General features: G+C 54.2%; 106 protein-coding genes, 1 tRNA gene and 3 rRNA genes. 55 read left to right on the forward strand and 55 right to left on the reverse strand.

Features of this window, described 5'->3' with window-relative positions; all coding sequences use genetic code 11:
• Positions 1-461 precede the first annotated feature (461 nt).
• The 5 genes from mioC to ravA form a co-directional block, all read right to left on the reverse strand.
• The gene (gene mioC, locus EBC_RS01350; RefSeq protein ID WP_013200041.1) at positions 462-905 is read right to left on the reverse strand and encodes an FMN-binding protein MioC; all 444 of its coding nucleotides are present in this window, start codon (positions 903-905) and stop codon (positions 462-464) included.
• Positions 906-1,117: 212 nt separating this feature from the next.
• Positions 1,118-1,579 carry a transcriptional regulator AsnC gene (asnC, locus tag EBC_RS01355; RefSeq protein ID WP_013200042.1) on the reverse strand — a complete coding sequence of 154 codons (462 nt, stop codon included), beginning with the start codon at positions 1,577-1,579 and terminating at the stop codon, positions 1,118-1,120.
• Between the two features lie 119 nt (positions 1,580-1,698).
• Positions 1,699-3,843 carry a 5-histidylcysteine sulfoxide synthase gene (gene ovoA / locus EBC_RS01360; protein WP_013200043.1) on the reverse strand — a complete coding sequence of 715 codons (2,145 nt, stop codon included), beginning with the start codon at positions 3,841-3,843 and terminating at the stop codon, positions 1,699-1,701.
• Between the two features lie 83 nt (positions 3,844-3,926).
• Positions 3,927-5,387: an ATPase RavA stimulator ViaA gene (gene viaA, locus EBC_RS01365; protein ID WP_013200044.1), complete on the reverse strand. Its 1,461-nt coding sequence runs from the start codon at positions 5,385-5,387 to the stop codon at positions 3,927-3,929.
• Complete coding sequence (gene ravA, locus EBC_RS01370) at positions 5,384-6,880, reverse strand: ATPase RavA (protein ID WP_013200045.1); 1,497 nt, start codon at positions 6,878-6,880, stop codon at positions 5,384-5,386. The genes viaA and ravA overlap by 4 nt, the downstream gene beginning before the upstream one ends.
• Positions 6,881-7,137: 257 nt before the next feature.
• Between ravA and kup the strand changes: the two genes are divergently transcribed.
• Positions 7,138-9,006 carry a low affinity potassium transporter Kup gene (gene kup, locus EBC_RS01375; RefSeq protein WP_013200046.1) on the forward strand — a complete coding sequence of 623 codons (1,869 nt, stop codon included), beginning with the start codon at positions 7,138-7,140 and terminating at the stop codon, positions 9,004-9,006.
• 58 nt (positions 9,007-9,064) lie between these two features.
• On the opposite strand, the gene qseC is transcribed toward kup, so the two are convergent.
• Both qseC and qseB read right to left on the reverse strand, forming a co-directional pair.
• Entirely contained in the window at positions 9,065-10,411 is a 1,347-nt protein-coding gene (gene qseC, locus EBC_RS01380; protein ID WP_013200047.1) for a quorum sensing histidine kinase QseC, read from the reverse strand.
• Complete coding sequence (gene qseB, locus EBC_RS01385) at positions 10,408-11,070, reverse strand: quorum sensing response regulator transcription factor QseB (protein WP_013200048.1); 663 nt, start codon at positions 11,068-11,070, stop codon at positions 10,408-10,410. Before qseB ends, qseC begins: the two co-directional genes overlap by 4 nt.
• A 220-nt stretch (positions 11,071-11,290) precedes the next feature.
• On the opposite strand from qseB, the gene EBC_RS01390 reads away from it, so the two are divergent.
• Entirely contained in the window at positions 11,291-11,689 is a 399-nt protein-coding gene (locus EBC_RS01390; protein WP_013200049.1) for a YgiW/YdeI family stress tolerance OB fold protein, read from the forward strand.
• A gap of 39 nt (positions 11,690-11,728) precedes the next feature.
• On the opposite strand, the gene EBC_RS01395 is transcribed toward EBC_RS01390, so the two are convergent.
• The 3 genes from EBC_RS01395 to EBC_RS01405 all read right to left on the reverse strand — a co-directional run bounded on the left by EBC_RS01395 (position 11,729) and on the right by EBC_RS01405 (position 15,638).
• The gene (locus tag EBC_RS01395) at positions 11,729-13,081 is read right to left on the reverse strand and encodes an 8-oxoguanine deaminase (RefSeq protein ID WP_013200050.1); all 1,353 of its coding nucleotides are present in this window, start codon (positions 13,079-13,081) and stop codon (positions 11,729-11,731) included.
• Between the two features lie 87 nt (positions 13,082-13,168).
• Entirely contained in the window at positions 13,169-14,542 is a 1,374-nt protein-coding gene (locus EBC_RS01400) for a nucleobase:cation symporter-2 family protein (RefSeq protein WP_013200051.1), read from the reverse strand.
• Between the two features lie 199 nt (positions 14,543-14,741).
• Positions 14,742-15,638 (reverse strand): LysR family transcriptional regulator, encoded by an 897-nt coding sequence (locus tag EBC_RS01405; RefSeq protein ID WP_013200052.1) that lies wholly within the window; start codon positions 15,636-15,638, stop codon positions 14,742-14,744.
• A 103-nt stretch (positions 15,639-15,741) separates the two neighbouring features.
• Here EBC_RS01405 and budA point away from each other — a divergent pair, with 103 nt between their 5' ends.
• The 8 genes from budA to rbsR all read left to right on the forward strand — a co-directional run bounded on the left by budA (position 15,742) and on the right by rbsR (position 24,170).
• On the forward strand, positions 15,742-16,524 hold the full coding sequence (gene budA / locus EBC_RS01410; protein WP_013200053.1) for an acetolactate decarboxylase: 783 nt from the start codon (positions 15,742-15,744) through the stop codon (positions 16,522-16,524).
• A gap of 18 nt (positions 16,525-16,542) precedes the next feature.
• Complete coding sequence (gene alsS / locus EBC_RS01415) at positions 16,543-18,222, forward strand: acetolactate synthase AlsS (RefSeq protein WP_013200054.1); 1,680 nt, start codon at positions 16,543-16,545, stop codon at positions 18,220-18,222.
• Positions 18,223-18,373: 151 nt separating this feature from the next.
• Positions 18,374-18,793: a D-ribose pyranase gene (rbsD, locus tag EBC_RS01420; protein ID WP_013200055.1), complete on the forward strand. Its 420-nt coding sequence runs from the start codon at positions 18,374-18,376 to the stop codon at positions 18,791-18,793.
• A 7-nt stretch (positions 18,794-18,800) separates the two neighbouring features.
• Positions 18,801-20,312, forward strand: a complete 1,512-nt coding sequence (gene rbsA / locus EBC_RS01425; RefSeq protein WP_013200056.1) for a ribose ABC transporter ATP-binding protein RbsA — start codon at positions 18,801-18,803, stop codon at positions 20,310-20,312.
• Positions 20,309-21,277, forward strand: coding sequence for a ribose ABC transporter permease (rbsC, locus tag EBC_RS01430; protein WP_013200057.1), 969 nt, complete (start codon positions 20,309-20,311; stop codon positions 21,275-21,277). The genes rbsA and rbsC overlap by 4 nt, the downstream gene beginning before the upstream one ends.
• 22 nt (positions 21,278-21,299) lie before the next feature.
• A complete protein-coding gene (rbsB, locus tag EBC_RS01435) occupies positions 21,300-22,178 on the forward strand; it encodes a ribose ABC transporter substrate-binding protein RbsB (RefSeq protein ID WP_013200058.1) in 879 nt (292 codons plus the stop codon).
• A 57-nt stretch (positions 22,179-22,235) separates the two neighbouring features.
• Entirely contained in the window at positions 22,236-23,165 is a 930-nt protein-coding gene (gene rbsK, locus EBC_RS01440) for a ribokinase (protein ID WP_013200059.1), read from the forward strand.
• A 3-nt stretch (positions 23,166-23,168) separates the two neighbouring features.
• A complete protein-coding gene (gene rbsR / locus EBC_RS01445; protein ID WP_013200060.1) occupies positions 23,169-24,170 on the forward strand; it encodes a ribose operon transcriptional repressor RbsR in 1,002 nt (333 codons plus the stop codon).
• Here rbsR and mdtD read toward each other — a convergent pair.
• Positions 24,167-25,570, reverse strand: a complete 1,404-nt coding sequence (gene mdtD, locus EBC_RS01450) for a multidrug transporter subunit MdtD (protein ID WP_013200061.1) — start codon at positions 25,568-25,570, stop codon at positions 24,167-24,169. The two genes, rbsR and mdtD, sit on opposite strands and share 4 nt — an antisense overlap.
• A 547-nt stretch (positions 25,571-26,117) precedes the next feature.
• Between mdtD and EBC_RS01455 the strand changes: the two genes are divergently transcribed.
• The 4 genes from EBC_RS01455 to rrf all read left to right on the forward strand — a co-directional run bounded on the left by EBC_RS01455 (position 26,118) and on the right by rrf (position 31,166).
• A 16S ribosomal RNA gene (locus tag EBC_RS01455) occupies positions 26,118-27,658 on the forward strand.
• A gap of 73 nt (positions 27,659-27,731) precedes the next feature.
• Positions 27,732-27,807, forward strand: a tRNA-Glu gene (locus EBC_RS01460).
• Positions 27,808-28,036: 229 nt separating this feature from the next.
• A 23S ribosomal RNA gene (locus EBC_RS01465) occupies positions 28,037-30,943 on the forward strand.
• Between the two features lie 107 nt (positions 30,944-31,050).
• A 5S ribosomal RNA gene (gene rrf, locus EBC_RS01470) occupies positions 31,051-31,166 on the forward strand.
• The 16S, 23S and 5S rRNA genes sit together here with 1 tRNA gene alongside, the layout of an rRNA operon.
• 192 nt (positions 31,167-31,358) lie before the next feature.
• Here the strand turns inward: rrf and mobA are convergent.
• Positions 31,359-31,946 (reverse strand): molybdenum cofactor guanylyltransferase MobA, encoded by a 588-nt coding sequence (gene mobA / locus EBC_RS01475; protein WP_269446435.1) that lies wholly within the window; start codon positions 31,944-31,946, stop codon positions 31,359-31,361.
• Positions 31,947-32,036: 90 nt separating this feature from the next.
• Here mobA and EBC_RS01480 point away from each other — a divergent pair, with 90 nt between their 5' ends.
• The 5 genes from EBC_RS01480 (at position 32,037) to EBC_RS26385 (ending at position 37,601) form a co-directional block, all read left to right on the forward strand.
• A complete protein-coding gene (locus EBC_RS01480) occupies positions 32,037-32,306 on the forward strand; it encodes a YihD family protein (protein ID WP_013200063.1) in 270 nt (89 codons plus the stop codon).
• Between the two features lie 74 nt (positions 32,307-32,380).
• Positions 32,381-33,367 carry a serine/threonine protein kinase gene (locus EBC_RS01485; protein WP_013200064.1) on the forward strand — a complete coding sequence of 329 codons (987 nt, stop codon included), beginning with the start codon at positions 32,381-32,383 and terminating at the stop codon, positions 33,365-33,367.
• A gap of 53 nt (positions 33,368-33,420) precedes the next feature.
• Positions 33,421-34,050 (forward strand): thiol:disulfide interchange protein DsbA, encoded by a 630-nt coding sequence (gene dsbA / locus EBC_RS01490; protein WP_013200065.1) that lies wholly within the window; start codon positions 33,421-33,423, stop codon positions 34,048-34,050.
• A gap of 421 nt (positions 34,051-34,471) precedes the next feature.
• Entirely contained in the window at positions 34,472-37,258 is a 2,787-nt protein-coding gene (polA, locus tag EBC_RS01495) for a DNA polymerase I (RefSeq protein ID WP_013200066.1), read from the forward strand.
• A 295-nt stretch (positions 37,259-37,553) separates the two neighbouring features.
• Positions 37,554-37,601, forward strand: coding sequence for a hypothetical protein (locus EBC_RS26385; RefSeq protein ID WP_441316268.1), 48 nt, complete (start codon positions 37,554-37,556; stop codon positions 37,599-37,601).
• Between the two features lie 73 nt (positions 37,602-37,674).
• Here EBC_RS26385 and yihA read toward each other — a convergent pair whose 3' ends face one another.
• Entirely contained in the window at positions 37,675-38,319 is a 645-nt protein-coding gene (yihA, locus tag EBC_RS01500; protein WP_013200067.1) for a ribosome biogenesis GTP-binding protein YihA/YsxC, read from the reverse strand.
• Between the two features lie 557 nt (positions 38,320-38,876).
• On the opposite strand from yihA, the gene yihI reads away from it, so the two are divergent.
• A complete protein-coding gene (gene yihI, locus EBC_RS01505) occupies positions 38,877-39,410 on the forward strand; it encodes a Der GTPase-activating protein YihI (protein WP_013200068.1) in 534 nt (177 codons plus the stop codon).
• A 264-nt stretch (positions 39,411-39,674) separates the two neighbouring features.
• Complete coding sequence (gene hemN / locus EBC_RS01510) at positions 39,675-41,033, forward strand: oxygen-independent coproporphyrinogen III oxidase (protein ID WP_041692170.1); 1,359 nt, start codon at positions 39,675-39,677, stop codon at positions 41,031-41,033.
• Positions 41,034-41,105: 72 nt separating this feature from the next.
• Here the strand turns inward: hemN and glnG are convergent, their stop codons facing one another.
• The 3 genes from glnG to glnA form a co-directional block, all read right to left on the reverse strand.
• Positions 41,106-42,515 (reverse strand): nitrogen regulation protein NR(I), encoded by a 1,410-nt coding sequence (glnG, locus tag EBC_RS01515; RefSeq protein ID WP_013200070.1) that lies wholly within the window; start codon positions 42,513-42,515, stop codon positions 41,106-41,108.
• A 7-nt stretch (positions 42,516-42,522) separates the two neighbouring features.
• Entirely contained in the window at positions 42,523-43,572 is a 1,050-nt protein-coding gene (gene glnL, locus EBC_RS01520; RefSeq protein ID WP_013200071.1) for a nitrogen regulation protein NR(II), read from the reverse strand.
• Between the two features lie 140 nt (positions 43,573-43,712).
• Positions 43,713-45,122 (reverse strand): glutamate--ammonia ligase, encoded by a 1,410-nt coding sequence (gene glnA, locus EBC_RS01525; RefSeq protein WP_013200072.1) that lies wholly within the window; start codon positions 45,120-45,122, stop codon positions 43,713-43,715.
• Between the two features lie 433 nt (positions 45,123-45,555).
• Here glnA and typA point away from each other — a divergent pair, with 433 nt between their 5' ends.
• The 5 genes from typA (at position 45,556) to fabY (ending at position 50,412) form a co-directional block, all read left to right on the forward strand.
• Positions 45,556-47,379 carry a ribosome-dependent GTPase TypA gene (gene typA, locus EBC_RS01530; protein WP_013200073.1) on the forward strand — a complete coding sequence of 608 codons (1,824 nt, stop codon included), beginning with the start codon at positions 45,556-45,558 and terminating at the stop codon, positions 47,377-47,379.
• 134 nt (positions 47,380-47,513) lie between these two features.
• The gene (gene yihX, locus EBC_RS01535) at positions 47,514-48,110 is read left to right on the forward strand and encodes a glucose-1-phosphatase (RefSeq protein ID WP_013200074.1); all 597 of its coding nucleotides are present in this window, start codon (positions 47,514-47,516) and stop codon (positions 48,108-48,110) included.
• On the forward strand, positions 48,111-48,983 hold the full coding sequence (locus tag EBC_RS01540; RefSeq protein WP_013200075.1) for a virulence factor BrkB family protein: 873 nt from the start codon (positions 48,111-48,113) through the stop codon (positions 48,981-48,983).
• Positions 48,980-49,417 (forward strand): D-aminoacyl-tRNA deacylase, encoded by a 438-nt coding sequence (gene dtd, locus EBC_RS01545; protein WP_013200076.1) that lies wholly within the window; start codon positions 48,980-48,982, stop codon positions 49,415-49,417. Before EBC_RS01540 ends, dtd begins: the two co-directional genes overlap by 4 nt.
• Positions 49,418-49,473: 56 nt before the next feature.
• The gene (gene fabY, locus EBC_RS01550; RefSeq protein ID WP_041691835.1) at positions 49,474-50,412 is read left to right on the forward strand and encodes a fatty acid biosynthesis protein FabY; all 939 of its coding nucleotides are present in this window, start codon (positions 49,474-49,476) and stop codon (positions 50,410-50,412) included.
• A 16-nt stretch (positions 50,413-50,428) separates the two neighbouring features.
• Here the strand turns inward: fabY and rluF are convergent, their stop codons facing one another.
• From rluF to EBC_RS01565, 3 genes are all read right to left on the reverse strand, one after another.
• Positions 50,429-51,307, reverse strand: coding sequence for a 23S rRNA pseudouridine(2604) synthase RluF (gene rluF / locus EBC_RS01555; RefSeq protein ID WP_013200078.1), 879 nt, complete (start codon positions 51,305-51,307; stop codon positions 50,429-50,431).
• 38 nt (positions 51,308-51,345) lie between these two features.
• Positions 51,346-53,028, reverse strand: a complete 1,683-nt coding sequence (locus EBC_RS01560; protein WP_041691836.1) for an AsmA family protein — start codon at positions 53,026-53,028, stop codon at positions 51,346-51,348.
• A gap of 128 nt (positions 53,029-53,156) precedes the next feature.
• The gene (locus tag EBC_RS01565; protein ID WP_013200080.1) at positions 53,157-54,545 is read right to left on the reverse strand and encodes a nucleobase:cation symporter-2 family protein; all 1,389 of its coding nucleotides are present in this window, start codon (positions 54,543-54,545) and stop codon (positions 53,157-53,159) included.
• Positions 54,546-54,705: 160 nt separating this feature from the next.
• Here EBC_RS01565 and EBC_RS01570 point away from each other — a divergent pair, with 160 nt between their 5' ends.
• Positions 54,706-55,368, forward strand: a complete 663-nt coding sequence (locus tag EBC_RS01570) for an SDR family oxidoreductase (RefSeq protein ID WP_013200081.1) — start codon at positions 54,706-54,708, stop codon at positions 55,366-55,368.
• 6 nt (positions 55,369-55,374) lie between these two features.
• On the opposite strand, the gene recG is transcribed toward EBC_RS01570, so the two are convergent.
• The 5 genes from recG to gmk are packed head-to-tail and all read right to left on the reverse strand — an operon-like array spanning position 55,375 to position 61,252.
• Positions 55,375-57,456, reverse strand: a complete 2,082-nt coding sequence (gene recG / locus EBC_RS01575; protein ID WP_013200082.1) for an ATP-dependent DNA helicase RecG — start codon at positions 57,454-57,456, stop codon at positions 55,375-55,377.
• Positions 57,453-58,151: a tRNA (guanosine(18)-2'-O)-methyltransferase TrmH gene (gene trmH / locus EBC_RS01580; protein WP_013200083.1), complete on the reverse strand. Its 699-nt coding sequence runs from the start codon at positions 58,149-58,151 to the stop codon at positions 57,453-57,455. The genes recG and trmH overlap by 4 nt, the downstream gene beginning before the upstream one ends.
• A gap of 3 nt (positions 58,152-58,154) precedes the next feature.
• Entirely contained in the window at positions 58,155-60,278 is a 2,124-nt protein-coding gene (gene spoT / locus EBC_RS01585) for a bifunctional GTP diphosphokinase/guanosine-3',5'-bis pyrophosphate 3'-pyrophosphohydrolase (RefSeq protein ID WP_013200084.1), read from the reverse strand.
• 21 nt (positions 60,279-60,299) lie between these two features.
• Entirely contained in the window at positions 60,300-60,575 is a 276-nt protein-coding gene (rpoZ, locus tag EBC_RS01590) for a DNA-directed RNA polymerase subunit omega (protein WP_004154766.1), read from the reverse strand.
• A 53-nt stretch (positions 60,576-60,628) separates the two neighbouring features.
• Positions 60,629-61,252, reverse strand: a complete 624-nt coding sequence (gene gmk, locus EBC_RS01595; protein ID WP_013200085.1) for a guanylate kinase — start codon at positions 61,250-61,252, stop codon at positions 60,629-60,631.
• Between the two features lie 250 nt (positions 61,253-61,502).
• Here gmk and ligB point away from each other — a divergent pair, with 250 nt between their 5' ends.
• A complete protein-coding gene (gene ligB / locus EBC_RS01600) occupies positions 61,503-63,194 on the forward strand; it encodes an NAD-dependent DNA ligase LigB (RefSeq protein WP_013200086.1) in 1,692 nt (563 codons plus the stop codon).
• Here the strand turns inward: ligB and EBC_RS01605 are convergent.
• Complete coding sequence (locus tag EBC_RS01605) at positions 63,169-63,786, reverse strand: trimeric intracellular cation channel family protein (RefSeq protein ID WP_013200087.1); 618 nt, start codon at positions 63,784-63,786, stop codon at positions 63,169-63,171. The two genes, ligB and EBC_RS01605, sit on opposite strands and share 26 nt — an antisense overlap.
• A 134-nt stretch (positions 63,787-63,920) precedes the next feature.
• On the opposite strand from EBC_RS01605, the gene EBC_RS01610 reads away from it, so the two are divergent.
• Positions 63,921-64,601: a DJ-1/PfpI family protein gene (locus EBC_RS01610; protein WP_041691837.1), complete on the forward strand. Its 681-nt coding sequence runs from the start codon at positions 63,921-63,923 to the stop codon at positions 64,599-64,601.
• Positions 64,602-64,685: 84 nt separating this feature from the next.
• On the opposite strand, the gene EBC_RS01615 is transcribed toward EBC_RS01610, so the two are convergent.
• Positions 64,686-65,024 carry a zinc ribbon domain-containing protein YjdM gene (locus EBC_RS01615; protein WP_013200089.1) on the reverse strand — a complete coding sequence of 113 codons (339 nt, stop codon included), beginning with the start codon at positions 65,022-65,024 and terminating at the stop codon, positions 64,686-64,688.
• Between the two features lie 283 nt (positions 65,025-65,307).
• On the opposite strand from EBC_RS01615, the gene EBC_RS01620 reads away from it, so the two are divergent.
• A complete protein-coding gene (locus tag EBC_RS01620; protein WP_013200090.1) occupies positions 65,308-66,654 on the forward strand; it encodes a glycoside-pentoside-hexuronide (GPH):cation symporter in 1,347 nt (448 codons plus the stop codon).
• Between the two features lie 12 nt (positions 66,655-66,666).
• Positions 66,667-68,718 carry a glycoside hydrolase family 31 protein gene (locus EBC_RS01625; protein WP_013200091.1) on the forward strand — a complete coding sequence of 684 codons (2,052 nt, stop codon included), beginning with the start codon at positions 66,667-66,669 and terminating at the stop codon, positions 68,716-68,718.
• A gap of 67 nt (positions 68,719-68,785) precedes the next feature.
• Here EBC_RS01625 and EBC_RS01630 read toward each other — a convergent pair whose 3' ends face one another.
• Positions 68,786-69,649, reverse strand: coding sequence for a YicC/YloC family endoribonuclease (locus EBC_RS01630; RefSeq protein ID WP_013200092.1), 864 nt, complete (start codon positions 69,647-69,649; stop codon positions 68,786-68,788).
• Between the two features lie 158 nt (positions 69,650-69,807).
• Between EBC_RS01630 and EBC_RS01635 the strand changes: the two genes are divergently transcribed.
• The gene (locus EBC_RS01635; protein WP_013200093.1) at positions 69,808-70,233 is read left to right on the forward strand and encodes a DUF3574 domain-containing protein; all 426 of its coding nucleotides are present in this window, start codon (positions 69,808-69,810) and stop codon (positions 70,231-70,233) included.
• Between the two features lie 35 nt (positions 70,234-70,268).
• Here the strand turns inward: EBC_RS01635 and EBC_RS01640 are convergent, their stop codons facing one another.
• Positions 70,269-71,453 carry a NupC/NupG family nucleoside CNT transporter gene (locus EBC_RS01640; protein ID WP_013200094.1) on the reverse strand — a complete coding sequence of 395 codons (1,185 nt, stop codon included), beginning with the start codon at positions 71,451-71,453 and terminating at the stop codon, positions 70,269-70,271.
• 212 nt (positions 71,454-71,665) lie between these two features.
• Between EBC_RS01640 and rph the strand changes: the two genes are divergently transcribed.
• Positions 71,666-72,382, forward strand: a complete 717-nt coding sequence (gene rph / locus EBC_RS01645) for a ribonuclease PH (RefSeq protein WP_013200095.1) — start codon at positions 71,666-71,668, stop codon at positions 72,380-72,382.
• Positions 72,383-72,436: 54 nt separating this feature from the next.
• Entirely contained in the window at positions 72,437-73,078 is a 642-nt protein-coding gene (pyrE, locus tag EBC_RS01650) for an orotate phosphoribosyltransferase (RefSeq protein ID WP_013200096.1), read from the forward strand.
• Between the two features lie 38 nt (positions 73,079-73,116).
• On the opposite strand, the gene slmA is transcribed toward pyrE, so the two are convergent.
• The 3 genes from slmA to coaBC all read right to left on the reverse strand — a co-directional run bounded on the left by slmA (position 73,117) and on the right by coaBC (position 75,484).
• Complete coding sequence (slmA, locus tag EBC_RS01655) at positions 73,117-73,713, reverse strand: nucleoid occlusion factor SlmA (protein ID WP_013200097.1); 597 nt, start codon at positions 73,711-73,713, stop codon at positions 73,117-73,119.
• Positions 73,714-73,833: 120 nt separating this feature from the next.
• Positions 73,834-74,292 (reverse strand): dUTP diphosphatase, encoded by a 459-nt coding sequence (gene dut, locus EBC_RS01660; RefSeq protein ID WP_041691838.1) that lies wholly within the window; start codon positions 74,290-74,292, stop codon positions 73,834-73,836.
• Positions 74,270-75,484 (reverse strand): bifunctional phosphopantothenoylcysteine decarboxylase/phosphopantothenate--cysteine ligase CoaBC, encoded by a 1,215-nt coding sequence (gene coaBC / locus EBC_RS01665; protein WP_013200099.1) that lies wholly within the window; start codon positions 75,482-75,484, stop codon positions 74,270-74,272. Before coaBC ends, dut begins: the two co-directional genes overlap by 23 nt.
• A gap of 198 nt (positions 75,485-75,682) precedes the next feature.
• Here coaBC and radC point away from each other — a divergent pair, with 198 nt between their 5' ends.
• The 4 genes from radC to mutM all read left to right on the forward strand — a co-directional run bounded on the left by radC (position 75,683) and on the right by mutM (position 77,950).
• A complete protein-coding gene (radC, locus tag EBC_RS01670) occupies positions 75,683-76,351 on the forward strand; it encodes a RadC family protein (RefSeq protein ID WP_013200100.1) in 669 nt (222 codons plus the stop codon).
• A gap of 282 nt (positions 76,352-76,633) precedes the next feature.
• On the forward strand, positions 76,634-76,870 hold the full coding sequence (gene rpmB, locus EBC_RS01675) for a 50S ribosomal protein L28 (RefSeq protein ID WP_013200101.1): 237 nt from the start codon (positions 76,634-76,636) through the stop codon (positions 76,868-76,870).
• Between the two features lie 17 nt (positions 76,871-76,887).
• Positions 76,888-77,055 (forward strand): 50S ribosomal protein L33, encoded by a 168-nt coding sequence (gene rpmG, locus EBC_RS01680; RefSeq protein WP_001051798.1) that lies wholly within the window; start codon positions 76,888-76,890, stop codon positions 77,053-77,055.
• Between the two features lie 85 nt (positions 77,056-77,140).
• A complete protein-coding gene (gene mutM, locus EBC_RS01685) occupies positions 77,141-77,950 on the forward strand; it encodes a bifunctional DNA-formamidopyrimidine glycosylase/DNA-(apurinic or apyrimidinic site) lyase (protein WP_013200102.1) in 810 nt (269 codons plus the stop codon).
• 3 nt (positions 77,951-77,953) lie between these two features.
• Here mutM and coaD read toward each other — a convergent pair whose 3' ends face one another.
• The 8 genes from coaD to EBC_RS01725 all read right to left on the reverse strand — a co-directional run bounded on the left by coaD (position 77,954) and on the right by EBC_RS01725 (position 86,322).
• The gene (gene coaD, locus EBC_RS01690) at positions 77,954-78,430 is read right to left on the reverse strand and encodes a pantetheine-phosphate adenylyltransferase (RefSeq protein WP_013200103.1); all 477 of its coding nucleotides are present in this window, start codon (positions 78,428-78,430) and stop codon (positions 77,954-77,956) included.
• Positions 78,427-79,215 carry a glycosyltransferase family 2 protein gene (locus EBC_RS01695; RefSeq protein WP_013200104.1) on the reverse strand — a complete coding sequence of 263 codons (789 nt, stop codon included), beginning with the start codon at positions 79,213-79,215 and terminating at the stop codon, positions 78,427-78,429. Before EBC_RS01695 ends, coaD begins: the two co-directional genes overlap by 4 nt.
• Positions 79,216-80,490, reverse strand: a complete 1,275-nt coding sequence (waaA, locus tag EBC_RS01700) for a lipid IV(A) 3-deoxy-D-manno-octulosonic acid transferase (RefSeq protein WP_041691839.1) — start codon at positions 80,488-80,490, stop codon at positions 79,216-79,218.
• Between the two features lie 102 nt (positions 80,491-80,592).
• Complete coding sequence (locus EBC_RS01705) at positions 80,593-81,726, reverse strand: glycosyltransferase family 4 protein (protein ID WP_013200106.1); 1,134 nt, start codon at positions 81,724-81,726, stop codon at positions 80,593-80,595.
• Positions 81,719-82,801, reverse strand: coding sequence for a putative lipopolysaccharide heptosyltransferase III (rfaQ, locus tag EBC_RS01710; protein ID WP_041692172.1), 1,083 nt, complete (start codon positions 82,799-82,801; stop codon positions 81,719-81,721). Before rfaQ ends, EBC_RS01705 begins: the two co-directional genes overlap by 8 nt.
• A gap of 76 nt (positions 82,802-82,877) precedes the next feature.
• Positions 82,878-83,876 carry a glycosyltransferase gene (locus EBC_RS01715; protein ID WP_013200108.1) on the reverse strand — a complete coding sequence of 333 codons (999 nt, stop codon included), beginning with the start codon at positions 83,874-83,876 and terminating at the stop codon, positions 82,878-82,880.
• 5 nt (positions 83,877-83,881) lie between these two features.
• On the reverse strand, positions 83,882-84,985 hold the full coding sequence (locus EBC_RS01720; protein ID WP_013200109.1) for a glycosyltransferase family 9 protein: 1,104 nt from the start codon (positions 84,983-84,985) through the stop codon (positions 83,882-83,884).
• 248 nt (positions 84,986-85,233) lie between these two features.
• Positions 85,234-86,322, reverse strand: a complete 1,089-nt coding sequence (locus tag EBC_RS01725) for a glycosyltransferase (protein ID WP_041692173.1) — start codon at positions 86,320-86,322, stop codon at positions 85,234-85,236.
• Between the two features lie 330 nt (positions 86,323-86,652).
• Here EBC_RS01725 and EBC_RS01730 point away from each other — a divergent pair, with 330 nt between their 5' ends.
• Both EBC_RS01730 and EBC_RS01735 read left to right on the forward strand, forming a co-directional pair.
• Entirely contained in the window at positions 86,653-87,612 is a 960-nt protein-coding gene (locus tag EBC_RS01730) for a polysaccharide deacetylase family protein (protein WP_013200111.1), read from the forward strand.
• A 36-nt stretch (positions 87,613-87,648) separates the two neighbouring features.
• Positions 87,649-88,896 carry an O-antigen ligase family protein gene (locus EBC_RS01735; protein ID WP_041691840.1) on the forward strand — a complete coding sequence of 416 codons (1,248 nt, stop codon included), beginning with the start codon at positions 87,649-87,651 and terminating at the stop codon, positions 88,894-88,896.
• Between the two features lie 17 nt (positions 88,897-88,913).
• Here EBC_RS01735 and EBC_RS01740 read toward each other — a convergent pair whose 3' ends face one another.
• Genes EBC_RS01740 through rfaD form a run of 4 tightly spaced genes read right to left on the reverse strand, consistent with a single transcriptional unit; the run spans position 88,914 to position 92,821 of the window.
• On the reverse strand, positions 88,914-89,837 hold the full coding sequence (locus tag EBC_RS01740) for a glycosyltransferase family 2 protein (RefSeq protein ID WP_013200113.1): 924 nt from the start codon (positions 89,835-89,837) through the stop codon (positions 88,914-88,916).
• Complete coding sequence (gene rfaC, locus EBC_RS01745) at positions 89,834-90,823, reverse strand: lipopolysaccharide heptosyltransferase RfaC (protein WP_041691841.1); 990 nt, start codon at positions 90,821-90,823, stop codon at positions 89,834-89,836. The genes EBC_RS01740 and rfaC overlap by 4 nt, the downstream gene beginning before the upstream one ends.
• On the reverse strand, positions 90,811-91,872 hold the full coding sequence (gene rfaF, locus EBC_RS01750; RefSeq protein ID WP_013200115.1) for an ADP-heptose--LPS heptosyltransferase RfaF: 1,062 nt from the start codon (positions 91,870-91,872) through the stop codon (positions 90,811-90,813). Before rfaF ends, rfaC begins: the two co-directional genes overlap by 13 nt.
• Before the next feature lie 16 nt (positions 91,873-91,888).
• Positions 91,889-92,821, reverse strand: coding sequence for an ADP-glyceromanno-heptose 6-epimerase (rfaD, locus tag EBC_RS01755; protein WP_013200116.1), 933 nt, complete (start codon positions 92,819-92,821; stop codon positions 91,889-91,891).
• A gap of 231 nt (positions 92,822-93,052) precedes the next feature.
• Between rfaD and EBC_RS01760 the strand changes: the two genes are divergently transcribed.
• Both EBC_RS01760 and tdh read left to right on the forward strand, forming a co-directional pair.
• On the forward strand, positions 93,053-94,255 hold the full coding sequence (locus EBC_RS01760; RefSeq protein WP_013200117.1) for a glycine C-acetyltransferase: 1,203 nt from the start codon (positions 93,053-93,055) through the stop codon (positions 94,253-94,255).
• Entirely contained in the window at positions 94,255-95,280 is a 1,026-nt protein-coding gene (gene tdh / locus EBC_RS01765) for an L-threonine 3-dehydrogenase (RefSeq protein ID WP_013200118.1), read from the forward strand. The genes EBC_RS01760 and tdh overlap by 1 nt, the downstream gene beginning before the upstream one ends.
• Positions 95,281-95,322: 42 nt before the next feature.
• Here tdh and EBC_RS01770 read toward each other — a convergent pair whose 3' ends face one another.
• The 4 genes from EBC_RS01770 to envC are packed head-to-tail and all read right to left on the reverse strand — an operon-like array spanning position 95,323 to position 99,751.
• On the reverse strand, positions 95,323-96,231 hold the full coding sequence (locus EBC_RS01770) for a hypothetical protein (protein ID WP_013200119.1): 909 nt from the start codon (positions 96,229-96,231) through the stop codon (positions 95,323-95,325).
• The gene (locus tag EBC_RS01775; protein ID WP_013200120.1) at positions 96,224-97,459 is read right to left on the reverse strand and encodes a glycosyltransferase; all 1,236 of its coding nucleotides are present in this window, start codon (positions 97,457-97,459) and stop codon (positions 96,224-96,226) included. The genes EBC_RS01770 and EBC_RS01775 overlap by 8 nt, the downstream gene beginning before the upstream one ends.
• Before the next feature lie 54 nt (positions 97,460-97,513).
• Complete coding sequence (locus EBC_RS01780; protein WP_157867999.1) at positions 97,514-98,440, reverse strand: divergent polysaccharide deacetylase family protein; 927 nt, start codon at positions 98,438-98,440, stop codon at positions 97,514-97,516.
• A 3-nt stretch (positions 98,441-98,443) separates the two neighbouring features.
• Entirely contained in the window at positions 98,444-99,751 is a 1,308-nt protein-coding gene (gene envC / locus EBC_RS01785; RefSeq protein ID WP_013200122.1) for a murein hydrolase activator EnvC, read from the reverse strand.
• Positions 99,752-100,078: 327 nt separating this feature from the next.
• Here envC and EBC_RS01790 point away from each other — a divergent pair, with 327 nt between their 5' ends.
• From EBC_RS01790 to cysE, 4 genes are all read left to right on the forward strand, one after another.
• Positions 100,079-100,510, forward strand: coding sequence for a rhodanese-like domain-containing protein (locus tag EBC_RS01790; protein WP_013200123.1), 432 nt, complete (start codon positions 100,079-100,081; stop codon positions 100,508-100,510).
• Positions 100,511-100,650: 140 nt separating this feature from the next.
• Positions 100,651-101,115 carry a protein-export chaperone SecB gene (gene secB / locus EBC_RS01795; protein WP_013200124.1) on the forward strand — a complete coding sequence of 155 codons (465 nt, stop codon included), beginning with the start codon at positions 100,651-100,653 and terminating at the stop codon, positions 101,113-101,115.
• Entirely contained in the window at positions 101,115-102,134 is a 1,020-nt protein-coding gene (gene gpsA / locus EBC_RS01800; RefSeq protein WP_013200125.1) for an NAD(P)H-dependent glycerol-3-phosphate dehydrogenase, read from the forward strand. The genes secB and gpsA overlap by 1 nt, the downstream gene beginning before the upstream one ends.
• 68 nt (positions 102,135-102,202) lie before the next feature.
• Entirely contained in the window at positions 102,203-103,024 is an 822-nt protein-coding gene (cysE, locus tag EBC_RS01805; RefSeq protein ID WP_013200126.1) for a serine O-acetyltransferase, read from the forward strand.
• 3 nt (positions 103,025-103,027) lie between these two features.
• Here cysE and trmL read toward each other — a convergent pair whose 3' ends face one another.
• The 3 genes from trmL to cpxR are packed head-to-tail and all read right to left on the reverse strand — an operon-like array spanning position 103,028 to position 105,616.
• On the reverse strand, positions 103,028-103,501 hold the full coding sequence (gene trmL, locus EBC_RS01810) for a tRNA (uridine(34)/cytosine(34)/5-carboxymethylaminomethyluridine(34)-2'-O)-methyltransferase TrmL (protein ID WP_013200127.1): 474 nt from the start codon (positions 103,499-103,501) through the stop codon (positions 103,028-103,030).
• A 43-nt stretch (positions 103,502-103,544) separates the two neighbouring features.
• Positions 103,545-104,921 carry an envelope stress sensor histidine kinase CpxA gene (gene cpxA / locus EBC_RS01815; RefSeq protein WP_013200128.1) on the reverse strand — a complete coding sequence of 459 codons (1,377 nt, stop codon included), beginning with the start codon at positions 104,919-104,921 and terminating at the stop codon, positions 103,545-103,547.
• Positions 104,918-105,616, reverse strand: coding sequence for an envelope stress response regulator transcription factor CpxR (gene cpxR / locus EBC_RS01820; protein ID WP_013200129.1), 699 nt, complete (start codon positions 105,614-105,616; stop codon positions 104,918-104,920). The genes cpxA and cpxR overlap by 4 nt, the downstream gene beginning before the upstream one ends.
• Before the next feature lie 150 nt (positions 105,617-105,766).
• On the opposite strand from cpxR, the gene cpxP reads away from it, so the two are divergent.
• Positions 105,767-106,276: a cell-envelope stress modulator CpxP gene (gene cpxP, locus EBC_RS01825; protein WP_013200130.1), complete on the forward strand. Its 510-nt coding sequence runs from the start codon at positions 105,767-105,769 to the stop codon at positions 106,274-106,276.
• A gap of 217 nt (positions 106,277-106,493) precedes the next feature.
• Here cpxP and EBC_RS01830 read toward each other — a convergent pair whose 3' ends face one another.
• The 3 genes from EBC_RS01830 to EBC_RS01840 form a co-directional block, all read right to left on the reverse strand.
• A complete protein-coding gene (locus tag EBC_RS01830) occupies positions 106,494-107,501 on the reverse strand; it encodes a phage integrase (RefSeq protein ID WP_013200131.1) in 1,008 nt (335 codons plus the stop codon).
• Positions 107,502-107,583: 82 nt separating this feature from the next.
• Entirely contained in the window at positions 107,584-107,883 is a 300-nt protein-coding gene (locus tag EBC_RS01835) for a helix-turn-helix domain-containing protein (RefSeq protein WP_041691842.1), read from the reverse strand.
• Between the two features lie 22 nt (positions 107,884-107,905).
• On the reverse strand, positions 107,906-108,268 hold the full coding sequence (locus EBC_RS01840; protein ID WP_231853674.1) for a helix-turn-helix domain-containing protein: 363 nt from the start codon (positions 108,266-108,268) through the stop codon (positions 107,906-107,908).
• Between the two features lie 74 nt (positions 108,269-108,342).
• Between EBC_RS01840 and EBC_RS01845 the strand changes: the two genes are divergently transcribed.
• The 7 genes from EBC_RS01845 to EBC_RS01875 all read left to right on the forward strand — a co-directional run bounded on the left by EBC_RS01845 (position 108,343) and on the right by EBC_RS01875 (position 111,157).
• Positions 108,343-108,621 (forward strand): Cox family DNA-binding protein, encoded by a 279-nt coding sequence (locus EBC_RS01845; RefSeq protein ID WP_013200132.1) that lies wholly within the window; start codon positions 108,343-108,345, stop codon positions 108,619-108,621.
• A gap of 8 nt (positions 108,622-108,629) precedes the next feature.
• Complete coding sequence (locus EBC_RS25670) at positions 108,630-108,893, forward strand: hypothetical protein (RefSeq protein ID WP_013200133.1); 264 nt, start codon at positions 108,630-108,632, stop codon at positions 108,891-108,893.
• 134 nt (positions 108,894-109,027) lie between these two features.
• Complete coding sequence (locus EBC_RS01855; protein ID WP_041691844.1) at positions 109,028-109,288, forward strand: hypothetical protein; 261 nt, start codon at positions 109,028-109,030, stop codon at positions 109,286-109,288.
• Between the two features lie 82 nt (positions 109,289-109,370).
• A complete protein-coding gene (locus tag EBC_RS01860) occupies positions 109,371-109,817 on the forward strand; it encodes a hypothetical protein (RefSeq protein WP_013200134.1) in 447 nt (148 codons plus the stop codon).
• Between the two features lie 73 nt (positions 109,818-109,890).
• Complete coding sequence (locus EBC_RS01865; protein ID WP_013200135.1) at positions 109,891-110,121, forward strand: DUF2732 family protein; 231 nt, start codon at positions 109,891-109,893, stop codon at positions 110,119-110,121.
• Complete coding sequence (locus EBC_RS01870) at positions 110,121-110,348, forward strand: TraR/DksA C4-type zinc finger protein (protein WP_013200136.1); 228 nt, start codon at positions 110,121-110,123, stop codon at positions 110,346-110,348. The genes EBC_RS01865 and EBC_RS01870 overlap by 1 nt, the downstream gene beginning before the upstream one ends.
• A complete protein-coding gene (locus tag EBC_RS01875; RefSeq protein ID WP_041691845.1) occupies positions 110,345-111,157 on the forward strand; it encodes a DNA adenine methylase in 813 nt (270 codons plus the stop codon). The genes EBC_RS01870 and EBC_RS01875 overlap by 4 nt, the downstream gene beginning before the upstream one ends.
• Positions 111,158-111,347: 190 nt before the next feature.
• On the opposite strand, the gene EBC_RS01880 is transcribed toward EBC_RS01875, so the two are convergent.
• On the reverse strand, positions 111,348-111,620 hold the full coding sequence (locus tag EBC_RS01880) for a hypothetical protein (RefSeq protein WP_013200138.1): 273 nt from the start codon (positions 111,618-111,620) through the stop codon (positions 111,348-111,350).
• Between the two features lie 89 nt (positions 111,621-111,709).
• Here EBC_RS01880 and EBC_RS01885 point away from each other — a divergent pair, with 89 nt between their 5' ends.
• On the forward strand, positions 111,710-114,097 hold the full coding sequence (locus EBC_RS01885; RefSeq protein ID WP_157868000.1) for a replication endonuclease: 2,388 nt from the start codon (positions 111,710-111,712) through the stop codon (positions 114,095-114,097).
• 294 nt (positions 114,098-114,391) lie between these two features.
• On the opposite strand, the gene EBC_RS01890 is transcribed toward EBC_RS01885, so the two are convergent.
• A complete protein-coding gene (locus EBC_RS01890) occupies positions 114,392-115,210 on the reverse strand; it encodes a hypothetical protein (protein WP_041691846.1) in 819 nt (272 codons plus the stop codon).
• Between the last annotated feature and the right edge of the window lie 133 nt (positions 115,211-115,343).

Genomic DNA, 115,343 nt, shown 5'->3' on the forward strand with positions numbered 1-115,343 from the left:
GGAACTGCACCTCGCGATTGTGCGATTTAGGGAGATTGGTTATCAGGGCGTGGATTCTACGCAACTTTGGGCGATGGGGAAAGCGCACTACCCGGTGTGTATTAAAAAGAAGATCTTTTTTATCTAGAGATCTCTTTGTTAGATCTTCTATTAGGATCGACGATCTCTGTGGATAAGCCTTTTTTCCTGATAACGATCATCATCTTATTAAGGATCGTTAGCTGTGAAAGATCGGTGATCCTACGGCGTATAAGCTGGGATCTAAATGGCACCTTATCCACAAGCTCCGGCAAGTACTCAAGTTGTTCTTGGGATAACAACCGGTTATTACCGGGTTTTAAGCATAGTTATACACAAACGATCGCCACTTAAATGAACAAAAAAGGACATTATTTACAAAACCTGTCCGTTTTTTTTCGATCCGGCAGCCAAAATCAGGGCGATCCTGCTGCCAGCGATCCTCATTTGAGTAAGTTTTTCCAACTTTCTACCCAAACCTCAGCCGGATCCTCAGGGATCTCATGTTCCAGCACATCGATATCCAGTCGATCGCCGATCCGTTGAGCGCCACAGGACGTTAACAGCACGTCGATCTTCTCTATTGCACCGCAGAACAGATCGTACTCGCGGTTGCCAATACCGACGGCGCCGTAACGCAGTTGGGAAAGATCGGGCTTCTTCTCTGCCAGTTCATCAAACAGGGGTTGCAGATTGTCAGGAAGATCGCCTGCACCGTGCGTGGAGCAAACCACCAGCCAGGTGCCTTCAACGCTCAGTTCTTCCAGTTCAGGACCGTGAAGTAACTCGGTTGAAAAGCCTGCTTCTTCCAGCTTCTCAGCCAGAAGTTCAGCCACATATTCCGCGCTGCCTAAGGTGCTACCCGTGATTAACGTAATGTCAGCCATTTATAAAGATCCCTGTACCTCAAAGGCGGCTATTGTACGCTGTGATCAAGCGGGGATCTACCTGTGGATAAGTAAGGGTAATTGGCTGGGAGGGATGAACCGAAAAAGACGCGGGAGATCAGCAGCCCGACGATAGCTGATGAAAAAGAGAAAATGCTGGCGATCGGGCCTTAAACGATCCCGATCGGTGTGTGGATAATATTGTGCACAGATCAGGGCTTGATGGTGCGCATAATCGGGTTCTGCAGGGAGATCAGCGTCTCGGTTGACTGGATTTCATCGATGGTCTGGATCTTGTTGATCAACACCAGTTGCAGGGCATCGATCGAGCGGCACATCACCTTAATAAAGATGCTGTAGTGACCGGTGGTGTACCAGGCTTCCACCACTTCATCCAGCGCATCAAGTTTTGCCACCGCAGCCGGATAGTCACGGGCACTTTTCAAAATGATGCCGATAAAGCAGCAGACGTCATAGCCAAGATGCTTGGGATCAATCTCCAGCCGCGTGCCTTTAATGATCCCCGCCTGCTTCATTTTCTCCACGCGAACGTGAATAGTGCCTGGGCTGACGTTGAACACTTTTGCCAGTTCAGCATAGGCGGTACGGGCATTTTCCATTAACGCATTAAGGATGCCACGATCGAGACTGTCAATTTGCAGGTTATCCGCCATGATGGCTCCTGAGTTAAGGAATATTCAACGTATAGCGGGATAATGTGCAGGAAAGGGAGCAGACAGGCAATATTATTGTGGAATAAACAGCGGGCACAGGGCGTGCCCGCTGGAGGGGGTTAACGCTTACGCCACACGGTCAGCTGCGCAACGGTGTGCTGATACTTGCGCGCCGTTTCACGTATCACGAAAGGCACATCCTGCGGCGCGGCGATCTCTTCGAAATCGGTGGCCATCAGCCGCTGTAACGCCTGATAGGTGGTCAGCACTTCACCGTTCTCACGGATGCCGCCCAGCCAGTTCTCCTTCGGCGTAAAGTCTTCCAGCCAGGTATACGGCGAGGAGAGCATCAGGACACCGCCCGGCGCTATCATCGTCGTAATGTCCTGCAGGAAGCGCTTAGGCTGACGCAGGCGGTCGATCAGGTTGGAAGCCAGCACCAGGTCATACCGTTCGGGCTGCGGCTTGAGGTTACAGGCATCGCCCTGCACAAACTGAATGCGTTGCGCCTGTTCCGCGCCGAGATCGAAATCTTTCAGCCGCACCTGACGGTATTCCACCAGGTCGCCTTCTTCCTGGGTGACATAACGGAACTCTTCGCCACTGGTCAGCTGGATGGCCACATCGATAAAGCGCGCGGAGTAATCCATTCCCACTACGTCGCTGAAATGACGGGCCAGCTCAAAGCTGGCGCGGCCGGTGGCACAACCGATATCCAGTGCGCGACCGCGTTTTTCCGTCATCCGGCAGGCAATGTCCACCAGCGCTTTGCCGTAATTCGGCGTGCCGAAGTAATCCGGCCCGTACTGGAAGTCGAGATACTGCGAAACCATGCTGTCGGTTTCATACGGGTTCAGCATCTGTTTTTCCTGATGGTTGGAGACCACATAGCGGAAACCGGCGTGCTGGAAGAAGTGACGGCGGAAGGCGTAGCGGGCAGATTTCAGCGCTTCGTTACCGGTGGAGATCCAGCTACCGCCTTTGATCAGCGCATGTTTGCCATCAAAGGTCGGCGTCGAGAAGTCGTCATATAAAGGATGAACCTTAAATCCTTCCAGACCGTTGGTTGGCGTGGTGGTCCACTGCCAGACGTTACCGATCAGATCGTAAAACTCGCCCTGAGCAAAACGATCGACCGGACAGGAAGACGCCCACCAGGCTAGATTGATATTGCCCGGTGCCTCGCGCAAGTCGGTCTGATCGCCTGTCACCTGCTCACGCAACAGCAGCCATTCGGCTTCGGCAGGCAGCTGTACCGATTTGCCGGTTTCATCGGCTTTCCAGCGGCAGAACGCGGCGGCTTCCAGCTGGTTCACTTCGGCTGGCCAGTCCCATGGCATCGGCACTTCTTCGGTCATCAGACGCAGTTTCAGTGCATCAGGCTCGGCGGCAGAACCGACCCAGAACGTGGGCTGAGTGGCTTTGGCAAAGTCGCGCCAGCCAAGACCTTCTTCATCCCACCAGCGCGCGTCCTGATAACCGCCGGCGGCGACAAATTCGAAGAATTCGGCGTTGCTGGTCAGCATCTTGCTGGCTTTAAACGGCTTCACGTCGGTGGTCAGCGTGCCGTACTCGTTATCCCAGCCGTAGGTATCATCGCTTTTGCCCTGGGTGACCCGAGCGCCGTCAACGTCGACCAGCGCGTTCGCCGGCACTTTGCTTCGATCGTGTCGGGCTGAAGGGCAGGCTGGCCAGTGCGCCTGCGGCTTCACCCATTCAATGGGCAACTGGCGGATCAGCACGCTGGAGGTTTCCAGATGGATGCGCTCGTGCTCAATGCCCATCAGGATCACCCATGCCGGACTGTCCCAGTTGATCGGTAAGGTCAGCGGCATCTCTTTGATAAAGTTTTCGATAAGCGAGCGGACTTTGCCGCGATAGTCGCGCAGTTCGGCGACGGTCGGCCACGGGTAGTTGTGGGTGTCCAGATCGTCCCAGCTCATCTCATCGACGCCGATTGCCATCATCGCTTCGATGTTGTCATCCACGCGGTTATCCACCAGCCCACCCGCCATCATTTTATTGATGTAGAAAGTGGCGGTGTGGCCGTAATAGAAAATCAGCGGATGGCGCAGGGAAATCGCTTTGGTGAACCAGGCCTTTTCATCGGCGAGGCAATCGAACAGGCTCTCATACAGAGACCAGGTCTGATTGAAGTACGTCAGAATTTCCTGACGTTTTTGCGCCTCGCTGCCGCTGCTCAATAACAACGTACGGGTCGGTGCGGGTAATCCTGGTGCGAACTCTTGTTGTTGTGCTGTCACGTAATGCTCCCAATCTGCCTGTTGGCTAAAGCGTACACATGACTATAGCAAATAAGCATTTCCAGATTGTGTCTGAGGGAGAACTAGCGTTGCCAGCGGCGCAGCAGGCGGCTTTTCAGGCCGGTATCGAAGTGCCAGATGTGGTCGAAAATCCGCATGATGCCGGGTTTTCCATGATCGGACAGCGCAACGGCATGAAAGCGCTGCTGCTGTTTCAGCTGGTGCTGTTTGATGCGTTTAACCAGCTCTTCTGGCAGACGCTGGGCAATAAAATCGGAGATGATCACCGCATCGGCATCGTTCCATGCCGGCGTGGCCAGCTTAAGCAGCACCGAATCCAGGCAGGCGGCCAGATCGGTGCCGCCACGAAAACGCTGGCTGAGGAAGCGGATCGCCTGGGAGATGCCATCGCCCGCGGTCAGTTCGTAGGCCACCACTTCATGGGCGAACAGCATAATGTAGCAACGACGGTTATCCGCCAGCGCCACCTTCAGCAGGGCGAGGCAGAACGCTTTGGCGCAGCGCTCGTTGAAGCCGCCCATTGAACCGGAGGTATCCACGCAGACAATAAAGGGGCCGCGTGGCTGCTGGTCATGATGATGATGACTGACCGGCCTGAGCATCACCTTGTCGTGCCAGGCATCGCCCTGCAGACGATAGGTCAGCAGCCTTTTCTCCACCAGCCGACGGTAGAACTCAATTTCCAGCTCGCTGATGCCCAGCGTGACCAGTTCGGGTGGTAGCAGGCGCAGAATGTCGTCGCTTTGATGCAGCCCGCTGACCTCTTCCGGCACGCTTTCCGGCTCGCGCACCAGATGATGAAACTCCTCCAGCGGCGCGTCTTCGGTCGGCACCGCCTTGGCTTCTTTGCTGCGGCCCAGTTGTTCAGCCAGCTTCAGCAAGGCCGGTTGCTGGGCCAGAAAGTCGCCGTACTCAACGATCAGCTGGTAATCACCCCGTTGCAGCGGGCTTTTGGTTAAATCCCACAGCCGTCCCGCCGCAGCTTCATCGTTGTCCGATAACACCTTTGCCAGCTGACCACTCATGGCTAAGCGTTGCTGAAGCTCGGCCAGCAGTTTTTCTCGCTCCTGATCCAGCAGCTGCTGATTCAGGGTCAGGGTTTGCAGCGTCAGGCTTAACCGCCAGCGCTGGAGAAACAGGGTTTGCTGGGCCTGACTGAGCGCGCTGGGATCGGCATTGGCGACCAGCTGGTGGGCTTTTTCACTAAAGGGAGAATGATGTTCACTGAGGTAAGCCAGCAGCTCAGGCAGCTTCTGGCAGAACGGCGTATGACCCAGGCCCTGAAACTGCTGGAACAGCGCAAATTCGGCCGCAAGATCCTCCGGCACGGAGGTGGTCTTCAGCTGTTCCAACACTTCGTTTTTCCAGCGCGGCAGATCGCGCAGCAGCGCTTTCTTCATGCCGGGGAATTTTTCAAAAAAAAGCGCCAGCTGGGGGCTGGCGAGCAGGGCTATCACTAACTCTTCGAGCAGGTCGCCCTCGCTGATGGTCAGAAGTGCGCTCAGTGTATCAAGCGAGATCACCGACGGGCCTGCTTCAGCTGATCGGCCACCTGTTGCAGGCTCTCTTCAATTTTTGCCAGCCAGTCATCGCTGATAAACAGGCAGCGCTGATGCTGGCTGAACAGCGTGCGCTGGTTGCGCAGCTGGGTTTCCACCTCATCCAGTGCCTGCACAATCTCTTCCGGCAGCCCGCTGGCCTGCTGTTTGCCCGGCAGCATCAGCCGGGTGGATTGCAGGCTGACATCGCGCAGCGTCAGGCAGTCGTTACCGTCCACATGCAGATCCAACGTCTGGGCAAAGCCAATACCGTTAAGCTTGCCGCGAATATCGCCGCTTTTTTGCAGCCAGTGATGCAGCGGCTCACGCGCAATCACCACGTGCGTCACCTGCATATCGTGCAGCATCAGCGGCTTTTGCAGCATCAGCGTCAGCGAGTCATCGGCCAGCGTGGCGGGCAGTTCGTAATGCGGTTTGCGGCTGAACATGCCGCCATGTTTTTCCAGACGGATCGCCTGTTCGACGCTTTTTTCCTGCTGCAAGGCCAGCCGGCGCGACTCAATTTGCTGCAGCTTAATCAGCATCGGCTGCTGCTGCCAGGCGTGCTGGGTGATCAGGCTGTCGATTTCGCGATCCAGCAGCTTCATCGACGCCACGTCGTGCCACAGGCAATCCTTCAGCAGGATAAGATCGACCGGCGCAATGCTGTTGCGTCCGCTGTAAAACGCGCAGGCTTGCAGCAGGTGGATAGCTTTTTTCCAGCGGCGATCGGAGATATACGGCGCTTCGGGCTGGTTTTCCATCTGCTGGCGCAGCAGGAAGATCAGTTCAAAGACATCGTCAGTCAGCGCGACCTGAGTAATGCCTTTCTGCCATTCGCTATACTCTTCATCGGTGATGCACAGAGAGTCCGCCACCGGGTTGATGGTTTCATCCTGCTGGTGGGTAAGCATGCTGCGGAAGTTTTGCTTCTCATGCACGTTATCCAGCCACAGGCGGATTAACATGCGGTCATACAGCGCTTCCAGCCCGCTGTCGGCCTCGGGCAGCTCGTTCGACGCGGTGACCAGCAGGCGCATGGGGATTTTTTCTTCGCTGTCACCGTTACGAAAGCGACGTTCATTAATGGCGGTCAGCAGGGTATTGAGGATTGCCGGGCCTGCCTTCCAGATCTCATCGAGAAAGACAATTTCGGCATCCGGCAGATAACCTTTGGTCAGTCGCTGGTAGCGGCCTTCGTCTTTTAGTGCCTGAATAGAGAGAGGGCCAAACACTTCTTCCGGGGTGGAAAAACGGGTCATCAGGTATTCAAAGGCGCGGGAATGCTGAAAAGCGTACTTGAGTCGGCGGGCAATCAGACTCTTGGCAATGCCCGGTGGGCCCAGCAAAAAGACGCTTTCGCCGCTCAGCGCAGCCAACAGGCAGAGACGAATCGCGTGATGCCGCTCATAAAGTCCTTTTTCTAACGCATTGCTGAGGCGGGCGATTCTTTCCGCAAGTAAATGGGGCTGGGGCATATTCAAACATTCATCCTTTTCTACGGTCTGGCCAGCAGGGTGACTGGCGAGCGCAAACACTACTGGCTATGATGCTTGAAAGAGTTGATACGAGTCAGCTTTTTTCTTGTCAAAGAGTGACGCAGGGCAGTGAAGTCATTTCTCTTAACGTAATAAGGATAGGCATTCATCATGATTCATGCATACTGTGCGCGTTTTGATGGCTTGATGAGCTGTGCGCAATCCCGCGTCACTCGGCTCCAACAAAAGACTAGTTTATGAGTTCTGAAAAAAAGCAGTCCCTTGGCGCAGTGACCTTAGCCGCCATTGGCGTTGTCTATGGTGATATCGGTACCAGCCCTTTATATACCCTCCGTGAATGCCTTTCCGGCCAGTTTGGCTTTGGCGTGGAACGTGACGCGGTATTTGGTTTTCTTTCCCTGATTTTCTGGCTGTTAGTGCTGGTGGTGTCGCTCAAGTACATCAGCTACGTGATGCGCGCAGATAACGCCGGAGAAGGGGGAATACTGACCCTGATGTCGCTGGCCGGCCGCAATACCGGGGCCAGAGCCACGGCGGTACTGGTGATCATGGGACTGATTGGCGGCAGCTTCTTCTATGGTGAAGTGGTGATCACGCCGGCCGTTTCAGTGCTTTCGGCGATTGAAGGTCTGGAGATCATCGCGCCGAACCTCGACCGCTATATTGTGCCGATGGCGATTGCCGTGCTGACGCTGCTGTTTGCTATCCAGAAGCACGGTACCGGCATTGTCGGCAAACTGTTTGCCCCGGTGATGCTGCTGTGGTTCATTGTGCTGGCGGTGCTGGGCGGCATGAGTATCGCTGCGAATCCGGACGTGCTGCATGCGATGAACCCTTACTGGGCGATGCATTTCTTTATGGAATATAAAGAGGTGTCGTTCTTTGCGCTGGGCGCGGTGGTACTGGCGATCACCGGGGTGGAAGCGTTGTATGCCGATATGGGCCACTTCGGTAAATTCCCTATCCGTCTGGCGTGGTTCATTGTGGTACTGCCGTCGCTGGTGCTGAACTATTTCGGCCAGGGCGCGCTGCTGCTGAAGAATCCTGAAGCGATAAAAAACCCCTTCTTCCTGCTGGCGCCTGACTGGGCGCTGATCCCGATGCTGATCCTGGCGACGCTGGCCACCGTAATTGCCTCGCAGGCGGTGATTTCCGGCGTCTTCTCGCTGACCCGCCAGGCCGTTCGTCTGGGCTATCTGCCGCCGATGCGCATTGTGCACACTTCGGAAGAGGAGTCCGGTCAGATTTATATCCCGGTCATCAACTGGCTGCTCTATTTCGCCGTGGTGATCGTGATTGTTGGCTTCCAGCACTCCAGTAACCTGGCCGCGGCCTACGGTATTGCCGTCACCGGCACCATGGTGTTGACCGCGATCCTCTGTACCACGGTGGCGATTAAAAACTGGCACTGGAACCGTTATCTGGTGCTGACGGTGCTGGTCGGCATGCTGTGCATCGATGTGTCGTTGTTCTCAGCCAACCTGGTGAAAGTGTTCTCCGGTGGCTGGTTGCCGCTGTGCCTGGCGCTGGTGATGTTTATCATCATGACCACCTGGAAAAGCGAGCGTTTCCGCCTGCTGCGTCGTATGCATGAACACGGCAACTCACTGGAAGCGATGATTGCCTCGCTGGAGAAATCGCCGCCGGTGCGCGTGCCGGGCACCGCGGTGTATATGTCCCGTGCGTTGAACGTGATCCCGTTCGCCATGCTGCATAACCTTAAGCATAACAAAGTGTTACATGAGCGCGTGGTGCTGCTGACGCTGCGAACGGAAGATGCCCCTTATGTACATAACGTCCGGCGCGTGACCATCGAACAGCTTTCGCCAACCTTCTGGCGCGTGGTGGCCAGTTACGGCTGGCGTGAAACGCCGAACGTCGAAGAGATTTTCCACCGCTGTGGGCTGGAAGGGCTTAGCTGCCGGATGATGGAAACCTCGTTCTTTATGTCGCATGAGTCGCTGATTATCGGTAAACGACCGTGGTATCTGCGCCTGCGCGGCAAGCTGTTCCTGATGCTGCAGAAGAACGCCCTGCGTGCGCCAGACCAGTTCGAGATCCCGCCTAACCGGGTGATTGAGTTAGGGACACAGGTCGAGATTTGATCCCGACCGGCAGAGAAAAGGGGCCTTTGGGCCCCTTTTTTGTGCTCGCTGACGCGGGCTACCAGCTGACGGACGCCGCAAAACCGCCCGCATCACGGTTAGCAAAGCTGGCCCGCATCCCATGCAGTTGGGCAATATTGCTGACGATGGACAGTCCCAGCCCGCTGCCGGACTTTTCCTGTCCCGGAGGCCGGTAAAACCGCTCGCCAACCCGCGTCACAGCCTCTCCCGTAACACCGGGTCCGTTATCCAGAACCTCAATACGGCGTGGCGACAGGATCAGCTGCACGCTTCCGCCGGACGGGCTGTAACGAATGGCGTTATCCAGCAGATTACGCACCATCAGCGCCAGCAGCAGCGGCTGTCCATTTTTGATGACCGGAACCCCGGGCGCCTCAAGGCTAAGCTCGATACCGGCGGCCTGCGCGTTACCATAATGATCGACAACGGCCTGTTGCAGTAGCTGTTGCAGATTGACCGGCTGCGTCTCAAGATCCTTCTCGCTGTCCAGTCGGGAGAGCGTCAGCAACTGATCGACCATCCGAGTGGCTCTGTCGATCCCCGCATCCAGATTGGCCAGTGCATGGTGACGCATCGCTTCATCGTCATGGGCCAGCTGCGCCACTTCGGTTTGCACCTTCAGCGCCGCCAGCGGCGTGCGCAGCTCATGCGCGGCATCTGAGGTAAAGCGTCGCTCGCGGGTCAGCATCTGCGCGATACGGGCAAACAGCGAATTCAGCTCGTCCACCAGCGGCCGGACTTCTTGTGGAACCCGATCTTCTCTTAACGGCGTCTGATCGTCCGCAGAACGATGCCGCAGCTGGCTGGCGATACGTTTCAGCGGTGCGAGCTCGTGGGTGATCAGCCATAGCAGCAGGATCAACATCACCGGCAAAGCAAACAGCCACGGCCAGAGGTTGGTCTGCACGATATCGCGGGTCATATCATCGCGATATTCCCATTCCTGACCGACCACCACCACATACTGCTGATCCGGTGTGCTCAGCCAGACCATGCGCCACAAATCATCGTCACCTTTCAGCTTGCCGTCGGTGAAGCCGTTGCGCGGGTAGTGAAAGCGGAAGTCTTTGCCGTTTTCACCGTCGTTCATCACCATTTTTCCGTCGCGGGTGAAGACCGCAAAGGCCAGCGCATCGTCTTCCTGATCGCCGCGATGATGCTTGAGCAGCTTTTTGGTTTTGGGCAGCGTCAGCGGTTCGTGGCTGAGCTGTTCCGGGTTCATCGTTGCCAGCCTTTTGGCAAACAGCATTTGCTGGGTATCAAACAGCTCATTGATTTTATGCCGCGTCTGCCACCATGAGCCGAGGCTGGCCGTTCCCCAGCAAATCAGCGTCAGCAGCAGAAAGCCCAGCATCAGACGCAGGCGCAGGCTCAGGCGATTCACACCGGTTCTCCCAGCGTATAGCCGACGCCGTGAATGGTGCGGATAAACTGGCTGCCCAGTTTTTTTCGCAGATGGTGGATATGCACTTCAACGGCGTTGCTGGAGACGTCTTCATCCCAGCTGTAGAGCTTTTCTTCTAACTGCGCTCGGGTCAGCACTCTGCCGGTATTCATTAGAAACAGTTCGAGCAGCGCCAGCTCGCGGGATTTTAGCTCCAGCGGTTCGCCGTTCAGCGTCACGCGGTGCGAGCCGCTCTCCATCACCACTGCACCATGGCTGAGCAGCGGGTGAAGCTGGCCATGGCGGCGGCGAATCAACGCCTGTAACCGGGCCGCGACTTCGCTCAGGGCGAAAGGTTTGCAGAGATAGTCATCGGCCCCTTGCTGTAGGCCGGTTACCCGCTGTTCCAGCGCATCCCGCGCGGTGAGGATCAGCACCGGTTCATCCTGTCCCTGCTGACGCCACTGGCGCAAAATATCCAGCCCGTCCATGCCCGGCAGGCTTAAATCCAGCACCACCGCGTCATAAGGCGCCGCGCTGAGTGCCGCCAGTCCCTCTTTACCTTCGGTGAACCAGTCGACGCTGAATCCCATTTTTATCAGCCCGGCTTTAATCCCGTCGCCAATTAACCGATCGTCCTCAATGACTAAGATGCGCATGATAAATTCCTCTGTGATTACCCGCTTTATACGTAACAGGCAGACCGGTTGTACAGCGCAGATCGCCGGAATTCGCGTTTTTTCGCTAATTTTGATAAATATTAAGCGTGCCGCGAGGTTCTTAAGAACCTGTTAAGAACCCTTTGCTTTAATAGCTCCCGAAGAGACAAACGAGGCACTATTTATTACTGCCGAACCTCCAAGGAATAAAGGTGACAATATGAAAAAGACCGCTGCTTTATTAGCCATTACCGCGCTGGTTTCAATGCCTGTTCTTGCTGCTCAGACCGGTGGGTTTGTTGACCCAAATGCCCCCACTGCCCAGGTGCAGAAAGGCGGCTTTTCCGGACCAAACGGCACGGTAGCCACCGTTAAACAGGCGCAGGATATGAAGGATGATGCCTGGGTAACCATGCGCGGCAATATTGAAAAGCGTATTGGTGATGAGGATTATCAGTTCCGCGATGCCACCGGCACGATGAAGGTTGAGATTGATCATAAGCGCTGGGAAGGCCAGACCATTTCGCCGAAAGATAACGTCGAGCTTCAGGGCAAGATTGATAAAGACTTCAACTCGGTTGAACTGGACGTAAAACAGATCCGTAAAGTTCAGGGATAATAGGCAGCGGCGGGGACAGCGATCCCCGCCGCGCGTTATTTAGCTGACCAATGCACTGGCAGCCGTACGATGTTGAGCAATCAACGAGGCAATATCCAGACCCGGAATAACGCCATCAATCACCCGCCACTGACCGCCCACCATCACGTAATCAGCTCGCTCCGCGCCACACAGAATTAAGGCGGCAATCGGATCGTGGCTGCCGCTGAACCGTAATTCATCCATTTTAAACAGCGCCAGATCGGCCTGCATGCCGACCCGTATCTCACCAATATCCTCACGCCCTAATAAACGCGCCGATCCGCGAGTCGCCCAGCCGAGCACTTTTTGCGGTGTGATGCGCTCAGCGCCGTAGCGCAGCCGCTGTAAATAGAGCGCCTGACGGGTTTCATACATCAGGTTGGAGGCATCGTTAGAGGCGGAACCGTCCACGCCCAACCCTATGGTTGCGCCAGCCTGTTCCAAATCCAGCGTCGGGCAGATACCCGAAGCAAGCCGCATATTGGACACCGGACAGTGGCAGATGCCGGTTCCGGCCGCGCCGAGGCGGGTTATTTCATCAGGATTGAAATGAATTCCGTGCGCCAGCCAGGTGCGTGGCCCCAGCCAGCCCACCTTCTCCAGATAATCCACGGTACGCAGGCCAAAACGATCCAGACAGAATTGCTCTTCATCCAGCGTTTCGGCCAGATGGGTGTGCAGACGGACATCCCACTGCCCGGCCAGCTTTGCGCTTTCAACCATGATCTCTTCGGTAACCGAGAACGGAGAGCAGGGTGCCAGGGCAATCTGAATTTGTGCGCCGGCGCCGCGCTGGTGGTAGCGCTTAATCAGCCGCACGCTGTCTTCGAGAATAGCTTCACCCGTCTGCACCGTGTGCTGAGGCGGCAGGCCGCCCTGGTCTTCGCCGAGACTCATCGAGCCACGGGTTAACAGCGCCCGCATGCCCAGCTCTTTCACCACCTCAACCTGCACATCAATCGCCTCTTCCAGTCCGTCGGGAAAAAGATAGTGATGATCGCTGGCGGTGGTGCAGCCAGACAGCAACAGTTCCGCCATTGCCACTTTGCTGGCCAGCGCCAGCGCATCGGGCTTCAGTTTTGCCCACACCGGATAGAGCGTTTTCAGCCAGGGAAACAGCGGCTGATTGACGACGGGTGCCCAGGCTCGGGTCAGGGTTTGGTAAAAATGATGATGCGTGTTGATCAAACCCGGCAGCACCACGTGCTGGCTGGCGTCTTTGATCTCATCGCAGGGCTGGGAAGGGTGTTGGCCTGAAGCCAGGATTTCAGTGATCACCCGATCTTCAATGACCAGTCCACCTCGTCCATCGGTGTCTTCAGGGGTAAAAATGGCAAGCGGGTTTTTCACCCAAATACGGTGTGCGGGCATAGCCAGCTTCTCCTTTATAAAGAATAAGATAAGCCAGCTCAGTTATACCCTGTCTGCTGATCCAGGGAGCGCGTACGCGTTACAAGACTATTTTTCCGTTGCCAGTTTGCTTTCGCGGGTCTGACGTACCGCGGTGTCGGACGGCAACACCAGGTTCAGCACGATGGCAACAATGCCACCCGCGCTAATCGCTGAGCCAAACAGGTTAGCAAAAACCTTCGGTAAATGGCTGAGGAATTCAGGTTGCGCTTCGATGCCGAGGCCAATGCCAAACGAGACGGCAATGATCATCATGTCGCGGCGGGTCAACGGCGACTGGGTCATGATGCGGATGCCGGCCGCCAGTACGCTGCCAAACATCACCAGCGTCGCGCCGCCTAAAACCGGTGCCGGGATTTGCTGGATCACCGCGCCAAACGCCGGGAACAAGCCCAGTAACGCCAGCAGGCAGCCAATCCACATGCCGACATAGCGGCTGGCGACGCCGGTCATCTGGATCACGCCATTATTCTGCGCAAAGGTGGTGCTGGGCAGCGCCGAGAAGATGGCTGCCAGCATGCAACTGACGCCATCCGCCAGAATGCCGCCCTTTAAACGTCTGACGTAGCTTTCCCCTTCAACGGGCTGGCGTGACAGCAGGCAGTTCGCCGTCAGATCACCGACCGCTTCAAGAATACTGATTAACGAAATCAGCGCAATCGGCAGAAACAGCGAGAAATCAAACTGGAAGCCGAAGCGATAGGGCTGCGGCACGGCAATCCAGGATTCGGTGAACGGATGCAGGGTCAGATTGCCGCTCAGCGCGGCGGCCACGCAGCCAACGGCCATACCGAGGATCACCGCAGAGAGACGCAGCCAGCGGTTGCGCGCGTGGCTGAACAGCACGATGGTGGCCAGCGTCAGCAAACCCAGCAACAGGTTAGGTACAGAACCGAAGTTTGCCGCGTTATGACCGCCGCCCCAGTCGGTGATGCTGACCTTAATCAGGCTGATGCCAATCAGGCACACCACGGTGCCACTGATCAACGGGGTGATCAGGCGGCGGATCTGGCCCAGAAAACGGCTGACGATCATCGGAATAAAGGCGGCAACCGTGGTCAGGCCGAAAATCATCGCCATCACATCTTCCGGGCTGCCGCCGCGATTTTTCACGCTGAATCCGGCCGCCAGAATCACCGCCAGAAAGGCAAAGCTGGTGCCCTGCAGGCAAATCATCCCGGCACCGATATGCCTTATCCGGCGAGCCTGAATAAAGGTGCCAAGGCCGGAGACAAACAGCGACATGCTGATCAGATAAGGCAGCCAGGCATTGAGGCCCAACACCGTACCGATAATCAACGGTGGTGTAATCACGCCCACCAGACTCGCCAGCACATGCTGTAACGCGGTAAACAGCGCGACCGTCGGAGTGGGTTTCTCCTCAAGGCCATAAATCAAATCAGAAGGTTCATTAGCAGACATAACTACACTCCATGGATCGGCAGACTTTGTCTCATGCATGAAACACGCCAGAGTGCAGTAAATGATGCGGTGGTTTTTTATTGTCTGATAGATAAGCTTTTTTTTATTGAATAAGATGATCCGAAAGTTTCACGATGTTGTTTCGTGAACCTAATTGGTGCGATCCAACCCGGCAAATACGCACCAAAATGGCACATTCTCAGCGCGTGGCCGGCTGAATTTCATTGAGGGTGGCCACCAGATGCAGCACCGCCGGCGATCGATCCAGCCGTCGCCAGGCCAGGGCGATATCGCTGTTTAGCACCGCATCATCAATGGCATGCAGCGTGACGTCCGGATGGCGAATGCAGCCCAGCGATTCCGGCACGAGGGTATAGCCAAACCCACTGGCCACCAGCCCGATGGCGGAGGCGATTTGCGGTGCCTGTTGGCCGGTGCGCGGCTGGAATCCGGCCCGCAGACAGGCGCTGATGATCATCTCATACAGGCTGGGCGCCACTTCCTGCGGAAAGAGGATCAGCGGATCCTCCGCCAGCTGCTGCAGCGACAGGGATGCCTGGCCCGCCAGCGCATGGCCCGGCGGCAACACCGCCAGCATTTTTTCACTGGCGATGACCTTCAGATTAAAGGCTTTGCTGCTTTCACACGGCAGGCGTACAAAGGCCGCATCCAGCAATCCTTCCTGCAGGTTATGCAGCAGCGTCGCCATATTCTGCTCGCCGGTGATCATCTCCATATCCGGGTAGCGATGCTGAAACTCCCTGAGCAGGCTGAATACCGAACCATGAAACGCCACCGAGCTGGCGAAACCGAGGGAAAGTCGTCCCCGGGTGCCGCGCGCAATGCCTTTGGCTTTCTCCAGCGCATGGCCACTGAGTTCGAGGATCTGGCAGGCATCCTGATAAAAGGCCTCTCCGGCTTCGGTCAGCTCAACGCTGCGGGTCAGTCGTTTCAACAACGGCAGGCCAATTTCGCGCTCAAGGCGAAGGATTTGCTGGCTCAGAGGCGGTTGGGAAATCCCAAGCAGTTCGGCCGCGCGGGTGAAGTTGTGGGTCTGGGCAACGGCCACAAAATAGCGCAGGTGACGGAGTTCCATATCAAAAACGTCTCAAAGTGAAGGCTTCCCTATATTGGTATCCGGCACTGAATCGAGTCAACATCCTGTTAATGATTCTTAACCTTTTAGCCACGAGGATGCCATGAAAAATTCTGCAACTGACTGTTTATGCGAACAAGAGCTGGCCTCTACCGTCAGCGCATTGCAGCAGCATAAGCCAGAAAGCGTAATCTATCAGACCTCTCTGATGAGCGCGTTGCTGAGTGGGGTTTACGAGGGCAATATCACCGTTGCCGATCTGCTGAAAAAAGGGGACTTCGGCCTCGGCACTTTCAACCAGCTGGACGGCGAACTGATTGCCTTCGATCGTGAGGTCTATCAGTTACGCGCTGACGGCAGCGCCCGCGAGGCCAGTCCGCAGCAGAAAACCCCCTTTGCGGTGATGACCTTCTTCCGTCCGCAGCATCGCCATCATTTCGACCGGCCGGTGGGTCGTCAGCAGATTCACGACTATATCGACAGTCAGGTCACCTCCGATAACCAGTTCTGCGCACTGCGCATCGACGGCCGTTTCTCGGAGGCGCAGACCCGCACCGTGCCGTGCCAGCATCGTCCTTATCGCAGCATGCCCGAAGTGCTCGGCCAGCAACCCACCTTTCATTTCAGCGAGCGTAACGGCGTGCTGATTGGTTTCCGCACGCCGCAATATATGCAGGGCATCAACGTGGCGGGTTACCACGAGCACTTTATTACCGATGACCGTCAGGGTGGCGGCCATCTGCTGGATTACCGGCTGGAGGAAGGGGTGCTGACCTTCGGTGCGATCAGCAAACTGGTGATCGACCTGCCAAAAGATAACGACTTTCTGCAAGCCAACCTGAATCCCGACGATCTGGATTCGGCCATTCGTTCCGTTGAGAGCTAATTCCCCTAAGGAGTCATGATGAAAAACCCAACCGATACTCAGCTATGGCAGCATGGCGCCGATCTGGTCGTGGCGCAGCTGGAAGCTCAGGGCGTGAAGCAGGTCTTTGGTATTCCGGGCGCCAAAATCGATAAGGTCTTTGATTCGCTGGTGGACTCCACTATCCAGACCATCCCGGTGCGCCATGAAGCCAATGCTGCCTTTATGGCGGCGGCAGTCGGGCGGCTGACCGGCAACGCGGGCGTGGCGCTGGTCACCTCCGGCCCCGGTTGCTCGAACCTGATCACCGGTATGGCCACCGCCACCAGTGAAGGCGATCCGGTGGTGGCGCTGGGCGGCGCGGTGAAGCGCGCGGACAGTGCAAAACAGGTGCATCAGAGCATGGACACCGTTGCCATGTTTCGTCCGGTCACCAAATATGCCGTTGAAGTCACCGATGCCAATGCCCTGTCTGAAGTGATCTCCAACGCCTTCCGCCAGGCTGAACACGGCCGAGGCGGCGGTGCCTTTGTCAGCCTGCCGCAGGATATTGTTGATCAACCGGCCCGGGGCAATCTGCTGAGCAGCAAAGGTCAGGTGTTGCTGGGCGCCGCGCCAGATGTGGCGATTGAGGCGGTTGCCGCACAGATTGCGCAGGCCAAAAACCCGGTTCTGCTGCTGGGACTGATGGCCAGCCAGCCGCAAAACAGCGATGCGCTACACCGTTTGCTGGAGCGCAGCCATATTCCCGTCACCAGCACCTATCAGGCGGCTGGGGCCGTACGTCAGGGACACTTTTCACGCTTTGCTGGCCGGGTAGGCTTGTTTAACAATCAGGCGGGCGATCGTCTGTTACGTCAGGCTGACCTGATTATCACCATCGGCTACAGCCCGGTGGAATATGAGCCGGCCATGTGGAACAGCGGGACGGCCACGCTGGTGCATATCGATGTGTTGCCTGCGGAAGCGGATAACTGCTATTTGCCGGATGCTGAGCTGGTGGGCGATATCGCCGCAACGCTCGACAAACTCGCCGCGCGCATTGCCTCGCCTTTGCAGCTCAGCTCACAGGCCGCATCGATTCTGCACGATCGCCAGCAACAGCGGGAACTGCTGACATTGCAGGGCCAGAATCTGAATCAGTTTGCCTTGCATCCGCTGCGCATTGTGCGGGCGATGCAGGACATCATTAACAGCGACGTCACCCTGACGGTGGATATGGGAAGCTTCCATATCTGGATTGCCCGCTACCTTTACAGCTTCCGGGCGCGTCAGATTATGATCTCCAACGGGCAACAGACGATGGGCGTGGCGCTGCCGTGGGCCATTGGCGCCTGGCTGGTCGACCCGAGCCGTAAAGTGGTGTCGGTCTCCGGCGATGGCGGATTCCTGCAGTCCAGTATGGAGCTGGAAACTGCCGTCAGGCTCAAAGCCAATATTCTGCACATCATCTGGGTGGATGAGGAATACAACATGGTGGCGATGCAGGAACAGAAGAAATATCAGCGGGTGTCGGGGGTTAAATTCGGCCCGGTCGATTTCAAAGCTTACGCCGAAGCCTTTGGCGCTGCCGGATTTGCGGTCGACAGCGCAGCAGCGTTAGAGCCAACGCTGCGTAAAGCCATGGATGTGCAGGGACCTGCAGTGGTCGCGGTGCCGGTCGATTATGCCGACAATCATTTGCTGATGGGCCAGCTCCATTTAAGCCAGATCCTCTAACCTCAGCCACGATCGCAGCCTTAAGCCAAACCCGAGGCAGGCAACAGCGAAACGTTTCGATGGCGATCACAATTTCGCGATTTGGCGGTTGTTTTCGCCCCTGCCTCTCTTAAACTCCGGATCAGCGAAACGTTTCGCTCTGGAGTGAAAGATGAAAAAAGGCACCTTACTGAATTCTGATATTTCGTCCGTGGTTTCCCGCCTCGGGCATACCGACAGCCTGACCATCGGCGATGCGGGCTTGCCAATTCCGGCCGGCCCTCAGCGTATCGATCTGGCGCTGACCCACGGTATTCCCAGCTTTCTGCAGGTGGTTCACACCGTGACCGAAGAGATGCAGGTAGAAAGTGCCATCATCGCGGAAGAGATCAAATCTCATAATCCCAAGCTTCACAGCGACCTGTTAGCCCTGCTCGACTTGCTGCAACAACATCAGGGAAACACCATCTCGATCCAGTACGTCACTCATCACCAGTTAAAACAGCAAACCCAGCGTAGTCAGGCCGTGATCCGCAGTGGGGAATGTTCCCCCTACGCGAATATCATCCTGACCGCTGGCGTGACCTTCTGAGGCCATGATGCAACCTTTACTGCAACTGCAAGGTATTGATAAATCCTTTCCCGGCGTGAAGGCGCTTTCCGGCGCGGCACTCTCGGTCTATCCGGGCAGAGTGATGGCGCTGGTCGGCGAAAATGGTGCCGGTAAATCCACCATGATGAAGGTGATGACCGGGATCTATCCGCGTGATGCGGGCCGCATCACCTGGCTGGGCAATGACGTCTCCTTCAACGGGCCAAAAGCGTCACAGGAAGCCGGCATTGGCATCATTCATCAGGAGCTGAATCTGATCCCACAGCTGAGCATTGCGGAAAACATCTTCCTCGGCCGTGAGTTTGTTAATGCGTTTGGCCGCATCCAGTGGAAGAAAATGCACGCCGAAGCCGACGTGCTGCTGAAAAAACTCAATCTGCGTTTTAGCAGCCACAGGCTGGTGGGCGATCTGTCGATCGGCGACCAGCAGATGGTCGAGATTGCTAAAGTGCTGAGTTATGAGTCGAAAGTGATCGTGATGGACGAACCCACCGATGCACTGACCGATACCGAAACCGCGTCGCTGTTCCGCGTGATCCGCGAGCTGAAGGCGCAGGGATGCGGCATTGTCTATATCTCGCACCGCATGAAGGAAATCTTCGAAATCTGCGATGACGTGACCATTTTCCGCGACGGACAGTTTATTGCCGAGCGGGCCGTGGAAAGCCTGGAAGAAGATTCGCTGATTGAAATGATGGTTGGCCGCAAGCTGGAAGAGCAATACCCGCGGCTGGATAAAGCGCCTGGTGAGGTTCGCCTCAAGGTGGAACATCTTACCGGGCCGGGCGTTGACGATATCAGCTTCACCCTGCGCAAAGGTGAAATTCTGGGTGTTGCCGGGCTGATGGGCGCGGGCCGTACCGAATTAATGAAGGTGTTATACGGCGCGATGCCGCGCAGCAGTGGCAGCGTACAGCTCGACGGCAAAAACGTCACCACGCGTTCGCCTGAAGAAGGGCTGAAAAACGGCCTCGTCTATATCTCTGAAGACCGTAAACGCGATGGACTGGTGCTGGGCATGTCGGTGAAAGAGAACATGTCTTTGACCGCGCTGGATTACTTCAGCCATAAAGGCGGACGCCTGAAGCACGCTGAAGAGCAGATGGCCGTTGGCGATTTTATTCAGCTTTTCAATGTGAAAACCCCGTCAATGGACCAGCCAATTGGGCTGCTGTCTGGCGGTAATCAACAGAAAGTCGCCATCGCTCGCGGTCTGATGACCCGGCCAAAAGTGTTGATCCTCGATGAGCCGACGCGCGGCGTCGATGTCGGGGCGAAGAAAGAAATTTATCAGTTAATCAATCAGTTCAAAGAAGAAGGGCTGAGCATCATCCTCGTCTCCTCTGAGATGCCTGAAGTGCTGGGTATGAGCGATCGCGTGCTGGTGATGCACGAAGGCCGCCTGAGCGGTGACTTCCCCATTGAACAAGCCACGCAGGAAGTCTTAATGGCGGCGGCGGTAGGCAAGCAACATAGCGTGGAGCTAGCAAAACTATGAGTACCCAAACCCTTCGTGCCAACCGCATCTTCAGCAAAAGCTGGCTGCTGGAGCAAAAATCGCTGATCGCCCTGATCGTGCTGATTGCCATTGTGTCGAGCCTCAGCCCGAACTTCTTCACCGTCAATAACCTGTTCAACATCCTGCAGCAGACGTCGGTCAACGCCATTATGGCGGTGGGCATGACGCTGGTGATCCTGACCTCGGGCATCGATCTTTCCGTGGGTTCATTGCTGGCATTGACCGGCGCGGTGGGCGCTTCGCTGGTGGGCCTGGAAGTGAATGCACTGGTCGCCGTGGCGGGATCGCTGGCATTGGGCGCGGCGATTGGCGCGCTGACCGGCACGATTGTCGCCAAGGGCAAGGTTCAGGCCTTTATCGCCACGCTGGTGATGATGTTGCTGTTGCGCGGCGTGACCATGGTTTATACCAACGGCAGCCCGGTGAACACCGGCTTTAATGACAATGCCGATCTGTTTGGCTGGTTCGGCATCGGCCGCCCGCTGGGCATCCCAACGCCGGTGTGGATTATGGCCATCGTCTTCTTCGCGGCCTGGTACATGCTGCATCACACGCGTCTGGGCCGTTATATCTATGCGCTGGGCGGCAATGAAGCGGCGACCCGTTTATCCGGCATCAGCGTCAGCCGCGTTAAAATCATCGTTTATGCCCTGTGCGGCATGCTGGCCGCGCTGGCAGGCACGATTGAAGTGGCGCGTCTCTCTTCGGCTCAGCCAACGGCGGGAACCGGCTATGAGCTGGATGCTATCGCGGCCGTGGTGCTCGGCGGTACCAGCCTGGCAGGCGGTAAAGGACGCATTATGGGAACCTTGATCGGTGCGCTGATCCTCGGCTTCCTGAATAACGGCCTCAACCTGCTCGGTGTTTCTTCTTACTACCAAATGATCGTCAAAGCTGTGGTGATACTGCTGGCGGTGCTGGTAGATAACAAAAGCAGTAAATAACTCTCCCCTACAGGAATTTATGATGAAAATGAAACTGACTGCACTTGCTGTTCTGCTCGGCGTAACCGTCAGCGCAAACGCGCTGGCAAAAGACACCATCGCGCTGGTGGTTTCCACACTGAATAACCCGTTCTTCGTCTCCTTAAAAGATGGCGCACAGAAAGAAGCGGATAAGCTGGGCTACAACCTGGTGGTGCTGGATTCACAGAACAACCCGGCGAAAGAGCTGGCTAACGTGCAGGACCTGACCGTTCGCGGCACCAAACTGCTGCTGATCAACCCTACCGATTCAGACGCGGTGGGCAATGCCGTGAAGATGGCGAACCAGGCGAATATCCCGGTGATCACCCTTGACCGCGTGGCTTCCCAGGGCAAAGTGGTGAGCCACGTCGCCTCGGATAACCGTTTCGGCGGTAAAATGGCCGGTGACTACATCGCCAAAAAACTGGGTGATAATGCCAAAATCATCGAGCTGGCCGGTATTGCCGGTACCTCGGCTGCCCGTGAACGTGGCGAAGGCTTCAAAACCGCGGCCGATGCGCACCACTTCCAGATCCTTGCCAGCCAGCCCGCTGATTTCGACCGCACTAAAGGCCTGAACGTGATGCAAAACCTGCTGACCGCGCATCCTGATGTGCAGGCCGTGTTCGCGCAGAATGATGAAATGGCGCTGGGCGCGATGCGTGCATTGCAAACCGCAGGCAAATCTGATGTTCTGGTGGTTGGCTTCGACGGCACCGCCGATGGCGTGAAGGCGGTTGAAGGTGGCAAGCTGGCCGCGACCGTGGCGCAGCAGCCAGAGCAGATCGGCGTTATCGGCGTGGATACCGCTGATAAAGTGCTGAAGGGCCAGAAGGTTCAGGCAATCAACCCGGTTGATCTGAAACTGGTCACTAAATAATTCAGCACGACACGCGCCACCTCCTGCAGGTGGCGCCTTTTTCTGGACGACACCCTGATGAAAACACCCGGTAAGCTGGCTGTCCTTGGCAGCATCAACGCAGATCACATCCTTAACCTGAACACCTTTCCTCGTCCCGGTGAAACGGTGATCGGCAAGCATTATCAAATCGCTTTCGGCGGCAAAGGGGCCAATCAGGCGGTCGCGGCCGGACGCAGCGGCGCTGACATCGCGTTTATCGCCTGTGTGGGTGAAGACGATATTGGTCAGCGTATTCGCGAGCAGCTGAATAAAGACAACATTGATGTTTCTCCTGTCGAAGTGATTGCGGGTGACTCCACCGGCGTGGCGCTGATTTTCGTCAATGCCGAAGGCGAAAACAGTATCGCCATCCATTCGGGTGCCAACGCGGCGTTGACGCCAGCCATCGTCATCAAGCACCAAAAAACGATCGCTGAGGCTGGCGCGTTACTGATGCAGCTTGAGTCTCCGCTTGATAGCGTGCTGGCGGCCGCCAAAATCGCCCATCAGCATCAGACCAAAGTGATCCTCAATCCCGCGCCTGCCACGCCGCTGTCCGATGAGCTGCTGGCGCTGGTGGATATGATCACCCCCAATGAAACCGAAGCCGAGATCCTGACGGGCGTCCATATCGACAGCGATGAGGATGCAGCCCGTGCGGCGGCGGTTCTGCATGATAAAGGCATCCACAGCGTGCTGATTACGCTGGGCAGTCGCGGCGTGTGGCTCAGTGAGCAGGGCGACGGGCAGCGCATTGCCGGCTTTAAGGTGGATGCGGTCGATACCATCGCCGCAGGCGATACCTTTAACGGCGCGTTGATTACCGCCTTACTGGACGAACAGCCGATGGCGCAGGCCGTGCGCTTTGCCCACGCCGCGGCCGCGATTTCAGTCACGCGATCCGGTGCGCAGCCTTCGGTGCCCTGGCGTCACGAGACCGACAGCTTCTTGCAGCAGCAGGGGTAGCACTTGGCCACCATGAAAGATGTCGCACGGCTGGCGGGCGTTTCAACGTCCACCGTTTCCCATGTGATCAACAACAACCGCTTTGTCAGTGACGCGGTGCGGGAAAAAGTGACCACGGCGATTTCGCAACTTAACTATGCGCCATCCGCCCTGGCACGAAGCCTGAAGCTTAATCAGACCCGCACCATCGGGATGCTGCTGACCGCCAGCAGCAACCCGTTCTATTCGGAAGTGGTGCGTGGCGTCGAAAGAAGCTGTTATGAGCGCGGCTACAGTCTGGTGCTGTGCAATACCGATGGCGACGAAAACCGCATGAACCGCAGTCTGGAGACGCTGTTGCAAAAGCGTGTCGACGGGCTGTTAATCATGTGTACCGAAAGCCATATTCCGTCGGTTGAGATCCTGACGCGCTATCCTTCTATCCCTTCCGTGATGATGGACTGGTCCCCTTTTGACGGTGGCAGCGACATTATTCAGGATAACTCGCTGCTGGGCGGCGAAATGGCCACCCGGCATCTTATCTCCCGGGGGTATACGCGTATTGCCTGTATCGCCGGACCGCAGGATAAAACGCCGGCCCGATTACGCCTTGAGGGATTTCATCAGGCGATGGAACAGGCGGGTTTACCGGTGCTGCCTGGCTATATCGTCGCTGGCGATCTGGAGTTTGAGGGCGGCTACAATGCGATGAACCAACTGCTGGCGCTCAACCCGCTGCCGCAGGCGGTGTTTACCAGCAACGATGCGATGGCGGTTGGGGTTTATCATGCGTTGTATCAGGCAGGACTGTCGGTGCCGCAGGACATTGCGGTGATCGGCTATGACGATATCGAGCTGGCCCGCTATATGACCCCGCCGCTGACCACCATCCATCAGCCGAAAGATGAACTGGGTGAGTTGGCCATTGATACGCTGCTGCATCGTCTGGCCGAGCCCGGTGGCAGCCAGCAACTGCTGGTGCTGACACCGGAACTGGTCGAGCGTGGATCCGTCGGGGAGCGTTAAGCGGCTTTCTTCTTTTTCTCCCGGTTGCTGATCAGATGCCTTCCGTCGCCGGGTTTCAACATCAAAAACACCGATCCTGAGATCACCGTGACCACACCCATCGTCAGGAACGTGGCATGGAAGTGCTGAACGGTGGTGCCATCAAAGTTTTCATAGAATCGCAGCACGGCGGCACTGACCGCCACCCCGAAGCTGATCGCCAGCTGTTGGGTCACGGCCAGCATACTGTTGCCGCTGCTGGCGTTGGCATCATTAAGATCCGCCAGTGTGATGGTGTTCATGGCGGTGAACTGTGTCGACATCCCCATCCCCAGAACAAACAGCGGCAGCAGGAGCACCAGCAGGCTCATCCCCGGCGTTTGTAAGGCGAAGCTGGCAACCAGCACGCCGATGATCACGCTAATCCATACCAGGGTTTTGCGGTAGCCAAACCAGCGCAGCACCTGCGTCACCATCGACTTGGCCATAATCGAACCTAACGCGGTCGGTGCCATCATGCAGCCTGCCAGGATCGCCGAGTAACCAAAGCCAACCTGCAGCATCAACGGCATCAGGAAAGGAATGCACCCCGTCCCGAGGCGTGCGGCGATATTGCCCAGTATGCCTACCGAGAAAGTGCGGGTTTTAAACATCGGCAACGGGATGAGCGGCGTAGGGTGGCGTCTTGCGTGCACTATATAGAGAAGAAGTAACAGAACGCCGCCCAGCGTGACCGCCAGCGCAATGCTGGTGGCAACGATCTTCTCGCCAAACAGCTCTATTCCGCTCGAAAGCAGCACCAGCCCAATCCCGAACAGCAAAAAGCCCAGGAAATCGAAGCGGCGGCGTGGCGTGGTGAAGTCCGGCATATATTTGCGGGCATAGATGATGCCGGCAATTCCCATCGGGATATTAATCAGGAAGATCCAGTGCCAGGTGGCATAGGTCACCAGCACGCCACCCAGCATCGGCCCCAGTACCGGGCCAATCAGTCCGGGCATGGTGACGAAATTGAGTACCGGCAGCAGCTCGCTCCGTGGGTAAGCCCTTAACAGGGCAAGGCGTGCTACCGGCATCATCATCGCGCCGCCGACACCCTGCACCACCCTGAAAGCAACCAGTGAGGTTAACGACCCCGAGAGTGCGCAGGCGAGAGAGCCGAGGGTAAACAGTGAGACAGCGACGATAAAGACTTTGCGGGTGCCGTAGCGATCGGCCAGCCAGCCGCTGACGGGAATAAGCAGGGCAACCGTTAAGGTGTAGCTGATGACGGCGGACTGCATCGCCAGCGGAGAGCGGTTGAGACTTTGGGCGATTGCGGGAAGGGCGGTGTTCAGTATCGTGGCATCCAGCGCCTGCATAAAGAAGGCCATGGCGGCGATCCACGGAAGTCCGGCCATACTGCGCGCGGATTTTATCATTTAGCATCCTTTTTAATGTTCAATGCTGGCAGGGCAAACCTGCAATGCATAAAGAATAGCATCAGCTGACCTGGTTACAGGAAGGGCAAAAGGGCTTTTAAAGGCCATTTAGCTGCTAAAAACAGCGTAAGACGGGTGTTTTTTCACCTTTTGGTGAAAAAAGAGGCGGTCAGATCTTTTTTGTTGAGAAACACTTGCGGCCTTCCAGGAATTCCCTATAATGCGCCTCCACTGACACGGAACAACGGCTTACGAGTCACCGGGTCAGAGGTTCAGGAAGCTGAATCGCCGGAGAAAAACTTCCCAAAAAGAAGTTGACTCTGAAGGAGGAAAGCGTAATATACGCCACCTCGCAGTAAGGCGCTAAGGCACTTACCGCAACGCTCTTTAACAATTTATCAGACAATCTGTGTGGGCACTCGCAGGATTGATATCAGCGCCGCAGGGCGCAAAAAAATATCAAGCCTTAAGAGTGAACACATAATGAAATTCATTATGACGTTTTACACTTGAGCACCGCTGAACTTGTTTCAGCAAATCGAACTTTTAATTGAAGAGTTTGATCATGGCTCAGATTGAACGCTGGCGGCAGGCCTAACACATGCAAGTCGAACGGTAGCACAGAGAGCTTGCTCTCGGGTGACGAGTGGCGGACGGGTGAGTAATGTCTGGGAAACTGCCTGATGGAGGGGGATAACTACTGGAAACGGTAGCTAATACCGCATAACGTCTTCGGACCAAAGTGGGGGACCTTCGGGCCTCACACCATCGGATGTGCCCAGATGGGATTAGCTAGTAGGTGGGGTAATGGCTCACCTAGGCGACGATCCCTAGCTGGTCTGAGAGGATGACCAGCCACACTGGAACTGAGACACGGTCCAGACTCCTACGGGAGGCAGCAGTGGGGAATATTGCACAATGGGCGCAAGCCTGATGCAGCCATGCCGCGTGTATGAAGAAGGCCTTCGGGTTGTAAAGTACTTTCAGCGGGGAGGAAGGCGATAAGGTTAATAACCTTGTCGATTGACGTTACCCGCAGAAGAAGCACCGGCTAACTCCGTGCCAGCAGCCGCGGTAATACGGAGGGTGCAAGCGTTAATCGGAATTACTGGGCGTAAAGCGCACGCAGGCGGTCTGTCAAGTCAGATGTGAAATCCCCGGGCTTAACCTGGGAACTGCATTTGAAACTGGCAGGCTAGAGTCTTGTAGAGGGGGGTAGAATTCCAGGTGTAGCGGTGAAATGCGTAGAGATCTGGAGGAATACCGGTGGCGAAGGCGGCCCCCTGGACAAAGACTGACGCTCAGGTGCGAAAGCGTGGGGAGCAAACAGGATTAGATACCCTGGTAGTCCACGCCGTAAACGATGTCGACTTGGAGGTTGTGCCCTTGAGGCGTGGCTTCCGGAGCTAACGCGTTAAGTCGACCGCCTGGGGAGTACGGCCGCAAGGTTAAAACTCAAATGAATTGACGGGGGCCCGCACAAGCGGTGGAGCATGTGGTTTAATTCGATGCAACGCGAAGAACCTTACCTGGCCTTGACATCCACGGAATTCGGCAGAGATGCCTTAGTGCCTTCGGGAACCGTGAGACAGGTGCTGCATGGCTGTCGTCAGCTCGTGTTGTGAAATGTTGGGTTAAGTCCCGCAACGAGCGCAACCCTTATCCTTTGTTGCCAGCGAGTAATGTCGGGAACTCAAAGGAGACTGCCGGTGACAAACCGGAGGAAGGTGGGGATGACGTCAAGTCATCATGGCCCTTACGGCCAGGGCTACACACGTGCTACAATGGCGCATACAAAGAGAAGCGAACTCGCGAGAGCAAGCGGACCTCACAAAGTGCGTCGTAGTCCGGATCGGAGTCTGCAACTCGACTCCGTGAAGTCGGAATCGCTAGTAATCGTAGATCAGAATGCTACGGTGAATACGTTCCCGGGCCTTGTACACACCGCCCGTCACACCATGGGAGTGGGTTGCAAAAGAAGTAGGTAGCTTAACCTTCGGGAGGGCGCTTACCACTTTGTGATTCATGACTGGGGTGAAGTCGTAACAAGGTAACCGTAGGGGAACCTGCGGTTGGATCACCTCCTTACCTGAAGATACTCTCCCGCGTAGTGTCCACAACAGATTGTCTGATAGAAAACGTAATGAGCAACAGTAACAGAGTCCCCATCGTCTAGAGGCCCAGGACACTGCCCTTTCACGGCTGTAACAGGGGTTCGAATCCCCTTGGGGACGCCATCTCCTGATAATGAGTGAAAGACATTATCAACCCGTATCTCAAAACTGATTCTCTCCGCAAGGACGAGTCACGTTTGAGATATTTGCTCTTTAACAATCCGGAACAAGCTGAAAATTGAAACGACATGTCGTTTTCATTCTCCGTAATAAGAATGAAATCAACGATATGTTCGAGTCTCTCAAATGCTTACAACAGCAATGTGTCTTTCGGGACGCTTGTGGGTTGTGAGGTTAAGTGACTAAGCGTACACGGTGGATGCCTAGGCAGTCAGAGGCGATGAAGGGCGTGCTAATCTGCGATAAGCGTCGGTAAGGTGATATGAACCGCAATAACCGACGATACCCGAATGGGGAAACCCGGTGCACTTTGGTGCATCATTGCAACATGAATACATAGTGTTGCAAGGCGAACCTGGGGAACTGAAACATCTAAGTACCCAGAGGAAAAGAAATCAACCGAGATTCCCCCAGTAGCGGCGAGCGAACGGGGAACAGCCCAGAACCTGAATCAGTTTGTGCATTAGTGGAAGCGTCTGGAAAGTCGCAGGGTACAGGGTGATACTCCCGTACACAAAAATGCACTTGCTGTGAGTTCGATGAGTAGGGCGGGACACGTGACATCCTGTCTGAATATGGGGGGACCATCCTCCAAGGCTAAATACTCCTGACTGACCGATAGTGAACCAGTACCGTGAGGGAAAGGCGAAAAGAACCCCGGCGAGGGGAGTGAAACAGAACCTGAAACCGTGTACGTACAAGCAGTGGGAGCACCTTCGTGGTGTGACTGCGTACCTTTTGTATAATGGGTCAGCGACTTATATTCTGTAGCAAGGTTAACCGTATAGGGGAGCCGAAGGGAAACCGAGTCTTAACTGGGCGTTAAGTTGCAGGGTATAGACCCGAAACCCGGTGATCTAGCCATGGGCAGGTTGAAGGTTGGGTAACACTAACTGGAGGACCGAACCGACTAATGTTGAAAAATTAGCGGATGACTTGTGGCTGGGGGTGAAAGGCCAATCAAACCGGGAGATAGCTGGTTCTCCCCGAAAGCTATTTAGGTAGCGCCTCGTGAACTCATCTTCGGGGGTAGAGCACTGTTTCGGCTAGGGGGCCATCCCGGCTTACCAACCCGATGCAAACTGCGAATACCGAAGAATGTTATCACGGGAGACACACGGCGGGTGCTAACGTCCGTCGTGAAGAGGGAAACAACCCAGACCGCCAGCTAAGGTCCCAAAGTCATGGTTAAGTGGGAAACGATGTGGGAAGGCACAGACAGCCAGGATGTTGGCTTAGAAGCAGCCATCATTTAAAGAAAGCGTAATAGCTCACTGGTCGAGTCGGCCTGCGCGGAAGATGTAACGGGGCTAAACCATGCACCGAAGCTGCGGCAGCGACGCTTAGGCGTTGTTGGGTAGGGGAGCGTTCTGTAAGCCGTCGAAGGTGGCCTGTGAGGGCTGCTGGAGGTATCAGAAGTGCGAATGCTGACATAAGTAACGATAAAGCGGGTGAAAAGCCCGCTCGCCGGAAGACCAAGGGTTCCTGTCCAACGTTAATCGGGGCAGGGTGAGTCGACCCCTAAGGCGAGGCCGAAAGGCGTAGTCGATGGGAAACAGGTTAATATTCCTGTACTCGGTGTTACTGCGAAGGGGGGACGGAGAAGGCTATGTTAGCCGGGCGACGGTTGTCCCGGTTTAAGCATGTAGGCGGAGAGTTTAGGTAAATCCGGACTCTTTTAACGCTGAGGTGTGATGACGAGGCACTACGGTGCTGAAGTAACAAATGCCCTGCTTCCAGGAAAAGCCTCTAAGCATCAGGTAACACAGAATCGTACCCCAAACCGACACAGGTGGTCAGGTAGAGAATACCAAGGCGCTTGAGAGAACTCGGGTGAAGGAACTAGGCAAAATGGTGCCGTAACTTCGGGAGAAGGCACGCTGGCGCGTAGGTGAAGGGACTTGCTCCCGGAGCTGAAGCCAGTCGAAGATACCAGCTGGCTGCAACTGTTTATTAAAAACACAGCACTGTGCAAACACGAAAGTGGACGTATACGGTGTGACGCCTGCCCGGTGCCGGAAGGTTAATTGATGGGGTTATCCGCAAGGAGAAGCTCTTGATCGAAGCCCCGGTAAACGGCGGCCGTAACTATAACGGTCCTAAGGTAGCGAAATTCCTTGTCGGGTAAGTTCCGACCTGCACGAATGGCGTAATGATGGCCAGGCTGTCTCCACCCGAGACTCAGTGAAATTGAACTCGCTGTGAAGATGCAGTGTACCCGCGGCAAGACGGAAAGACCCCGTGAACCTTTACTATAGCTTGACACTGAATATTGAACCTTGATGTGTAGGATAGGTGGGAGGCTTTGAAGCGTGGACGCCAGTCTGCGTGGAGCCAACCTTGAAATACCACCCTTTAACGTTTGATGTTCTAACCTGGCGCCGTGATCCGGCGTGGGGACAGTGTCTGGTGGGTAGTTTGACTGGGGCGGTCTCCTCCTAAAGAGTAACGGAGGAGCACGAAGGTTAGCTAATCACGGTCGGACATCGTGAGGTTAGTGCAATGGCATAAGCTAGCTTGACTGCGAGAGTGACGGCTCGAGCAGGTGCGAAAGCAGGTCATAGTGATCCGGTGGTTCTGAATGGAAGGGCCATCGCTCAACGGATAAAAGGTACTCCGGGGATAACAGGCTGATACCGCCCAAGAGTTCATATCGACGGCGGTGTTTGGCACCTCGATGTCGGCTCATCACATCCTGGGGCTGAAGTAGGTCCCAAGGGTACGGCTGTTCGCCGTTTAAAGTGGTACGCGAGCTGGGTTTAGAACGTCGTGAGACAGTTCGGTCCCTATCTGCCGTGGGCGCTGGAAGATTGAGAGGGGTTGCTCCTAGTACGAGAGGACCGGAGTGAACGCACCACTGGTGTTCGGGTTGTCATGCCAATGGCATTGCCCGGTAGCTAAGTGCGGAAAAGATAAGCGCTGAAAGCATCTAAGCGCGAAACTTGCCTCGAGATGAATCTTCCCTGGGCCTTTAAGGCCCCTGAAGGGACGTTGAAGACTACGACGTTGATAGGCCGGGTGTGTAAGCGCAGCGATGCGTTGAGCTAACCGGTACTAATGACCCGTGAGGCTTAACCTTACAACACCAGAAGCGTTCTGGTGGTGTCTGAGAGACACGAACAGATATTTTCAGCTTGAACCGGATAAATTTGCGCGGCCCTATGGCGGCGTGAATAACAGAATTTGCCTGGCGGCTTTAGCGCGGTGGTCCCACCTGACCCCATGCCGAACTCAGAAGTGAAACGCCGTAGCGCCGATGGTAGTGTGGGGTCTCCCCATGCGAGAGTAGGGAACTGCCAGGCATCAATTAAGCAGACAAGCCTCATGCGAAAGCATGGGGCTTTTTTGTGTGCGTAAAAAGCAAAAACCCACAGCAGGCCCGCCTGATAACGGCCAAAACCCGCCACTAAAATCCCAAACTACCCCAAAACCCCCAAAACCACCCAAAAACCAGACAAAAAAAGACGCCGTGCTGCCGCACGACGCCTCTAAATTCAGCGCTTACCCTGAAATGAAGCGAGATCTTCAGGCGTATTAAGATTAATAAACGCCTGCTGGTTGTCGAAATTAACCGCTGAACCGCCCACTTCTTTCAGGAAAACCATCAACTTGCGGTCGCCACGCTGCAAATATTCTTCCAGCTGAGGCGCCAGACTCCGGTGAACTAACGCCAGTGTGGGATGATCGCGTTCAGCACATCTCACCCAGGCTGCTTTTGCCTCGGCATTTTTTCCCTGCCAAAGCTGACTGACCAGATTTGTTGAAAGGAAGGGCGTATCACAGGAGGCAAAAACGGCCCAATCGGTGCTGATTCGCTGCAAAGCGGCCAACATGCCTGCCAGCGGACCCGCAAATCCGGTAAAAGTATCGGCAAAAACCTCGCAACCACTTTCCTGATAGCGCTGATGATGACGATTGGCACTGATACAGACCTCCGCAACCTGCGGCTGCAGGATCGCCAGCACATGCTGATACAGCGGCTTGCCATTCAGCATCACCAACCCTTTATCCTCGCCCTGCATCCTGGAACCTCTCCCTCCGGCCAGAATCACGCCGCTGACATCCTCTACTCTATACTTCACTGGTTGAGTCATGCGCCACAATACCCCTCTTTTCATGTGGGATTAAAGCTGGTAACCTGGCGTCCTCTGTCGACCTTAAGGAACCCTGTCATGAAATGCCACCGTCTTAATGAACTGATTTCTCTTCTTCAGCCTGAATGGCAGAAAGAACCCGACCTTAATCTGATGCAATTTTTGCAGAAACTGGCGTCTGAGTCAGGTTTTAGCGGCCCAATAGGCGATCTGACAGACGATATTCTGATCTATCACCTGAAAATGCGCGGTACCGATAAAGATGAGCAGATCCCAGGTCTGAAAAAAGATTATGAAGAGGATTTTAAGACCGCGCTGCTGCGTGCCAGAGGAGTCATTAAAGATTAATTCCCCGCAGTCTCCCGTAGCCTGCTGCGTTTAATGGTATTCTTAACGGCTAATTCACGCCATGAGCATCCCGGATGAAAGAACCCGCGTTTAACTTTCAACATCTTGATCCCGATACCATCCTTGATGCGCTCTGGGAGACCGGGATCCGTGTGGAATCAGGGCTGACTGCCTTGAACAGCTATGAAAACCGGGTCTATCAGTTCTCAGATGAAGACAAAACCCGCTATGTGGTGAAGTTTTATCGCCCACAACGTTGGTCACAGCAGCAGATCCTGGAAGAACATCAGTTCACTGCAGAACTGTTTGCTGATGAGATTCCGGTCGCAGCGCCGCTGCAATTACAGGGAAAAACCCTCCATCAGCATAATGGTTACCTGTACACCGTATTCCCAAGCCTGGGTGGTCGTCAGTATGAAACGGACAATTATGACCATCTGGAATGGGTAGGACGCTTCCTTGGTCGTATCCATCAGACGGGCCGCAAAAGCACCTTTGCTGTTCGTCCTACCCTGGGGCTGGACGAATACATCAACGAACCGCTTCAGGTCTTTGAAGCCAGTACGTTAATCCCCCGTAAGTTGAAGGAGCCGTTATTGGCCAGCGTGCGGCTGATAGGCACAACTTTACAAAAATACTGGCATACTCAGTGGCAGCCTTTACGCCTGCATGGTGACTGCCATCCGGGCAATATCCTCTGGCGTGATGGCCCGTTCTTTGTTGACCTCGATGATGCCCGCAATGGCCCCGCCGTGCAGGATTTATGGATGTTAATTAACGGGGATCAACAGGAACAACGCCTGCAGTGGGATATTCTGTTAGAGGCTTACAGTGAATTCTGCGAGTTCGATACACACGAATTGTCACTTATTGAACCTTTACGCGCTATGCGGATGGTTTATTATCTGGCGTGGGTTGTTCGCCGCTGGCAAGACCCTGCATTTCCTGCAAGTTTTCCATGGATGACGGATGAAGATTTCTGGCGCAGGCAGATTTCACTATTTAACGAGCAGGCAAGGTTGTTGCAGGAGCCCCCGCTACAGCTGACGCCCGCATTCTAAGGCTGACCGTCTTTTCCGGTTTGCCCCATTTGCTGTTAGGAGAGAGTTTCACGATGAAAAAGATTTGGTTTGCGCTGGTTGGTCTGGTTTTGGCCTTCAGTGCGTCAGCAGCCCAGTTTACGGATGGCCAGCAATACGTGACGATGCAAAAACCCGTCGCTGGCGAACCTCAGGTTCTCGAGTTCTTCTCTTTCTTCTGCCCTCACTGCTATGAGTTTGAACACGTCTGGCATGTTAGCGATGCAGTGAAGAAAGCCCTGCCTGCTGACACCAAAGTGACCAAATATCACGTCGAGTTCCTGGGTGGCGAGATGGGTAAAACCGTGACTCAGGCCTGGGCTGTTGCAATGGCTCTGGGCGTGGAAGATAAAGTTACCGCGCCAATCTTTGATGGCATCCAGAAAACGCAGACCATCACTGATGCAGCAAGCCTGAAAGATGTCTTCGTTAAAGCGGCAGGTATTACGCCAGAAGCTTATGACGGCGCCTGGAACAGCTTCGTCGTGAAATCTCTGGTAGCCCAGCAGGAAAAAGCGGCAGCCGATGTACAGCTGCAGGGCGTTCCGGCGATGTTTGTTAACGGCAAATATATGGTTAACAACGGTGGCCTGGATACCAGCTCAATGGACAACTATGTTCAGCAATATGCCAACGTAGTGAAGTTCCTGCTGACTCAGAAGTAATTCACGTCAGTCTGCAACGCCGGCGTAATGCCGGCGTTGTTGTTTTCAACTGCCGGCTCTGGTTTCTCCACGGAATAAACATGTTGAAAAGATCCTGATTAAAAGACAGAGATCCTGTGCGATCGGCAAAGGCAATAATTAATATCCACATATAATTCATTCCGTGAAACCTGAAGTTATTCCTGGCGAATAAATTTAACTTATTGAAAACAGGTTTTTTTTGTTTTTGTGTCGGCATTTTATTCTACGTATGAAAAACCGGGATCATTTTTACGCACAAACTTATCCACAGCTTATTACTGCGTCACCTCCCGCAAAATCAACAGCCAAATGAAGTTTATCCGTCAGGTTATTTCAACTTTCGTCCTCAGCTGTGGCATCCTTACCGCATTGAAAAAACCAACGAAGAACGTGACGACTTATGGCACAAATTGCAGAAAACCCGCTGATTCTGGTAGATGGCTCTTCTTACCTCTATCGCGCATACCACGCGTTCCCTCCGCTGACCAACAGCGCAGGAAAACCTACCGGCGCGATGTACGGTGTGCTGAATATGTTGCGCAGCCTGCTGCTGCAATATAAGCCCAGCCATGTAGCCGTGGTTTTTGATGCCAAAGGCAAAACCTTCCGCGATGAGCTTTTCGAAGCCTATAAATCCCACCGCCCACCGATGCCGGACGACCTGCGAGCGCAGATCGAGCCCTTGCATAATATGGTCAGAGCGATGGGCTTGCCTCTACTGGCCGTCAGTGGCGTGGAAGCCGATGACGTCATCGGTACGCTGGCGCTGGAAGCCGGTAAAAAAGGCAAGCCGGTATTAATCAGCACTGGCGATAAAGATATGGCGCAGCTGGTAACGCCAGATATCACCCTTATCAACACCATGAACAATGCGATCCTCGGCCCTGACGAAGTGGTGGAGAAATATGGCATTCCGCCTGAATTAATCATCGACTTCCTCGCGCTGATGGGCGACGCATCCGATAACATTCCCGGCGTACCGGGCGTGGGCGAGAAAACGGCTCAGGCGCTGCTGCAGGGGCTGGGCGGAATTAAAGATATCTATGCCAACCTGGATAAGGTCGCTGACCTGACGTTCCGTGGGGCAAAAACCATGGCCACCAAGCTGGAGCAAAATAAAGAGATGGCGCTGCTCTCTTACCAGCTGGCGACCATTAAAACGGATGTGGAATTAGATCTGACCAGTGAACAGCTGACGGTGAATGAGCCGGCGGTGGAAGAGTTACTGGGCCTGTTCCGCGAATATGAGTTCAAACGCTGGATCACCGACCTGGAAGAAGGAAAGTGGCTACAGGGTAAAAAGAGTCATCCTGCCGCGCAGAAAGCGCTGGTTGAACAGGTTGAAGAACAGGTCGAAACCACCAGTACGCTCTCTGCCGAAGGCTATGTCACTATTCTGGATGAAGAGACCTTCGAAAGCTGGCTGAAGCAACTCAAGACCAGTTCACTGTTTGCGTTCGATCTGGAAACCGACTCGCTGGATACGCTGAGCGCCAATATCGTGGGGATTTCCTTCGCCATTGAGCCAGGCAAAGCCGCCTATCTTCCCGTGGCGCATGATTATCTGGATGCGCCAGCCCAGCTGGATCGCAACAGCGTGCTGGAGCGCCTCAAGCCGCTGCTGGAAGATCCGGCGTTGCTGAAGGTGGGTCAGAACCTGAAATACGATCGCGGCGTGCTGAAGAACTACGACATCGAATTACAGGGCATCAAGTTCGACACCATGCTGGAGTCGTACGCGCTGAGCAGCGTGGGGAGCCGTCATGATATGGATACGCTCTCATCACGCTGGCTGAACCATAAAACGGTCTCCTTTGAGGAGATTGCCGGCAAAGGCAAAAAGCAGCTGACCTTTAACCAGATCGATCTGGAACAGGCCGCGCATTATGCTGCCGAAGATGCCGACGTAACGCTCCAGCTCCACCTGAAGATGTGGCCAGAACTGGAGAAAGAGCAGGGGCCGAAGGAGGTGTTCGAAAACATCGAAATGCCGCTGCTGACGGTGATCTCGCGCATTGAGCGTAATGGGGTGTTGATCGATCAGGGGATTCTGGCCGCCCATTCGAAAGAGCTGACCATTCGTCTGGCAGAGCTAGAGCAAAAAGCCCATGAACTGGCGGGTGAGCCGTTTAACCTCTCTTCGCCAAAGCAGCTGCAGACCATTCTCTTTGAGAAGCAGGGCATCAAGCCAACCAAGAAAACGCCTGGCGGCGCGCCGTCTACCAGTGAGGAAGTCCTTGCTGAGCTGGCGCTGGATTATCCTTTGCCGAAGGTGATCCTGGAGAACCGTGGCTTAGCCAAGCTGAAGTCGACCTACACTGACAAGCTGCCGTTGATGATTAATCCTATCACCGGACGCGTGCACACCTCTTATCATCAGGCGGTCACGGCCACCGGCCGACTCTCTTCTACCGATCCCAACCTGCAGAACATTCCGGTGAGAAACGAAGAAGGTCGCCGCATTCGTCAGGCTTTCATTGCTTCCAAAGGCCATAAGATTGTTGCCGCTGACTATTCTCAAATTGAGCTGCGCATTATGGCTCACCTGTCACAGGATAAGGGCTTGTTAAGCGCCTTTGCTGAAGGCATGGATATACACCGTGCGACGGCTGCCGAAGTCTTTGGCATGGCACTGGATAAAGTCACCGGCGAACAGCGACGCAGCGCGAAAGCGATCAACTTTGGCCTGATATATGGCATGAGCGCCTTTGGCCTCTCCCGTCAGCTGAATATTGGTGCAGGTGAAGCGAAGAAGTATATGGATCTGTACTTTGAACGCTATCCTGGCGTGTTGGAATATATGGAAAGCACCCGCCAGCAGGCCGCTGAAAAAGGCTATGTCTCAACGCTGGATGGCCGACGTCTCTATTTGCCGGATATCAATGCCAGTAATGCAATGCGCCGTAAGGCGGCCGAACGCGCAGCAATCAATGCGCCAATGCAGGGCACGGCGGCTGACATTATCAAAAAGGCGATGATTGCGGTCGATGGTTGGTTAACGCCGCAGTCAGCACCGGACGTGAAAATGATCATGCAGGTACACGATGAACTGGTCTTCGAAGTGAAAACCTCTGAAGTGGAGGCGGCCACGGCGAAAATTCGCGATCTGATGGAAAACAGCATGAAACTCGACGTTCCTCTGCAGGTGGATGTCGGCGTTGGCGATAACTGGGAACAGGCGCACTAATTTTCCGGATGCCCACGGATGAGACTGATTTTATAGCAAATTCAGTCTCATTTTTTATCCATAAGAAAATGCTTTAGTTCCGCTGTACGCCTGAACCTTTGGGCCAACCACCGTTCAGAATTTCACCTAAGCAGTTATCCTGGAAGCATTTTTTTTGTAATTAAGCTACAGGCAAGGGCGGTTTCTGTGACCTGAGTTGGATAACACCCGGTGTTTTCTGAAAATTAACTACAAAAAACCCTTTTGAGGGCCGAAAAAATCCTGTAGAGTTTCAGTTGTAGGGTACAGAGGTAAGATGTTCTATCTTTCAAACCTTTTACTTCACGTAATCGGATTTGGCTGAATATTTTAGCCGCCCCAGTCGTTATGACTGGGGCGTTTTTTATTGGGCGCTATCTGGCCCCAGGGCGAGAATCTTACTCTGCAGGCGCTTCTTGTTCTTCGTCTTCTACTGCTGGCGGAAGTTCGCTAAACCACGTATTTAACTGATCGCTCAGTTTATCAACGCCAATTTTCTTCAGTGAAGAGAACATCTCTACCCGAACATCCCCAATGAACCCTTTGGCTGTTTCACGCACTGCATTCAGCTGCGCTTTGCGTGCGCCAGAAGCCAGTTTGTCGGCCTTGGTCAACAGCACCAGCACCTGAATGCCGCTCTGCACTGCCCACAGGATCATCTGCTGATCCAGGTCCTTCAGCGGATGGCGGATATCCATCAGCACCACCAGGCCCTTCAGACACTGACGATCGCGCAGATATTCTGCCAGCGCTCTCTGCCACTTCAGCTTCATCTCTTCCGGTACTTCTGCATAACCATAGCCCGGTAAGTCGACCAGACGATAGCCTTCAGCAACCTGGAAAAGGTTGATCAGCTGGGTACGGCCTGGGGTTTTACTGGTACGTGCCAGGCTTTTTTGATTGGTCAGCGTATTCAGTGCGCTGGATTTGCCCGCGTTGGAACGACCGGCAAAAGCCACTTCAAGTCCGGTATCGGCTGGAAGGTGACGAATGTCAGGGGCACTGGTGACAAAATGGGTAACGTGATAATTCCAGCCAGACAAAATAAAAACTCCAGATAATAAGGTCAATTGCGCAGAGTATACCCTGTATAGAATGAAAGCGCCCAACCGACCTTTTTACGGCCGGGATTTTGTAGGAGATTGGCTATTAGATTTGCCAGAAGTTTCCTCTTTTTCACGCTAAATAAAACTAATAAAACATTTAATAACAATCTGTTATATAAACTTATGACTTTCCGAAAAGAATTTTGTTGTGGCACCTCCCTTGTCAGTTTGACCATTTAGTCTAAAGTAATTGGCAGAACCCGGACGGTTCTCTTCAGGATGATGTGCTCATGGGCGCCAGGACGGTGTGGAGCAGGGAAGGAGCGTGTTGGGATTTTCAACACAACATGGAAAGGATCGAGTCCAGGACGGGACTCCCAGGCAATGGAAAACCGGGATGTTGGCTGCTCAAAAGGATGCTGACCTAGTCAGTCCTTCTGCGGAAGGTGCGAAAAAAGGCGACAGGGTGACCTGGCGCCTTTTTTCTTTGTCTGCTTTCTGCTAGATTCCGCCGCAATTCTATACTGAATATAAATCGTCTGAGAGCAGAAAACATGAAGCAACCCGCACGCGCGCCACAGGATAAGAAACCGGCAGCAAAAACCCAGCGTAAAACGCGTGATGAATCCAACGCGGAAGCGCGCGATCGTAAGCGCGACAAGAAGCATCGCGGCAATGCCTCCGGCAGCCGTGCTAATCCGGTCACCGTTAACAAGAAGAGCGGCGAAAGCGCCGTCAGCAAAGATCCGCGCATTGGCAGCAAAAAGCCCATTGCCCTGGGTCCGGTGACTGCAGACGCTCAGCCCGCGAAGAAAGTGGCTAAAGTCGCTAAACCTGTAGAAGAGAAAAAAGTCCTTCTGTCTCCGGAAGAAGAGCTGGCGAAGCTGGAGAATGACGAACGTCTGGACACCCTGCTGGATCGCCTGGAAAAAGGCGAGACGCTGTCAGCAGAAGATCAGGCCTGGCTGGACCAGACGCTTGACCGTATCGACGTGCTGATGGAAGAGCTTGGCATCGCGCTGGACGACGGTGCGGAAGATGAGCAGGCGGAAGAAGATATGTACCGCTTGCTGAAAGGCGGCCAGTAACCTTTCTGCGTTATTGAGTAAAATTGAGGTGGCGCAGTATTGCGCTGCCCTTTTAAAAGGTTTCTCTGCGAATGAATTGGCCTGGATCAATTTTCGTGCTGATTATGCTCTGCAGCCTTGGCGGGTTATTCGTTAAACTACGTCGTCTTTCGCGGTTGAAAACCCGACTGCACCGAGCGACCGTCCGCCAGTCTGCCAGGCACACCCCTTTCACCCGACGGTCGGCATCCAGACGCCAACGCAGGAGTGAATACCGTGACGCAGATGATTGAATGGGATCAACGCCTGATCCAGACCTACAATATCTCCGGCCCCCGTTATACCTCCTATCCCACCGCGCTGGAATTTACCGAGCAGTACAACGAAGCGGCTTTTCAGCAGGCAGCGCAACGCTATCCCGATCGTCCTCTGTCCCTGTATGTTCACATCCCGTTCTGCCATCGGCTGTGTTATTTCTGCGGCTGCAACAAGCTGGTCACGCGTCAGCAGCACAAGGCGGATGCCTATCTGGATGCGCTGGCGAGCGAAATTCAGTCTCGCGCCAAATTATTTCGTGGCCGCACCGTCAGCCAGATGCACTGGGGCGGCGGCACACCGACGTATTTAAATAAGCAGCAGATAACCCGCCTGATCACCCTGCTGCGGCAGGCTTTTACCTTCAGTGAAGACGCCGAGCTGTCGATTGAGGTCGACCCGCGAGAAATCGAACTGGATGTGTTGGACCATCTGCATGCGGCAGGCTTCAACCGCCTGAGCATGGGCGTGCAGGACTTCAACAAAACGGTGCAGGAGAAGGTGAACCGGGTTCAGGATGAACAGGTGATCGTCGATCTTATCGCGCGTGCCCGTCAGGTTGGCTTTGCTTCCGTCAGTCTGGACCTGATCTACGGCCTGCCGGCACAGACGCCAGAGAGTTTTGCCTTCACCCTGCAGAAAGTCATCGCGTTGAACCCCGATCGGCTTAGCGTGTTTAACTACGCGCACATGCCGGCCTTGTTTGCCGCACAGCGCAAAATCAAAGAGGCTGATTTGCCGAATGCTCAGCAAAAAATGGATATCCTGCAGCAGTCAATCGCGATGCTGACCGGCGCGGGCTACCAGTTTATTGGCATGGACCACTTTGCCCGCCCTGACGATGAGTTGGCCGTCGCGCAGCGGGAAGGGAAGCTGCACCGCAATTTCCAGGGCTACACCACGCAGGGCGACAGTGATTTACTGGGCATGGGCGTTTCAGCCATCAGCATGCTTGGTGACACGTATGCGCAAAATGAAAAAGAGCTGAAATCCTGGTATGCCGCCGTGGCTGAAAATCACACGGCGTTATGGCGGGGTGTGGCGCTGTCGGCTGATGATTGCCTGCGTCGGGACGTGATTAAAACGCTGATGTGCAATTTCGCGCTCAATTTTGCTGACTTTGAGAGTGGTGAACGGTCCTTTAGCGACTATTTTGCCGAAGATCTGGCGCTGTTAGCGCCGTTCATCAGGGATGGGCTGGTGGAATGCCACGAGAAGGGCCTTCAGGTGACGGCTAAGGGACGTTTGCTGGTGAGGAATGTCTGTATGTGCTTTGACATCTACCTGCGTCAGAAGGCGCGTATGCAGCAATTCTCACGGGTGATCTGATTGCCAGAAAACAAAAAGGCCGGACAAATACTGTTCCGGCCTTTTTTTTGGGTAACGGACTCGCGGTATCCGCTACTCCATTCCCAACTCTTTCAGCTTACGGGTCAGGGTATTTCGTCCCCATCCCAGCAAGCGTGCGGCTTCCTGCTTGTGCCCCTGCGTATGACGCAGTGCGGTGGTCAGCAGCGTGCGCTCCATTTCGGGTTGCGCTTCTGACAGCAGGTTTTGATGACCGGAACGCAGCGCGCGATCGGCCCATTGTGCCAACAACGTTGCCCAGCTGTCCGGCAGTGACTGCACCGGATTTTCAGGCGTTGAAGTCTCAAACAGCTCGGACGGCAGATCCTGAATCAACACTTCCTGTCCGGCCGCCATAACGGTCAGCCAGCGGCAGGTGTTCTCAAGCTGACGAACGTTACCAGACCAGTGAAGCCGGGTGAGGGCCGTTTCGGTTTCTGGGTGCAGGATCTTCGCTTCAACACCGAGTTCACGTGCCGCAACCTGCAGGAAATAGCGTGCCAGGCGCGGAATATCTTCGCGACGTTCGCGCAATGGCGGCAGGTGCACACGAATCACGTTCAGGCGGTGGAACAGATCCTCACGGAACTTGCCTTCCTGTACCCGCAGCTCCAGGTTCTGGTGGGTTGCTGCAATAATGCGCACATCCACTTTCACCGGTGCATAGCCACCAACGCGATAGAACTGACCATCCGCCAACACACGCAGCAAGCGGGTCTGAACATCCATCGGCATATCGCCGATTTCATCCAGGAACAGCGTGCCGCCGTCGGCCTGTTCAAAACGGCCCTGACGAATTTGATTAGCGCCGGTAAATGCGCCTTTCTCATGGCCAAACAGTTCCGACTCAATCAGGTCTTTCGGGATCGCCGCCATGTTTAGCGCGATAAATGGCGCTTTTGCCCGCGGGCTGTGGCGGTGCAGAGCATGGGCGACCAGCTCTTTACCGGTACCGGACTCGCCGTTGATCAATACGCTGATCGACGAACGGGAAAGGCGTCCAATAATGCGGAAAACATCCTGCATCGCGGGCGCTTCGCCAATGATGTCGGTAGTGGGGCCGCTAACCGGTTGATTACGCGGCTGCTGCTGCTCCTGGTAATGGCTGATCGCCCGTTCTACCAGCGCAACGGCTTCATCGATATCAAACGGTTTTGGCAGATAATCAAACGCACCCTGCTGATACGCGCTGACCGCCGCATCCAGATCGGAGTGGGCCGTCATTATGATGACCGGAAGCATCGGATGACGCTGCTTAATTTGTTTCAGCAGCGCCAGGCCATCCATGCCGGGCATGCGAATATCTGAAAGTAAAACGTCTGGGGTTTTACTGGCAAGGGCGTCCAGCACCTCATTAGCGCTGTCAAACGTGGCGCAGTTCAAACCGGCTCCAGTGAGCGCGCGTTCAAGCACCCAGCGGATGGAGCTATCGTCATCGACGATCCAAACTATCCCTCGTTGCATAGAAACCTCACTGGCGAATAGGCAGAAATACCGAAAATTCAGTGTGACCGGGCCAACTGCTAAATTCTATTTTTCCCGAATGCTGATCGATCAGGCTTCGGGCAATCGACAGGCCTAAACCTGTGCCGCCTTCACGCCCGCTCACCATCGGATAAAACAGCGTATCCTGCAGTTGTGCCGGAATGCCTGGGCCATCATCTTCAACATCAATGCGGGCCACCAGGCGATAGCGTACGCCGTGCAGCGTTAACTGAAACGCCGTGCGGGTACGAAGAGTAATAGTGCCGCCTTCTTCACCCAACGCCTGAAGCGCGTTGCGTACTACGTTCAGCAGGACTTGTTCAATCTGATCCGGATCGTGCGGCAGTTCAGGCAGGCTGGGATCGTAATCCCGCACCAGCGTGACGTTTTCGGGCAGCTCCATCGACACCAGGTTCACGATGCGTTCTGCGACCTGATGGATACTCTGCGTGACGTGCATACCCGGCTGCTGTGGACCCAGCAGGCGATCAACCAGATTGCGCAGGCGGTCGGCCTGTTCAATGATCACCTTGGTATATTCGGTTAATGACGGATCGGGCAGGGCTTTCGCCAGCAGCTGTGCTGCGCCACGCAATCCTCCCAGCGGGTTTTTAATTTCATGTGCCAGACCACGGACTAAATCCCGGGCGGCGACCTGCTGAGCATGTTGAATTTGTTCCTGACTGAGACGGCGCTGATTATCCATCGGGGCCATTTCAAGCAGAATTAAGCCTTCAGGCAGACGCTGTGCGGTTAGCGACATAATATGCGCACGGCTGTCGACCACTAAAGTCACTTCACTGTCAGTAAAACCCTGACCTGCATCCAGACTCTCAAGCATGACGTCGATATTTAACGAAAAATATCCCATCAGTTCCGGCAGCGGTAATCCAAATAGCTTGCGGGAGCTTTGCGCTAACAGTTGTTGGGCCGCGGGATTGGCGTAATGCACCACCAGCTCGCTGTCGACCAACAAAATACTGTTAATAAGGGAATTGAGAATCTGCCCAGCATCGGGCAGCGTGCCTGTTGCCATACAGCCTTCTCCTGCACCATTTTAGTGCATTATAGTCCTTAAACCCGAAATTCGTCTTCCCGGACGATGAATTCGTGGTGAAAAAAGCCCATCCGGAGATGGGCTGGAATTTTCCACGGCAACAAATACTGTCTTACCTGTTAAACGCTGTAGTACAGCTCGAACTCAACAGGATGTGGCGTCATACGAACGCGGTCCATCTCGGCTTTACGCAGTTCGATGTAAGCTTCGATAGCGTCGTCAGTGAACACGCCACCACGGGTCAGGAACTCGCGGTCTTCGTTCAGTGCTGCCAGCGCTTCGTCCAGTGAACCTGCCACTTTAGGGATCTCAGCTTCTTCTTCCGGCGGCAGGTCGTACAGGTTTTTGTCCATCGCATCGCCAGGGTGGATCTTGTTGATGATGCCGTCCAGGCCAGCCATCAGCAGTGCAGCGAAGCACAGGTACGGGTTAGCCGCTGGATCAGGGAAGCGCGCTTCGATACGACGTGCTTTCGGGCTGGCAACCACTGGGATACGGATAGAAGCAGAACGGTTACGGGCAGAGTAAGCCAGCATTACTGGCGCTTCGTAGCCTGGGACCAGACGCTTGTAGGAGTTAGTGGTTGGGTTCGCCAGGGCGTTGATCGCTTTAGCGTGCTTGATAACACCACCGATGTAGAACAGGGCCATTTCAGACAGACCGCCGTATTTGTCGCCGGCGAACAGGTTGTTACCGTCTTTAGACAGTGACATATGGCAGTGCATACCAGAACCGTTATCACCGAACATAGGTTTCGGCATAAAGGTCGCTGTTTTGCCGTAGGCGTGCGCCACGTTGTGAACAACGTATTTGTAAATCTGAATTTCGTCAGCTTTTTTGGTCATGGTGTTGAAGCGGGTTGCCACTTCGTTCTGACCCGCGGTTGCCACTTCGTGGTGGTGAGCTTCAACAACCAGGCCCATCTGCTCCATGGTCAGACACATCGCAGAACGGATGTCCTGTGAGGAGTCGACAGGTGGAACCGGGAAGTAACCGCCTTTCAGACCTGGACGGTGACCTTTGTTGCCGCCTTCGTAAGCTTTACCGCTGTTCCAGTAAGCTTCGATATCGTCGATAGCAACATGGGAACCGGAGGTGCTGCTGCCGAAACGGATGTCATCGAACAGGAAGAACTCTGGCTCTGGTCCAAACAGAACGGTATCTGCAATGCCAGAAGAGCGCAGGAAATCTTCAGCGCGCTTTGCGATGGAGCGTGGGTCACGATCGTAGCCCTGCATGGTGCCTGGCTCGAGAATGTCACAACGGATGATCAGCGTAGGATCTTCGAAGAATGGATCCAGCACAGCGGTGGTCGCATCTGGCATCAGAACCATGTCTGATTCGTTAATGCCTTTCCAGCCACCAATAGAGGAGCCGTCAAACATTTTGCCTTCTTCGAAGAAGTCAGCGTTAACCTGATGAGCAGGAATGGTGACGTGCTGTTCTTTACCTTTGGTATCGGTAAAACGCAGGTCAACGAATTTGACTTCGTGCTCGTTCATCATCGACAGAACGTGTTCAGCGGACATACTTAACTCTCCTGGATTTTGTCATTGTCGTCGTGGTTAGCGATCTCAAGGTGGACTTTGCTTATCTCGCATTGTCATCCGATAATAAAGATCTCTCACACGCTATCAACCGTTGTGAAAAACTGCATTCTTCGCTTGAGTGTATAAAGCGAAATCTATGCCAACTTTATTATTTACCTGAAAAAGCGCTATGATGCGCCCTCTCGTGATACGGGACCTGCACCATGATGGAAGTCGCGCACCATTTTGGTGCTATTGAGTGCTGAGTGAGCACTATTCTGGTGCATTTTTTCGATGGAGTGCGATTCTTGCACTGTTTAAGGTGTAAAAAGCAATCCTGACAGTTATCTTTAATTGAAATTTGTGATCCTGTTCAGTCCTTCGATTAATCCGTGTACAATAGCGCGCTATTTCTAATGCCTGAGGCAAAGCTGTGATCGAAAATTTGCGTAACATCGCCATTATTGCCCACGTTGACCATGGTAAAACTACCCTGGTCGATAAGTTGCTGCAGCAATCCGGGACCTTTGACGCCCGTACTGAAGCCACCGAACGCGTAATGGACTCCAACGATTTGGAGAAAGAGCGTGGGATTACCATCCTCGCAAAAAACACCGCCATTAATTGGAATGACTACCGCATCAACATCGTGGATACCCCAGGACACGCCGACTTCGGCGGTGAGGTTGAGCGTGTGATGTCAATGGTTGACTCGGTGCTGCTGGTTGTGGATGCAATGGATGGCCCAATGCCGCAAACCCGCTTCGTGACCAAAAAAGCGTTTGCTAATGGTCTGAAGCCGATCGTTGTTATCAACAAAGTTGACCGTCCTGGTGCGCGTCCGGATTGGGTTGTTGACCAGGTATTTGACCTGTTCGTAAACCTCGATGCGACTGACGAGCAGCTCGACTTCCCGGTAATCTATGCATCAGCGCTGAACGGTATCGCTGGTCTGGATCACAACGATATGGCTGAGGATATGACTCCGCTGTATCAGGCCATCGTGGATCACGTTTCTCCTCCGCAGGTTGAGGCAGAAGCGCCATTCCAGATGCAGATTTCCCAGCTGGACTACAACAACTACGTTGGTGTTATCGGCATCGGCCGCATCAAACGCGGTAAAGTTAAGCCAAACCAGCAGGTTACTATCGTAGATAGCGAAGGCAAAACCCGTAACGGTAAAGTCGGTAAAGTCCTGACCCACATGGGTCTGGAGCGTATCGAAGCGGTTGAAGCTGAAGCGGGCGATATCATCGCTATCACCGGTCTGGGCGAGCTGAACATCTCCGACACCATCTGTGATCCACAGGCTGTTGAAGCGCTGCCAGCACTGAGCGTTGATGAACCAACCGTAACCATGTACTTCAACGTAAACACCTCTCCGTTCTGTGGTAAAGAAGGTAAGTATGTGACTTCACGTCAGATCCTTGACCGTCTGAACAAAGAACTGGTGCACAACGTTGCGCTGCGTGTTGAAGAAACCGAAGATTCTGACGCCTTCCGCGTGTCAGGTCGTGGTGAGCTTCACCTGTCCGTTCTGATTGAAAACATGCGTCGTGAAGGCTTCGAAATCGCCGTTTCACGTCCTAAAGTTATCAACCGTAAAATCGATGGCCGCATGCAAGAGCCGTTCGAGAACGTGACGCTGGATATCGAAGAACAGCACCAGGGTTCTGTAATGCAGGCAATGGGCGAGCGTAAGGGTGATGTTAAAGACATGATCCCTGATGGCAAAGGCCGTATTCGTCTGGATTACCTGATCCCGGCGCGTGGACTGATCGGTTTCCGTACCGAATTCATGACCATGACGTCTGGTACCGGTCTGCTGTACTCCACCTTCAGCCACTACGATGATGTTCGTCAGGGTGAAATCGGCCAGCGCCAGAACGGCGTGCTGATCTCTAACGGCCAGGGTAAAGCGGTAGCATTCGCCCTGTTCAGCCTGCAGGATCGCGGTAAGCTGTTCCTCGGCCACGGTGCTGAAGTGTATGAAGGCCAGGTTATCGGTATTCACTCACGTTCAAACGACCTGACCGTGAACTGCCTGACCGGTAAGAAACTGACCAACATGCGTGCTTCGGGTACTGATGAAGCAACCACGCTGGTTCCGGCAATCAAGATGTCTCTGGAGCAGGCTCTGGAATTCATCGATGATGACGAACTGGTTGAAGTTACGCCAACGTCCGTACGTATTCGTAAACGTCACCTGACGGAAAACGACCGTAAACGCGCAAGCCGTGGTCCTAAAGAGTCTTAATCCTCTTTAAGCACTGCACTCTCAAGGCCGGAGCTCTCCGGCCTTGATTCTTCTCCCTGATTTTCCCCCTCTCCTGTTCAGTCTCCCGATTTACCGCTAGAGTGAATATCTCACCGGCACAAAAGGAGATGACCATGCTGTATATCTTTGATTTAGGTAACGTCATTGTTGATATTGATTTCAACCGGGTTCTTGGCGTCTGGAGCGATCTGGGGCGCGTACCGCTGTCTACATTGCAAAGCCGTTTCCAGATGGATGCGTCTTTCGAACAGCACGAACGAGGTGAAATCAGTGATGAAGAGTTCGCAGAGAAAATGTGCGAACAGCTGGATGTCGCGTTAAGCTTCGAACAGTTTGCGGCGGGCTGGCAGGCGGTTTTTGTCGGCGTGCGTCCGGAAGTGATTGCCATCATGCACAAGCTGCGTGAGCAGGGCGATCGCGTTGTTATCCTCTCTAATACCAACAAGCTGCATTGTACCTTCTGGCCGACGCAATACCCGGAAGTGCAGAGCGCGGCAGATAAACTCTATTTGTCCCAGGAAATGGGGCTGCGCAAGCCTGAGCCTGAAATCTATCAGCAACTGCTGAATGCCGAAGATGCATCCGCACAGGAGGCGATTTTCTTCGACGATAATCTTGCCAACATTGAAGCTGCCCAGGCATTGGGTATTCACAGCGTGCACGTCACGGATGCCAGCGTGGTGCCGATGTTCTTTAGCGATCGCTTCTGAATGAGCCGTATTAATCATTACCGCCACCGGCTGCGGGCTTTTTGGGGTTGGCTAAAATTACTGTGGGAACGCATTGATGAAGATGCGATGACGACGCTGGCGGGTAACCTGGCGTATGTGTCGCTGCTGTCACTGGTACCGCTGGTGGCGGTGGTCTTCGCCCTGTTTGCTGCCTTTCCGTCCTTTGCCAATGTCAGTGTTCAGCTGAAGGCATTTATTTTTAATAACTTTGTGCCGTCTTCCGGTACGGTGATCCAGAGCTATCTGGAGCAGTTTGTCGCCAACGTCAACAAAATGACTGCGGTCGGCGCCTGCGGGCTGGTGGTGACGGCATTGCTGTTGATGTACTCGATCGATACCGCGCTGAATACCATCTGGCGCAGCAAGCGCAAACGCCCGATTGTGTACTCGTTTGCGGTGTACTGGATGATCCTGACGCTGGGGCCGCTGTTAGCGGGTGCCAGTCTGGCCATCAGCTCGTATCTGCTGTCGCTGCGCTGGGCGTCCGTGACGGGCGTCAGCTGGCTGATTGACTATGGGCTCAGGATTTTCCCGTTACTGCTCTCCTGGCTGTCATTCTGGCTGCTGTACAGCATCGTGCCGACCCGCCAGGTGGCGGGAAAGGATGCGTTGATTGGTGCGCTGGTGGCCGGGCTGCTGTTTGAGCTCGGGAAAAAAGGCTTTGCGCTGTATGTTACGATGTTCCCTTCGTACCAGTTAATTTACGGTGTGCTGGCGGTGATCCCCATCCTGTTCCTGTGGGTTTACTGGACCTGGTGTATCGTCTTATTGGGGGCCGAAATCAGTGCCACCCTTGGCGACTATCGCCTGATAAAACAAGAAGAACAAAAAAAAGAAGATGAGGAATTATGATTGCCTTAATTCAACGCGCGTTGAGCGCCAGTGTGACGGTGGCAGGAGAAACCACCGGTGAAATCGGCCCGGGATTGCTGATCCTTTTAGGCGTGGAAAAAGGCGACGACCAGCAGAAAGCCCAACGGTTATGCGATCGGGTGCTGGGGTATCGGATCTTCGGCGACGAAAACGACAAAATGAACCTCAATGTCCAGCAGGCGGGAGGTAGCCTGCTGGTGGTCTCACAGTTCACCCTGGCTGCCGACACGCAAAAGGGGATGCGTCCCAGCTTCTCCGGCGGTGCCGATCCCGCTGACGCGGAGCGGCTGTATGAATCCTTTATCAGCTGCTGCCGGGAAAAGGGGATGGTCACGGAAACGGGGCGTTTTGCTGCCAATATGCAAGTTGCACTGGTCAATGACGGACCGGTGACGTTCTGGCTGCAGGTTTGAGGCAGCTGGCTGAACGGCAGGGAGGCGTTGCGGGCTCAGAGAGAGAGAACCACTTTATGTATCACCTTCGGGTTCCTGAAACAGCAGAAGAGCTGGATACCTACTATCAGTTCCGCTGGGAAATGTTACGTAAGCCGCTCCATCAGCCGATGGGCTCAGAGCGGGATGCCTGGGATGCGTTAGCGCATCATCAGATGGTGGTGGACGAGCGCGGAGAACCGGTTGCGGTTGGCCGCCTGTACATCAATGCAGAAAATGAGGCCGCTATCCGCTTCCTGGCGGTGCATCCTTCCGTGCAGGGAAAAGGGCTGGGTACGCTGGTGGCGATGACGCTGGAGTCTGTGGCGCGCCAGGAAGGGGCCAAGCGAGTGGTCTGTAGCGCCCGTGAAGATGCCGTCGAATTCTTTGCCAAGCTGGGCTACATCAATCAGGGCGAAATTACCGCGCCGCAAACCACGCCGGTGCGCCACTTCCTGATGATCAAACCGGTGATGTCGCTCGACGATATTTTGCACCGTGCCGACTGGTGTGGGCAGCTGCAGCAGGCCTGGTACGATCACATCCCGCTGAGTGAAAAGATGGGCGTGCGCATCTTGCAGTTCACCGGGCAGAAGTTTATTACCACCATGCCGGAAACCGGCAACCAGAACCCGCACCATACCCTGTTCGCGGGCAGCCTGTTCTCGCTGGCGACGCTGACCGGCTGGGGATTAATCTGGCTGCTGCTGCGCGAACGCCGGCTTGGCGGCACGATTATTCTTGCCGATGCGCACATCCGTTACAGTCATCCGATTACCGGCAAACCGGGTGCCGTTGCCGATTTAGGCTCGCTGAGTGGCGATCTGGATCGGCTGGCGCGCGGACGTAAAGCGCGCGTGCAGCTGGAAGTGGAGCTGTTTGGTAATGAAGAGTGCGGGGCGGTGTTTGAAGGGGTTTACATCGTGCTACCCGCCGATGCTGACGGCCCTCTTGAGCAGGGCGGTTCCGGCGGGTAACGGAAGGGGCGCTGAGTTAGCGCCCTTTCTTTTTGCGTCCAGGCTGAACAAAACGCTTACGGGCAGCGCCGTTGGCAGTCGGCTTTTCTGCCGTTTTCGGTCCGGCGATGGTCGGCTTTTTCACCGCAGCAGGTTTAGCCTTCGGCTTGGCTTTCTTCTCCGGGTTTTCTTCCGACGAGGAATGCTCGATCAGCTTAAATAACTCAATCAGCTCATCATCCGTGAATTCACGCCATTCGCCGATTGGCAGGCCTTTCAGGCTGACGTTCATAATGCGCGTGCGTTCAAGCTTGGTTACTTCATAACCAAAGTGCTTACACATGCGGCGGATCTGGCGGTTAAGTCCCTGCACCAGCGTGATGCGGAACACGAACGGCGCCTCTTTCTTCACCTTGCACTTTTTGGTCACCGTGCCCAGCATCGGCACGCCGGCACCCAGCCCGGCAATAAACTCGTCAGTGACCAGTTTGTTGACCGTCACCACGTACTCTTTCTCGTGATCGTTGCCGGCACGCAGGATTTTGTTCACCAGATCGCCGTGGTTGGTCAGGAAGATCAGTCCCTGGGACTCTTTATCCAGACGGCCAATCGGGAAGACGCGTTTGCTGTGGTTAACGAAGTTAACGATATTGTCGCGCTCACCTTCTTCGGTGGTACTGATGATGCCGACGGGCTTGTTCAGCGCGATAAGCACCAGATCGTCTTCGTTACGAGGCTCAATCAGCTGACCGTTAACCTTTACTACATCCCCTGCATAGACCTGATCGCCCACGGCAGCACGCTTGCCGTTGATAAAAACATTTCCCTGTTCGATATAGCGATCGGCATCACGACGAGAACAGATACCGCTCTCGCCGATGTATTTGTTAAGACGAATGGATGAGTTGGTCAGCATGGTTCCTCCGTAAAAAAACGGACTATACCTTACCTGCGTTACTGCGCGCCAGTGACCTGACCCGCGTGCAGGGTTTGCTGCACGCTTTTGTCACCTGCGCTGGCGGAGAGGCTGCCGTTTACCGTCGGTTTTAACGGCGCATCAGCCGCCAGACTGGCCTGCGCTTTCAACTGCAGATCGCCATCGCCTTCCAGCGGAACCGTTGGCCAGCCCCAGTCGTGCAACAGATTAACCGGCACCTGACGACCGTTCAGGGTCAGCGAAAGGGCACGTTGCGGCTGCTGGGAAAGGGTCGCCAGGCTCTCGACCATGCCGTTTTTAGTGAACGCGCTCATCTCGGTAACGTTGATTTTGCTGTCGTCCGCGGTCAGTGCGATTGACGGATGGCGCAGATCCACCCGGTTAAAGGTGGCTTCAGCCGCGTTCAGCCTCAGGCTGCCTGACCAGATCCCCCACTGATGATCCTTCGCCATCAACAGGTTGCTGCCATTGCCATCCAGCGAGGTGGTCTGGAACGGGAAGGCCGGATTAATATCAATAATCAGATTGCGGTTGGCGGCAAATTTGGTCACTTCAACGCTATCCAGCCAGTCCGGCAGACGCGCCATCCAGTGTTCGCGCCAGTTCTGCGGCAGCGTGTATTCCAGACCGGCGATCGCCAGCTCATTCAGCGTGAGTTTCTTGTCACTGCGGTTCCAGTTGCCTTCGGTGCGGACCAGACCGTTAACCCAACGCGAACTGAACTGCGTCAAGGCGACGCCCTGTGGCGAGAAGGCCAGGTTCACAATCGGATCGTTGAGTTCCAGGCTGCCATTCACAAAAGTACTGGCGTTCATCGATAGCGAACCGTCATCGCTTTCCCAGTCACCGTTTTTCAGGGTGATATTCTTCAGCGCCATATCCAGGTCGGTCACTGCCCAGTCCGTTCCCTGCAGGCGGGCATCGGTCATATCAATGCGGTCAAAATGCACTGACGGCAGCGCTAACAGCGGATCGAGGAAGCCGCTGAGGGTGTTATCAGACTGCAGGCGGATGCTGTTGAGGCGCAAATTCGCCACGTCCCAGTTTCCCTGAGCATCACGTTGCGCGCTGGCGGTGATCGAGCCCAGCGCAGCATCCGCGCCAATATTGCTGATGATCAGCTGCCTATTCTTGATGCTGCCCTGAATCAGCACATTGCTGGCGGGAATGCCGTTAATCTCCACTGAACCGGCACTTATCTGGAAGCTGGCATCGTTGCCGATGAAATCGCCGGCCTGCGGTTTCCAGGGGAGAACGCCGCCATCGACACGGGTTGCCGTGACGGGCAGGCTGCTGTCCGGGCTGTTCACCGCCATCTGGTTCAGTTGCAACCTGTCAGCCTGCAGCGGCAGCGGTTTCCCCTTGCCGGAAAGCGTCAGCGAGCCTTTTTCCAGCCAGATGCTGGCGAAATGCAGCGGCTGGGTAAACTGGATAACGCTCAGGCCAAGATCGACGCGTTTAGCGGTCACCATCGCCGGCTGCGTTTTGTGGCCAAAGGAGACATCGTTCAGGATCAGATGGTCAGGATCGGAAAAGTTATGCTCCAGCTTGCTCATCGCCAGCTGATAGTCGGTATGTGAGCTAATGGTACGGCTAATCCAGCGGGCACCCCACTGGGTCTGCACCACAACATACAGCGCAACCACTGCCAGCAGCAGGATCAGCAGAATCGTCAGCAGAATTTTTCCGATTACTTTCATGGCATCTGTCCCTGTGAACATCGGGTAAAAGGTTGTTATGCCTGATTTATCATCGAAGCTCAACTCTCAGAAGACGCAGAGGGCACCAGGACCCTCTGCGAATCACCACAGGATGACACAAGACGGGATTATTTTTCCTGCGGAAAGAGCAGATTCAGAATGATGGCAGTGATGCCGCCAGCGGCAATTCCGGAAGAAAGTAACGTTTTCAACCAGTCAGGAGCAAATTGCAGGATCAGCGGCTGCTGAGAAACACCCAGGCCAACTGCCAGTGACAGCGCCATAATCATGATCGCCCGGCGATTTAGCGGCTCGCGGGAAACAATGCGCACCCCGGAAGCGGCAATCGTACCGAACATCACCAGCGTCGCGCCGCCCAGTACCGGTTCCGGAATATGCTGCACAAAGCCACTCACCGCCGGGAACAGACCCAGCACAATCAACATTAACGCCACGACAAAGCCAACGTAGCGGCTGGCCACGCCGGTCAGCTGGATCACGCCGTTGTTCTGGCCGAAGCAGGAATTAGGGAAGGTATTAAACAGCGCCGAGACGAAAGAGTTCAGCCCGTTAGCCAGCACGCCGCCTTTCAGGCGCTTCATATACAGCGGTCCGCTCACCGGCTGCTCGGAGACATCTGACGTTGCCGTGATATCACCGATGGTTTCCAGCGAGGTCACCATAAATACCAGCATCAGCGGGATCAGCAGGTTCCAGTCAATGCCCAGGCCGTAATAGAACGGCGTTGGAACCGCGATCAGTGGCTGACTGACCGGAGCGCTGTTTTCGGGCAGCATACCGAGCGCCCAGGCCAGCAGATAGCCGACGGCCATCGCAATCACCAGAGACGCCACGCGCAGATAAGGATTTCGCTGGCGGTTAAGCAGAATAATCACCAGCAGCACCGCACCCGCCAGCATCAGATTCCTGGGCGCACCAAAGGTGTGATCGTTCATCGCCGCAAAGCCACCGCCAATCGACGTCAGGCCAACCTGGATCAGTGACAGGCCGATAATCATTACCACAATGCCTGACACCAGCGGGGTAATTACCCGGCGGGCAAGATGCAGGAAGCGGGAAAGGATCATTTCCGTGCAGGAGGCCAGCATCAGCGTGCCGAACAGCGCGGCCATCATGGTGGGCACATCGGCACCGCCATTCTTCAGCGTCATTCCGCCCATAATCAATGGCGTGACGAAGTTAAAGCTGGTTCCCTGAATCGACAGCAAACCCGAACCAACCGGGCCCCAGGTTTTAATTTGCAGTACGGAAGCCACGCCCGACGCAAACAGCGACATGCTGATAATGTGCTGCGTATCCTGCGCCGGCAGGCCCAACGCCTGGCAAATCAATAATGCGGGGGTGATCACCGCCACAAACATCGCCAGCAGATGCTGACAGGCTGCAAACAGGGTTTGCGGCAGAGGAGGACGATCTTCCAGACGGTAGATTAATTCACTTTTCACCGCAGGTATTGGGTTACGGCTGGCTGCTGCATCGGGGATATTGGCGGACATTCTCTGGCTTCTCTGACGAAGAAAGTGGCGATTTTAATCGTCTGGTGGGCAAAAGCAAACGTTTGCCGGGCGTTATAGTTGGGTTGTTCAGCCTTCACCCAGCGAAACGGCGCGCTGTTCGCTAGACTAAGGGTAACTACGTCCACTGAGAGAGGAACACATGCAGGTATTTATTATTGGTGCAACGGGTGGCGTCGGAAGCCGTTTAAGAAAGAGTCTGGTCAAAGCCGGGCATCAGGTGACCGGTGTTTACCGCAGCGAAATCCAGGTGGATGACCTGGTCGCCGATGGGGTTAAGCCGGTAAATGTGGATTTGATGAACACCAGCGGGGAAAAGCTGGCCGAGGTGATGAAAGGCTGTGATGCGGTGGTGTTCTCTGCCGGCGCTGCCGGTGCCGGTATCGAACAGACGGACGGGATTGATGGGCGCGGGTGCAAGTTTGCCGCCGAAGCGGCCAGGCTGGCAGGGATCAAACGCTTTCTGCTGGTCTCCGCATTTCCGGAAGCCGGTCGGGCGAAAACCCTCTCGCCTACCTTTGAACACTATATGCAGGTGAAGAAGCAGGCCGATGTGATGCTGGCCGCCACCGCGCTGGATTGGGTTATTCTGCGTCCGGGTACGCTGGTGAATGGCTCTGGCAGTGGAAAAGTGCGGCTGGGTCTGGCGATCCCTTATGGCACGGTGCCAAGAGCGGACGTTGCCGCCGTGCTGCACAGCCTGATCGATCATCCTGAGGTCAACCGGGTGATCATCGAGCTGACGGCCGGCGAGCAGGCGGTGAATGATGCTGTGGCAGAAATGGCGGCTTACAGCGGCCGATAGCGGGATTCAGGCGTTGGTATAGCGCTGCGTTTCCGGCAGCCAACGCTCAATCAGCGACTGTGCCTGAGTAGGATAATGCTGGTGGATGTGGCGGGCGACGCGCTGAACTTCGGGGATCATTGCGGCATCCCGCAGCAGGTCCGCCACCTTGAATTCGGCGTTACCTGTCTGCCGGGTGCCGAGCATTTCGCCTGGCCCACGAATTTCCAAATCGCACTGGGCAATCACAAAGCCGTCATTGCTGTCGCGTAAAACCTGCAGGCGCTTTTGCGCCGTTTTGCTCAGCGGCGCTTTGTACAGCAATACGCAGTGCGATGCGACCGATCCACGGCCCACGCGGCCGCGCAGCTGGTGGAGCTGTGCCAGGCCCAGCCGCTCGGGATTCTCAATGATCATCAGGCTGGCGTTCGGCACATCCACACCCACTTCAATCACCGTGGTGGCGATCAGCAGGTGGATCTCACCCAGCTTAAAGGCCTGCATCACCGCCTGCTTTTCCGACGGCTTCATGCGCCCATGCACCAGTCCAACGTTCAATTCTGGCAGCGCCAGCTTCAGTTCTTCCCAGGTGGCTTCTGCGGCCTGAGCCTCAAGCTGTTCAGACTCTTCAATCAGGGTACATACCCAGTACGCCTGACGTCCTTCATCGCTGCAGGCGCTTTTCACCCTGGCGATAATGTCCGGCCTGCGGGTATCGGGGATGGCAACCGTGGTGACCGGCGTTCTGCCCGGTGGCAGTTCATCAATCGTTGAGGTATCGAGGTCAGCATAGGCAGTCATCGCCAGCGTTCGCGGAATGGGCGTGGCGGTCATGATCAGCTGATGCGGATGGAAACCCTGCTCTTCGCCCTTCTCCCACAAAGCGAGGCGCTGATGGACGCCAAAGCGATGCTGCTCATCAATAATCACCAGTGCCAGCCCGTTAAACTGCACCTGTTCCTGGAAAATGGCATGGGTGCCGACGATCATCGACACCTGACCGCTGGCGATGGCTTCCTGCTGCGCCAGTCGGGCTTTGCCTTTTTGTTTTCCTGCCAGCCAGCCCACTTCAATCCCCAGCGGTTCAAACCACTGACGGAAGTTGTTGGCGTGCTGTTCAGCCAGCAGTTCGGTCGGCGCCATCAGGGCAACCTGCTTACCGTAAGCGATGACGTTTAGCGCGGTGAGTGCGGCGACCAGCGTTTTGCCCGATCCCACATCGCCCTGAACCAGACGCATCATCGGATAGTCGTGAACCAGATCCTGCTCAATTTCACGCACCACGCGTGCCTGGGCACCCGTCGGGCTGAAGGGCAGCGCGGCCAGTAATTTGTTACTCAGGTCATGGCGTGCAGGCATTGATAAGGCATGGTAGCGCTGGGCACCGGCGCGAACCGCAAGCATGCTGAGATTGTGCGCCAGCAGTTCTTCCATAATCAGCCGCCGCTGAGCGGGATGCTTACCGCTCTCCAGATCGGCGAGCGCCATATCCGGCGGCGGACGGTGCAGGGTGCGCAGTGCGTCTTTCAGGCTGATCATGCCCTGGCTTAACTCGGGCGGCAGCAGTTCGGCAATGGCGCAGGTATCCAGCAGAGCCAATGCCTGGTCCGTCAGATTGCGTAGCGTCGCCTGGCGGATGCCTTCGGTGGTGGAGTAAACCGGTGTCAGCGTCTCCTGCAGCTCAACCCCGCTATGGTCACCCTGGATGCGATATTCGGGATGGATAATCTCCGCGCCGCGCTGGCCACGTTTCACTTCACCATACGCGGTGACGCGTTTGCCTGGAGAGAGGCTGTTTTTCATGCCGGCGTTGAAGTTGAAGAAGCGCAGGGTGAGGATGCCGCTGCCGTCACTGATCTGACAGGTCAGCATGCGCTTACGGCCGAAGGAGATGTCGCTTTGCAGCACCTCGCCTTCTACCGTGGCATAAATATTGGGAAGGAGATCGTTAATCGCGTACAGCTGGGTGCGGTCTTCATAACGCAGCGGCAGATGCAGCAATAAATCCTGCACGGTTACCAGCCCCAGCTTCGCCAGTTTGCCTGCCTGACTTGCGCCAACGCCAGACAACGAATTCAGCGGGACGGCATCGAGCAGGCGGCCGGTCATTTTCTGCGTACCGAAGCTTGCATGCTGTCCCACCATTCGGCATCGGCGATCACTTCACCGACGTCGCTAATTTCCGGGTAAGGCAGACCTTTGTGCTTCGCGACGCGCGCCAGCACCGGGTAACCGCCTTCGAACAGTAAACGCTGCTGCTCGCTGTATTCCAGCGTGCTTTCCCGTCGCTGATACATGCCGGCGTTTTGCCGCTGGCGCTGGGCTTCGTAGAGGATTAAGGCCGAGGCCACAGAGACGTTCAGCGACTGCACCATCCCGATCATCGGGATAATGATGTCCTGGTCAGCAAGGTCGAGGGCTTGCTGGGTGATGCCGGTTTTTTCCTGCCCCATCAGAATACAGGTAGGGCGGGTGTAATCAATCTCACGGAAATCGACGGCTTTATCAGAAAGATGGGTGGCAAGAATTTGCATCCCCTGGCCTTTGAGGTGGCCGACGGCATCAGCAATATTGCTGTGCGTTTTCACCTGGACCCAGCTGTTGCTGCCCGCTGCGGACGAGACCATGGTGCGCATCCGGCTACCGGGCCAGACCGCATGGACTTCGTGCACGCCAACCGCATCCGCGGTACGGATCACCGCGGCGACGTTATGGGGCTTATGAACCTGCTCCATACAAACGGTCAGGTCGTGCTGGCGGGCGGCCAGCATCTCAAGGATGCGGGCATAGCGTTGAGCATTCATGCGTTAGTTTCGGTTGCGATGAACTTTAATCACGTCCGGCATTACGCGGATTTTACGCATAATATTCGCCAGGTGAACGCGATCGCGTGCCGTCAGACGGATAAAGGCGCTGTAAACCCGGCCATCTTTTTCTTCCGTATTCAGACTCTGGATATTGGACTCAGCCGTATTGATTGCCGCGGTCAGATTCGCCAGCGCGCCCTGATGGTTGAACATGTCCACTTTGATCTCCGCCACGAACTCATGCTCGGTGACTTTATCCCATTCTACGGCCATGTACTTCTCTGGCTCTTTCTGCCAGCCGCGAATGTTACGGCACGACTCATGGTGCACCACCAGGCCTTTGCCAGGGCTGACGTGCGCCACAATCGGATCGCCTGGAATCGGGCGGCAGCACTTAGCGAAGGTGATCAGAACGCCATCTGCGCCTTTGATCGGCAGCTTATTGCGCGAAGAAGAGGTCGTTGTTTGCTGTGGTGCAGGCGCAGCGTGTTCGCCCTGCTGCAGATTCTTCGCCACCACCACGCTCATCGCATTGCCGAGGCCAATTTCAGCCAGCAGGTCATCCATGGTCGGCAACTTCATTCTTTCCAGCTCATGCTGAACATTTTCAGGCGGGATTTCGGCCAGTTTACGGCTGCCCCCTAACGCATGGTTCAACAGACGACGGCCAAGGCTGACGGAGTCTTCGCGCTTGAGGTTTTTCAGCAGCTGACGGATTTTCGCCCGGGCTTTCGAACTCACCACAAAGTTCAGCCAGGCGGCGTTTGGACGCGCGCCTGGTGCGGTGATGATTTCGACGGTTTGCCCGCTGGTCAGCGGCTGGGAAAGCGGATAGGGCTGACGATCGACACGTGCGCCAACGCAGGCATGACCGATATCGGTATGCACGGCGTAAGCAAAGTCGACCGGCGTTGCGCCCGCAGGAAGTTCGACAATGCGGCCTTCCGGGGTAAAAACGTAAATCTCATCCGGGAACAGATCGGATTTCACGCTTTCGATAAATTCAAACGAGCTACCGGCACTCTGCTGCAGCTCCAGCAGGCTTTGCAGCCAGCGCTGGGCGCGGATTTGTGCGGTGGTGCTGCTTTCACCTTGCTCTTTATAAGCCCAGTGCGCGGCGACACCCATTTCTGCCATCTGATCCATATCTTCGGTACGGATCTGGACTTCGACCGGCACGCCGTGCGGACCAATCATCGAGGTATGCAGCGACTGATAGCCGTTGGCCTTGGGGATCGCGATGTAGTCTTTCACCCGACCTGGGCGCGGTTTGTAGAGGCTGTGCATCTGCCCCAGAACCCGGTAACAGGTATCGAAATCACTGACAATCACCCGGAAAGCATAGATATCCATAATGGAATGGAAGCGCTGCTCTTTCAGATGCATTTTGCAGTAAATCGAATAGAGGTGTTTTTCCCGACCACTGACGCGACAGGGGATCCCGGCTTCCTGCAGACGACCGTCAATTTCAGAGAGGATTTTCTGGATCATCTCTTTACGGTTGCCGCGGGCCGCTTTAACCACTTCTTTAATGACGCGGTAGCGGTTTGGGTAAAGTGCTTCGAAACCCAGCTCTTCGAGCTCAGTTTTCAGGTGATGAATACCCAGACGGTGAGCCAGAGGGCTGTAAATTTCCAGCGTCTCTAACGCAATGCGTCGTTTTTTATCCGGGCGCAGGGCCCCGAGGGTACGCATATTGTGGGTGCGGTCAGCGAGTTTGATCAAAATGACGCGGATATCCTGCACCATCGCCATGATCATTTTGCGGAAGTTTTCCGCCTGCGCTTCTTTTTTATCGCGGAATTTTAGCTTATCGAGTTTAGAAACCCCCTCGACCAGTTCAGCAACAGTCTGACCAAACAGCTGTTCCATATCCTGATACGTTGCGGGCGTGTCTTCGATAACGTCGTGCAAAAGCGCGGCCATGAGCGTTTCATGGTCGAGCTTCATTTCAGCAAGAATGCAGGCCACGGCTACCGGATGGGTGATATAAGGCTCACCACTGGAGCGCGTCTGTCCCTCGTGAGCATCACGTGCGACAAGGTAAGCTTGCTTGAGGCGTTTAATCTGATCCTCAGGCAAGTATTTTTCAATCAGTTGATTGAGACTTTCGAACAGATACAAGGGCGACCTGCAGGCTGGTGATTAACGACGACCTTCAGCGATAGCGGTTACGGCCTGCAATTCAGCGGCTTCCTGCTCATGCTGTTCCTGGCGATCACGCACATCCAGAATCTGGTTGGTGATCAGACCTTCTTCGATTTCGCGCAGCGCGATCACGGTAGACTTGTCGTTTTCTTCCGGAACCAACGGATCTTTACCGCCAACCTGCATCTGACGTGCGCGACGAGCCGCGACCAGAACCAGGTCAAAACGGTTACCAATTTTCTCTACTGCGTCCTGAACGGTTACGCGTGCCATAAGTGTGATACTCCACGGGTGACGAAATGACTGGGCATCATACTGAGTTGTCCTCAGTCTGCCAATAGTTTGCTGATTAATGCGTCATGACGGGATTTTTGACGGCCCATACGCAGACGCTCAGCGCGAATGATGGTTTTCAAATCGGACAGTGCCAGGTCGAAATCATCGTTCACAATAAGGTAATCATACTCCGCGAAGTGGCTCATCTCTGCCACGGCCTGAGCCATGCGCTTGGTGATAACCTCTTCGCTGTCCTGTCCGCGGCCACGCAGGCGACGATCCAGTTCATCTTTCGATGGCGGCAAAACAAAAATGCTGCGTGCCTGGGGCATTTTCTGGCGGATTTGCTGCGCGCCTTGCCAGTCGATATCCAGGAACACATCCACGCCGGTCGCTAATACCTGCTCGATCGCTTTACGCGAGGTGCCGTAATAGTTGCCAAACACTTCCGCGTGCTCAAGGAAGGCTTCTTCCTTAATCATGCCGCGGAATTCGTCATGACTGACGAAAAAGTAGTGTTCGCCGTGATTCTCACCGGGACGCACTCCCCGCGTCGTGTGGGAAATGGAAACCTGAGTATCGTACAGCGGCTGCGTTTTCAGCAACGCGTGAATCAAGCTGGATTTTCCCGCCCCACTGGGAGCAGAAACAATAAAAAGTGTGCCTTGAGCCATGATTATCTTGATATGCCAATAAAGCGGAGTCTACTTCCTGCACAGTATACACGGCTGATGCCCTTCATGCAGCGTTTCAGCGTCCTGGCGGTGCATTTTCTCAGAATATGGAAAGCGGGTCGCGGTATGGATGTAGCTTTTCATGCTAGGCAAATCAATTTTCGAGCGGCATTCCAGGTCGTTTCTTTGCCTCTCGCCAACCGGTCCATTTTTGCATTTAATCCCCACAGCACCCTAAAAGGAGACAGGGATGAACAAACTATGGCTGGTACTGGCCTTGTTCGCGGGCATCGCGCAGGCCGCTTGTCCTGCCTGGACGCCGGCCAGAGCAGAGCAGGAAATGAATGCGCTGGAAAATCAGCTCAGTGCATGGGATGACGCCTATTACCGGGCGGGCGAACAGAAAGTGCCGGACGATCGTTACGATGCGCTGGCACTTAAGTATCAGTCGTGGCAGCACTGCTTTGCCCCCGGCAGCGATCTTCGCCAGCCGGCACTGGCCCGTAACGGCAAAGTCCTGCATCCGGTGGCTCACGTCGGGGTGAAAAAGGTGGCTGACCAGCAGGCGCTTTCACGGTGGATGGCGGGAAAAGACGCGCTCTGGGTGCAACCCAAGGTAGACGGTGTGGCCGTTACCCTGCATTACAAACGGGGAAAACTGGCTCAGGTGATCAGTCGCGGAAATGGATTGCAGGGAGAAGACTGGACGGAAAAAGCCCGCTTTATCCCCGATATTCCCCAACAGATCGCGCTGGGGTCTGACAGCCTCGTTTTGCAGGGCGAGCTTTACCTGAAGATGACCGATCACCAACAGACGTTACTGGGCGGCCTGAATGCCCGTGCCACGGTAGCGGGGGCCATGCGGCGCAATGCCCCCTCAGATACGCTGAACAGGCTGGGTATCTTTATCTGGGCGTGGCCCGACGGACCGGCAACCTTGCGGGAAAGGATCGAAAGGCTCAGCGAAGCGGGCTTTCCAATGATGGGCGAGTGGAGTAAACCGGTTCGCTCTGCGGAAGAAGTCGCTGGCTGGCGTGAACGTTGGTTTGCTCAACCGTTACCCTTTGTCACCGACGGCGTGGTGGTCCATAGCCAACCTGTTAAAGGCGCTTACTGGCAGCCCGGCGAGAACGCCTGGTCGGTGGCCTGGAAATATCCTCCCGCCACGGTGACCACGGAAGTCCGTTCGGTGGATTTTCCGATTGGGCGCACCGGGAAAATAAGTACGGTGCTGAATCTTGTCCCGGTAAAGCTGGATGATAAGCAGGTCAGTCGGGTCAATGTCGGTTCGTTCAACCGCTGGCGGGAGGCGGACATTGTCGCCGGCGATCAGGTTGCGGTCAGCCTGGCGGGGCAAGGCATTCCACGGCTGGATGAGGTGGTCTGGCGGGTGGCCGATCGCACGCTTCCTGAGCTGCCTGATGCGACCTTATTCCATCCCCTGAGCTGTTTTAGCCTGACGCCTGTTTGTCGTCAGCAGCTTCTGGCCCGGCTTGTCTGGCTGAGTGGCAGGGCCGCCTTAACTCTATCTGGTGCCAGCGAAAGCACCTGGCAGCGGATTATGCAGTCCGGCCAGCTCACTCACCTTTTCTCCTGGCTGACGTTAACGGCAGAACAGTTAAGCCAGATCGCCGGTATTACCCCGGCAAGGGCGAATCAGCTCTATCACCAGTTCAACCAGACCCATCAGCAACCTTTTAAACGCTGGGTCAGGGCGTTAGGCGTGCCGGTTCCCAACAAGGCGTTAGATGCGCTGGATGATGACAACTGGCAGAGCCTGCTCTCGCGGAAAGTTGCCGACTGGCAGCGCCTGCCAGAGATAGGCGAAAGGCGTGCGGGTCAAATCGTGACCTTCCTTCAGCATCCCGATGTGCAGGCGCTGATCGCTTTTCTCTCAACACATCTTCAGCAATCGATCAGTGTTCAGCATGAGGGTAATTGAAAATGGGCAGGCCAAGCTTAAATCGCAGTGCCAGCAGACGGGCAATAAAGCCGAAGAGCAGGGTCGCGGTGATCACCACTTCGTGGGAAAGCGGGGTCTTCAACAGCAGGATATAGATCCAGCCAGAGGCGAAAGCGATGCCGGCATACAGTTCTTTCTGGAACACCAGCGGGATGCGGTTGCAGAACATATCGCGCAGCACGCCGCCAAACACGCCGGTAATGACCGCACAGATTGCCGCAATGATCGGCGCATGGCCCATATCCAGCGCGACTTTCGTGCCGATGATGGAGAACACCACCAGGCCAAGCGCATCCAGCACCAGGAACACTTTGCGCAGGTGCGGCATCAGATGGGCTAATTGGGTGGTGACGACGGCCGCTGCGGCCACAATGATGATATAGACCGGATGCTGCACCCAGCCAAGTGGATAATGGCCTAGCAGCATATCCCGCACCGACCCGCCGCCAATGGCGGTGACCGAGGCGATAATGATGACGCCGAACATATCCATTTTGCGTCGCCCTGCTGCCAGCGCGCCGGTCATGGCTTCAGCGGTGATACCGATGATGTAGAGAACAGTAAGTAACATAGCCAGCTCCAGAGTGATCGCCGGCAAGCCTGCAGGATCTGCAGCAGATTGACGATTGAATTTTTTTAAGGCGAATTCAGCTAAATTAGATTAGCTAATCCGAATTGTCATCAGGATATAAATGGGAGAGTGCAATGAATAAGCCATTTACCATCGTTATGCCGTTGTATCAGGGAATTACGCAGTTAGATTTCACCGGTCCTTATCAGTTTTTTTCCCGCCTGCCGGATGCAAAAGTTGTGGTGGCATCACTTGGCGCTGAGCCTGTCGTTGTGGAAAGCTTCAGCTTTTCCGGCCTTGCTGCCCTGGATGAGATTACCGAATGCGATCTGCTCTGTGTGCCGGGCGGCACCTGCACTAACGCGATCGAGAATGCCGACTTTCTCGCTGCCATTCGACGCTTAGGGTTGAATGCCAGCTACGTGACGTCAGTCTGTACGGGTTCAATGATCCTCGCAGCCGCTGGCTTGCTGAAGGGGAAAAGAGCCGCCTGTCACTGGGCATGGCGTGATTCGCTGGCGCTGTTTGGCGCGATCCCGGATAACGAGCGCGTGGTGAAGGATGGGCACATCATTACCGGCGGTGGCGTGACCGCAGGAATTGATTTTGCGCTGGTGGTGATTGCCGAAATTGCCGGAGAAGAGATGGCGCAGTCAATTCAGCTTGGCCTTGAGTACGCACCGCAGCCGCCTTTCAATGCCGGACGACCTGAAACGGCGCCTCCCGCTGTCAGAGAGAGAGTGATGGCGCGGATGCAAAAAGTGGTGGAGGAAAAAATGCCGATCCTCGAAAAAGCGGCCCGCGAGCTCAACTGACGATCGCCCCGACGTCCCTGTCCGGACCGACGCATCGGCGCCGGGCAGGCAACTTTCACACTAAGATTCCGGCATCTTTAAGGATTAGTTCTTCTTCACAAACTCTGATTTCAACTTCATCGGGCCAAAACCATCAATTTTGCAGTCAATATTGTGGTCGCCTTCCACCAGACGAATGCTTTTAACTCGGGTGCCGATTTTTAGCGGGGTTGAGCTGCCTTTCACTTTTAAATCTTTAATCACCGTGACGCTGTCGCCATCGGCCAACAGGTTGCCGTTAGCATCTTTCACAATCAGCGCGTCATCAGACGCGGCTTCAGCCCCTTCGGACCAGACGTGACCGCACTCAGGGCAATTGAAGAGCGCGCCATCCTGCCAGGTATATTCAGAGTGACACTTCGGGCAGGGAGGAAGGGTTTGCATAATAAGCCTCAAAATAATCCATAGAAAATAAGGGGGCATTTTAGCCTGGCGGCTGGCGTAAGCCCACAAAAAACGCCGATGCAGGTCCGGAAGGCGTCATTGCGCAACCTTCCGTACCGCTTTGACATAAAGGAGTTACCGGTATCACAGAAATAAGAAATCATAAAAATGGAACGAGATCCCGCAATTGAGCCTTCCTCGCCTCAACTCTATAACTAAACGTCAGTTTCCCTTAAGGCTTCCAGGCCACGATCTGCAACCCTTAACAACAGGCGTGCCATCTATGAAAGAGACGTTATCGGTAAAAGAAAAAATTAGCTACGGCCTCGGCGATATGGCCAGCCATATTGGTCTCGAAAATGTGATCATTTTCCTGACCTTTTATTATACCGATGTGGTGGGATTGCCCGCCGTCTTCGTCGGAACGATGTTCCTGCTTGCGCGCGCGGCTGATGCCATCATCGATCCCCTGATGGGCCTCATTGCGGACCGCACCAAAACGCGCTGGGGTAAATTTCGCCCCTGGTTGCTGTGGCTGGCTGTGCCGTTTGGTGCCAGTTGTCTGTTGATCTACGCCGTGCCGGAATCCCTCTCGCTGAGCGGAAAAATGATTTTTGCCAGCGTGACTTACGCAGCGATGATGCTGATGTACACCGCCATCAACATTCCTTATTGCTCGATGGGCGCGATCATCACGTCGGATAATGAAGAGCGCATTTCGCTGCAATCCTACCGTTTTTTCCTCGCGACCCTCGGCGGCGCGATGTCCACTTTCCTGATGATGCCGCTCGCCCAGTATATTGGCGGCGAAGATAAACTGGCCGGTTATCGGGGGGCGATGGCCATCATGGCTGGCGCAACCGTCTTTATGTTCCTGATCTGTTTCAGAAATACCAGGGAGCGTATCCAGGCACCGGCCAGCCACGAAAACTTTATCAGCGACCTGCGCGACTTACTGCGTAACGACCAGTGGCGTGTTGTGGCGGGTCTGGTGTTTTTCAACATTGCTTTTGGCGTTATCAGGCTCGGCGCCATGATGTATTACGTGACCTATCACCTGGGCAATCCCAGCTATTTTATGTGGCTGCTGGGGGCACACATCGTCGGCAAAAGCGCGGGCAGTGCGCTGTGTAAACCCCTGACCACCGGCCGCAGTAAGGTGCAGGTATTCAGGCTGGCTGCCTGGGCCGCAGGCCTACTAAGTATCGCGATCTTCTTCCTGCCCGCCTCCATCAGTCTTCTGGTGGTGATGGTGGTACTGGTTTCCACCTTCTACCAAATTACCACCACCCTGATGTGGGTGATGATGTCGGACGTCGTCGATTACGGTGAATACACCCAGGGAAAACGTATGGACGGCACCATCTTCTCCACGCTGCTTTCCATTTTGAAAATGGGCATGGCGGTGAGCGGAGCGATCGTCGGCTGGACGCTGGGCCTGAGCGGCTACATTCCCCATGCTGAGATGCAAAACCCGGTCGCCATGTCCGCCATTATCGCGTTGTTCAGCCTGGTTCCCGGCGTGCTTTCAATTCTCAGCGCGCTGACGCTGCGTTGGTACATGCTGAGCGATGCCACGATGGCTGACGTTAATACCTCGAAAAGATCGCTACAAAGCGATCGTTACTAATCAGGAGTTTCTATGAGCGAGTTAATCGCAGAGCAGCGCCGTATTCTGTGGCATTTCGATCGACAAACGCTGGTTGTTGAACCCTGGGGGAAGAACAGCCTGCGCGTTCGCGCCACCTGCTTACCGCCGATCAAAGATGAATGCTGGGCACTGTTACCAGACCCGCAAGAGACACCCGTGTCGATCACGGAAGGGCCGGAAACCCTGAGCATCACCCACGGCAATTTAAAAGCGGTGCTGAACATCAAAGGCCAGCTGGCTTTTTATAACCAGCACGGTGAATTACTGCTGGAAGAGTTCTGGCGCCAGCGCACCACGGTGGGCATTGGCGCCAGCGAAAAGAATCAGGATAAGTACATCAGCGCGCTGAAGCTGGATGCCCGTGAGTTCCGTCCTATTCCCGGTGGAAAATATCAGCTGACCGTCCGCTTTGAAGCCCGGCCGGAAGAGAAAATCTATGGCATGGGCCAGTATCAGCAACCCTGGTTAGACCTGAAAGGCTGCACGTTAGAGTTGGCGCAGCGTAATTCCCAGGCCAGCGTGCCCTTTATGCTCTCCAGCCTGGGTTATGGGCTGCTGTGGAATAATCCGGCTATTGGTGAGGCGACCTTCGCGAAAAATGGGACCGAGTGGCAGGCCAAAGTCACTGAGCAGATGGATTACTGGATCACTGCCGGTGAGACGCCTGCAGATATCGTCCGTCAATATGGCGCCGTAACAGGCACTGCGCCAAAAATGCCGGAATTCGCCACCGGTTTTTGGCAATGCAAATTACGTTACCGAACCCAACAGGAAGTGCTGGAGGTGGCGCGTGAGTATCATCGTCGTCACCTGCCACTGTCTGTAATCGTTATCGACTTCTTCCACTGGCCGAATCAGGGTACCTGGTGCTTCGATCCCAAAGACTGGCCAGATCCGAAGGCGATGGTCGCCGAGTTGAAATCGCTGGGCATCGAAACGATGGTATCAGTGTGGCCAACCGTCGACAGCCGCACCGAAAACTATAAAGAGATGAAGTCCAAAGGCTATCTGGTGAATACCGATCGCGGCGTGTCGGTCAATCTGGATTTTATGGGCAACACCACCTTCTTCGATGCAACACATCCTGAGGCACGGCGGTTTGTCTGGGAGAAGGTAAAACAGAATTACTATGACCTGGGTATCAAGCTGTTCTGGCTGGATGAAGCCGAGCCGGAATACCGCGCCTATGATTTTGATAACTATCGCTATCATCTCGGTCCGGTGCTTGAGGTCGGTAATATCTATCCGCAGAAGTTTGCTGCCGGTTTCTATGATGGGCTGAAAGAGCAGGGAGAAACCGACATCGTCAATCTGGTTCGTTGTGCCTGGGCAGGTAGCCAGCGCTATGGCGTACTGGCATGGTCTGGCGATATCCATTCCTCTTTCCATTCACTCCGCAACCAGATTGCCGCCGGCCTGAACATGGGGATGGCAGGTATTCCCTGGTGGACCACCGATATCGGCGGATTTCAGGGCGGTAACGTTAACGATCCTGCCTTCCAGGAGTTGCTGATCCGGTGGTTCCAGTGGGGCGTTTTCTGCCCGGTTTTCCGTCTGCATGGCTACCGGGAACCACAGATCCAACCTCCTGAGGCCTGGCGAGACGGTATTGCCCAATGTAATAGCGGGTCGCCGAATGAGGTCTGGAGCTACGGTGAGGATAACTATCAGATCATGCGCCACTGGCTGCTGGTTCGTGAAAAGCTGCGTCCTTACATCAACCGCATGATGGATGTGGCTCATGAGCAGGGCGATCCGGTGATGCGTGCCATGTTCTACGCATTCCCTGAACAGAGTGAAAGCTGGCAGGTGGAAGATCAGTACATGTTTGGGCCCGATATCCTGGTGGCACCCATTCTTCACCAGGGACAGCGCGAACGCCGTGTCTGGCTGCCTGCGGGGACGACCTGGCGTGAGTTAAACGGGGAGCAGCATGAAGGCGGTCAATGGATAGGCGTTGCCGCGCCGCTCGACGCAATTCCCGTGCTGGTGCGTGATGGCTCGCAGGTTCAGCAAGAGCTGGGGGAGTATGTGACGCGTTAAGTGTTGGAATTATCGTGAAGTCAGGTGAAAGCCCACTGAACAGTGGGCTTTGTACGCATGGACGCGGTTATTCGATGTTTTGGATCTGCTCGCGCATCTGCTCAATCAGCACTTTCAGCTCGATGGCGGAGGTGGTGATCTCGGCATTGATCGATTTAGAGGCCAGGGTGTTCGACTCGCGGTTGAACTCCTGCATCATAAAGTCGAGACGACGGCCAACGGCTTCCTTCTTCTTCAGGATGTTGTAGGTCTCTTTAACGTGCGCTTCCAGACGATCCAGCTCTTCAGCCACGTCAACACGCTGTGCCAGCATGATCAGTTCCTGCTCAACACGGTTGCTGTCCAGCTGCACCTGCGCATCTTCCAGCTTGCTGACCAGCCGCTCGCGCTGCCATTTCAACACGTCTGGCATCTGCGTCCGCACCTTGCCGATTTCCGTCGTCACGCCTTCAAGGCGTTGTTCAATCATCGCCTTCAGCGCCGTGCCTTCTGTCTCACGGGAGGTGATAAAGTCTTCCAGCGCGGTATCCAGCGACGTTAACAGCTCGGCGGAAATAGCATCCAAATCCTGCTCTTCGGCAGACATCACGCCAGGCCAGCGCAGAATATCAACCGGGTTGATTTCCCCTTCATCGCTCTGCATTTTGACCCAGTTAGCGGCCTGAACCAGCTGAACAGCCAGCTTTTCATTCAGCACCAACGCGCTCTGCGCGCTTGGATCGGCGTCAAAACGCAGGTTGCATTCGATTTTACCGCGCGTCAGGCGGTTACGGATGCGCTCACGGATCACCGGCTCCAGGCCACGGAACTGCTCCGGCAGGCGGATGTAGGTTTCTAAATAGCGCTGGTTAACGGAACGAAGTTCCCAGGCTGCGCTGCCCCATTCGCCTTTGGTTTCACGCCGCGCGTAGGCGGTCATACTGCGGATCATGTGCGTACCCGTTTTCTGAGAAAGATAAACGGATTATAGCGGCGCAAGCCAGGCCTTAACAGGCATTCGGCTAAACTCAATGAAATCAGCGATCGTCACTGGTTTTTTACCCGGGCCAGCTTATGATGCAGTTACCCGTAATCTGCATCAGGAACTTCATGAAAACCTCTTCCGTTATTGCTGTGGCTGTCGCCTTTACCCTCAGCGGCTGCATGGCTTCCAGCCAGCAAACTACCGTGACCCCCGCCAGCTGCCAGGTGGGCGATGCCATGCAGCAAACCACGCTTTATTTTGGTCTGAGCCGGCCTCATGGCGCGGATATCACTCACGCTGAATGGCAATCGTTTGTCGACAGCGAGGTGACGCCACGCTTCAAAGATGGCCTGACGGTATTTGATGCCAAAGGTCAGTGGCTGGGAGAAGACGGCAAGGTGGCACGAGAGGGCAGTAAGGCGTTGATGCTGATCCATGCGCCAGGCAAGCAGGATCAGCAGAATATTGAAGCGCTGCGCACGCGTTACAAGCAGCGCTTCCAGCAGGAGTCGGTGATGCGGGTGGATAGCCCGGTCTGTGTCGGCTTTTAAGTTCAGCCCGGCATCACGCCGGGCTGGTTGTCAGATTACAACACCAAACCGGCAAAGGCGGCTGACAGCAGGCTGACCAGCGTCGACCCGTAGACCAGCTTCAGACCAAAGCGGGAAACCACGTTGCCCTGCTGTTCGTTCAGGCCTTTGATCGCGCCCGCGACAATGCCAATGGAAGCAAAGTTGGCGAACGAAACCAGGAAGACGGAGAGGATGCCAAGCCCGCGAGGTGAAAGCTCCGCCGCGATTTTCTTCAGCTCTATCATTGCCACAAACTCATTTGCCACCAGTTTGGTCGCCATGATACTGGCTGCTCGCAGCGCATCCGGGGCCGGAATGCCTATTAGCCAGGCAAATGGCCAGAAGATGTAGCCGAGAATTTCCTGGAAGCTGATGCCAAACAGGCTGGAGAAGATGGCGTTGACCGCAGCAATCAGCGCAATAAAGCCAATCAGCATCGCCATAATAATCATCGCCACCTTAAAGCCGGCAAGAATGTATTCCCCCAGCATTTCAAAGAAGCTCTGATCTTCGTGCAGCTTTTCCAGTTTGATTTCCGGCTCGTCGCCAGGTACCGTCGGATTGATGATCGACAGGATAATAAAGGTGCTGAACATGTTAAGCAGCAAGGCCGCCACCACGTAGCGCGGTTCAATCATCGACATATAGGCGCCAACAATCGACAGCGACACCGTCGACATCGCCGCCGCCGCCATTGAATACAGGCGGCGAGGGGAGATATCAGCCAGAATGCCTTTATAGGCGATAAAGTTCTCAGACTGGCCGAGGATCAGGGTACTGACCGCGTTAAACGACTCCAGTTTGCCCATCCCGTTCACTTTCGACAGAACCGTGCCGACCAGACGGATCAGCAGCGGCAAAATACGCAGGTGCTGCAAAATCCCGATCAGTGCCGAGATAAAGATGATCGGGCAGAGCACACCCAGGAAGATGAAGGCCAGACCCTGACTTGCCATGCCACCAAAGACGAACTCCGATCCTTGCCCGGCAAATTTCAGCAGGGTTTCAAAGAATCCGGACACCGCGGTGACCAGCGTCAGGCCACTGGACGCGTGCAGGAAGAACCAGGCCAGCGCGGCTTCAATCACGACCAGCTGAAGGATCACCCGAGGGCGGATTTTTTTACGGTCGTTACTGAACAGCAACGCCAGGCAAAAGATGACCACAAGGGCCAGAAGAAAATGAAGTACGTCAGGCATTTCAATGATGTCCGGCAGACTAATGAGAGAAGGCAGCATTTAGCCACAACTTGCCGCGGTTTTCACTCTGCGTTGCGCTGCGCTGCAATTTTAGACGTAAGAAAGTCATCTCAGGCATAAGAAACGCCGTCTGCATCAGGCGAACGTAGGCATTCGGCGGTGAAATCCGTATAATGCGCAGCCAATACTGATTTGCTAGCCGGAGAGAAACCATGCGTCCTGCAGGCCGTAGCGCACAACAAGTGCGCCCTGTCACACTGACCCGTCATTACACCAAACATGCTGAAGGTTCAGTTCTGGTTGAATTCGGTGATACCAAAGTGCTGTGTACCGCCACCATCGAAGAAGGCGTACCGCGTTTTCTGAAAGGTCAGGGACAAGGCTGGGTAACCGCTGAGTACGGCATGCTGCCGCGCGCGACCCACAGCCGTAATGCCCGCGAAGCCGCGAAAGGTAAGCAGGGTGGCCGCACGCTGGAAATTCAACGTCTGATCGCCCGCTCTTTGCGTGCGGCGCTGGATTTGAAGGCGCTGGGTGAATTCACCATCACCCTGGACTGTGACGTGCTGCAGGCGGATGGCGGAACCCGTACCGCCTCCATCACCGGTGCCTGCGTGGCGCTGGCCGATGCCCTGAATCATCTGGTCTCTATTGGCAAGCTGAAAACCAATCCAATGAAAGGGATGGTGGCCGCCATTTCCGTCGGTATCGTTAACGGCGAAGCGCTGTGCGACCTGGAATATGTCGAAGACTCCGCCGCTGAAACCGACATGAATGTGGTGATGACGGAAGATGGCCGCATGATTGAAGTGCAGGGCACCGCAGAAGGCGAGCCCTTCAGCCACGATGAGCTGCTCCAGCTGCTTGCTCTGGCAAGAGGGGGAATTGATTCCCTGATTCTGGCGCAGAAAGCAGCGCTGAAAGACTGATTTTATGAGGCGACCCGTGAGTCGCCTTTTTTATGACAAGTAGAGGACCAAGACATGAAAGCCTGGCAGCGCCAATTTATCGAATTCGCCATCAACAAGCAGGTGCTGAAGTTTGGTGAGTTCACGCTGAAATCAGGGCGCACCAGCCCTTATTTCTTCAATGCTGGCCTGTTCAATACGGGCCGCGATCTGGCGTTACTTGGGCGTTTCTATGCCCAGGCGCTGGTAGATTCCGGTATTGATTTCGACCTGGTTTTTGGTCCGGCGTACAAAGGGATCCCAATTGCGACCACCACCGCCGTCGCGCTGGCCGACCATCACGATCGCGATGTGCCTTATTGCTTCAACCGTAAAGAAGCCAAGACGCACGGTGAGGGTGGCACGCTGGTGGGCAGTCCGTTGCAGGGGCGCATTATGCTGGTGGACGATGTGATCACGGCCGGTACCGCCATCCGCGAATCAATGGAGATCATTTCAGCAAGTCATGCCACGCTGGCTGGCGTGCTGATTTCGCTGGATCGTCAGGAACGCGGGCGTGGTAAGGAGTCAGCCATTCAGGAAGTTGAGCGGGATTACGGCTGTAAGGTGATTTCGATTATTACGCTGGAAGAGCTGATTGCTTATCTGGAAGAGAAGCCGGAGATGGCAGACCATCTGGTGGCGGTTCGAGCTTACCGTAAAGAGTACGGTATCTAAGAGTGTCGCGGGTCAGATCCCTCTGACCCGCAGTCTGTTTACACCAGCTGAGACGCCAGCAATGGCCAGCGGGTATCAAAGTCTACCGTTGGACGGTAGCGGAAGCCGGAACGGACAAAGCGTGAAAGCAAGCCTTCACAGAACGCCAGCAGTTGACTGGCCAGCAGCGTTTCATCGGTCACAAAACCCTCGCCTTCCCGCAATTTCTGCTCGCGAAGCACCTGACGCAGCTGCACTTCAATGCGCTCGAACAGCTGATTGATTCGTCCCTGCAGACGGTCCTGTTCAAACATCAGTGCATGGCCGGTCAGAATGCGCGTTAAACCCGGATTACGCTCACCAAAACCCAGAATTAACTGGATAATCAGACGCAGACGCGGCAGCGTCTCTTTTTCGTCTTTCAAAATCAGATTGATGCGCGTAATCAGGCTGTCTTCAATAAACTCGATCAGGCTGTCAAACATCCGGGTTTTGCTGGGAAAATGGCGATACAGCGCCGCTTCCGAAACCCCAACGTTGGCGGCCAGTTTGGCCGTGGTGATCCGCTGACTGCCATCGCTTGATTCCAGCATTTGTGCCAGAGCCTGCAATATTTCTTCGCGACGATTCCTTTTCGCACTCTTTTTCTCTGCCATGACCTGAAAAACCCCTGAAATATCACTTTAATAGGGCAGTAGCCCACGCAACGTCCGTGAGCAAAGCGCTCACGGCGAAAATAAGGATAAGTGACTGGCTAACGATCTGCAGGCAGACGCTTACTGGCGACCAGAGTGACCAAAGCCACCTTCTCCGCGATCGCTGGTATCAAAGTCTTCTACCAGATTGAATTCAGCCTGAACGACCGGCACGAAGACCATCTGCGCGATACGCTCGCCGGGTTCAATGTTGAAGGCTTCCTGACTGCGGTTCCAGACGGAAACCATCAGCTGGCCCTGGTAATCCGAATCGATCAGACCGACCAGATTACCCAACACCACGCCATGTTTATGGCCAAGGCCAGAGCGGGGAAGAATGACTGCTGCCAGTTGCGGGTCGCCAATGTGAATAGCCAGACCGGTAGGCACCAGCGTGGTGGCGCCTGGTGCCAGTAAAATGGCTTCATCCAGGCAGGCGCGCAGGTCAAGACCTGCCGATCCAGAGGTGGCGTAGGTAGGTAATGGGAAGTCTTTACCCACACGCGCATCTAAAATCTTAACGTCGATTTTTTTCATCATAACGGCTGACTATCTCGTCTAGTAACTGTTGGCCAAGGAGTGACTTATCGCTGAGCGGTAAGACTTTTTCTCCCTCCTGCCAAAAAAGGTGCAGAGCATTGGTATCACTGTTGAAACCCTGCCCGGCTTTCGAAACATCGTTGGCGCAGATTAAATCCAGGTTTTTACGGACCCGTTTTTGTTGCGCGTATTCTTCCACATTCTGGGTTTCTGCCGCAAACCCTACGACGTAAGGGCGGCCTTCCTGCATGTGCGCGACCCCTGCAACGATGTCGGGGTTTTTTACCATTTTGAGGGTGACTTCATCACCCTGTTTTTTGATTTTATCTGGCGCAACTTCAGCGGCACGATAGTCTGCAACGGCTGCCGTGCCAATAAAAATATGTTGTTTAGCGGCGCTTGCCATCACCGCATGTTGCATCTCTAACGCGGTTAACACGTCGGTGCGTTTAACCCATTGCGGCGTGTTTAATGCCACCGGACCACTGATCAAGGTGACGTTTGCGCCCCGTTTTGCCGCCGCGGCGGCAATCGCGAAGCCCATCTTACCTGAGCTGTGGTTAGTAATGAACCGAACCGGATCCAGCGATTCACGGGTGGGACCGGCGGTGATCATAATGTTGAGATGTTTCAGATCGTTGACGGGTGAAGACCAGTTCACCGCTTCATCCACAATCGCCAGCGGATCTAACATCCGGCCTGGACCGACATCACCACAGGCCTGGCTGCCGCTGTCCGGCCCCCAAATCAGCACACCCCGCTGTGCCAGCACCTGCAAATTATGCTCGGTGGCCGGTGCCCGGTACATCTGCTGATTCATTGCCGGCACCACGGCAATCGGTGCCGGTGTGGCGAGGCAGATGGTGGTCACGAGGTCATTTGCCATCCCTGCCGTCACCCGCGCAATAAGGTCCGCGGTCGCGGGTGCCAGGATCACCAAATCGGCCCATTTCCCCAACTCGATATGCCCCATCGCCGCTTCCGCTGCCGGATCGAGCAGGTCATCAGACACCGGATAGCCAGAAACAGCCTGCAGGCTAAGCGGTGTGATAAAGGCTTTTGCCGCTTCCGTCATCACCACGCGCACTTCAGCCCCGCGATCGCGCAGGCGCCTGACCAGTTCGGGTGCTTTATAGGCCGCGATACCGCCGCTTACGCCCAGAACAATGTGTTTACCGGTTAATCCCGTCATCTTGCTATCCGCCCTGTAGAGTCAGACTGGCGCGGCTCACTGCCGCCACAATGCCGCTATTTTACCATACTCATCCGGCGGTGCCTGTTAGCACTCTGTAGCCTTTGCGAGACAATTCGCAGAGTCAGACCGGAAGGGTGGAAAAGTACTGTATATAATGCCATGCTTTTTCGGGCTGAGGAAGAAGGGATACGCAAGATGAAACAGTGGACGGAGTTACCGCCGAGAGAAAAGTTACTGGTAAAAGGCGTTGAGGCATTGAACGATACCGAATTACTTGCGCTGTTTTTACGCACGGGATCGGGCGGTGTGCATGTGATGGCGCTGGCGCAGCAGCTGATAGGGACATTTGGTTCGTTATACCATTTGATGACGGCAGACCGGACGGCATTTGATCGGGTTAAAGGGATAGGCGATGCAAAATATACCCAGATCAATGCGATAGCCGAGTTAGCCCGCCGTTTCTTTTCCAGTATTCCGGTTCAGGAGCGCCAGCTGGCGGGTGGGACGGCCGATATGCTTACCTTTTTTATCAGTCAACTTGCGCACCGTGAGCGAGAAATTTTTATGGTGGCGTTTCTTGATAACCAGCACCGGATGATTCACGCGTGCGAAATGTTTGCCGGAACCTTAAATAGCGTCGAAGTTCATCCCCGGGAAATCGTCAAAGAAGCGCTGGCGAAAAATGCGGCTGCGCTGATTCTGGCACATAATCATCCCTCCGGGGTTGCCCGCCCCAGTAGGGCTGACCATCAGGTCACGCGGCGAATTGTCGCGGCCTGTCAGTTAATGAATATTCACGTATTGGACCATATTGTCATTGGGCATGGCGAGTCGGTCTCTTTTGCCGAACGCGGGTGGATCTAGCCCACCCGGTTCGGCTAAAAGCTCATTTTTTGTCCCGAGTTAAGAACGGGTAAGTGTTCAAATGAAGCTATTTTGCACGATCCAGAGGGATCTTTATCTGTTCGGGACTTGAGCAGCGGCGGCGCAGGGCGTATACTACGCCACCTTTGAGAATCTCGGGTTTGGCAAATAGGCCTACTCAGCGGGTTCACATTGAACTCGCCTGGAGGGTCTTAGAGCCTGACGAGGCGGCCAAAACCTTATTTTTAAAGCTCGAGCTGATTTGATTTTTGGAGAATAGACATGTCACGAGTCTGCCAAGTAACTGGCAAGCGTCCGGTATCGGGTAACAACCGCTCCCACGCAATGAACGCGACGAAACGCCGTTTCCTGCCGAACCTGCACTCTCACCGTTTTTGGGTTGAGAGCGAAAAGCGCTTCGTTACACTGCGCGTCACTGCCAAAGGCATGCGCGTAATTGATAAAAAGGGTATTGAGACGGTCCTGGCCGATCTGCGTACCCGCGGTGAGAAGTACTAAGGTAAAGGAACTGAATCATGGCTAAAGGTATTCGTGAGAAGATCAAGCTGGTTTCTTCTGCTGGGACAGGTCACTTCTATACCACCACGAAGAACAAGCGTACTAAGCCGGAAAAATTGGAATTGAAGAAATTCGATCCAGTTGTCCGCCAGCACGTGATCTATAAAGAAGCTAAAATCAAGTAATTGATTTCAGTGGATGAAAAACCCGGCTTCGGCCGGGTTTTTTGTTTTTAAAAGAGGATAACGGACCTTAACGGGAGGCAAGTACATGCCGGAGTTACCTGAAGTCGAAACCAGCCGCCGCGGCATTGAACCGCATCTGGTGGGCGCCACTATTCTTCATGCTATTGTCCGCAATGACCGCCTGCGTTGGCCGGTTTCCCTCGAAATTCAAAGCCTCAGCGATCAACCGGTGCTCAGCGTGCAACGCCGTGCCAAGTATCTGCTGATTGAGCTGCCGCATGGCTGGATCATCATTCACCTGGGAATGTCCGGTAGCCTGCGCGTGCTGCCCGAAGAGCTTCCCCCTGCCAAACATGACCACGTCGATCTGGTGATGAGCAACGGTAAGGTCCTGCGTTATACCGATCCTCGCCGCTTTGGTGCCTGGCTGTGGTGCACGGATTTAGCCGCGAGCAATGTGCTGGCCCATCTTGGCCCGGAACCCCTGCATGATGCCTTCTCGGCGGAGTATCTGTTTGATAAGTCGAGAAACAAGCGGACGCCGGTTAAACCCTGGCTGATGGATAACAAACTGGTGGTGGGAGTGGGGAATATTTACGCCAGCGAATCCCTGTTTGTTGCCGGGATCCATCCCGATCGTCCGGCCATGACCCTGACTCAGGACGAAGCGGCTTTGCTGGTGAAAACCATCAAGGCGGTACTGCTACGTTCAATTGAGCAAGGGGGAACAACGCTGCGTGATTTTCTGCAGACGGACGGTAAGCCGGGTTATTTCGCGCAGGAGTTGCAGGTGTATGGTCGGGCAGGCGAACCCTGTCGGGTCTGTGCCACGCCGATTAAGAGCGCGAAGCACGCCCAGCGCAGTACCTTTTATTGTCCGACCTGTCAGAAATAAGGCTTAGAGTTTAGCCTGCAGCGCGTCAAAAACGGGCTGCGGTAGAAAGGCGCTCACATCACCTTTGTGACGCGCCACTTCTTTCACCAGCGAAGAAGAGATAAACGAGTACTGCTCTGAAGGCATCAAAAACACGCTCTCCAGCTCCGGCAACAGATGGCGGTTCATGTGGGCCAGCTGCATCTCATATTCAAAGTCAGAGACGGCCCTCAGGCCTCTTACCAGCACATTGGCTTGCTGATCGCGGGCAAAGTTCGCCATCAAATCACTGAATCCCACCACCTCCACGTTCGGCAAATGGGCTACCACCTGCTGCGCCAGGCTTACGCGCTCTTCCAGCGTGAACATCGGTTTCTTGCTGGGACTGGCCGCGATAGCCAGTACGATACGGTCAAACATCAACGCGGCTCGCGTCACGATATCCAGATGGCCATTGGTCATCGGATCAAAGGTGCCAGGATAAATCGCTTTGGTGCTCATAGACCGCCCTTGCCGGAAGCGTGAGAAGAGTTATTCAGCGCCCAAAGCGCCGCGTATTTATTGAAGGTGTACTGCGCATTGACGACCGCCAGCAGCCAGCCCTGTTTGCCATCCAGAAAACCTGCACGCAAAACCAGCGTTTTGAAGAAGGCGCCGATGGTGTGCGTAAAGATGGAAACAATGCCGCAGCGCTTGCCCTGATGATAGCGCTGTTTTGCCCAGGCCTCCGCGTAGGCGAACTGTTTCCACTGGAAGGCAGAAAAGTCACGACAGGTCAGATGCAGAAGATCGCCTTTCAGCGCAGTCACGGCAACGCCCTGGGTGTCGAGCGACTCATGCACCTGGTGATCGTTGTATTGATAGCGGGAAGGATAGAGGCGGGTGACCCGGTCCGGATACCAGCCGCTGTGGCGCATAAAGCGGCCTAAAAACAGGTTACGGCGACCCAGACTGTACACCGCGTCAGCTGAGGCGGGGCTTGTTAGCACGGCCTCTATCGAAGCGCGCAGCTGTTGCGTCACGCGCTCATCGCTGTCGATCATCAAAATCATCGGATGGTTGGCATAACTCTGCGCCAGCTGACGCTGACGGCCATAGCCGTGCCATTCCGTGGAGTGAAAGACTTTTGCGCCGTGTCGGGCAGCAACCTGGGGTGTGCCATCACTGCTACCTGAGTCGAGCAGGACGATCTCATCGGCCCAGCTCACGGACTCCAGACATTCTGGCAGCAGGTCAGCCGCGTTTTTGGCGATCAGCACGACTGAAAGAGCCTGGCGTGAAGACATTTAGTGATTCCGCTGTGGCAGATGGGGTTCGAGTAACTGTAGCAGACGCTGCAGCGCACCCTGGTTCTGATGCAGCACTTCGACGGCATGACGGCCATAGTAAAGGCGATAATCTTCGTCGGTCAGCAGCGTACCAATTTCTTTATCCAGCGAGTCCGCATCGGTGACGGTAATCAGGCCGTCAGCCTGCTGCAGCTTGGCGCAGATATCTTTGAAATTGAGGGTATAAGGTCCCATCAACACCGGGATAGCATGTGCGGCCGCTTCCAGCGGATTGTGGCCGCCACGATCGACCAGGCTGCCGCCAACAAAGGCCACATCGGCAATGCCGTAAAGCAGCATCAGTTCACCCATCGTATCGCCAATCACCACCTGCGTGCTGCCTGACGGGATCTCGCCACTGCTGCGAAGGGTGTAGCTGAGTCCGGCTTTCTGCGTCAGTTCGCGGGCGGTAGAAAAACGCTCCGGATGACGGGGAACCAGAATTAACAATAAATTGGGGAAACGCGTCAGCAGCTTACGGTGCGCATCCAGAATAATGCTCTCTTCGCCATCATGCGTACTGGTGGCAATCCACACCGGACGGCGAGGTGCCCACTGGCGACGCAGGGTAATCGCTCTGGCGGCCAGTTCTGGCGTGACGGAGATATCAAACTTCAGGCTGCCGGTCACCGTCAGCTGCGAGCGTTTTAAGCCAAGGCTGATAAAGCGTTCGCCATCTTCCTGATTCTGCGCGGCAATCAGCGTAATGCGTTGCAGCAGCCGTTGCATAAATTTGCCGAGTTTTTTGTAGCCCTTTGCAGAGCGTTCAGACAGGCGGGCATTAGCGATCACCAGCGGGATCTTTCGTTTATGCAGCAGCGCGATCATGTTCGGCCACAGCTCGGTTTCCATAATGATCACCAGACGCGGGTTCACATTATCGAGGAAGCGGTTCATCGAGCCGGGGAGATCGTAGGGCAGATAAACATGGTGCACATCTTTGCCAAACGCTGAGGCTGCGCGTTCAGAGCCGGTTGGCGTCATGGTGGTGACGGTGATTGGCATCGAGGGATAGCGATGGCGCAACGCCCGCACCAGCGGGACCGCAGCCAGCGTCTCACCGACAGAAACGGAGTGCAGCAAAATACCGTCTGGCTTCACTTTGCCGGCGCAATAGCCATAGCGTTCTGCCCAACGTTTGCGGTAGGCGGGAGCCTTCCGGCCGCGGAGCCAGAGCCGGAGCCAAATCAGGGGCTGAATGAGGTAAAGCAGAACGGTATAAAGTGTTGTCATCACAGTGTTTATTCAGAGTGGAGAGACTCGCGCCAGAGTATGCCAGAAAAGAGGAATAATACGGCATGTTAGCAGATAAGTCGTCTCCGCTCACACTTCTTATCAGGGCTGCTGCAACACTTGTTGATATAGCGCATGAAGCTGCGTGGCAAGCTGTTGCGGAGAGCAGGGCAGGACCCTTTCCCTGGCAAGATCGCCCATCCGGCTGTCCAGCGTGCGTTGTGGGATGGCAACGGCCGCCGCCGTCAACGCCGGCACGTCCAACGCATCACAGACAAACCCTTGTTTACCATCGATGATGAATTCCGCACCGCCACAGGTAAAACTGGTGATGACCGGTAATCCGCAGGCCATCGCTTCCAGAATGACGTTAGGGAAGGGATCGTACAGCGTGGGCAGAATCAAGCTGTCAGCGGCGTGATAGAAGGGGATGACATTGTTCTGCACGCCCAGGAAATGAATGCGTTTTTCGCATCCCAGGCTGCGCGCGAGGTTTTCGTAACGTGATTGCTGCTTGTCCTGCCCGACCACCAACAGGTGCGCATCGGTCGCTGCCAGCGCGCTGATACTGGCCTTAAGACCTTTGCGTTCAAAGCCTGAACCGACATAGATAAACACTTTCGCATTATCCGGCAGGTTAAGCTGTTCACGAGACTGCTGACGTTGCTCGGCGGTTGCGGGCATAAAGCGCTTGGAGTCGATGGCATTATAAATCACCGCAAACTTCTCTTCCGGCACCTGGAAGCAGCGCATGATGTCGTTTTTCACCATCAGTGAATTGCAGATGATCTTTTTAAGCGCAGGGGAGCGGAACATCTCTTCTTCTGCGGTCATCACATAGCGGTGATAACGGCTTACCTGCGTCAGCAATCGCTGCATCGGAGACACGACCCGAGCGCGCTGTTCCAGCCACACACGGTGCACGCCGTCGCCGGCGCGGAAAATATCGCAGCCCGCGATGCGCTCGTGACTTTGCACGATATCAAACTTCTCCTGCTGCCAGCAGGCCCGTGCGGCCACGGCAAAGCCACGTTCGCGGGAGATCCGGCCCCACTTTTTCGGGTTGCAGATATGCAGGTGCCACTCTGGCTTGGGTTCTCCCTGCCAGCTGCGGGTAATGATGTTTAATTCCAGGCTATCGTCATCCAGCGCTTCCAGCGCACGTGAGATAAACCGCTCGGCGCCGCCATCGGGGCGATATTTCTGGCGCACTATGGCCAGTCTGACCTTACTCATCCAGATAATTCCTTGCGGCTTTCACCACGTCTTCAAGTGGGATAGCGCTGAGATAACGCGTTTCCGTTTTGGTATCGATGCTGTCCGGTGAGGGCAGCGGCGCATAGTCACCCGCCCAGATCACCTTGTTGTTGTCGCCCCACGGCCGCCATTGCTTCAGCTTGGTTGGGCCAAACAGCGCAATACAGGGCGTATCCAGCGCGGCAGCCATATGCATCGGGGCGGAATCGACGCCGATAAACAGGTTGGCATGATCAATCAGCGCGGCTAACTGCGGCAGAGTCAGTTTACCGGCCAGAGAGATGGCCTGACGGTTCTGGCATAGTGAGAGAATATTGTCGATCATCGCCAGTTCTTTCTTATCTGGCGCGGCGGTCAGCACAATATCCATTTGGTCTGAGGCAAGGCGGTCAATCAGCCCAGCCATTTTATCGTCTTCCCAGCACTTGAACAGCCAGCGGGACGTGGGCTGAATCACAATATAAGGTTTACGGGTTGGCTGAAGCTGGTTCAGCTGAGTGCGGGTGGTTTCCCAGTCGCTCTCACTGTAGTGCATTGCGGCCGGGAAGCCGTGGAAAGGGATATTCAGCGGCGTTAACGCCATCAGGTTTTGTTCAACCGTATGCAGATTTGCATGCTGTTCAGTGGTGGCCCGATGGGTATGCGCCAGGCGCCAGATGGCATTGCGACGCTTATGGTAATCAAAACCAATCCTGACTTTCGCACCCGAGAAGGCGGTAATAATGGCGCTGCGCCACTGGTCCGCGAGGTTGACCACCAGGTCGTAATGACACTGGCGAACGGCGGAGACTAACGCCACCTCATGCCGGATGTGCTGCCAGGCACCCTCTTTTTTCCAGTTACGATCGATAAAGTGGATCTGTCGAATGTCCGGATGCGCCTGCAGCATCGGGCGCGTCTCTTTATACAAAAGCACGTCAATACTGGCATCGGGATATTGCTGGCGCAGGGCGTGGATCACCGGGGTGGTCAGCAGCATATCGCCATGATGGCGGAGTTTGATCAGCAGAATGGTTTTTGGCGTAAACAACGGGCTGATTTGCGGAGTAGCCATGCTCATGAGATCTCAATGTTGAGTTGACCCACTGCAAGGAGGGGCCTGCCAGTAAAAATGTCGACGGGTTTCATCATTAGCCTTTCCGCCAGCGATAAATTCGGCTCAGCCACAGCAGCAACTGGTACCACTGCTGCACGCCACGCGCATTTCGCAGCATTCTGCCCGGCGTTTTACTGGCGATCAGGTCCGCTATCATCGCCTGTCGGGCGGCCGCATCGGGTTCGCGGCGAATAGAGTGGCACACGGTCAGGGCTTCTTTCGTGACCTGCCGATACAACGGCGCAGACAGCTTTACGGTGTTTTTATAGCGCTGGTTAATCTCATCCAGCATCCGCGCGATTTTAAGATAGTGGCGCTGATATTCCACATTACGCATTCCCGTGCGCTTCTGATTACTGATTGACTGATCGTGTACGTAATAACGGTACATCACCTCGTCGGTATACCGCACCCGACGGGCATTCAGCATCAGTTCAGTGGTCCACGGGATATCCTGATGATGCAGGCCGGGCTCAAACTGTAGGTTAAGTAGGTCAATCAATGCACGGCGGTAAACGCCCAGCCAGACAACATGCAGATAGCGATTGGTCGCCAGGGCCTTGCCGAGCCATTCAGCGCCGCTAAGAACGCCGGTGGATTGTAAACGGTCTTTAGGGATCAGCGGTTTGGCTTTATCCCCGCCCCAAAAAACGCGTTCTGCATTGCACTGGGCGATATCCAGATCGTCGGCGTTGGCCATGGCGATCAGTTTTTCATACATATCAGGTGCAAGGGTGTCGTCAGCATCGGGGAAGGTCACGTAGCGGCCTGTCGCTATTGCCATCCCGGCGTTGCGGGCGCGTGATACGCCACCATTTTGCTGATCGATAACCTGAACGTGCGGATACTCAGCGGCATACTGATGCGCCATCGCGGCTGACTCGTCAGTTGAACCATCATTAACAATAATGACTTCAAGGGATTGCAACGTTTGAGCCAGTAATGAAGCCATGAAAGCCTCAAAGCTTTTCCCGGCATTGTACATCGGGATAACCACGCTCAGTTCAGGCGCGGCGGGATCGGAATGCGGCATCATACTCAGGGTAAAATCTTCTCTTCGTGAGTCAATTGAGGCTTGCGGGCACTCACAAAATCATGGATATCATCCAGCTTACGCTTATCCAGTTCAAACAGTTGTTCGGCAGGATGATTGAATTTGTAGAGCGCCTGAAAAACAAAGGAGGTCGGCGCAATATGGTTCGGCCCGATCAGCAGAACATCGCCTAATGGCCGTTGTTCTTCTACGCAGCAGGGACCATAAATCAGCACCACCGGCACATTCTGCGCGTCAGCAATATAAACATTGCCGGAGTCCGATGCCACGTAGATATCCATCTGCTCGATCGCATAGGGCAATCCCTCCAGCGAGACCTTGCCAATCATGTTGACCAGGTTGTCGCGTTCACCAACCACCTTATTGAGCTCATTTAAGCGGGGAAGTTCATTCGGTGAACCAAATACATAGAACAGGCAGGGCAGGTCACTCAGACGATCAAACAGGCTTTTCCAGATAACCGGGGGTATGGTTTTCGCCTGATTGCCGGCCGAGATGCTGATGCCGATTTTAATTTTGTCCGTCCTGAACAGCTCTTCCGGCGTATTGACGGGTTGCACTAACGGCAGCGTCGCATGCTTGGGATAGCTCTCTTTGGTCAGCGAGCGGTCGGCCAGTTTCAGGTAGTTTTCCAGCGTCAGCGTGTTTTTCTCATGCTCCACCGTGCCGCTGGCGGTGAGATAAAAAATCCCCTGATACCAGCGACGGCGATACATCGACAGAAACTGTTTATTCTCCGCATTACAGCAGGCGGCATAGAACAGATTGGCGTTGTTAGGATGCAGCAGATAGACGTTGCGATAGCGGTTCATCAACCTGATGGCCAGCTTCAGTTTGGCCATCGTGCTGGATTTATGCTCTTCAACGTAAAAAATCTCGTCCAGAGTGGCATCATTACGGGCAAGCGGCGCGACTGAGGTGCTGAGCAGGGCGTCGCTATGCTTAAGATGCTGCATCAACGGGGTGATGTTGATGAAGTCCCCTATCTTTGCCGTCTGAATGATCAGATTACGGTTGCTTGTGTTCTTACCCAGCTTTTTCCATAGCTTAAGCGGTAAGAGCAGCAAAAATAACAATACATAATTCACGCTCTGTTCTCCCTGAGCGAGCTGAAAGTTCCACGGAAGAGGATCTGGGTAAGCGTACGTCCCATTGTCAGCCGTATTGATGAGGTCAAGCTTTTCACTGAGCTCAGATATCCGTTCTTGTTAATGAGCGTTATCATGGGCCAAAACCTTCAATGATGAGTAAACAAAAAGTGGCTTCAGGTTGTCTTCGCCCTGATGTTGTGGGCTGATTTTAACGCTGAAACGAATGACAGTGCAGCAGGACTTTGTTAATTACGATTAATTAAATCAAGGTACTGTCTGCAAACAGCCTCAATACTGTAAGCACCGACATCAGGCTTAAGCATTATGGGTGGATGAAGATAAATATCCCGCATTGTCGCCGCCAGCGAATCGTCATTCATTTCTGCCAACCCCCGCGATAATTCGCCGGTCAGGATGCTGACGGGGCCACCCGGGCAGCGGGTGCTGACCACTGGCGTATGGCAAATTAATGCTTCGACTAATACGTTGCCAAACCCTTCGCTGTCCGAGCTAACGACCAACAGCTTCGCATGACGGATGTAGGGATAGGGATTGCTGATAAATCCCTTAAAAATGACACGCTTGCTGATGTCTAAGTCAATAGCCAAATCTTTAATCGCGCGGGTAGCCTCGCTACTTCCCTGGCCAATTAACACCAGCGGCACTTCAAGGCCACTTTTTGCGTAGGCGCGTAACAGCCGGTCATGGCGTTTGGTCGGATGAAAACGGCCCACATGGACCAGATAGTCCTTACCTTCCATCGAGCAGGGTTTCAGCGAAAGGGCTTCAATGGCGTCAAACTCAAAGGGATTAAATATCACCTGCTCACGTTTGGGCTGGATTTCAAACGAGCGCTTCAGGTCGTCCACGACGTATTGCGAGACGCCAATGATGTTGCGGCCCTGATAAATGCGGCGGATTTTGGCCTTTTTAAGCCACAGAGAGAAGCCTTTACGGCGGGCAAGGTATGAGGCAGAAAACACCCCATGCAGGCAGAACCAGGTCTTTTCAGGTTCAAGGTGCGGGCAGCGGCGGACGATGCGATCCGTCTTGTGCAGATGAGAAATCACCAAATCGAACGGCGTGTCGCTTGTCTCCGCCGCATGGATTTCTTTATCCAGCTGTGCAGCACGGCGGCTCAGTTCGGTCAGTTTGCGCCACGGTTTTTTGCAGTTATCTTTGATCACCCGGAAATCCAGACCGGGCGGGATGGCGTACTCACACACCGAACGCAGTGAGAATAACGACACCCGATGTCCACGCTCCATCATCCCCTTTGCAAGGGTTAGCACAACTTTCTCTGCCCCCCCTCCGGGTAGGCCATCAATGATCATCAAAATGCGCTTGGACAATTTTTTACCCTTAGCCAGAAAAATACTGCGGAGAAGGCGCCGTAGCCTCTTTTGCCGCATAAATGCCGCTCATCTTTTTTTTGATTCAGGCGGATCCTTCTGCCAGAGCTGTGTAGATTATAATCGGGAAAACAAGCCGAACATCAGGGGCTTCCCAATGTACTCTTTTTTATTAGCTGTAGTTATCTTAGAAAATTAACAGGAAGAGTGCCACAGCATAATCCACTGACAATATTGCCTCGCGAATCTCTTTGCGTCTCTATTGTCCGCTGCGTAACATACCCGCAGACTAACCAGGAGTATGGAAACGGCATGACCACACCCGCATTTCTCATCACTATTGATACGGAAGGTGACAACCTGTGGCGCAATCGCTCGGGTATTGTTACCACCAAAAACGCGGGATATCTCGCACGTTTCCAGCAACTTTGCGATAAATACGGTTTCAAACCGACCTGGTTGACCAATTATGAAATGGCCATCGACCCGGTTTACCAGGCATTCGCCCGTGATGTGATCGCCCGCGGAACCGGTGAAGTGGGGATGCATTTACATGCCTGGAACAGTCCGCCAGCGTACTCACTGACTGACGATGACTGGAAATTTCAGCCCTATCTGATCGAATATCCAGTTGATGAAATGCGCCGAAAAATCGCCTTCATGACTGAGCTACTGGAAGAGACCTTTCAGACAAAAATGCTCAGCCATCGGGCCGGGCGTTGGGCGTTCAACCAGCAATATGCCCGGCTGCTGGTTGAGTTTGGCTATAAGGTAGACTGCTCCGTCACGCCTGGTGTGAACTGGCAGTTTTCTCCGGGTGCGCCGCAAGGCTCCGGCGGCACCAACTACACGCATTTCCCGCGCAATGCCTATTATCTGGATGCAGAAGACATTTCCCGTGAAGGCACCTCGCCGTTGCTGGAGGTGCCAATGAGCATTCAATACAAGCATTCAGGATTGATGAACAGCCTGAAACAAGGCTATGACCGTTTACGCGGCAAGCAGCGCAGTCCGTCGGTTCACTGGCTGCGTCCGACGGGCGGTAACGTGCAGCAGATGATTGGCGTGGCTGAAAAAACGCTGGCTGCGGGGTCGGATTACGTTGAGTTTATGCTGCACTCGTCCGAATTTATGCCCGATGGCAGCCCGACCTTTAAAAATGAAGCGGATATCGATCGCCTTTATGAGGATCTGGAGCAGTTGTTTAACTGGTTACATAGCCGGACCGTCGGGATGACGTTAACGGAATATGCGGCCACTAAAGCTCGTTGATGTGATAAGCAGGACTCGGTGAGAGAGAAAATGAAAATGAGCTTCAAAGATACGGACTTCCGTGCTGTTTTTTACTTGCTGGCCCTGGCTTGTACGCTGCTAACCATTATGGTGACCTTTATTGACGTTAAGGGTGCCAAGGTGCTGTTTTACTGGAGCTTCTATTTTTCACTCGCGGGGATTTTGTTTAACCTGAAAGAGTATGATAAATCGCGGCTATGGTTCATTGGGCTATTGGCCGTGCTTGGCTTGAGTAAGGTCATCTGGTTCTACTGGGAGTATCTGGGCAGCGCGGATTACAGCGAGTTTAACGACTACTTTAATGCGGGGAAACGCCTGCTGTTGGCGTGCTTTATCGGTTACTGGCTGTTTTCTCAGATGAAGAACTATCCGAAAAGAAGTCTTTGGTTAATCCGCAGCGGCTTGCTGGTGGCGTTTTTTGCCGCGACCCTGTTCGGTTTATATCAATACTTTAGTGATATTCACCGGGTCGCTTTTTCATTAGACCGCGCCACCATATCCGCGTATGGCTATGCGATGCTTTCAACGATGGTGCTGTTTATGCTGGCCACCGAAAAGCATACCCCTGAAAACATCCTGTTCTGTCTGGCGATCTTTTGTCTGTCCTATTTTATCCTGGTGCAAACCGGCACCCGCAATATGATGGCGGCTTATCCCCTGATTATCCTGCTGGTTGGCGTACTGCAATTCCGTCACTTCGGCCTGAAGTCATTATTCTCGGTGGTGATTGCCTTGGTGATCTTGGTTGGGGTGAGCTATAAGCCGATGATTGAGCCGAAGCTGGACTCGACTCTGCAAGAGTACAATACCTATATCCAGTCGGACGGGAATCAGTTTGGGTCGTTAACCACGCGTCTGGCAATGTGGCGAGTGGGGTCAGTCTGTTTCATCGCGCATCCTCTGGGGATGAAAACAGAAGATCGTACGGCGTGCTTCGAAAACTATGTGAAAACCCGCCATACAGACACCATCTCGCTGATGTATGAGAAAGTGCATTTGCACAACGAATTGCTGGATAGCGCGACGCTACAGGGAATTCAGGGCGCGTTGGTGATGCTGCTGTTTTATGTCGTGCTGATTACCTACGCTCTACGAAGCAGAAATGCGTTGATGCTGGCGGTGATGTTTGGGGTAGTGATTAGCGGCCTGAGTGACGTTGTGTTCATCAGCCGTGAGTTAACGATTTGCGTGGCGTTGATGCTGATCGTCTGCGAGATGTTCAATGCATTGAGAAGGCATCAGCAGAGCAGCCTGGCCCGTTAACGTCTTCACCGGGGTCTTCACAGACCCCGTTTACGCACCTTCAGCATTTTTCTTTTGTAGCTGAGTCTGATTTTTCTATCCAACAGGAAACGGCTCAGACTGACCCGACCAATACGCTCGTTGACGATCCTGTCCTGACCGCTGCTCCGCAGCGCGTCTGGATAGCGGTTGGCGATATCCAGCCAGTGGCATGTAATTAGCGAGGCAAAGTTAGCGGGTAAAACCTCATCCATATGCTGCGTTGCCGCAATCAGACAGTCGATTTTCCGCTCGTCTATCGCCGAAGACAGGCTGTTGGCGTGTTTGCGATAGAGATAGAACCCGCTGTCTGAATAAAGCGTCTTATGACTCAGTGTCAGTAACAGTGGAAATAACCAGCTGTCCTCATAACAAATGAAGTCTGGAAAAGCGTGCTGCTGGAGCAGATGACGGGCAAAAAACTGGCCAATGAAATGTGCCTGATAGTCACGATGGATCAGAAACCGTTCAACAGACTGACGTTGAGTCAGTATTTCAGGTGACTTTGCCTGCCAGATGGGCTGATTGGCAATATCACCACGCACCTCAATAATCTTACTCAGGAAAATGTCCGGCGCGTGCTCTTGCAACGTGACCAGCCGATCCTGCAAAGCATCAGGCAGGAGTTGATCGTCACTGTCGACCATCAGCAGGTAATCGCCCGTCGCCAGGCTCACCGCCTGATTACGAACTTTACCGACGTTTCGGTGGGCTGAAAGGACGCTGCGAAGACGGGGTAATTGCCGTGCATAGCGATCGATAATGGCCTGCGTGCCGTCCGTGGAACCATCATTAACGATGATGATTTCAGCTTGATCGAGTGCCTCACCCAATGAAGCCACAATGCTGTCGAGCGTTGCAGCAAGATAGGCTTCACTGTTATGGGCGGCAATCAGGATGCTGAGCGGGCAGGCGTTGGTCATTGGCTTAACGGTACCGGTAAGGCGATAGCGGGCAATAGCAGCGACATGACATTCTCAGCGGTAATCGAGGCCATATTATTGCCCTGCCCGGGACGTAGCACGCACTGGTTCTTGCCGTAACCGCCTATCAATCCCGGGTCGGTCGGGCCATAAAGCGTGATATTCGGGCGATCCAGCGCGGCGGTAAGATGGCTTAAACCGGTATCGACGGAGACGACTGCTCTGGCGCCTGCCAGCGTGCGGGCAACCTGCTCAAGCGTCAGCTTAGGCAGCACGTCGACATAGCTAAACCCTTCGGCCAGCCTGATGGCGCGCTGGTGTTCGTGGTCAGCGCCCCACGGTAATTTAATCCTCAGGCCGCTGTCGGCGAGTAAACCAATCAGCTCGCGCCAATGACTTTCTGGCCAGTGTTTGGCATCACGCGTGGTGGCATGGAGGAACACCAGGTACTGTCCGGCATCAGATGGCGGCTCGCTAAGGAAATGCTGCGCGATGGCGTAATCCCCTTCGCTATCCGGCATCGGGTAAGCAAGACTTTTGGCGAAAAGCTCGCGGGTTCGCTGCACGGCGTGTTGTTTTTTACTGATTTCATGGCGCTCGTCATACCACCAGCTGGCGAAAGGTTCGCGCGCACTGCGGCTGTCCTGACCATGCTTCACGCCTTTTGCAATGCGCGTGACCAGCGCGGCGCTTTTGATCAGTCCCTGTGCATCGATCACCACATCATACTGGCGCGACTGCACTTCGCGTTTAAACAGGAAGCGCTCTTCGCGGACTTCACTGCCAAACCAGTGTTTACGCCAGCGGCGGATGGCCACCGGGATCACTTTATCCACGGCAGGATGCCAGGCGGGGATCTGCGCAAAGCCTTCCTCCACCACCCAGTCAAAGCGAATGCCGGGAATAGCTTGCATGGCATCAGTCAGCGCCGGAAGCGTGTGCAACACGTCGCCCATGGAGGAGGTTTTAACAATCAGGACGTGCATGTTTTTTCCTCGTCATCCGCTAACAAGGCCGTCAGCTCGGCGATCACCCGCTCAGGCTGAATATCGATCAGGCTCTGATGATAGCCTTCTTCCGCATCCCCTTTACGTACCTTGTGGTAGCCGGTGATCAGGCGGATGACGCGTGCTTTGTCGGACAACGGCGGCGTAAAGTCAGGGCTGCTTGGGCCGTAGAGTGCGATCAGCGGACGATCCAGCGCGGCGGCAATGTGCATCAGACCGGAATCGTTGCTCACCACCGCGCGGCAATGCGCCAGCAAAATCACCGCCTGTTCCAGCTGGGTTTCGCCTGCCAGATTGCGGCAATGTGCACGCGAATCTTCCTGCAGGCTTTGCAGGATCTGTTCGCCCGTCACTTTATCTTTGGCCGAACCAAACAGGATGATTTGATAGCCACGGTTGATCAGGCTCTGCGCCAGCTCAGCGTAGTGGTAATGCGGCCAGCGTTTTGCCGGACCAAATTCTGCGCCAGGGCAAAAACCGATCGCGGGACGATCTGCCGATAAGCCGAACGCCGCGGCGGTCGTCAGCTTTTCAGCTTCATTGACCTGCAGCTTCGGCCACAGCAGCGGCTGCGGCAGCTGGGCCGCATGGCTGTAGCGCGATTTGTCGTAGGCCAGCGCCACATAGCGCTCAACCATTAAAGGCCACGCGGCTTTATCCAGCACCCGCACGTCGTTCAGCAGCCCGTAGCGCATTTCACCGCGCCAGCCGGTGCGGGTTTTGATATCGGCAAAGAAGGGAACTAACGCGGACTTAAACGAGTTGGGCAACACGTAAGCCCGATCGTAACCTTTGCTGCGCAAGGCTTTGCCCAGACGACGACGCTCGCCTAATGCCAGCGCACCATGGCCCAGCGGCATCGCCAGCGCTTCGTTGACCTCTGGCATACGCGATAACAGTGGACGGCACCACGCGGGTGCCATCACATCAATTATCGCGTCGGGTTCAGCCGCCTTCAACGTGCGATAGAGACTTTGCGACATCATCATATCGCCAACCCATGAAGGGCCGATTACCAGAATCTTCATTGCCGGAATTGTCCCGTTACGCCTTGCGGTTCAGCCATGCCATATATTCAGCGACGCCTTCAGCGACGGTTTTGAACGGCTTATCATAGCCCGCTGCCAGCAGGTTGGTTTGATCCGCCTGGGTGTAGGCCTGGTAGCGTCCCTTCAGTTTTTCCGGGAAAGGAATGTATTCGATTTCCCCTTTCTGATGGAAATTCAGCGCCGCATCGGCCACTTCCTGGAACGACTCGGCACGACCGGTACCGCAGTTGAAGATGCCGGAAACGTTATTTTCCCAGAACCACAGGTTCACCGACGCCACATCTTCCACGTAGATAAAATCACGCTTAAAGGTGTCGCTGCCTTCAAACAGCTTGGGATTTTCGCCGTTGTTTAACTGGGTGTTCAGGTGGAAAGCCACGCTGGCCATGCTGCCTTTATGGCCTTCACGCGGACCATACACATTGAAGTAGCGGAAACCACAGACCTGCGAACCCGCTTCCGGCAGGATCTGACGGACATAGTGATCGAACAGCATTTTGGAATAGCCGTAGACGTTCAGCGGCTCTTCATACTGGCGCTCTTCGATAAAGTTATCGTTGCGGCCGCCGTAAGTGGCTGCGGAAGAGGCATACAGAAACGGGATTTCGTGCTCGAGGCAGTAGTGCAGCAGCTCTTTGGAGTACTGATAGTTGTTGTCCATCATGTACTTGCCGTCCCACTCGGTGGTGGATGAGCAGGCGCCTTCATGGAAGATCGCTTCAACATCGCCGAAATCTTCATCGGCCAGAATGCTGATCAGAAAGTCTTCTTTATCCATGTAATCGGCAATATTCAAATCCACCAGATTGACGAATTTGGTGCCGTCTTTCAGGTTGTCGACCACCAGGATATCGGTATGGCCTTTGTCATTCAGCGCTTTAATAATGTTGCTACCGATAAGTCCTGCGCCGCCGGTGACGATAATCATGAGCATTAACCTTTAAACAGGGGGGTGAAACGGGAGGTTTCACACGCTAATGCCTCTTATCATAACATCTGATGCGGCGTCAGACAGCCAGATGACTCCGTAACGGAATGTAATTGTTGGAAGCTGGCGTTAATTATGCTGCGAAAATCACACTACACGATCTGTATCCTCGTCCCATCCCTTGCCCTTCAGTAAGATATTCCGCTACTAAGCCTGTTTCGGAGTATGAAAATGTCATCGCCATTTTATCAGCAACTTACGCAACAATTACGGGAAGTCGAGGCGGAAGGGCTGTTTAAGTCCGAACGCCTGATTACCTCCGCGCAACAGGCCAATATCGAACTGGAAGGCGGCGGGAAAGTCGTTAACTTCTGCGCAAATAATTACCTGGGTTTGGCTAATCATCCCGCCCTGATCGCCGCGGCGAAGGAAGGCATGGACAGCCACGGATTTGGCATGGCGTCGGTACGCTTTATTTGCGGCACGCAGGACAGCCATAAACAGCTGGAAAATCAGCTGGCGGAATTTTTGGGCATGGAAGATGCCATTCTCTATTCCTCCTGCTTTGATGCTAACGGCGGTTTGTTCGAAACGCTGCTTGGGCCGGAAGATGCGATTATTTCTGACGCGTTGAATCACGCGTCGATTATTGATGGCGTACGGTTATGCAAAGCTAAACGTTACCGTTACGCCAACAACGATATGACGGAACTGGAAGCGCGGCTGGAAGAAGCCAAAGCGGCCGGCGCGCGCCATATCATGATCGCCACCGACGGCGTTTTCTCCATGGATGGCGTGATCGCCAACCTTAAGGGCATCTGTGATGCGGCGGATCGCTTTGGCGCGCTGGTGATGGTCGATGATTCTCATGCCGTTGGCTTTGTGGGCGCAGGCGGTCGGGGCACGCACGAATACTGCGAGGTGATGGGCCGGGTCGATATCATCACCGGTACGCTGGGCAAAGCGCTGGGTGGCGCTTCGGGTGGCTACACGGCGGCTAAAAAAGAGGTGATCGAATGGCTTCGCCAGCGATCCCGTCCTTATCTGTTCTCGAATTCGCTGGCGCCGGCCATTGTTGCCGCCTCAATACGTGTGCTGGATATGCTGACCGAAGGAGATGGTTTACGTCAGCGTCTGTGGGACAACGCAAAATTTTTCCGTGCCGAAATGACCAAAGCCGGGTTTACCCTGGCCGGCGCCGATCACGCCATTATTCCGGTGATGCTTGGCGAAGCGAAAGTAGCGCAGGAATTTGCCCGGCTGTTGCAGCAGGAAGGCATCTACGTCACCGGCTTCTTCTATCCCGTGGTGCCGAAAGGGCAGGCAAGGATCCGCACGCAAATCTCGGCGGGACACAGCCATGAGCAGTTAGTCCATGCGGTGGATGCTTTCAGCCGGATTGGCAAAAAGCTTGGCGTGATTAAGGAGGCGTGATGAAAGCATTAGCGAAGCTGCGCGCGGAAGAAGGGATCTGGATGGTTCACGATGCGCCTGTCCCCGAGCCGGGTCACAATGACCTGCTGATCAAAATTCGTAAAACCGCCATTTGCGGCACGGATGTGCATATCTATAACTGGGATGAATGGTCACAGAAAACCATTCCCGTGCCGATGATCACCGGGCATGAATATGTTGGTGAAGTGGTCGGGATCGGTCAGGAAGTGAAGGGCTTCTCGCTGGGCGATCGGGTTTCCGGGGAAGGGCATATTACCTGTGGCCACTGCCGAAACTGCCGGGCGGGGAAAACCCATCTTTGCCGCAATACGGTCGGCGTTGGCGTTAACCGGCAGGGCTGCTTTGCGGAATACCTGGCGATCCCCGCGTTTAATGCCTTTCGTATTCCCGACAACATTTCTGATGAGCTGGCAGCGATTTTCGACCCTTTTGGTAATGCGGTGCATACGGCGCTGTCATTCGATTTGGTCGGCGAAGATGTGCTGATTTCAGGTGCCGGCCCGATTGGCATTATGGCGGCAGCAATCTGCCGTCATGTCGGCGCCAGGCTTGTGGTGATCACCGACGTGAATGACTATCGCCTCGATCTGGCCCGCAAGATGGGGGTGACCCGCGCGGTGAACGTCAGCCAGCAAAAGCTGGTGGACGTGATGCAGGAACTGGGCATGACCGAAGGATTTGACGTAGGACTGGAGATGTCCGGCGCACCGGCAGCGTTCAGAACGCTGTTAAGCGTGATGAATAACGGTGGCCGCATTGCATTACTCGGCATTCCCCCTTCAGAGATGTCGATTGACTGGAATCAGGTGATTTTCAAGGGACTGTTTATCAAAGGGATTTATGGCCGGGAAATGTTCGAGACCTGGTACAAAATGGCGGCATTAATCCAGTCCGGGCTGGATATCACGCCGATCATTACCCATCACTTTGGGATTGATGATTTTCAGGCGGGGTTTGATCAAATGCGCTCGGGCCTTTCAGGCAAGGTGATTCTGGACTGGTAATCAATCTGTTGGGTCGGCAATGGGCCGACCCAATTTACAATGCTACTTGAGCTTTTCGGCATCCGTCAGATAGCGCACTTTGCGGGTGTAATCCTGACCTTTAAAGGTCAATGGCGTATCGGATGACTGCAGATACTTTTGCCATTCCGAAAGCGGGAAGCCGCCATGCGCACCAACCACCTCTTTTGGGACCACTGCGGTGCTGCCACCAATCTTCTTGGAAACCGGCCAGTTAACCCAATCGCCTAAATTAACGGTCTTAAAATCCATCATATCCAACAGTGCTGCCAGAGGGAGCTGATCCGTTGGCGGCTGAGAGTCATCCATCATTCGCCAGGTATCTTCAAACATCGCTAACCACATCGGGCATAAGCGGCCCCAGGTTTCTTTAGTCGCGACAAGAAATGCACTGTTCACATGATCCACCAGTCTTGGACGAATGCAGTTGCGATAATAACCTGGCCTGCGTGACTCTGGTGCGCTCATCAGTTTTGCGATCATTTTACCCTGGCGGAAACTGGAATATATATGGCCATCCAGCACCTTAATATCAGGCATTTTCAGCAGATTAAGATCGGAGTCGATCATCAAAATCCCCTTTGTCCTCGCATGGAGAGGTGCCTGGATTTTAATCAAACGACTGCGGTAAATTTGTTTATAGCGGTAGTTCTCTTCCCGTAACGGCACGTCCAGCGTCACCACCCGGGTTTTCGCCGGCAGCTCGCCAAACTGTGCGGCAGGCTGATCGGAGACGATGACAATCTCTTCTGCATCAGGCGCAAAACGTGATGCAAATAACGCGCTTAAGGTCGCTTCTTCGACAAAGTCAGCGCCCGTACAGGGAATGACAATGGAAGTGACCGGTGTTGCGCCTTGCACCTCTTTCTGCTGATAAGAGAGGTTATGGCGCGAACGAATGTGGCGGAACTGAGGGTTCAGGAATTCAAACATGCGAAGAGTTTCCATGTGACGCATTTTTCAAAATAGATTCCACGCCTGCGACGTAATGCTCAATAGCATAGTGCGCTTTCACGTTGGCGTTGGCCTGTTGCAATAATGTCGTGCGTTTTTCCGCATCAAGATACAGCGTCTTCATCTGCTCAAACAGGGTATCGGTATCGCCGTAATCGAACAACAAGCCCGTTTTATCCGGCGAGATCAGCTCGGCGGTGCCGGTGACTTTCGAGCCAATCACCGCGGTATTGAGCAACATGGCTTCCAGCACCACGCGCGGCAACCCTTCACTTTTGGACGCCAGAATAAACACATCCAGCGCGGCCAGATATTCCAGGGCATTGGGGCGAAAACCGGTGAAAATCACCCGATCCGCAATACCGGCCTGAGCCGCCTGACGTTTTAACGCCGCTTCTTCCGGGCCTTCGCCGAGGATCACCATCCGCCAGTCGGCTTGGGGGAAGGATGCGGCAAACTTTTCCAGCGCCTGCAGAATATGGTGATTGGATTTGCGGGGGATTAACGATCCGATACTGCCAAACACAAAGGTGCGGTTATCCAGCGCCAGCAGCTGTTGCCGCATCGCATCGCGGGAGGGCAGCGGTTGCCAGATGTCGATAGCATTGAATACGGTGAAGCATTTTTCGGCCACGACGCCATGGGCGATCAGCACTTCGCGGACGCCGTTTGATACAGCGATGATTGCATCCGCGCGCTGATTCACCATCCCGACCAATTCGCGGTTCAGGACCGGTTCAATGCGGCAATGCTGCACCAGGGTAATCGGTAAACCTTCGGCGGCAAGATAGCCTTCAGCGTTCGATCCCGGCTGATTATTCATGTAGAGCAAATCAATATTTTGGCGGGAAATCGCCTCGGCAATACGTTTCGCATTGGGCTTGATGCGCCAAAGCATATCCACCCAACGGGTCGTTTTCAGCCGTAAAGAACGGTTGAAAAATACCAGCGATCGCAGCAGTTCTTTGCAGACTTTCGCCCAGCGAGGTTGCTTGCGTTGCGGAATAAACATCACCGGGATGCCGAGCGCTTCCAGCACGTCAGCAATGGTATCACCTTTACCACGGCGGTAATTATGGTAGAAGCAGCAGCGGATATCGAACTGACTGCGGTCGATACGCTTCAACAGCTCAAGCATGCTGTTGGTGCCGCCACCCCATTCATTTCCGGTATCCAGCAACAGAATTTTTTTACGCTGATCTTCCATGTGTCCGCGACTCTCTGGGCCTGCGTCCCTTCAGTCAGGGACGCTGCAGAAAAATTAAGGTTGGGTCCCGATATCGAGCTTCAACCCGCTAAAGTGCGTATCGATATAACGCATGCCCGCGCTGTTGCCAATACTTTCAGCCACCACGCTCAGTGCACGGGTTGCCGGAACCGGTGCAATCTTCACCGGACAGCTTTTCACGCCGTGGAACGGATTACGCGGTTTTTCAGCCGGTGGCAACGGCTGGCGGCCGGTGGATTGGGGCTCATTCAGCAACTGGCTTGGACGAACCAGCGTCACGTCTGCCGGAAGCGTTGGCAGCATTTCCTGCAATACCCTGACGGTGGTGGGATGCGGATGGCCGATGGCAATGGCTGAGCCATCGCGCTGGGCCAGGCGCACCGCACGCGTGAACTGCTTGCGGATATCCGCTTCGTTCTGCGTATCGTCGAGGAACACGCGGCGCTTGAGCACCTTGACGCTGGTTCCGGCGGCGGCGCGCGTTGACTGGCTGTTACCGATGGTCATGCTGTCGAGGAAGTAGAAATTGTAGTGATCCAGTACCTGCATCACCTTCTGCATCCCTGGCAGACTGGAGGTCATCGCGCTGCCCATATGGTTGTTCAGGCCGACCGCAAAAGGCACATCGGCCACCGCTTCACGAATAATACGCGCGATCTCCGAACTGGACATGTCCGGGCGCAGGGTGTCTTTTTCCAGCGGTTGTTTGCTCAGGGGCGCCATCGGCAGATGGATCAGCACTTCGTGACCCAGCTGGTGGGCTTTGGTCGCCATTTCACGGGCGTGGGTGGCGTTAGGCAGAACCGCGACAGAGATGTTCTTCGGCATCTGCAAAACCTGATTCTCTTCCTTCGGACGATAACCAAAATCATCAATGACGATAGAGAGTTTTCCGGCGTGTGCCGTACAGGCCATTAACAGGCCTGCCAGCACGCCACTCATTTTGCGGAGGTGTGACAAAAGTTATTTTCCTAACCACGGAAGTGGATTGACGGCCTGTCCCTGGCGTCGGATTTCGAAATAGAGTGAAGGCGTGCCCCGGCCGCCACTGGTCCCGACCAGTGCGATTGGCTGTCCTGCCTTAACCTGAGTTCCCACGCTCACCAGCGCACTTTGGTTGTAGCCGTAAAGGCTCATATCCCCTTTGCCGTGTTCTACCACCACCACCAGACCGTAGCCCTGTAGCCAGTCGGCCATCAGAACGCGGCCATCGGCAATGGCTTTCACTTCGGTGCCTTCAGGTGCGTCAATCACCAGGCCTTTCCAGCGTAGCTCACCCTGCAGCTGTTCGCCGAAGCGATGTTCAATCGTGCCGCGCGCCGGCCATACGGCCTGGCCAGAAGGACGGCCTAATCCGCCGGTGCGCGCCATTAATGAACGCTCACCTTCGGTCGGTTTGTAGGTGGTGCCTTTGCTCTTCGCCTGAGCCTGACGCTGACGGACTTTTTCCGCCTCGCGCGCTTCTTTCTCTGCCCGGGCTTTGGCTTCCCGTTCAGCTTTGGCAATTTTGTCGCGCAGGCGGCTTTCGTTTTCCCGCATATCGACCAACTGCGCCTGATCTTTTTCGAGAGACGACTCCAGCGTGGTCAGCGTTTTCTTACGGGCAACGCGCGCACCTTCCAGCTTCTGCTGTTGCGACTGCTGCTGGTCGAGTAAGGATTTCTGCTGCGCCTGTTTATCCACCAAAGACGCTTTCTGCGCAGAGAGGTCGCTGCGGGTCTTTTTCAGGTCATCAATTGATTTTTGGCGGGCATCGTTAAGATAGCCAAAGTAGGAAAGGATGCGCTCGCTGCGCTGGCTCTCTTCGCCGCTGAGGATCAGCTGGACGCCGCTGTGTTGTCCCTGACGGAAAGCCGCATCGAGCTGCTCGGCAAGCAGCTTTTCCTGACTGGCTTGTTGCGCCTCCAGCTTGCTGATCGAGGCGGTCAGCGATGAAATGTCCTTATTCAGCCCGGTGAGGGTGATTTGGGTTTCACGCAGTTGGCGGCTGGCCTGAGCAATGATCTTTTCCTGGCTGGTCAGCTGCGCCAACAGCTTGCCGCGTTGCTGCTTTTGCTGCAAAACGCTCTTCTCTTTCGCTGCAATATCCTGCTGCAGGCTGGAGAGCTGCGACTTGTTATCGTCGGCCGCGTGGGTGGCAAAAGACGACAGCAAAAGACCGGCGCAAAGTACGCTGGCAGACAGGCAGAACACATGAGATCGCAACAGAACGCCTGTGGCAGATCCGTTACCCTGTGCTCGTAAAGATGAAACTGGCGCTTTTTCCCTCATAGGACCAGATTATTCCACGATGAACAGCAGCTTACCAGCCATCTGTCCCGGCTTTTGCATTTCCACCAGTGACAGCGTTGCCTGAAACCGGTCGCTGGGCAGGCGATCCTGCGGGGAAGTGTCAGGCAGATTTGCACAACAAATAACCGCTCAGGATTGCAGCGAACTCGCACTGACACGGGCATTTACACTTAAGGCAATTTTTTTTGGGAATCTGCCTCAGAAAACGCAACTCTGACGGCTTCATGACTGTACATGACAATACTGGCAGGTATACTCAGAAGCCTTGTTTTAGCTTATTAACCCTTTCGGGAGTTGTTACCCCTCATGCAAGATATTATGCAGTTCGCAGGCAGCCACACCATTCTTAGTCTGGCGTGGGTTGTCCTGTTGGTTTTGGTGATCGTGACTACCGTTAAGGGTATGTTCTCCAAGATAAAAACGATTAGCCGCGGTGAAGCAACCCGTTTAATTAATAAAGAAGAAGCCGTGGTGGTCGACGTGCGTGGGCGTGATGACTACCGTAAGGGCCATATCTCCAATGCCATCAACGTGCTGGCCGCTGACATCAAAAAAGGCAGCTTTGGCGAATTAGAGAAGCACAAAGCGCAACCGATTATCGTGGTGTGTGCCAACGGCACATCCGCTGCAGAACCCGCTGCTCAGCTGAACGCGGCCGGTTTTGAAAACGTCTCCATACTGAAAGATGGCGTCTCCGGTTGGAGTGGTGAAAACCTGCCGCTGGTACGTGGAAAGTAAGACTGATGTAGTGATGCGCAGCACTTTGTTGGCTGTGAAGACCAGTTCGCGCTAGATGGCTTTTCTGGCCTCGACCCGCTACTTAAATAAGACGGGCGAGTGGCGAAATAACGGATTATTAACCAATAGGATTACGTAACATGTCAGAGCAAAACAACACCGAGATGGCTTTCCAGATCCAGCGTATTTACACCAAGGATATCTCTTTTGAAGCGCCTAACGCGCCTCAGGTTTTCCAGAAAGAGTGGGAACCAGAAGTGAAACTGGATTTGGATACGGCTTCCAGCCAGCTGGCAGAAGACGTGTATGAAGTCGTACTGCGTGTGACCGTAACGGCAACCGTGGGCGAAGATACTGCGTTCCTGTGTGAAGTTCAGCAGGCAGGTATTTTCTCTATCTCCGGTATCGACGGTAACCAGATGGCGCATTGCCTCGGTGCATACTCGCCGAACATCCTGTTCCCTTATGCTCGCGAATGCATCACCAGCCTGGTTTCACGCGGTACCTTCCCGCAGCTTAACCTGGCGCCAGTGAACTTTGACGCGCTGTTCATGAACTATCTTCAGCAGTCAAACGAAGGCGCCGCTCCTCAACAGGATGCATAATGCCTCACGCTAACGCTTCAATGAGCGTCCTCGGTGCCGGATCTTACGGCACCGCTTTAGCCATCACGCTGGCTCGAAACGGGCACAACGTGGTGCTGTGGGGACACAACCCACACCATCAGGCTCAGCTTCAGGCTGACCGCTGTAATGCGGCTTTCCTGCCCGATGTTCCTTTCCCTGATTCGTTGAGCCTTGAAACCGATTTGGCCAGTGCGATTGCTGCCAGTCGCGATCTGCTGGTGGTGGTTCCCAGCCATGTGTTCGGCGATGTATTACAGCAAATCAAACCGCATCTGCGCGCTGACTCCCGCATTGTCTGGGCCACGAAAGGCCTGGAAAAAGAGACCGGACGTTTGCTGCAGGATGTCGCGCGTGAGATCCTCGGTCCGGATATTCCGCTGGCAGTGATCTCGGGCCCGACTTTTGCCAAAGAACTGGCGGCGGGTCTGCCGACGGCGATTGCCCTGGCGGCAACGGACAGCGAATTTGCTGATGACCTGCAGACGCTGCTGCATTGCGGTAAAAGCTTCCGTGTGTATAACAATCCAGACTTTGTTGGCGTCCAGCTCGGCGGCGCGGTGAAAAACGTGATCGCTATTGGCGCGGGCATCTCCGATGGAATTGGCTTTGGTGCCAATGCACGTACCGCATTAATTACCCGTGGCCTCGCTGAAATGACCCGTCTGGGCACCGCTCTCGGTGCCGATCCCACCACCTTTATGGGCATGGCGGGATTAGGCGACCTGGTGCTGACCTGTACCGATAATCAGTCACGCAATCGGCGCTTTGGCATGATGCTGGGGCAGGGAATTGACGTGGAAGCGGCGCAAACAACCATCGGTCAGGTAGTGGAAGGTTTCCGAAATACTAAAGAGGTTAAGGCTCTGGCTGCGCGCTGCGGCGTGGAGATGCCAATAACCGAGCAAATTTATCAGGTTCTGTATTGCGAAAAAAATGCGCGAGAGGCAGCATTGAGCTTACTTGGGCGCACAAGGAAAGACGAAAACAGCGCCAGTTGAGAAAGGGATGCAAACTGATATAGCGCGCAGGCAGTCGCCGGGCGCTATTTTTTGATGTGGAGAGAGCAATGCCGTGTGTAGAACCTGAACTGGTCTGGGATTATATCAAAGCGGAAGCGCGGGCCCTGGCTGACTGCGAACCGATGCTGGCCAGTTTTTACCACGCAACGTTGCTGAAGCATGACGATCTGGGCAGTGCGCTGAGCTATATGCTCGCCAACAAGCTGGCCAATCCGATCATGCCTGCCATCGCCATCCGTGAAATCGTGCAGGAAGCCTATAATCAGGACCCGTCGATGATCCAGTCGGCAGCCTGTGATATCCAGGCCGTCCGTCAGCGTGACCCGGCAATCGATAAATACTCCACGCCCTTGCTGTACCTGAAAGGCTTTCATGCCTTACAGGCCTATCGTATTGGTCACTGGCTATGGAATGAAGGACGACGCGCGCTGGCGGTGTATCTGCAGAACGAAGTGTCGGTCTCGTTTGCGGTGGATATTCATCCGGCGGCCAAAATTGGTCGCGGCATCATGCTCGATCACGCCACCGGCATTGTCATTGGCGAAACGGCGGTGGTTGAAGACGATGTCTCGATCCTGCAATCCGTTACGCTGGGCGGTACCGGCAAAACCAGCGGCGATCGCCATCCGAAAATTCGCGAAGGGGTGATGATCGGGGCAGGAGCGAAAATCCTCGGCAATATCGAAGTGGGGCGCGGGGCGAAAATTGGTGCCGGTTCGGTAGTGCTGCAACCGGTTCCGCCACATACCACCGCAGCTGGCGTTCCTGCCCGCATCGTTGGCAAGCCGAGCAGCGACAAGCCTTCGATGGAAATGGATCAGCACTTCAATGGAACCGTGCCGGGCTTCGAATTCGGCGACGGGATCTGACGTTTACGCCTTCACCACTGCGCCAGCGTAATCCAGCTGGCGCCACGCCTCGTATACCACCACTGAGACGGCATTAGACAAATTCATGCTGCGGCTGTCCGGCTGCATCGGGATTCGGATCTTCTGCTGTGCCGGCAGCGCATTGAGAATGTCGGCTGGCAATCCCCGCGTTTCCGGTCCAAACAACAGGTAATCACCCGGCTGATAACTCACCGCGCTGTGCGCGGGCGTGCCTTTTGTGGTGAGCGCAAACAGCCGCTGTGGCGCTTCTGCAGACAGAAACGCGGCATAGTCAGCGTGATGTTTGATGGCGGTGAACTCATGGTAATCGAGCCCGGCACGGCGCAGGCGCTTATCATCCCAGGCAAAGCCCAGCGGCTCAATCAGGTGCAGTTGAAAGCCGGTATTGGCGCAAAGACGGATGATATTCCCGGTATTGGGTGGGATTTCAGGTTCAAATAAAACGATATTCAGCATCGACAACGGCCCTCATTAGCGAGGGCCGAAGCATAGCAAACAATCAGGCTTTGCTGGAATAGAGCGGCAACCAGATTGTCAGACGCAGACCGCCCAGCGGGCTGTCATCCGCTTTGACCCAACCCCGGTGTTGCTGGATGGCGGTATCGACAATCGCCAGACCCAGCCCGGTTCCACCGGATTCACGGTCGCGCGCTTCATCAGTGCGGTAGAACGGCCGGAAAATCTGCTCACGATCTTCCGCGCTGACGCCTGGACCATCATCATCGACGTGGATGGTAATGCCCTGTTTATCCACCGAAAAACTGACGGCGATTTTGGAGTAGGAGTAGCGCAGCGCATTGCGGACGATATTCTCCAGCGCGCTGTCCAGCGCACTCGGGTTACCGTACAGCGGCCATGGGCCAGGCGGATAGGGCACGTCCAGCGTTTTGCCCATCTGCTCGGCTTCAAACTTGGCATCATCCAGCACGCCGGACCACAGCTGGTTGGCTTTCATCGCTTCACTGACCAGCGCATTTTTATGCTGAGTGCGGGAGAGCACCAGCAGGTCGTTGATCATGCCATCGAGCCGCTGTGCTTCCATCTCGATACGCTGCAACTCTTTGCCTTCGCCCTGACGGCGGCGCATCAGCGCGGTGGCCAGCTGCAGGCGAGTCAGAGGCGTACGCAGTTCATGTGAGATATCCGACAGCAGACGTTGCTGACCGGTCATCATTCTTTCCAGGGCGCTGACCATCTGGTTGAAGCTGGCACCGGCTGCCAGGAACTCCTGCGGGCCGGATTCCAGTTCGGGACGCTGACGCAAGTTACCGGCCGCCACATCATCGGCAGCATGCTTGAGCTTACGGGCCGGTTTAGCGAGGCTCCAGGCCAGCCAAAGCAGCAATGGCGAGCTGATCAGCATGGTGACAATCAGCAGCAGCAGAGGACGGTCAAATAACAGATTGATAAAGTCCAGCTGTGAGCTGCCCGCCGGGCGGATCAGGTAAAGCTGGTAGTTATCTTCTCCGTCGCGAACCGAGAAGGGGCCAACCATCTCAACGCGGCCGTATTTCTTTTTCTGCGGATGATCGGAGTTATCAGACTGGCCGATAAAATTACGGATCACCTGCATTTCGTTATGCTGTGCGCCGATCACGCGACCCTCACTGGTGACCAGTAAAAGCCGTTGACCAGGCGGAGCCCATTTGTCGATTGCGCGAAACAGTCTGCGCCACCACATCAGGTCGTTGGGCGGATCCTGCATCAACTCCGCTTCAACGTGTTGTTCAATCATGGTGCCCTGACGCTGCTCGTTATCCAGCAGCGGCGTCATCTGACGGGTATCCAGCTTTGGCACCATTAAAACCAGCATCAACACCAGTGCCAGGGTCAGCCAGAAAATAGCGAAGATGCGGGTGGTCAGGCTTGAAATCATGTAGCGGAAACCATCAGATAGCCGCGGCCACGCAGGGTTTTAAACCAGGGATGACCATCTTTGCGGTCCGGCAGTTTCCGGCGCAGGTTAGAGATATGCATATCGATCGCGCGATCGAACGGCGTCAGGCGTTTTCCAAGCACTTCCTGGCTCAGATGTTCGCGGGAGACCACCTGTCCAAGGTGCTGGGCAAGCAGATACAGAAGCGTGAACTCTGTCCCGGTCAAATCCAGCGTCAGGCTGTCGAAGCTGGCTTCCTGGCGGCCTGGATTCAGGCGCAGGTGATCGACTTCCAGCGTCGGTGAGCTGTTATCGTGTTGCTGTTGCTGCTCGCTCCAGTTTGAACGGCGTAAAATAGCGCGTATACGCGCCACCAGTTCGCGATCGTTAAATGGCTTAGGCAAGTAGTCATCTGCACCCAGTTCGAGGCCCAGAACGCGATCCAGCTCGCTTCCGCGCGCCGTCAGCATAATGACCGGCGTCTGGTGCTGTTGACGCAATTCTTTCAGGGTGTCGATACCGTTTTTCTTCGGCATCATGACGTCGAGCAGTAAGAGATCTATCGTGTTATCAATCAGGGTGAGTGCCTGCTCGCCGTCGCCGGCAACCAGAACGTCAAACCCTTCCATTTCAAGTAATTCTTTCAGCAGCGAAGTCAATTCGCGGTCATCGTCAACCAACAGGATTTTATTCATTTTTATTGCCCTCCGCAGGCAAAATACCGTGAACGAATGCTGTCATTCCATGACTTTACGTAGTTTTACACCGGCTGACGCATGTTTGCAGCGGACGCCGTAGACTGGCTCTCGTTGAATCGAAAATGGAAACCAACCTGGGAGTAAACGATGCGCAAAGTTACCGCCGTCGTTGTGGTTCCGGCGCTGATAATCAGTTTCTCCGCCGCCTGTTCTGCAGCAGTGACGACGACTGACGAGATGCATCAAGACAATGCGGCGACACGCAGTATGACGCAAATTCCGCAGAGTCACATGTTTGATGGCATCAATCTCACCGAACAGCAGCGTCAACAGATGCGAGATTTGATGCAACAGGCGCGTCATGAACGTTCTTCCATAAGTATTAACGATTTAGAACAACTGCACGAGAAGATTATTGCAGATAAATTTGATGAAGCGGCCTACAAAGCTCAGCTGGATAAGATTGCACAGGCGGAAGTCTCGCGGCAGGTAGAAATGGCCCGGATACGCAACCAGATGTACCACCTGTTAACACCAGCCCAGCAGGACGTTTTAAATGAGAAACATCAGCAGCGCATGAGTGAAATGCGCAAGCTAACGAACATGCAGCAGGCGTCATCGCTGCAGGCAGTGAGTAGTACCGGCAGTAACCAGTAACATAGTATCCCTGTTTTTCCTTGCCATAGACACCATCCCTGTCTTTCCCCCTCATGATGAGGGGGTTTTTTTTCAATGACTTACCTGTCATTCCCTTCCAATACAGTCACTTAAAAAAACCTGTAAGCAGTTAGAAGCAACTGGTACCAGTTAGGATGTGGTCGCAATGTGGTCACTCCCTATGGGCAGAAGTGACCATGTATGCCGGTATTAGAAATTACTCCGGACCTGAACCAAGTTCACCCGCTTCAACTCCACCGCGCAGTGGATTTAGCGTCACCGCATGTTGAAGGAAGTCCGGTGCAAAATGCGCGTATATCATCGTCTGCTCTATTTTGGAATGGCCGAGAATATCCCTCAGTGTGATGATATTACCCCCGTTCATCATGAAGTGACTGGCGAACGTGTGGCGCAATACGTGTGTTGCCTGGCCACGTGGTAAATCAGGTATGACCTCACGCAACTGCTGCCGAAAATTTTCATAATCTACGTTAAACAGCTTGCCGCTGATCTTCGTTTTTATGGTCTTTTCAAGTTCAGCTGAGATTGGAACAGTCCGGTTTTTACCATTCTTCGTTGCGAAAAAATGAACCCGCTGCATCCGCACTCGGATTGCCTCAAGATTAGCGGCTTCACTCCACCTCGCACCGGTACTCAGGCACAAGAGTGCTACCCTAAGGTCATCACCCTCCAGCCTTTCCAGTAACTGGGTGATTTGCTCAGGCATAAGGAAAATAACTTCAGGTGCCGCCTGTTTAAGCGCAGGAAGCTCCCTGACGGGATTTGCCTGTTTGTATTCACCTAGCATTATCAAAGTAGTGAACATGCCTGAGAGGCGGTAAATATCGCGGTTAATCGTGGATGGCGATACCTCTTGCTTAAGTCTTTCCGAGCGTAGGTTCAGAAGTAATTTCTTCGTCAGCGTGCTGGCAGGTACATCCCCTAAATGCGCGGCTGTCTTCAGAAGGTGCATCCGCTCGATTTTGCCGTTCTTCATGGTGATGCCGTGAACGTCATACCAGTTCGCAATAAGCTCAGACAGCTTTCGCCGATCCGTCTTCGTGTTGTGCCACTCTTCGCGCTTACCTGCCGTTGCCATAATGTGCAACTCAAAGGCTTTCGCCTCAGATTTCCTTTCAAACTTCCGACGGATTCGTTTTCCTTCGCGTCCAATCGGTCTTATGTCCACTTCATATCGACCATCATCAAGGGTTTTAATGCTCATTAGCTGAGCCTCCTGATTGATGGGTTTGCTGCTTCATCGTTTGCTGTGGTGCCAAGGCTTAACAGCCAAGCAGAATGTAACCCTAACCACCCTTGCCGGTTAATTGGGGTAAGTCTGTTTTTTCTGGCCCAAAGTGTGAGAGAGCCGGAGCGATTTGTCCGGCGACCTCAGAAGTTTTGCCAATCATTAGCCAAAGTGTGTATTTCTGGAATTGTTCGACATCTAAAATTCTGTTGATTACAGATATGCCAACTTCATCCCCACCTGCTTCAAGGTTCCTTATTGAGCTGAGAGCAACGTCCGTCTCATTGGAGAATGCTGCCTGAGTAAATCCCTCAGCCTTCCTGATGGCTCTGATCTTCGTTCCATAATCCCTTTTCATATTTTCCTCAAGGTTGTATTGATTAGCGAGGCTGCTTGATAGCAGCTGTAGCTATATCGCCCTGTGAGGTTAACTCTTCAGCACCTTTTGGCGCTACCTGCCCGGCTTCTGGTGCTGTTGCGCCGGTCATGAGCCAAAGCGTGTATTTCTTAAAAAGGTCTACAGCGAGGATCCTTTCAATAATCCCTAGCCCAACATCCACGCCTTGAGTTTCATAATTTTTAATCGAACTGAGCGCCACGCCTGTTAAAGCGGAGAAGGCGGGCTGTGTGAGCTTCTCCGCTTTTCGGATAAGCCTCAGTCTATTTGCATAATTTATTGACAAAGTACCAACCTCAAGACTAATCTGCACTGGAAGTACCGAAATCAGTACCTGTAGTTTCATTTAAATCCAATTGCCGCTAGAAGCCGTAGGAAGCAGTTAGAAGCAGTTGGAACCCAAAACAGGAGATTAACACGATGAGTGCAATTAGTGATGTTTCCGAGGTCAAGAGCCTTATTGACGCTGTTACATACCAGCGTTTCGGCGAGATGATCGGTAAACCGACCTCCGCTATTAAAGCGATGGCTGAAAACAACAAACTGCCGTTAATCGAATGGCGTAACCCGGAGAACCCCAACGCTCGTGCCGGTGAGAAAATGGTATATCTCCCGGAATTCAATCGTGCAATGCGGGATGCATATTACAGCCGTCCGACAGAACAACGCGATGCCTGGTTGTTATGGCTTGGAATTTGAGGTCCGACATGAACCATCAGATCGTTAACATGACAAAGCATTTGAGCATCTACCGGGGGTTTACTATTCAGCGCCTGCCGAGGTCAGTGGCATATCCCAACCATCGCTATCAGGTGACTAAAGATGGCCTCTACTACGGGCAGGATTTTGCCCAGGCTGAGGCAGTAAAAATCATTGATACCTTATGTGCGGCCCAACAGGAATGGATGGAGAAGCTTTCCAGATTTACCCCATCTTCGGAGGTGACCAGTGTTTCAGGCATTAACGAGTGAGGACATTATTTCTGTTATCTCTCTTGTTGTAGTGGCTTATGGATTATTGGAATCAATTCAATTAATGATCCGCGACCATTGCAGTCGTATTCGTAATAAACGCACAGAAAAATAATTAAATAACGGGAAAAATTATGCGCCAACAATATACAACATTGGCTGATAATCTGCTTAATGCGTATCACATCAAAGTAATGAATTTAAAAGCGGCTACAGGTATCGCTGCTGAAGTCCGAGCGACTTCAACTGCGGATCACGCTTTTCGACTAAGTGTGGGCCTTGAGGGTTTGCAGACTGTTGCGAAAGCAGCCTGTGATTATGATGCATATGAGGAGATCGAACGTTTGATCTCGAAGGTGAGCTGCGGAAATTTCCCTATTGCGGGGAGCTGGTAATAATCCGGCGCTCAGCGCCGGGCCTATCAGAGGCACTATTTACGAGTGGTGCGCCTGATAAGTAACGATAGAGGTGGAAGCTATGCGGATTATTGCGGGAGGACGTGGGGCGGTTAACCCTTATGCCGCAATTGCCCAGCCTTACCTTGAAAAATTTCATAAGCAAGTGGACGAGATGCGGGGCGGGAGCAAGATGGCACTGGCATTCAATAAGCTCAATATGGCGGAGCGCAAGGTTATTTTTGTGCTTGGTAACTCACTCGCCACGCTTTCACCATTGCAGATGGACAGGCTAAATGAAAAGCACGTTTCTTTGAATTACGAGCAGCTGAATGAAAAAGAAAAACTGACCGTTATTCGCGGAATGAAAGAGATTAAGAAACTGGCTAATAAAATCCCTTATAGCCCACCGGGCGAAGAGGAAGCCTTAAAAAATCCCCGGAAGATAGCGCCACAATCATTTGAAGACTATCACGCCGATGATGCCGTAATACCGAGTAGTCATGTAACGAACGCTGCCGGATTCTGATTTAAAACACAGCTATGGAAACAGGCGGTTCTTTGCGCCGGGATTCTTATTGTCCATTTTCAGGAGACTACATATGAAAAATCTCGAAACCCGATTGATACAGGCTAATGCTGAAGTCGTTTTACATACAATGCTGATGAAGGCTAATTCTGACGGCCAGAAAGCTAAATCGCTCTGTGTTTCAATCCGCCTTAACGCCCTCGCCATCCACATTCAGCAAAAGAAACTTCCTGCGGCTGAAGCTGCTGCGCTCCTCATAAAAGAAGCCCTGCGTTACGAAAATGAGGCGGAGGCATTTCACTGATGGCTGATGCAATGGATTTAGAGCAAGAGCGGCAGGCGGAAACTCTTGCACGTCAAATCAGCAATGCCCGTCAGCCGCCAACGCAACCCAGTGCATTTTTCTGCCTGGAATGTGACGAGCCGATCCCTGAAGTTCGTCGAGCAGCTATTTTCGGCGTCACCACCTGCGTTTTCTGTCAGTCGCTTTTAGAGCGCCGGGCAGCCCAACAAAAAGGCAACACCCAATGAAGAGCACTGTTTTGAAATGGGTAGGAAGTAAGGCCAAAGTGATGACCGAACTAAAAAAATATCTGCCAACCGGTGATCGCCTTGTTGAACCGTTCGCCGGTTCCTGCGCAGTGATGATGAATACTGACTATCCGTCGTACCTTGTCGCGGATATCAACTCTGATCTGATAAACCTTTATGTTCAGATCAGGGAACACGAGAACGCATTCATCGCTCAGGCTGCAAAGGTTTTTGCGCAGAATAAAACACGAGAGTGTTATTTAGCTATACGCGCTGAATTCAATAACGAACCAGCGCTACCTCTGCTGCATCGTGCCGTGTACTTCCTGTATCTCAACCGCCACGGCTACCGGGGTATTTGCCGCTACAACCTCAGCGGCGGGTTTAATGTCCCGTTCGAAAAAATAGCTAAGCCGTATTTCCCTGAAAAAGAGATCCGCGCTTTTGCAGCGAAAGCCAACCTCGCAACTTTCGTATGCGCAGGTTTTGCGGAAACTCTCTCCATGGTTCAACCCGGTGACGTTATCTACAGCGATTCGCCTTACGACGGCACTTTCAGCCACTACCACACGGAAGGCTTTGGCCGCCCGGAACAGATTGAGCTGGCCGCTTGTCTTCATCAGCTGCGCAGCGCGGGTTATCCGATTGTGGCTTCTAACAGCGATACGGAGTTTACCCGCGCGGCTTATGCCGGTTTCAGCATGAACAGCATCACGACATTCCGCAGCGTTGGCGTTGCCGCTGGCAAGGGTAAGAAGGCTGCGGAGATTGTGGCTGTTAGTAGTGGCGGTATTGAGGCAGGGATCTGAATAGATCGGCGCAATCATTTTTCAAAATCTAAATAAGGTAAGAATATGAATATGTACGTTGAAAAGTACCAGATTAAATATGACCAGACACTGTTGGAGGCCTTACAGACCAAAAGTGGGGCAGGTTATCTAAGAAAATACAAAGCTAAGAGAGCAGGCAAGCAGGCGACATTAACGCCGCCTGATGGGATTAGCTGCGAACAAACAACGAATCATACTGGCCGGGATTGAGATCTTCGGCATGCAAGTCTTTCAGGCCAAGTCCGGCAATACCCTGAGCGAGGGCAATATAACCACCAAGTCCATCGATACTAAGGACTCGATAAATTTCGCCATCATCATTTTTAATGGCAATCACCATTTTTTTTCCACTCATCTCCTTAGTTTGGGCCTTTTGGGCGACAAGCGTGATGGCATCATCCTTTGGGGATTTTTTTATTCCGTCGATATAGATATCTTCCATTTTTATTCCTTATTAGTAAGTTGCGCTCAAGATCTTACTGCTGGGTTTGTATATATCACAACCGGATTATTATCAATGCTGGTACTGATATGACAGACATGAAACGAGGGCGTTTAGCACCTTCATCTACTACAACATACCCCGGCGCGCAGCCTGAGCCTGTCGGGGCTTTTGCATGGAACGCACCGCAACCGCCAGCATTTGACGAAATCGACCGTTCACCTTCAGTGATCCGCTATCGCAATCTGGATGGTGAAGAACGCCGCATCTCAGTATTCGATTACTGCGGTCAGAAAAAGATGGGTGACTCCGAAGCACGGATGTTACGCCGCCGGTTGCAGGCGTTGCCGCAGTATATTCGGCGTTATTACGAGCTACGTTTAACTACCATCGAACAAAATCAGGGTAATAAGAAAGCGTCTATGTGGTTGAAAAATACCTTTGGCCGCTTTGTTCTTCCTCGTATCGACGATGTAAATGGCAAATACCTCCCCCCGGGTGCGTTGCCAGGGCCGCTTTTCGATCTACGTGATGATTTCAACCGCATTCCGTGGGCTGGTAAGCGTGAATTAAAAAAGCTCTCTTACCGTCTGGCTGATCGGTTAACCACTGAACTCATTAGTGAGGTAAATCACCAGGTAGAGCGTCATGGTGATTATGAATTTGCAATCATTTCCGGCTTTGGACGCGCTGGATGGCTTATCACCCACCTGAACATGACGGCACCGGGCTGGCAGGCGTACTGCAAAGAAGAACTTTCTGCTGAAGATGCACTGCGCGGCGCGGCCCGCATAGAGTCACCTTCCTGGTGGTTGCGTCGCCTGCGTCGCCTCCATGACCAGTGGCGTGAGCATCTGATGGTGGCCGCTGGTTACGTCTCCAAAAAAGCGAAGCCCTATTGCAGCGAGCCTTGCCTCAAGGAATGGTCCGCTCAGAAAAAAGCTAATCGCGAATATATCAACGCTCATGAGCTGGAAGATAAAGAAACCGGCGAGCGCATTTCCCTGGCTGACAAAGTTAATGGCAGCGTTGCCAATAAGAATATACGCCGCGCTGAACTGATGGCCCGTATGCGTGGATTTGAGGATCTGGCTAAAGCTGAAGGCTTAGTAGGTGAGTTTTACACGCTGACCGCGCCGTCAAAGTTTCACTCTATGCAGCGCAGCGGCAAGCGCAATAACAAATATAACGGTTCCAGCCCACGCGAAACCCAGCGTTACCTCTGCAACGTGTGGGCGAAAGTTCGCGCTAAATGGAAGCGTGAAGGCATCCGCACGTTCGGTTTCCGCGTTACCGAGCCGCATCACGATGGTACGCCGCACTGGCATGCGCTGTTGTTCTTCCAGCCGGAAGATGTGGATTTTGCGCGTGCGATTTTCCGAAAATATGCGCTGAAGGTAGATGGCAATGAGAAAGGGGCGGAGGAAAACCGCTTTATGCACGTTCCGATCGATGAACAATTCGGATCGGCAACCGGATATATCGCCAAGTACATTTCTAAAAATATCGACGCGCACGGGATGGATGGCGAGACGGACGATGAAAGCGGTGAGCTGCTAACAGAGATGTCCGCACGCGTCAGCGCGTGGGCCTCGCGCTGGAACATCCGACAGTTTCAGCAGATTGGCGGCGCACCGGTCACTGTTTATCGTGAGCTGGGCCGCCTGCGCGATCGTGATCTCTGGTTATTCCCTGAAATCGTCCCGGCGCAGATTGCTGCTGGTCAATATGACTGGGCGGGATATGTCACGGCTCAGGGGGGTCCGCTGGTTCCCCGAGATCTTCTGCGCGTGCGTCTGAACTATGAAATCACCGAAAACGGCAATGACTACGGCGATGACGTGAGTCACATCACCGGAGTTTACTCTCCGTTTGAGCCTGCATCCTCGGTTATCTATACCCGCACCACCAGTTACCAGATCGTCCGCAAGGTTGAAGAAAATGCCGATCGGGGTGTTGCCGTGGGTGTTGACCTGGCTTTATCAGGCGGCCCCGCCGCCCCTCGGAGTTCTGTCAATAACTGTACGCGGGAGCCGCGGAAGTCAAAAAAAACCGCTGTATCAAGCACGGTCAAGGCTGACCATGCGGTATCGAAAGCAGCAGTCACTGACGAAAAAATTTGGGAGGGGGTTGGGTTTGAGAAAATGACGCGTAAGCAGCGCAGGGCTTTCAATCAGCACCTGGCTAGCCAGTGCGAAAAGCCTCGGTCAGTTGTTGAAAGTGCCATTGATATTAAGCCGGACCGGGCTAGGTATATTACCGATTTTGCAGAAAGTTGCGGCATGAGCCTGACAGGGATGGAAGCGCAGGCGCTGGCAGCTGGTGAGGTTATAACTTTGGGCGGTAAACGTTGGTATGCCCAGGCTGACGGGGCTATCCGTGATGCCGGTCGCAGCGACGAAGAGATTAAAAGTGGGCTAATGAGCCGGGTTTATCAGCTTGCCCACACAAACCGACACCAGTTTGGACAAGAATGACCGTTCTGTCCGGAAAGTGAGGTTTAGCCGTACAGCACTTACGAGGTTCGGTCTGAACGGCTACTGTTTACCATATGAGACATTATATATTTTATCTTAAGACCATCTGGATCAGGATTTATTTACTATTAGCTGAGGGGGATACTTAACACCGGAGGGCAGATAAATGCATGAGAGACTCTTTGCATACCCTAATTTAATTTTTAGTACATCCATCGAAAATTTTATCCTTATATGATGTGGTATCTATAGCTTGCAGTGTTTTAAATGTGCGCACATACACTTTTAAATATTTTACTTTAGCCAGTTTCTACGTTTTCTTGCCAATGCGTAAGGTGTTAAGAGGTAGGGGAATAATTCCTCAATAAATGGGATTGGTTGTTCTTTACTACCCTTTGATTGGTCAATTCTGAAGATGGCTGATCTTAACTTACAAAGTATGTCATAGTAAGGATATAATATTGCTACAATTTCAGCAGCAAGATATGGCGATAATTTGGTTACTTTCCAGTTAATTACAATGAAGTCAACCTCTGACATGATATAGCCATCCAAACTGAAAAATTGACTATATGTAAACTTTCCGCTTCGATCTACAATTCTTATTGCATCATCTACAATTTTATCTCTTTTGCTAGGTGGGATATATTCCCAAAAAGCAGATTCAATAATGTTGTTCCATAATTCTAGAGGGTTGGGAGTCTTTTTTTTAGAATTTGTGATCGTGTTGAGAACATAGTAGCGTGATTGGTCTCCAAACTCTGAAAGCATGTTTATTATATCAGTTTGAATTTCATTTAGAATAAGGTGATCATTTCCTTTCGAGTGTTTTTTGCCAACTTCAAGAACGGCTTTGTACAGAGATTTGATATCGTGCCCTAAAGACCTTATTTCTTTAAAGTCTGGTTTTTTTAAGTCATGATCGATCATGTACTGAAGGATATAAATTATCTTAAAAAAACGCTCTAAGCCAATTGATAGTTGGAAAAAAGAGGCATAAAAAGTACCTTTATCAGTTATGGTGCACTTATTAAGCGATGTTAGGCCGCCTCGAATTGATGAGCTTGCTAATGAGGCTTCAACTAAAAAATTTTGGTATGATTCGGTGTACATTTCCGTCCTTCAATTCTATTGTGAATTTTAAAATGGTAATTATTATAGCATAACACAATTTTACTAATTGAAGTATATTGCAAAGCGGAATGAAATTTTCATGCATTAACTTCCATATATAATCAGCAGTAAT

This window comes from Erwinia billingiae Eb661, from assembly GCF_000196615.1.
In the GTDB taxonomy this organism is placed as follows: Bacteria; Pseudomonadota; Gammaproteobacteria; order Enterobacterales; family Enterobacteriaceae; genus Erwinia; species Erwinia billingiae.

Excerpts from the sequence above, each read along its gene's own strand:
- EBC_RS01770 (WP_013200119.1), bottom strand. The coding sequence starts at position 96,231 with ATGTTTGAATTCCTGAACCCTCAGTTCCGCCACATTCGTTCGCGCCAT.
- dtd (WP_013200076.1), top strand. The coding sequence starts at position 48,980 with ATGATTGCCTTAATTCAACGCGCGTTGAGCGCCAGTGTGACGGTGGCA.
- dut (WP_041691838.1), bottom strand. The coding sequence starts at position 74,292 with ATGATGAAAAAAATCGACGTTAAGATTTTAGATGCGCGTGTGGGTAAA.
- trmH (WP_013200083.1), bottom strand. The coding sequence starts at position 58,151 with ATGAATGCTCAACGCTATGCCCGCATCCTTGAGATGCTGGCCGCCCGC.
- polA (WP_013200066.1), top strand. The coding sequence starts at position 34,472 with ATGGCACAAATTGCAGAAAACCCGCTGATTCTGGTAGATGGCTCTTCT.
- EBC_RS01885 (WP_157868000.1), top strand. The coding sequence starts at position 111,710 with ATGACAGACATGAAACGAGGGCGTTTAGCACCTTCATCTACTACAACA.
- rpmG (WP_001051798.1), top strand. The coding sequence starts at position 76,888 with ATGGCTAAAGGTATTCGTGAGAAGATCAAGCTGGTTTCTTCTGCTGGG.
- EBC_RS01830 (WP_013200131.1), bottom strand. The coding sequence starts at position 107,501 with ATGAGCATTAAAACCCTTGATGATGGTCGATATGAAGTGGACATAAGA.
- mdtD (WP_013200061.1), bottom strand. The coding sequence starts at position 25,570 with ATGATAAAATCCGCGCGCAGTATGGCCGGACTTCCGTGGATCGCCGCC.
- rfaF (WP_013200115.1), bottom strand. The coding sequence starts at position 91,872 with ATGAAGATTCTGGTAATCGGCCCTTCATGGGTTGGCGATATGATGATG.
- EBC_RS01705 (WP_013200106.1), bottom strand. The coding sequence starts at position 81,726 with ATGAGTAAGGTCAGACTGGCCATAGTGCGCCAGAAATATCGCCCCGAT.
- rbsK (WP_013200059.1), top strand. The coding sequence starts at position 22,236 with ATGAAAACACCCGGTAAGCTGGCTGTCCTTGGCAGCATCAACGCAGAT.
- EBC_RS01620 (WP_013200090.1), top strand. The coding sequence starts at position 65,308 with ATGAAAGAGACGTTATCGGTAAAAGAAAAAATTAGCTACGGCCTCGGC.
- EBC_RS01860 (WP_013200134.1), top strand. The coding sequence starts at position 109,371 with ATGCGGATTATTGCGGGAGGACGTGGGGCGGTTAACCCTTATGCCGCA.
- rfaQ (WP_041692172.1), bottom strand. The coding sequence starts at position 82,801 with ATGGCTACTCCGCAAATCAGCCCGTTGTTTACGCCAAAAACCATTCTG.
- budA (WP_013200053.1), top strand. The coding sequence starts at position 15,742 with ATGAAAAATTCTGCAACTGACTGTTTATGCGAACAAGAGCTGGCCTCT.
- EBC_RS01835 (WP_041691842.1), bottom strand. The coding sequence starts at position 107,883 with ATGAAAAGGGATTATGGAACGAAGATCAGAGCCATCAGGAAGGCTGAG.
- rbsC (WP_013200057.1), top strand. The coding sequence starts at position 20,309 with ATGAGTACCCAAACCCTTCGTGCCAACCGCATCTTCAGCAAAAGCTGG.
- rbsD (WP_013200055.1), top strand. The coding sequence starts at position 18,374 with ATGAAAAAAGGCACCTTACTGAATTCTGATATTTCGTCCGTGGTTTCC.
- yihX (WP_013200074.1), top strand. The coding sequence starts at position 47,514 with ATGCTGTATATCTTTGATTTAGGTAACGTCATTGTTGATATTGATTTC.
- EBC_RS01775 (WP_013200120.1), bottom strand. The coding sequence starts at position 97,459 with ATGGAAGATCAGCGTAAAAAAATTCTGTTGCTGGATACCGGAAATGAA.
- glnL (WP_013200071.1), bottom strand. The coding sequence starts at position 43,572 with ATGGCAACAGGCACGCTGCCCGATGCTGGGCAGATTCTCAATTCCCTT.
- qseB (WP_013200048.1), bottom strand. The coding sequence starts at position 11,070 with ATGCGCATCTTAGTCATTGAGGACGATCGGTTAATTGGCGACGGGATT.
- EBC_RS01730 (WP_013200111.1), top strand. The coding sequence starts at position 86,653 with ATGACCACACCCGCATTTCTCATCACTATTGATACGGAAGGTGACAAC.
- EBC_RS01635 (WP_013200093.1), top strand. The coding sequence starts at position 69,808 with ATGAAAACCTCTTCCGTTATTGCTGTGGCTGTCGCCTTTACCCTCAGC.
- EBC_RS01870 (WP_013200136.1), top strand. The coding sequence starts at position 110,121 with ATGGCTGATGCAATGGATTTAGAGCAAGAGCGGCAGGCGGAAACTCTT.
- rpoZ (WP_004154766.1), bottom strand. The coding sequence starts at position 60,575 with ATGGCACGCGTAACCGTTCAGGACGCAGTAGAGAAAATTGGTAACCGT.
- EBC_RS01565 (WP_013200080.1), bottom strand. The coding sequence starts at position 54,545 with ATGTCCGCCAATATCCCCGATGCAGCAGCCAGCCGTAACCCAATACCT.
- EBC_RS01790 (WP_013200123.1), top strand. The coding sequence starts at position 100,079 with ATGCAAGATATTATGCAGTTCGCAGGCAGCCACACCATTCTTAGTCTG.
- pyrE (WP_013200096.1), top strand. The coding sequence starts at position 72,437 with ATGAAAGCCTGGCAGCGCCAATTTATCGAATTCGCCATCAACAAGCAG.
- EBC_RS01540 (WP_013200075.1), top strand. The coding sequence starts at position 48,111 with ATGAGCCGTATTAATCATTACCGCCACCGGCTGCGGGCTTTTTGGGGT.
- rfaC (WP_041691841.1), bottom strand. The coding sequence starts at position 90,823 with ATGCACGTCCTGATTGTTAAAACCTCCTCCATGGGCGACGTGTTGCAC.
- EBC_RS01695 (WP_013200104.1), bottom strand. The coding sequence starts at position 79,215 with ATGTCTTCACGCCAGGCTCTTTCAGTCGTGCTGATCGCCAAAAACGCG.
- trmL (WP_013200127.1), bottom strand. The coding sequence starts at position 103,501 with ATGCTGAATATCGTTTTATTTGAACCTGAAATCCCACCCAATACCGGG.
- waaA (WP_041691839.1), bottom strand. The coding sequence starts at position 80,490 with ATGACAACACTTTATACCGTTCTGCTTTACCTCATTCAGCCCCTGATT.
- envC (WP_013200122.1), bottom strand. The coding sequence starts at position 99,751 with ATGAGGGAAAAAGCGCCAGTTTCATCTTTACGAGCACAGGGTAACGGA.
- EBC_RS01570 (WP_013200081.1), top strand. The coding sequence starts at position 54,706 with ATGCAGGTATTTATTATTGGTGCAACGGGTGGCGTCGGAAGCCGTTTA.
- tdh (WP_013200118.1), top strand. The coding sequence starts at position 94,255 with ATGAAAGCATTAGCGAAGCTGCGCGCGGAAGAAGGGATCTGGATGGTT.
- EBC_RS01485 (WP_013200064.1), top strand. The coding sequence starts at position 32,381 with ATGAAAGAACCCGCGTTTAACTTTCAACATCTTGATCCCGATACCATC.
- EBC_RS01840 (WP_231853674.1), bottom strand. The coding sequence starts at position 108,268 with ATGAAACTACAGGTACTGATTTCGGTACTTCCAGTGCAGATTAGTCTT.
- EBC_RS01855 (WP_041691844.1), top strand. The coding sequence starts at position 109,028 with ATGCGCCAACAATATACAACATTGGCTGATAATCTGCTTAATGCGTAT.
- EBC_RS01605 (WP_013200087.1), bottom strand. The coding sequence starts at position 63,786 with ATGTTACTTACTGTTCTCTACATCATCGGTATCACCGCTGAAGCCATG.
- radC (WP_013200100.1), top strand. The coding sequence starts at position 75,683 with ATGAAACAGTGGACGGAGTTACCGCCGAGAGAAAAGTTACTGGTAAAA.
- yihI (WP_013200068.1), top strand. The coding sequence starts at position 38,877 with ATGAAGCAACCCGCACGCGCGCCACAGGATAAGAAACCGGCAGCAAAA.
- coaBC (WP_013200099.1), bottom strand. The coding sequence starts at position 75,484 with ATGACGGGATTAACCGGTAAACACATTGTTCTGGGCGTAAGCGGCGGT.
- ravA (WP_013200045.1), bottom strand. The coding sequence starts at position 6,880 with ATGCCCCAGCCCCATTTACTTGCGGAAAGAATCGCCCGCCTCAGCAAT.
- mioC (WP_013200041.1), bottom strand. The coding sequence starts at position 905 with ATGGCTGACATTACGTTAATCACGGGTAGCACCTTAGGCAGCGCGGAA.
- EBC_RS01760 (WP_013200117.1), top strand. The coding sequence starts at position 93,053 with ATGTCATCGCCATTTTATCAGCAACTTACGCAACAATTACGGGAAGTC.
- cysE (WP_013200126.1), top strand. The coding sequence starts at position 102,203 with ATGCCGTGTGTAGAACCTGAACTGGTCTGGGATTATATCAAAGCGGAA.
- EBC_RS01395 (WP_013200050.1), bottom strand. The coding sequence starts at position 13,081 with ATGCCCGCACACCGTATTTGGGTGAAAAACCCGCTTGCCATTTTTACC.
- EBC_RS25670 (WP_013200133.1), top strand. The coding sequence starts at position 108,630 with ATGAACCATCAGATCGTTAACATGACAAAGCATTTGAGCATCTACCGG.
- coaD (WP_013200103.1), bottom strand. The coding sequence starts at position 78,430 with ATGAGCACCAAAGCGATTTATCCTGGCACCTTTGATCCGATGACCAAT.
- glnG (WP_013200070.1), bottom strand. The coding sequence starts at position 42,515 with ATGCAACGAGGGATAGTTTGGATCGTCGATGACGATAGCTCCATCCGC.
- rpmB (WP_013200101.1), top strand. The coding sequence starts at position 76,634 with ATGTCACGAGTCTGCCAAGTAACTGGCAAGCGTCCGGTATCGGGTAAC.
- alsS (WP_013200054.1), top strand. The coding sequence starts at position 16,543 with ATGAAAAACCCAACCGATACTCAGCTATGGCAGCATGGCGCCGATCTG.
- asnC (WP_013200042.1), bottom strand. The coding sequence starts at position 1,579 with ATGGCGGATAACCTGCAAATTGACAGTCTCGATCGTGGCATCCTTAAT.
- EBC_RS01615 (WP_013200089.1), bottom strand. The coding sequence starts at position 65,024 with ATGCAAACCCTTCCTCCCTGCCCGAAGTGTCACTCTGAATATACCTGG.
- EBC_RS01400 (WP_013200051.1), bottom strand. The coding sequence starts at position 14,542 with ATGTCTGCTAATGAACCTTCTGATTTGATTTATGGCCTTGAGGAGAAA.
- EBC_RS01630 (WP_013200092.1), bottom strand. The coding sequence starts at position 69,649 with ATGATCCGCAGTATGACCGCCTACGCGCGGCGTGAAACCAAAGGCGAA.
- EBC_RS01610 (WP_041691837.1), top strand. The coding sequence starts at position 63,921 with ATGAATAAGCCATTTACCATCGTTATGCCGTTGTATCAGGGAATTACG.
- EBC_RS01625 (WP_013200091.1), top strand. The coding sequence starts at position 66,667 with ATGAGCGAGTTAATCGCAGAGCAGCGCCGTATTCTGTGGCATTTCGAT.
- dsbA (WP_013200065.1), top strand. The coding sequence starts at position 33,421 with ATGAAAAAGATTTGGTTTGCGCTGGTTGGTCTGGTTTTGGCCTTCAGT.
- fabY (WP_041691835.1), top strand. The coding sequence starts at position 49,474 with ATGTATCACCTTCGGGTTCCTGAAACAGCAGAAGAGCTGGATACCTAC.
- EBC_RS01725 (WP_041692173.1), bottom strand. The coding sequence starts at position 86,322 with ATGATCATTGATGGCCTACCCGGAGGGGGGGCAGAGAAAGTTGTGCTA.
- glnA (WP_013200072.1), bottom strand. The coding sequence starts at position 45,122 with ATGTCCGCTGAACACGTTCTGTCGATGATGAACGAGCACGAAGTCAAA.
- rbsA (WP_013200056.1), top strand. The coding sequence starts at position 18,801 with ATGCAACCTTTACTGCAACTGCAAGGTATTGATAAATCCTTTCCCGGC.
- gmk (WP_013200085.1), bottom strand. The coding sequence starts at position 61,252 with ATGGCTCAAGGCACACTTTTTATTGTTTCTGCTCCCAGTGGGGCGGGA.
- EBC_RS01480 (WP_013200063.1), top strand. The coding sequence starts at position 32,037 with ATGAAATGCCACCGTCTTAATGAACTGATTTCTCTTCTTCAGCCTGAA.
- secB (WP_013200124.1), top strand. The coding sequence starts at position 100,651 with ATGTCAGAGCAAAACAACACCGAGATGGCTTTCCAGATCCAGCGTATT.
- hemN (WP_041692170.1), top strand. The coding sequence starts at position 39,675 with ATGATTGAATGGGATCAACGCCTGATCCAGACCTACAATATCTCCGGC.
- cpxA (WP_013200128.1), bottom strand. The coding sequence starts at position 104,921 with ATGATTTCAAGCCTGACCACCCGCATCTTCGCTATTTTCTGGCTGACC.
- EBC_RS01865 (WP_013200135.1), top strand. The coding sequence starts at position 109,891 with ATGAAAAATCTCGAAACCCGATTGATACAGGCTAATGCTGAAGTCGTT.
- EBC_RS01405 (WP_013200052.1), bottom strand. The coding sequence starts at position 15,638 with ATGGAACTCCGTCACCTGCGCTATTTTGTGGCCGTTGCCCAGACCCAC.
- rbsB (WP_013200058.1), top strand. The coding sequence starts at position 21,300 with ATGAAAATGAAACTGACTGCACTTGCTGTTCTGCTCGGCGTAACCGTC.
- slmA (WP_013200097.1), bottom strand. The coding sequence starts at position 73,713 with ATGGCAGAGAAAAAGAGTGCGAAAAGGAATCGTCGCGAAGAAATATTG.
- mutM (WP_013200102.1), top strand. The coding sequence starts at position 77,141 with ATGCCGGAGTTACCTGAAGTCGAAACCAGCCGCCGCGGCATTGAACCG.
- kup (WP_013200046.1), top strand. The coding sequence starts at position 7,138 with ATGAGTTCTGAAAAAAAGCAGTCCCTTGGCGCAGTGACCTTAGCCGCC.
- rph (WP_013200095.1), top strand. The coding sequence starts at position 71,666 with ATGCGTCCTGCAGGCCGTAGCGCACAACAAGTGCGCCCTGTCACACTG.
- EBC_RS01390 (WP_013200049.1), top strand. The coding sequence starts at position 11,291 with ATGAAAAAGACCGCTGCTTTATTAGCCATTACCGCGCTGGTTTCAATG.
- EBC_RS01735 (WP_041691840.1), top strand. The coding sequence starts at position 87,649 with ATGAGCTTCAAAGATACGGACTTCCGTGCTGTTTTTTACTTGCTGGCC.
- cpxP (WP_013200130.1), top strand. The coding sequence starts at position 105,767 with ATGCGCAAAGTTACCGCCGTCGTTGTGGTTCCGGCGCTGATAATCAGT.
- rfaD (WP_013200116.1), bottom strand. The coding sequence starts at position 92,821 with ATGATTATCGTCACCGGCGGCGCAGGACTTATCGGTAGCAACATTATT.
- ligB (WP_013200086.1), top strand. The coding sequence starts at position 61,503 with ATGAACAAACTATGGCTGGTACTGGCCTTGTTCGCGGGCATCGCGCAG.
- EBC_RS01560 (WP_041691836.1), bottom strand. The coding sequence starts at position 53,028 with ATGAAAGTAATCGGAAAAATTCTGCTGACGATTCTGCTGATCCTGCTG.
- gpsA (WP_013200125.1), top strand. The coding sequence starts at position 101,115 with ATGCCTCACGCTAACGCTTCAATGAGCGTCCTCGGTGCCGGATCTTAC.
- EBC_RS01715 (WP_013200108.1), bottom strand. The coding sequence starts at position 83,876 with ATGCCGCATTCCGATCCCGCCGCGCCTGAACTGAGCGTGGTTATCCCG.
- rluF (WP_013200078.1), bottom strand. The coding sequence starts at position 51,307 with ATGCTGACCAACTCATCCATTCGTCTTAACAAATACATCGGCGAGAGC.
- cpxR (WP_013200129.1), bottom strand. The coding sequence starts at position 105,616 with ATGAATAAAATCCTGTTGGTTGACGATGACCGCGAATTGACTTCGCTG.
- EBC_RS01845 (WP_013200132.1), top strand. The coding sequence starts at position 108,343 with ATGAGTGCAATTAGTGATGTTTCCGAGGTCAAGAGCCTTATTGACGCT.
- EBC_RS01640 (WP_013200094.1), bottom strand. The coding sequence starts at position 71,453 with ATGCCTGACGTACTTCATTTTCTTCTGGCCCTTGTGGTCATCTTTTGC.
- EBC_RS01880 (WP_013200138.1), bottom strand. The coding sequence starts at position 111,620 with ATGGAAGATATCTATATCGACGGAATAAAAAAATCCCCAAAGGATGAT.
- recG (WP_013200082.1), bottom strand. The coding sequence starts at position 57,456 with ATGACCGGCCGCCTGCTCGATGCCGTCCCGCTGAATTCGTTGTCTGGC.
- EBC_RS01890 (WP_041691846.1), bottom strand. The coding sequence starts at position 115,210 with ATGTACACCGAATCATACCAAAATTTTTTAGTTGAAGCCTCATTAGCA.
- EBC_RS01875 (WP_041691845.1), top strand. The coding sequence starts at position 110,345 with ATGAAGAGCACTGTTTTGAAATGGGTAGGAAGTAAGGCCAAAGTGATG.
- EBC_RS01740 (WP_013200113.1), bottom strand. The coding sequence starts at position 89,837 with ATGACCAACGCCTGCCCGCTCAGCATCCTGATTGCCGCCCATAACAGT.